Below are 114,334 nucleotides of genomic sequence, written 5' to 3' on the forward strand. Positions count from 1 at the left end.
GTCAGGATCCGGCGGCTAAGGTTGGGGTGGATGAGGGTGAAAAATCGCTACCCAAACCTACCTACCTTTATCGTGGAGATCTGAGGGGGCCGGAGGTCATTTTTAAAGAAGGTTTTATGAGCTTGGGAAAAAGTACTGACCTACTGCTTCATATTTGGGATAACAGAAATCCACCGAGTAATTTTGTCAGCACAACAACTAGCGTTGAAGTGGGGCTTGATTTTGGAACAAAATATGGAACGCGGAAAGGGTATTTGTATGTTCTGAAAAAAATTCCTGGGCGTGATGTTAATAAGGAGCTTCCGCCAGAGGACGTTCCCTATAGCTATGAGTATGAGATTGCAATTCCAGATCGAGTAAGAACGGAAGATATTATTGGCGTTACGCCGCTTAAAAGAGATGGTTCCTACGTAGGGTATTCTTTGCCCAACCCCCAGAGGAAATAACACATGAAAAGACAGCTTGTTCCAGTTATTAAAGATGGCCAGAGGGAAGAGGTGGTGCTGGACGTGAACGCACAAAAATCCACTATTCTGCTGACTTTTAAAAGTGGCTGGTCAAAGAAATACTCGGGAGCGGATGTGTATGAGTGTCTAGGGAAAATTATTAAGGAGCATACGGATATAAAATTTTTGTGCAAAGGAGCCAAGCTTAGTGTACGTCCTTCAAGTATGTCCTCGCAAATGTCATCAGGAATAGCGGCTTATGAGCATGTTCTAGGTAAGCGTGCATCGAGAGCAGATCTAGTTAATATATTTGATTATGAGGATCGGGATATAGTGAGTGATCCTCAGCTGCAGAAAGATTATTTTTTTCTATGGCTGGAATCTATAAAAAATGTGGATGAATAAGTTGTGGTCGTATGGGAAGTTAGGCCTGCTTGCAGCGGGGTGGTTCATGTAGATGCTTTCCTGATGTCACGGCAATCATTCTGAACTATGCTCCGCTTTTTTCTTCCCCCTCTGGAGTCCGCTCCCATGCCCAACCTAACCCCATTCCCCATCACCCAAAAATGGCCCGCCCAGTTCCCGGAGTGGATCCAGCTCTACTCCCTGCCGACCCCCAACGGCGTGAAAGTCTCGATCATGCTGGAAGAAATCGGCCTGCCCTACGAACCCCACAAAGTGGACTTCGGCAGCAATGACCAGCTGTCCCCGGAGTTCCTCTCCTTGAACCCCAACAACAAGATCCCGGCGATTCTCGACCCTCATGGGCCGGGAGATCAGCCGTTGGCGTTGTTCGAGTCGGGGGCGATTCTGATTTATCTGGCGGACAAGAGCGGGCAGTTGCTGGCCCAGGAGTCGGCGGCGCGCTACGAGACGATTCAATGGCTGATGTTCCAGATGGGCGGGATCGGGCCGATGTTCGGGCAGTTGGGTTTCTTCAACAAGTTTGCGGGCAAGGACTATGAAGACAAGCGACCTCGTGATCGTTACGTCGAGGAAAGCAAGCGCCTACTCAAGGTGCTTGATGGTCGTCTTGAAGGCCGGGACTGGATCATGGGCGAGCGCTACACCATCGCCGATATCGCCACGTTTCCCTGGGTGCGCAACTTGATCGGTTTTTATGAAGCGGGGGATCTGGTGGGTATCCAGAATTTCCCGAATGTAACGCGGGTGTTGGAGCGTTTCCTGGCGCGGCCGGCAGTGGCACGCGGGTTGAAAATTCCGGAATGAGTGGACTGATGACGAGCTGTTTCAATTTCAAGCAATTGGACGTGTTCAGCGAAGTGCCGCTCAAGGGGAATCCGCTGGCGGTGGTGCTCGGGGCGGACGAGATCAGTGACGAGCGCATGGCCGCTTTTGCCAACTGGACCAACCTCAGCGAAACCACTTTCCTGCTGGCGCCGCAGCATCCGGAGGCGGATTACCGGGTGCGCATTTTCACCACCTCGACTGAACTGCCGTTTGCCGGTCATCCGACTTTGGGCAGCTGTCATGCCTGGCTGGAGGCCGGAGGCGTGCCGAAAGGGCCGCAGATCGTGCAGGAATGTGGCGTTGGCCTGGTAAGAATTCGCCGCAGCGATTTCGGGTTGGCTTTTCAGGCGCCGCCCTTGCTCAAGTCCGGCCCGCTGGAGGCTCAAGTGCTGGAGCGAGTGCGCAAGGGACTGGGGTTGAAGGCCGAGGCGATTGTCGAGGCGCAGTGGGTTGATAATGGTGCCGGCTGGTTGGCATTGATGCTCAAGAATCGCCAGCAAGTGTTGGCACTCAAGCCCGATTACCAGCAGTTGCGGGATCTGGCCGTGGGCGTCATCGCGCCGTGGGAACCGGCCGTGGATGGCGATGAGGCGCAATTTGAAGTGCGCGGTTTCATTGCCGGCGACGGCATGCCGGAGGATCCTGCCACCGGCAGCCTGAACGCCGGGCTGGCCCAGTGGATGCTGGCCAAGGGGCTGGCACCGTCGCGCTATGTGGTCAGCCAGGGTTTGACCATGGGTCGGGCGGGGCGGATTCATGTTGAGCAGGTGGGCGAGGACGTCTGGATTGGTGGTGCGGTGGTGACCTGCGTCAATGGCTCACTGACCTTGTAAGCCGATTATTGCCCGGCCGGTAAAACTCTGTTTTCCGGTCGGCGTTTGTGCCCAGGCGGGTGAGGGCATAAGCTTTGTCCCCTGCGATCGAGCACCCATTTTTCAGGAGTCCCATGTCCAGTCAGTTCCCCGAAGCACGTCCACGCCGTCTGCGTCGCAATGCGAGCCTGCGCAGTCTGTTCCAGGAAACCGAGTTCACCCTGAACGACCTGGTGCTGCCGATTTTCGTCGAAGAAGAAATCGATGACTTTGTACCGATCAAGAGTATGCCGGGCGTGGCGCGCATTCCTGAATCGAAACTGGCCGGTGAGATCGAGCGGTATGCCCGTGCCGGTATCAAGTCAGTGATGACCTTTGGCGTGTCGCATCATCTGGATAGCGATGGCAGCGACACCTGGAACGAACGCGGCCTGGTGTCGCGCATGGCCGGGATCTGCAAGGACGCGGTGCCGGAAATGATCGTGATGTCTGACACCTGTTTTTGTGAGTACACCGATCACGGCCATTGCGGGGTGCTTCACGGGCATGAAGTGGACAATGACCGGACCTTGCTCAACCTGGGTAAACAGGCCGTGGCGGCGGCCCGTGCCGGGGCTGATGTGATCGCGCCGTCCGCCGCCATGGACGGGCAGGTCCAGGCCATTCGCAAAGCCCTGGACGAAGCCGGTTTCAGCCAGACGGCAATCATGGCGTATTCAACCAAGTTCGCCTCTGCGCTCTACGGTCCGTTCCGCGAGGCGGGCGGCAGTGCCTTGAAAGGCGACCGCAAAAGCTACCAGATGAACCCGATGAACCGCCGCGAAGCACTGCGCGAATCCTTGCTCGATGAGCAGGAAGGGGCCGATGCACTGATGGTCAAACCTGCCGGCGCGTACCTGGATATCATCCGCGATATTCGCCAGGCTTCGAACCTGCCCCTGTCGGCCTATCAGGTCAGCGGCGAGTACGCGATGATCAAATTCGCCGCCCAGGCCGGCGCCATCGACGAAGCCCGCGTCGTGCGAGAAAGTCTCGGCGCGATAAAACGAGCAGGGGCGGACCTGATCTTCACCTATTTTGCGATGGATCTGGCGCTAAGCGGGATCTGATCGACGCTGGATTTCCTGTGGGAGCCTGCTCGCGATAGTGGGGGGCCAGTTGGTATCAATGTCGGATGTGCCGCCGTCATCGCGAGCAGGCTCGCTCCCACATGGGACTTGTGGCGTGGACTGAAACTGTGAGCATCCGCGGTCAACCCTGTGGGAGCGAGCTTGCTCGCGATAGTGGTAGGCCAGCTTGCATCAATGTCGGATGTGCCGCCGTCATCGCGGGCAAGCCTTGCTCCCACAGACACCCACCCAAATCTACTGTGGAGTCTTGCTCCCACACTGATGGTGTTAGGCCACCCATCTCTCACGTCAGCTTTTTGCTGCTGTCGAGCCTTCTTTGCTCTCAAGACCCCTTTTGGCTCTGATGAACAGAACATAGCCTGTACCGGCTTTTGATCGTATGGTTGCTGCGCAATAACAGACTTGATGGAGCAACATGCAACTCAATCGATTGATGATCAGCCTCACCGCGTTGTTGACCCTGGCCGGTTGCGGCAGCCGTCAGGCCCAGGAACCGGAACGCCAGCCTGCCGAGGTCAAGGCGCAGATTGTGCGGTTGTTGCCGGCCAAGACTGTGGATCGCGAGGGCTGGGCGACGGATATCTACGTGGCTTTTGCCGCTCAGCAAATCTCACCCACGACGCAGAATATCTGTTCCGTCCTGGCGGTGACCGAACAGGAATCGACGTTCCAGGCTGATCCGGCGGTACCGGGGTTGGGCAAGATCGCCCGGCAGGAAATCGATCGTCGCGCGGCAAAGATGCACATTCCGGGTCTATTGATCAGCGGCGCCCTCCAGGTGCGTTCGCCCAATGGCAAAAGCTACAGTGATCGGCTCAATGCCGCGCGCAGCGAGAAGGAGTTGAGTGCGATTTTCGATGACTTCATTGGCATGGTGCCCTTGGGCAAGACACTGTTCGGCAGCTTCAACCCCGTGCACACCGGCGGGCCGATGCAGGTCAGCATCGCGTTTGCCCAGGCTAATGCCCGGGATTATCCCTATGCGGTGGATGGGTCGATTCGTCGGGAGGTGTTCAGTCGTCGCGGCGGGATGTATTTCGGTATTGCGCATCTGCTGGGGTATCCGGTGAGCTACACCGAACCGCTGTATCGTTTCGCCGATTTCAATGCCGGATGGTACGCCAGCCGCAACGCGGCATTCCAGCATGCAGTGAGTCGTGCCTCAGGCATTCCCCTGGCTCTGGACGGCGATTTGATCTTGCATGGTTCCATCATGCCAGGCAGCACCGAGTTGGCGGTGCGCACCTTGGGCCGGTCGCTGGGGATGCGCAACCCGACCATTCGCGACCAGTTGGAGCAGGGCGACAGCCTGGCGTTCGAGGACAGCAAACTGTACAAGCGGGTCTTCGAATTGGCTGAGAAGGCCGAGGGTAAGCAATTACCTCGGGCGGTGTTACCGGGAATCGTGCTCAAGAGCCCGAAAATCACGCGCAAGCTGACCACGGCGTGGTTCGCCAAGCGAGTGGATGAGCGTTACCGGCGTTGTATGACGCGGGCTGCGGGACGCTAGGCAATCGGTGGGCAATGAAAAAGCCCGGCGGATAAGGCCGGGCTTTCATGGTGATGCGTTAGGTTCCAGAGGTGTTTGAAGCATTGTGGCGAGGGGGCTCCTTCGCCACACATTGAGTTGGGTTTCGTCACGCATTTGGATTGAACAACTCATACACGGTTCTGAGTCAGACGATCGGAACCACCTTCGGCAACGCGGTTCTGTTGCAGGCGATCGGAACCACCTTCAGCAACGCGGTTCTGTTGCAGACGATCGGAACCACCTTCAGCAACGCGGTTCTGTTGCAGACGATCGGAACCACCTTCAGCAACGCGGTTCTGTTGCAGACGATCGGAACCACCTTCAGCAACGCGGTTCTGTTGCAGACGATCGGAGCCACCTTCAGCGACGCGGTTCTGTTGCAGACGATCGGAACCACCTTCAGCGACGCGATTCTGTTGCAGGCGATCGGAACCACCTTCAGCAACGCGGTTCTGTTGCAGACGATCGGAACCACCTTCAGCAACGCGGTTCTGTTGCAGACGATCGGAACCACCTTCAGCAACGCGGTTCTGTTGCAGACGATCGGAACCACCTTCAGCAACGCGGTTCTGTTGCAGACGATCGGAACCACCTTCAGCAACGCGGTTCTGTTGCAGACGATCGGAACCACCTTCAGCAACGCGGTTCTGTTGCAGACGATCGGAACCACCTTCAGCAACGCGGTTCTGTTGCAGACGATCGGAACCACCTTCAGCAACGCGGTTCTGTTGCAGACGATCGGAACCACCTTCAGCAACGCGGTTCTGTTGCAGACGATCGGAACCACCTTCAGCAACGCGGTTCTGTTGCAGACGATCGGAACCACCTTCAGCAACGCGGTTCTGTTGCAGACGATCGGAACCACCTTCAGCAACGCGGTTCTGTTGCAGACGATCGGAACCACCTTCAGCAACGCGGTTCTGTTGCAGACGATCGGAACCACCTTCAGCAACGCGGTTCTGTTGCAGACGATCGGAACCACCTTCAGCAACGCGGTTCTGTTGCAGACGATCGGAACCACCTTCAGCGACGCGGTTCTGTTGCAGACGATCGGAGCCACCTTCAGCGACGCGGTTCTGTTGCAGACGATCGGAACCACCTTCAGCGACGCGATTCTGTTGCAGGCGATCGGAACCACCTTCAGCAACGCGGTTCTGTTGCAGACGATCGGAACCACCTTCAGCGACGCGATTCTGTTGCAGACGATCAGAGCCACCTTCGGCAACGCGGTTCTGGATCAGGCGATCAGAGCCACCTTCGGCAACGCGGTTCTGGATCAGGCGATCGGAGCCGCCTTCGGCAACACGTTTTTCGATCAGTCGATCAGAACCACCTTCGGCAACGACCGGGTGGGAGGAGGCGGCGAATGCGTTGGCTGCCAGTACCGAGAAAGCGAGGCTGAGGATGATTTGGCGTTTCATGATGGTGTGCTCCGGGGATGCAGTGGGTTGGTGTGGAGCCATTGTTGTCCGGAGCGACAATCAAGAGAACTTCATTGGCCTGATGGTGAATATCGACGGCGGTGATACCTCGCCGAGCGGTTGGCAAGCAATATTGATGTTGGCTGATCCGCCGACATCGCGAGCAGGCTCGCTTCCATGGAGAGTGCGTGTCGTCTGCCGGGTGGAACACTGGCGGGCCCGCGGGTTCTACCGGCTACCCCCCAAGCGCAGGAGGCAAGTTCATGTATCAGTTATTCGGCTACCGGCAATCCGGCTCTTCGGCTGTGGAGATCGCCCTGTGCCTGTGTGGCGTGCCTTATCGCCGTGTCGATGCCTATTCGACCGAAGACAACGAGGCGGCGAAAGAGCTACAGGCATTGAACCCTCAGAAGCAGGTCCCGACCTTGCAATTGCCGGACGGTTCGGTGCTGACCGAAGCCGCGGCGATTTTGATCCACCTCGGGTTGGTGTTTCCTGAATCGAAGTTGCTGCCGGACGATCCGGCGCAACGTGCTCAAGCCATACGGGGCCTGGTCTATATCGTCGCCAATTGCTACACGCCCATCGGCATCATCGATTTTCCAGAGCGCTGGCTGGTCGACGCGGATGAAGCGACCCGGCAGCAATTGGTGTCGGGCACCCGACAGCGGCTATATCGTAACTGGGCGCTGTTTGCCGACCAGTTTGCGGCCCGCCCTTTTCTCAGCGGTGCCGAGCCGGGAGCGCTGGATATCCTGGCCGCCGTGGTCACGAAGTGGGAAGACACGCGGGAGGCCATTCTGAATGCCCGACCGCCGTTCTACGAGCTACTGGAACGCATCGACCGCCATCCGCGCATTGCGCCGGTGCTGTCGCTGCACTGGCCCTTGTAGGCGCTGTCGAGCGCAGCGAGGCTGTGGTTTTTCCGAGTAGCAAAGAAAGATTAAAACCGAAAGATCGTCCAAACGCGGCCCGAGCCTTCGGCAGCGCCTACGGGTCAAGGGCATCTCATTTTGGTGGCGGCTTGCTCAACGAGGCCGACAAACTGTCGGACATTCTGCTGATGGGCCGTCACCAGCTCATCGATGCTGCTCCCCGCCGGCGTTTGCAGGCTGTTACGGCAGGTCAGGGTATGGGCTTCGTTGCCCAGCTCGCGCAGGCGCCACTGCACGTCCATGCGGGCATATTGGCCGGGGATCGAATCGAAGCGCTGCACATCCACCCGCAGCAGTAGCTTCGCTGCGCCTGGGTTGCTCAGTTGTTCGTCCAGGCTGCTGCGCAGTTCATCGGCCAGACTGGCGCCCCACCATTGCGTTTCCAGGATCGCCAGCCCGCTGTTGCCTTGGCGGATGACCATTTGCGCGCGGTCCACCTGAGGCGGAACGCTCACCTGCTCGAGCTGGATGTCCATGTTCGTGCGTGGCTGGCCGGCAGGTTGAGCCGGGCTCAGGGTGTGGTACTGGATCGGATCGCCGCGGCAGGCAGCAAGCAGCAGCACCAAGGCAACCAGGGGGAGTTTCAGCATCAGCGGCATGGGGCGTGCTCCTGTGGTCATTCGTTCGCCGGCAATGTGAGGTTTTGCGCCGGTGCATCCTTGGGACGGCCGCGAAGCAATGATTCGGGATGGCGGCTCAGGTAGTCGGACAGCTCGCGCAACGAACGCGACATGCGCCCAAGATCGTCCAGGGTCTGCGTCAGTTGTTCGCGTTGCGGCGAATCTTCGGCCAGGGTCGAGTTGGCCGATTGCAGGGTCTTGCTCACGTCCTGCAACGTGTTTTGCACGCTTGGCAGGGTCTTGCTGTTGAACTGGGCCAGACCTTTGCGCAATTCAACCAGGTTGCCGTTCAGGTTGTTGGCAACGCTTTCCAGGGGCAGCTTGTTGATTCGCTCGACCATCGCCTGCAGTTGTTCCTGCAGTTGCTGGAGACTGCCCGGGATGGTCGGTATACGGACCGGGCGGGCGTTGGCGTCGAAAGTGACTTTTTCAGCCTTGGGGTAGAAGTCCAGCGAGATGTACAACTGCCCGGTCAGCAGGTTGCCGCTACGGGCCTGGGCACGCAGGCCGCGTTCGACGAAACTGCCGATCAGGCGAGCGCCGGCAGCTTCGTCATCCGGGTTGTGATTGAGCGCCTTGAGCAGTTTTTCATGGGCCTTGCCCAGGCGCTGAGGGTAGAACACCACACCGACATTGACCGGGAAGCTGCGCAGCTTCTCGTCGAAATCCAGATTGATGGCGACGACCCTGCCCACTTCGATGCCCAGGAATTCGACCGGCGCTCCGACCCGCAATCCGCGCAATGCCTGATCGAAGCGTAAAGCCAGGTATTGCGCCTTGCCATCCGGCGGGGCCAGGGCGCTCTGCTGGTCGGCAAACAGCTCGAACGTCTTGTCCTCGCTAGCGGGGCTGTCGTTGGGGCTGTATTCCGGTGCCCGAAATGCGATGCCGCCCACCAGCAGCGCCGAGAGTGACTCGGTCTTGACCGCAAAGCCGTTGGCACCGACGTTCACGTCCACGCCGCTGACGTTCCAGAACCGGGTGTTTTCGGTGACGTAGACATCGTTGGGGGCATTGACGAATACGTCGATGTTGACCCCTTTGCCATCGGCATCCAGCGCATAGGACACCACTTGGCCCACCGGAATCTTGCGCAGGTACACCGGCGAGCCGATGTCCAGTGAACCGAGGTCCTGGGAATGCAGGGTGAAGCGCTTGCCCGGTTCACCGTAGGTGATCGGTGGCGGGGCTTCCAGGCCGGTAAAGGACTTGGCACGAACCTTCGATTGACCGGCGTCGGCCCCGATGAAATCCCCTGACAGCAGGGTATCGATCCCGGAAATTCCGCCGGCTCCGATACGCGGGCGTACGACCCAGAACACCGAGTCCTCGTGCGTGAAGGTCTCCGCCGTCTTGGCCAGCTTGACCGTGGCGGTGACGTTCTTCTGGTCGTCGCTCAATTGCACGTCGGTGACCTGGCCGATGACCACGTTGCGATATTTGACCGGTGTCTTGTTGGCGGTCAGGCCCTGGCCGGTCTTGAAGGTGATGGTGATGGTCGGACCTTCCTGCAGCCAGTTGTTGACCACCAGGGACAACCCTACCAGCACCGCGATGATCGGCACTATCCATACCAGCGACACCGTCCAGCGGCGGCTGGTGACATGGGCGCGACCTGGTGCCGGTTGCTGCCCGTCAGTGGCTTGCGACTTCATCCATGGCCTCCTCGGATGGTTGGGTGTCCCAGATCAGGCGCGGGTCGAAGCTCATGGCCGACAGCATGGTGAACAGCACCACGAGGCCGAAAAACAGGATGCCCGGTCGCGGCTCGATATCGCTCAGTGCCTGGAATTTCACCAGCGCCGCGACCAGCGCCACCACCAGCACGTCGAGCATCGACCAGTAGCCGATGACTTCCACCAGCCGATACAGTTTCGCCCGCTGGACCTGGGCCCAGGTGCTGCGCCGCTGCACGGTGACCAACAGCAAGGTCAGTACCACGAACTTGATGCCTGGTACCGCGATGCTGGCGATGAAAATGATCAGGGCGATGTCCCAGGCGCCGCCCTGCCAGAACTCGATGACGCCACTGATGATGGTGCTGTCGGCGCCATCCCCGAGCATCTGGGTATTCATCACCGGCAGCAGGTTGGCCGGAATGTAGAACACCAATGCCGCCAGCATGTAGGCCCAGGTACGGGTGAGGGTGTCGGGTTTGCGCCGGTGCAACGGGGCGTCGCAGCGGGGGCAGGTCTCGGGCTCGTCGCTCATGTCACAGGCCAGGCCACAGCTGTGGCACAGGCACAGGTTCAGGTCGCGGGCCAAGGGCGGGGGAGGCAACGGTTCGCGGTTCATAGGTTGTCCCACAAATCGCGCACATCGCGTCCGGCGATGCGGATCATCAGCAGGCTCAGGGCGGCCAGGGCAAACAGGCCGATGCCCGGCAGCACGTCCAGCAGCCCGGCGAGTTTGATCACCGCCACCAGCGCACCCAACAGGCACACCTCCAGCATGCTCCACGGCCGCAGTGCTTCCAGGCTGCGCATGCACAGACTGAACCCCGGCGCCCGTTGATTGGCGTAGGCGTAGGCCAGCACCCAGATCAGCAATACCAACTGAAAGACCGGGGCAATGATGATCGCCACCGCGGCCACCAGGGCGATGAAGGTGATGGGGCCCTGGCTCAGGGCCACGATGGAATCCCACAGCGTCGCGCTGTTGCTCAGCCCCTGGAGACGGATGCTCATCACTGGATAGATGTTGGCGAAAGCCCACAACACCGCTGCCGTCACACTCAAGGCCAGGCGCTGTTCAATGGTCAGGCCGTTGTAGCGCTGAATCACCGCGCCACACCGCACGCACGAGGCTTTCTGATGCGCAGCGAGCACCATCGGCTCGTACACCGCATCACAATGTTCGCAAATGATCAGTCGGTCGGTATCGGCCATCGGGATGCTCGGCAGGACAACTCCTTCAATATAGAAGGAGGTTGGGATTGAGCAACCCGCCCGAACGGGTCATTCGCCGCGAATGTATTGCTCCAGTTGTCGGATCAGGTCCGCCTGCTCGGCAATCGCTTCCTTGACCAGGTCACCAATGGACAGCAGACCGACGAGTTTGCCGTCTTCGACCACCGGCAAATGCCGCAAATGTTTTTCGGTCATGATGCTCAGGCAGGTTTCGACATTCTGGTGGGGGTCTATCGTAATCACGGGTGACACCATGATGTCGCTCACTTTGGTGCCTACTGAGGAGCGGCCATGCAAGACCATTTTGCGCGCGTAGTCGCGCTCACTGATGATCCCCAGTACTTCGCCGTTCTTCACCACCAGCAGGGCACCGACGTTTTTCTCGGCCATGCGCATCAGGGCCTGCAGCACCATGTCGTCCGGTGAAATGGTGTGCACTTGCTGGTTTTTCTCGTCTTTGATCCGGAGCAACTGCGCGACGGTTTTCATGGGGAAGCCTCAGGTGTTGTTTTTGCAGGTGGTTTAAGAATCGTAGACCCAACGGCGCAGAGCAAGCGGTAAAGCGGCAGTCAGTCGTCCAAAAACGTCATTGTCGGTGAGTTCACCACCGAAGTGAGGCCATGCACTGTTGGGGCGAGGGATTTATCGCCACTGTGGGGGCAGGCCTTGCTCCCACAGATAAATCCCCTCACCACAGGTAGAATCGTCGCTTACGCAAAAAATCGAGGTTGCAGCGGTGGATCTACAGCAGGGCTTCGTCCTGACCCGGCATTGGCGCGATACCCCGGCCGGCACCGAAGTCGAATTCTGGCTGGCGACCGACACCGGCCCCCGGCGCGTGCGCTTGCCGGTGCAGCCGTCGGTGGCATTCGTGCCACAGATTCAGCGCGGTCAGGTCGAAGCCTTGCTGCAAGGGGAGAAGGACGTTGAATTGCGCCCCCTGGACCTGCTGGATTTCGAGCATCGACCGGTGCTGGGCCTGTATTGCCGGCAACATGCCCAACTGATGCGCCTGGACACCACCTTGCGCCGTGCCGGCGTGGAGGTGTTCGAAGCTGACATCCGTCCACCGGAACGCTACCTGATGGAGCGTTTCATCACCGCGCCGGTCTGGTTCGGTGGCACAAAGGCCGCTGAGGGCCTGCTGCTGGACGCCCAGATGAAACCGGCGCCCGAGTATCGTCCGCCTTTGCGTCTGGTGTCCCTGGACATCGAAACCACCGCCCAGGGCGATTTGTACTCCATTGCCCTTGAAGGCTGCGGCGAGCGTCAGGTGTATATGCTCGGCCCGCCCAATGGCGACGATACTGCCGTGGATTTCCAGCTCGAATATTGTGAATCGCGCACTTTGCTGCTGAAGAAACTCAACGATTGGTTCGCCCGTTTCGACCCTGACGCGATCATTGGCTGGAACCTGGTGCAGTTCGATTTGCGCGTGCTGCATGAGCACGCCCGGCGCCTGGCCGTGCCGCTACGCCTGGGGCGAGGCGGGGAGGAGATGCAGTGGCGCGAGCATGGCGCGCGCAACAATCACTTTTTCGCCTCGGCGGCAGGCCGGCTGATCATCGACGGCATTGAGTCGCTGCGTTCGGCGACCTGGAGTTTCCCTTCGTTCAGCCTGGAAAATGTCGCCCAGACGTTGTTGGGAGAGGGTAAGTCCATCGACAACCCGTACCAGCGCATGGACGAGATCAATCGCATGTTTGCCGAGGACAAACCGGCCCTGGCCCGTTACAACCTCAAGGACTGTGAGCTGGTGACGCGGATCTTCGCCAAGACCGAGCTGCTCAAGTTCCTGCTGGAGCGGGCCAGTGTCACCGGTCTGCCGGCGGACCGCAGCGGTGGTTCGGTGGCGGCCTTCACACACTTGTACATGCCACTGATGCACCGCCAGGGTTTCGTTGCGCCGAACCTTGGCCAGCGCCCGCCCGAGGCCAGCCCGGGTGGTTTTGTCATGGATTCCCAGCCGGGGCTCTACGAGTCGGTGCTGGTGCTGGACTACAAGAGCCTGTATCCGTCGATCATCCGCACCTTCCTGATCGACCCGGTAGGCCTGATCGAAGGCCTGCGCCACCCGGACGAAAGCCAGTCGGTGCCAGGTTTTCGCGGGGCACGTTTCTCCCGCACGCGGCATTGCCTGCCGGCCATTGTGGCGCGGGTAGCCGAAGGCCGGGAAACCGCCAAGCGGGAACACAATGCACCGCTGTCCCAGGCATTGAAAATCATCATGAACGCCTTCTATGGCGTACTCGGTTCCAGTGGCTGTCGTTTCTTCGATCCGCGGCTGGCGTCCTCCATCACCCTGCGCGGTCACCAGATCATGCAGCGCACCCGGCAGTTGGTCGAAGCCCGGGGGCATGTGGTGATTTACGGTGATACCGATTCCACGTTCGTCTGGTTGCGCCGGGCCCACGGCCAGGAAGAGGCGGCGTCCATCGGCCAGGAGCTGGTGGCATACGTCAATCAGTGGTGGCGCGAACACGTGCGTGATGAGTTCGGGCTGGAGAGCGCACTGGAGTTGCAGTTCGAAACCCATTTCAAACGTTTTCTGATGCCCACCATTCGTGGCGCGGAAGAGGGCAGCAAGAAGCGCTATGCCGGGCTGGTCACCCGCGCCGACGGCAGCGACGAGATCGTCTACAAGGGCCTGGAAACCGTGCGCACCGACTGGTCGCCGCTGGCCCGGCAGTTCCAGCAGGAGCTGTATGGGCGGATCTTCCACCGCAAGCCTTACCAGGATTATGTGCGCGATTATGTGCACCAGACCCTGGCCGGAGCGTTCGATGATCGGCTGGTCTATCGCAAGCGCTTGCGCCGGCCTCTGGAAGACTACGAACGCAACGTACCGCCGCACGTGCGCGCCGCGCGGCTGGCTGACGAGTTCAACCAGCGCCAGGGCCGTGCGCGGCAATACCAGAACGGCGGGTGGATCAGCTACGTGATCACTGTCGCCGGCCCTGAGCCGCTGGAAACCCGCAGCGCGCCGATCGATTACGACCATTACGTGACCAAACAGCTGCAACCGGTGGCGGACGCGATTCTGCCGTTTGTGGATGACGATTTCTCGACCCTGGTGGGGGGGCAGATGGGCTTGTTCTGACGGATGCGCCAGTGTTGCGGGCGGGAGGCTCTTGTGGCGAGGGCGCTTGCTTCCGCTGGTTTGCGCAGCAACCGCCAGAAGCGGCCGCTACGCGCCCCAGCGGGAGCAAGCTCCCTCGCCACAAAAGCGCTTTGCTCGTGAGAACTAGACCATCGCCAAGCGCTGCTTGCCTTCGGGCTGCGGGAATATCAAATCCAGCGCCGCCAGATCCTGGGGTGCGAGCTTCAGGTTGGCCGCTTCGGCGTTCAAGCGCACATGTTCGCTCTGAACGGCTTTGGGAATGGCAATGACATTGTCCTGACGCAACAGCCAGGCTAGGGCGATCTGCGCTGGGGTTGCGCCATGGCGTTCGGCGATCTGGCCCAAGGTGTGGTCCTTGAGCAGTTGCCCGCCCTGGCCGACCGGGCAGTAAGCCATGACTGGCATGCTTTGCTGTTGGCACCAGGGCAGCAGGTCGAATTCAATGCCACGCTCCTGCAGGTTGTACAGCACCTGGTTGGTGGCGCAGGCCGGTGAAGCCAGTTCTTCAAGGTCCGCGACATCAAAGTTCGACACGCCCCAGCGGCCGATCTTGCCTTCTTCGCGCAGGCGTTCGAACGCTTCGACGGTTTCTTCCAGCGGGTATTGCCCGCGCCAATGCAGCAGATAGAGATCGATGTAATCGGTGTCCAGTCGGCGCAAACTGCGTTCGCAGGCAAGCGCGATGCCTTTGCGGCTGGCATTGTGGGGATACACCTTGCTCACCAGGAAAACCTGGTCCCGCAGGCCGGTGATCGCTTCCCCAACGACCTCTTCGGCGCCGCCCTCGGCGTACATCTCCGCCGTGTCGATCAGCGTCATGCCCAATTCAATGCCCAGGCGCAGGGCCGCCACTTCCTTCTTGTGAAGCGACGCTTCTTCACCCATGCGCCAGGTGCCCTGGCCAATCACCGGTACGGCCTCGCCAGCCAGTTCCAGAGTCCTCATGTCTACCTCCTGTTTGCAGAACATCAGACGTGTGGCAGCAGGATAGACCAGGTGTTCAAGGTTGATCGTCCCCTCCGCCGTGGGAACGATCTTTTCGAAGGGCAGGATTTATTGTGCGGAGAACTTCAACACCATGGTCTGGGTGTAGGTCTGGCCGGGGTCAAGCCGGGTCGACGGGAAGTTCGGCTGGTTTGGCGAGTCGGGGTAGTGTTGGGTTTCCAGAGTGAACGCGCCCCAATGCGGATAGACCTTGCCGTGCTTGCCCTTGATCGTGCCGTCGAGGAAGTTGCTGGTATAGAACTGCACGCCAGGCTCGGTGGTGTAGAGCTCCAAGCGCCGTCCGGACTGTGGGTCGTAGACATCAGCGGCCAGTTTGCTCACGTCACCCTTGGCGTCAAGCGCCCAGTTGAAATCGAAACCGCCCTGTTTGGGTTCGGCGAATTTGAGCTGCGGGTGATCGGCCTTGATATGGGTGCCGATGGCGGTGGGCTTGGTGAAGTCCATCGGCGTACCGGCCACGGGGGCCAACTCACCGGTGGGGATAAGCTTGTCGGTCACCGGGGTGTAATGGGCGGCATGCAGGGTCGCGACCTGTTTGAGTATGTCGCCGTTACCGGCACCGGCGAGGTTGAAATAGCTGTGGTTGGTCAGGTTCAGCACCGTGGGTTTGTCGGTGGTGGCCTGGTACTCGATACGTAATTCGTTCTGTTCATTGAGGCTGTAGGTGACATCTGTTTTCAGTGCGCCTGGGAAACCCATCTCGCCATCCGCCGACAGGTAGGTCAGGGTCACGCCCACCGAGTCCTTGCCGTCATGGGGTTCGGCCTTCCAGACGCGCTTGTCGAAACCTTGCGGTCCGCCGTGCAGGGAGTTGCTCTTGTCGTTCTGCGGCACCTGGTAACGCTTGCCGTCCAACTCGAATGCGCCGCCAGCCAGGCGATTGCCGAAGCGGCCAATGGTTGCGCCGAAATACACATTGCCGTTCTTCTGGTAACCCTGCACATCGTCGAAGCCCAGCACAACATCGGCGGCCATACCGTTCTTGTCCGGCACGATCAGTGACTGGAGGATCCCGCCGTACGTGATGACAGTAGCCTCCATGCCGTGACTGTTGCGCAGGACGAATTTTTCCACCGCGGTACCGTCGCTGGTCTTGCCGAACGCTGCGCGTTCATTGCTCAGGCCGGCGGCCTGGGATGCAGAGGTGGCGATCATCAGAGACACTCCGAGAGCCGTGAGCAGATGTCTGGATTCAAGCATGGTGTGACCTTCCTTCCTGTCTTGTTGTTGTTTGGAACGCGGGTCGAGTCCGGTGTTTAGTCGGACAGCGATGAAGGTATATTTGGTTAGTAGTCTTTCTATTTGAAAGGCTAGAAGGGATTTATAGCCATTAATCGCGATTAATCAATTAAAAAGTCATACTAATTGAGCGGGGCGGATCTTCCCCATCTGTGTGGTTTTCCCTCGTCCATCGCACTTTTACGTTTTTTGCCGCTCTATCCATGGCCAGGAAGCGGCGACCCCCACCGCCTCCCCAAGCCCAGACCGAGACTCGATGGCCGGTGTTTTTCATTTCGTGATGGTGTCGCGACGTCGCTGTTCAGCGCTGTTGGTCGGCGTGTTGATGTTGCTTGGCGGCGGTTGCAGTCATCAGCAGGGGCAAGACATGGTCACTCAGTTCAGCAACACCAGGCCTCAGGAACTGCTGCAGACCAGCGTTGACCGCATGGCCACACTGGCGATGCATGACAACCTGCAAAGCCTCTATCTGCTGATGAACAAGCTTTATCTGCGCAACCCCGAAGAGTTGCGCAAGTCCGGATTTCTCGACGCCCGTGCCGCGGAAAAGCAGGTGCGCCTGGCCATCGAGCAGCAACAGCCGTTACCGACCCTTGGCGGCAAGAAGGACCTGGCCGCCCTGAGCTATGCCATGAGCCCTGAGTTCCTGGGGGATCGGGTGGGGGCGTTCATCTACGCCATTGGCAGCATGCTGGTCACGGCCCATGGCAATCGTCTCGAGTTCTACATGACCGACGCGATCGACCCGCGCTTTGTCAGCAACGCGGCGCGCAACATCGAAAAAGCCACTTGGATACTCAGCCAACGACTGGACAAAGACGGCAAACCGCTGCTGTTTTCCAATGAGATTTCGGAGGAGGGCAGCAATCTCAGCTTTGCCGTGGAGTTTGGAAAAATCGTTGCGCGCCTGGACCTGCTGACCCAAATGCTGGACGAGCGCTACCGGCGGATCGGTCTGAACTATGCCCAGAGCCTGCTCTTTCTTAACTTCCTGCCGGTTCAGTAACGTCAGAGGAAAAGGGAATAAAGATAGATCACATTGGTATAGGTGGTTATAAGAAAAATCGCTATGCTCGCGACCAGATTTTATTTCATGCGGTCGCGCTTAATGGATTTCGGTAATGTCGGTTTAGTCATAGCGGGCTTGGTTGTCGGTTTTATCGTCGGGATGACCGGCGTGGGCGGCGGTTCGCTGATGACCCCCATTCTGTTGTGGTTTGGTATCAACCCTGCAACCGCAGTGGGTACCGATCTGCTGTACGCGGCGATTACCAAGTCCGGCGGTGTATTGGTTCACGCCAAGAACCGCAACATCGATTGGGCCATCACCGGCTGGCTGACCTTGGGCAGTGTGCCGGCGGTAGGATTGACGCTGTGGTTTCTGAGCAGTCTGCACAGTTCGCCCGACGCCATGAACGCGATCATCAAGCAAGCCCTGGGTTTTGTGCTGTTCGCCACCGCCCTGGCGATTCTGTTCAAGAAACGCCTCCTGCAATTTGCCCATGATCGTGCGGGCGGCCACTACAATCCCACCGGCTCGCGGCTCAATGTACTCACCGTCGTCACTGGCCTGATATTGGGCGTCATGGTCGCACTGACCTCCATTGGCGCTGGCGCACTGGGCACTGTCGCACTGTTCATTCTCTATCCATTCCTGGTCACCAAGCGCCTGGTGGGCACTGAAATCGCCCACGCCGTACCGCTTACCCTGGTCGCTGGCCTGGGCCACGCCAGCATGGGCAACATGGACTGGCACATCCTGGGTTACCTGCTGGTCGGCTCGTTGCCGGGCATCTACCTGGGCAGTCACTTGTCGGGCCGCATTTCCGATGAGGTGCTGCGCCCATGCCTGGCAGTGATGCTGGCGATGATCGGTTTCAAGTTGGCGTTCTAACTAACCTGCGCACCAATCAATGTGGGAGCGAGCCTGCTCGCGATGAGGCCGGTACAGCAGAACATCTGCTGGATTGACTGTGCGCCATCGCGAGCAGGCTCGCTCCCACATAAGTTGTGCCCGACTCCTGTCACGAAATTGTTCATCTCCCACGCCACGGTTGCGCAATGACCCCTCTGGCCTAAGCTTCAAGGCAGGCAGGCGCGGTATTGGGCGACTGTCGCGGAACAATCGCCGCCATGCGCAATCAGTACAGCGTAGATATCAAAAGGAGAGGCGCATGTTCATTCGGTCGTTGACCTTCGCTACCTTGTTGGCCATTGCAGGTCCCTTGTTCGCCGCGGATGGCGACTCACCCTTGGCCGCGGACAAGGGCAAATCCCGCCCGTTGATTGTCATCGCGCCGAGCACCGTCGATCCTGCATGGGTCAGCCTGAAAAAAGCATTGGAGGAACCGGCCGGCAAACAGGGTTTTTCCGAGCGCAACCTGGTGCTTTACACCGTGCTCAACACGATGGGGCAGCGCGATGGCAAAGACCTGGACCCGCAAAGCACCATGGCGCTGATCCGTTCACTCAGGTTGGGGGCCGGTGCCCAGACCAAGATCATCCTGGTGGGCAAGGACGGAGAAAAGAAGCTTGAGCACTCAGGTGCGATTGAGCTGAAAGACATCTTCGACACCGTCGATAAACTGCCTCCAGCAGAAAAGGAAGCGGCGGCGCCAGCCCCGACTCCCGCGCCTGAAGCTGCGCCGGCCCAGGAAGGCAAGGGTGCCAAGGCAGGCAAGACGGGCAAACCGGTGACTGCGCCGAAGCCGCTGGAGGATTGATCGGGCAGGCTATGAGCTCCCTTTGTGGCGAGGGAGCAAGCTTCCTCGCCACAGTAATTTGCGTAGCCTATTGTTTCTCCAGCGCCGTCAGGATCTTGTGCGCGGCCTTCACCCGTTCCTCGATCGGATAGTTTTTGTTTGCCAGCATCACAATCCCCATATCCTTTCCAGGAACGAACGCCGCATAGGCACCAAAGCCACCGGTCGAGCCAGTCTTGTTGATCCAGCTGTCGGCCGGCGCAGGCAGGGGTGGGTTGAGCGGCTCCACTTTTTGTGGCATCAGGGCCATCTGCGGTGCATTGCCGGCCAATAGCGCGTCAAGCGTGACGGGGTAGGGGTAGAACTCCCAACCCAACCCCTGGGTCATGCCATTGGCCTTGTAGAACCCGGTATGCGTCGTAGCGATGGCCTGTCGCAGATCGGCGTCCAGCTTTTCAGGCCGCAGGTTAGCCTCGATGAAGCGGATCAGGTCCGATGAACTGGTTTTCACGCCATAGGCCTCGGCGTCCAGCGCTCCCGGTCCGACCCGCACTGGCTTGCCGTCCTTCGCGTAGCCTTGGGCGTAACGGCTCAATTGATCCTTGGGCACCCGTACATAACTGTGCTTGAGGCCTAATCCCGGCATCAGTGTCTGTTCCATCACCTCATCGAACGGTCGTTCCAGGCTGCGGGCCGCCAGGTAGCCGAACAGGCCGATGCTCGGGTTTGAATAGAGCCGCTGGGTACCGGCCGGATAGAGTGGTTTCCAGGTCTTGTAGTAACTGAACATCCGGTCCGGATGGTCCGCTTCGCCAGGAAACTGCAACGGCAGGCCACCCGGCGTGTAGGTGGCAAGGTTGAGCAGGCTGATGCCTTGCAGGGCGCTGCCGCTCAGCTCGGGGGCGAAGCGACCGGCCGGGTCCGACAGCGACAGCTTGCCTTGGGCCTGGGCGTAGGCACCGAGGGTGGCGGTGAAGGTCTTGCTGACCGAGCCGATTTCGAACAGCGTCTGGTCGGTCACCGCCCGCTTCGTGTCCTTGGAGGCCACCCCGTAATTGAAGTAATGACGTTCACCATTGTGAGTGATTGCCACGGCCATGCCGGCGATGTCCTGTTGTTTCATCAAGGGCTGGATCACGGCATTGACGGTGTCTTCAACGCGCTCCTGGGCAATGCCCGTTGTTGTGCCGCAGGCGATGAAAAAAGCGCCCGTAAGTATCGATTTGGCAATGTGCATGTCTGACCGTTCTCCATGAGTCCTGAGGGTGCCAGCCGCTCTGCCAGCAGCTTTGGGGGCACCCAATCTAGGGAGTTTTCCGATGTCCGGCAATCGGGATCCTTGCAGTTCGAACCGGGTTCCGAGTCATCTGACCGGGTTGCAAGAGACTTCCTACGAAAATCTTTAGCGTCCTGGCCTTCGACAGCCCATGGCAAACCACACAAACCACTGGTCGCCGGGTAAACTTGCGCTCTTTCTAAAGGAGTCCACATGAGTTACTACCAGCCCGGCATTCTCGCCACCCCTGTTCCGCCTCAGGCCCGTCACTTGTTTTTTGCCCTGGAATCGGTCGAGGCGCTGCCGGCTGCGATCGATAAGCTTTTGTTGCAAGTCGATGATCGAGTAGTGATCGGCCTGGGCGAGTCGCTGGTCCAGGCGCTGGGTGCGCAGGTCGAAGGCCTGCGGGCGTTTCCGGCCCTGGCCGGCGTGGGCGTGGACAACCCTTCGACCCAGCACGCGCTGTGGTGCTGGCTACACGGCGAAGACCGTGGCGAGCTGCTGCACCGCAGCCGTGCCATCGAGGCCGCTCTGGCCCCGGCGTTGCGCCTGGTGCAGATGAACGAAACTTTCCGTCATATGACCGGCCATGACCTGACCGGTTATGAAGACGGCACTGAGAACCCTCACGATGAAGCGGCCATCGCCGCTGCCCTGGCTCAAGGTGTCGATGGAGTGCGCGGTGGCAGTTTTGCGGCGATCCAGCAGTGGCAACACGATCTGGATGGTTTCGCCGCCATGCAACCCCATGAGCGCGACAACATCATGGGCCGGCGCCTGAGCGACAACGAGGAAATCGACGATGCCCCGGAGTCGGCCCACGTCAAACGCACCGCCCAGGAAAGCTTCGCCCCGGAAGCCTTCGTCGTACGCCGTTCCATGCCGTGGATTGAAGGGGATCGCGCAGGCCTGATGTTCCTGGCGTTCGGTTTCTCCCTCGACGCTTTCGAGGCTCAACTGCGGCGCATGAGCGGCCTGGAGGACGGTATCACCGACGGCCTGTATCGCATGAGCCGGCCGATCACGGGGGGCTACTACTGGTGCCCGCCGTTGCTGGATGGACGTCTGGATCTGCGGGCTTTGGCTCGCTGAGCCAAGCGCAAGCACAACGGCTTGTGCAAAAGCGCAGCGTGAACGCTATTCTTGGGCCGGACGTCTATCCGTGCAATGGGGAGAGCAAACGTGGATAAGGTCATCGTTATCACCGGTGGCGGCCGCGGGATCGGGGCGGCCACGGCGCTGTTGGCTGCCGACCTGGGCTATCGGATCTGCATCAATTACCAGTCCGATGAAGGCGCCGCGCAGGATGTGCTCGGACAGGTCCGGGCCAAGGGTGCCCAGGCGATTGCCGTGCGGGCGGATGTCAGCATCGAAGACGAAGTGGTCGCGCTGTTCGACCGTGTGGACGCTGAGTTGGGTCGCGTCACCGCTTTGGTGAACAACGCCGGCACGGTCGCCCACAAGTCCCGACTCGACGAAATGTCCGAGTTCCGCATTCTCAAGATCATGAAGACCAACGTGCTGGGGCCAATCCTCTGCGCCAAGCACGCGGTGCTGCGCATGTCGCCCAGGCATGGCGGGCAAGGTGGCAGTATTGTGAACGTCTCCTCGGTGGCCGCCCGCCTGGGCGCGCCGGGCGAGTATGTCGACTACGCGGCCTCCAAAGGCGCGCTGGACACGTTCACCATTGGCCTGTCCAAGGAAGTCGCTGGAGAAGGTATCCGCGTCAATGCGGTTCGCCCAGGTTATATCTACACCGATTTTCATGCCCTCAGCGGCGACCCGGACCGGGTCAGCAAGCTGGAGTCGGCAATCCCCATGGCCCGTGGCGGCCGTCCCGATGAAGTGGCTGAAGCGATTATCTGGTTGCTGTCGGACAAGGCTTCGTATGCGACCGGGACATTTGTGGATTTGGGGGGCGGGCGCTGAGCTTTGAAATATCAGTTGTCTGTTCTGCCGCCATCGCGAGCAGGCTCGCTCCCACAGTGGGTTTGCGGCGAGACGAATCTCTCAGCTACACAGCAGATCTCATGTGGGAGCGAGCCTGCTCGCGATGGGGCAATAACAGACAACCCCATATCAAAACGACCGAATAATCCGTCCCAACGTTTCCATGGCCTTCTCCGACACTTCGGTCCACGGGCTGCCGTAGTTCAAACGGATGCAATTGCCGAAACGCCGGGTCGGTGAAAAGATCGGCCCAGGAGCGATGCTGATGCCTTGGGCCAAGGCCATCTGGAACAGTTTCAGCGAGTCCATCTGCTCCGGCAGTTCCAGCCACAGGAAATACCCACCCGCCGGCTGGCTGACGCGGGTCTGTGCGGGGAAGTAGCGGGCGATGGCGGCGAGCATGGCGCTTTGCTGTTCTTCCAGGGCGTAGCGCAGTTTGCGCAGATGACGATCATAACCACCGTGTTGCAGGTAATCGGCGATGGCCGCCTGGGCCGGCATCGAGGCGCACAGTGACGTCATGAGTTTGAGCCGTTCGATCTTCTGTGCGTAACGCCCGGCGGCGACCCAGCCGATGCGATAGCCCGGCGCCAGGCTCTTGGCGAACGAACCGCAATGCATCACCAGCCCTTCGGTGTCGAACGCCTTGGCCGGCTTGGGTGCCTGCTGGCCGTAATAGAGTTCTGCATACACGTCGTCCTCGATCAGCGGCACCTGATGACGGCGTAGCAACTCCACCAACGCCTGTTTTCTTCCCTCGGGCATGGTAGCGCCCATGGGGTTCTGGAAACTGGTCATGCACCAGCATGCTTTGATCGGGTGGCGCTCCAGCGTCTGCTCCAATACATCCAGATCGATGCCGTCGCGTGGGTGCACCGGAATTTCCACTGCCTTGAGCTTGAGCCGCTCCAGCACTTGCAGGCTGGCGTAGAACGCTGGCGCCTCGATGGCCACCAGGTCGCCGGGCTCGGTGACGGCTTGCAGGCACAGGTTCAAGGCTTCCAGGGCGCCATTGGTGACCAGCAGTTCTTCCATGGGCAGCATCAGCCCGCCGACCATGTAGCGCAGGGCGATCTGTCGGCGCAATTGCGGATTGCCCGGTGACATGTCCGTGACCACCATTCGGGGGTCCATATCCCGCGTTGCGCTGGACAGCGAGCGGGACAGTCGTTGCAGGGGAAACAGGGTCGGGCTGGGGAACGCCGAGCCGAACGGTACGGTGGCTGGATCCTTGATCGAGTCCAGCACCGAAAACACCAGCTCGCTGACGTCGACTTCGGTGCTGTCGTGCACCTGGGTGCTGATCACCGGCTCGGCGAACGGATTCGGTGCATGGGCGTTGACGAAGTAGCCGGAGCGCGGACGAGCCCGGATCAGGCCACGACGCTCCAGCAGGTAGTAGGCCTGGAACACCGTGGACGGGCTGACGCCGTAGGTCTGGCTGGCATAACGCACCGATGGCACACGCTGCCCTGGGCCCAGCACGCCGGAGCGGATCAGCTCAGCGATGTCGTCGGCGAATTTCTCGTAGCGTTTCATAGCGGGCCCGCTCTTGAACAATTCAGGGGGTAACGCACGGCTTGCGCAGTTACCTGTGGGAGCGAGCCTGCTCGCGATGGGGCCGGTACATTCAATGTTGATATTGTTTGACCGTCCGCCATCGCGAGCAGGCTCGCTCCCACAAAGGTTCGGCATCTTAAGCCTCAACGATTTATCGGCGCCACAAAGCGGCTCGTGGCCTCACTGAAAGTCCCAGGCTCGTCACTGTCGGCCACCTTGAAGACCATTTCCCGGGAGCCGCTACGGGGCCGTTCGCTGAGCATTGCCACCGACACCGGTACGTCGAGGATTTCCCCCGGCGCCAGGCTCAGTTGCGTTTTGCCCTGCAGGACAAAACCTTCGGCGTCCGCCAGGGACAGCTGATAATCCTGGCGCTGCTGGGTCTTGTTGATGATTTTCAGGCTGTAGATGTTCTCGATCTGGCCCAGGCTGTTTTCGCGGAACAGCCCACGGTCCTTGGTCACGTCCAGCGACACCATGGGGCGTTCTGCCAGCGCCACGGCCAAGGCCCCGATCATCACCAGCAGCACGGCGGTATAGCCAATCAACCGCGGTCGCAGCAGGCGAGTCCTGCCACCTTGCAACTGATGTTCAGAGGTGTACTTGATCAGGCCACGGGCATAACCCATCTTGTCCATGATCGAATCGCAGGCATCGATGCAGGCGGCGCACCCGATGCACTCCATTTGCAGGCCGTCGCGAATGTCGATGCCGGTGGGGCAGACCTGCACGCACATCTGGCAATCGATGCAATCGCCCAAACCCACATTGGCCGGGTTCACTTCGCGCTTGCGCGGGCCCCGGATTTCGCCACGTGCGGTGTCATAGGAAATGGTCAGGGTGTCTTTATCGAACATCACGCTCTGAAACCGTGCATAGGGGCACATGTGCATGCACACCGCTTCACGCAGCCAGCCGGCGTTGAGGTAGGTGGCGCCGGTAAAGAACAGCACCCAGAACAGACTGACACCGGCCATTTGCAGGGTCAGAAGTTCTTCGGCCAGCGGGCGGATCGGCGTGAAATAACCGACAAAGGTCAAGCCGGTGAGCAGGCTGATTGCCAGCCACAACGTATGTTTGGCTGAGCGACGCAGCAGCTTGTTCAAGGTCCAGGGCGCCGCCTGCAGCTTGATCCGCTGGTGCCGTTCGCCTTCGGTGATTTTCTCGCACCACATGAAAATCCAGGTCCAGGAACTCTGCGGGCAGGTGTAGCCGCACCACACCCGACCGGCAAATACGGTGATCGCGAACAGGCCGAAGGCGGCGATGATCAGCAGTGCCGACAGCAGGATGAAATCCTGGGGCCAGAAGGTCGCGCCAAAAATGTGGAATTTGCTTTCGGCGAGGTCCCAGAGCACCGCCTGGCGGTCGCCCCAGTTCAGCCATACAGTGCCGAAAAACAGCAGAAACAGAAGCCCTGCACCGCTGATGCGCAAGGTGCGGAATAAGCCGGTGAAGCTGCGGGTGTGGATCAGGTTATCGGTGGTCCGGGCCTTTATCTTCGTCGGCGCGGGTTCGAAGTGCTGTATCAACTGGACGGGGATTCTTTCGCTCATGGTCGGTCGCTCCTCAGCCTGTAACTGGCCGGCGCACTATGACCATCGAACTGTTTTCATAACAGACTCAGGTATCACGATAAAAACCGGATCAGATGCCGTGAGGCCCTGGCCCTGCGACACTTTGATGCATCCAGATCAGGCGAACAGATCTCGTTGGCGAAGACCGCAGTGGGAGCAAGGCTTGCTCCCACGCAGCCTCTTTGCACAGAGGACGATTTTCTTCAATCAAAGGGACAAAGGGATTCAGATCACCGAATCGCTATCAGTCGCCTTGAGGTTCTCACGCCCATCGACCGCCCCGGCCACGGTCAGGGCATCGGCTTGCGCCTCGGTGATGTACACCCGGCCACCGTTGAGATCCACCGCCGACATGGCTTTTTCCGCATCAGTGATAACGGTCAACTCGCTGGCGGGTCGCTGTTCGTTGAACTCTTCGGTGTCGAAAGTGCAGATGTGGTTGCTATCGATATTGAAACTCATGGTTAGGTTTCCTTCTGGATGTCCTGAACGTTAGGCGTCGGCCCGCAGCCGCGGTTCGTTGCGTCTGATCAGCGGTCGAGCGCACCTCTGGCCTGGCTTGCGGTCCATCGTTTATCGACCGGAAAGAGGACCGTTCATGGACGCCTGGTGGCATGAAGTCTGGATAACCCTGCAATCGGAATTCGCCGATATCACCGATGCGCAGCAGATGACGCGGGTAACCGTACGCCTGCTGATGGCTGCGTTGTTGGGCGGCATCCTGGGTTTTGAGCGTGAACACAAGGGCAAGGCCGCCGGGGTCCGGACCCATATGCTGGTGGCCTTGGGGGCGGCGCTGTTTGTGCTGGTGCCGCAGATGTCCGGCTCCGAGGCTGACGCCATGAGCCGTGTGGTGCAGGGTGTTATCGCCGGCATCGGTTTCCTGGGCGCGGGCACTATCCTCAAGGGCAACGATAGTGACGAAAGCCACGTAAAAGGCCTGACCACTGCCGCCGGCCTGTGGATGACCGCCGCCATCGGCGTCGCCGCCGGGCTGGGGCGCGAGTCCACGGCAGTGCTCAGTACGGTATTGGCGTTGGCGATCTTCAGCGTAATGCCACTGATTGTCCGGGCGCTGGAGAAGGAGGAAAAGCCGTGACCGCGATCTCCAGCCAGAACACATAATCCTGTGTGGAGCGAGCAAGCCCGCTCCCACAGGTTTTTTGTTATCCACTAGGCTGTTGGTTCAAACCCGCTCCGGCGCCTCGCTCGGCGGGTCGCCCAGAGGAGGCTGGGGATCAAGCGGCGGGTCTTTTTCCGGGATCGGTTCCGGCTCGGGGCCGGGTGGCGGCAGGGTGGGGTCGTCAATGTTGGGGTCGGGTGTTTCAGCCGGGATGGGAATATTCATCAGGACGGGTCTCCGTGACGCACATGGCTTGAGTCGTGCTTAACCTTGTTGACCACCCTGCGCCTGGTTTGATCCCGCTGCCATCGGGGCAAATCACTCTGAACTTTTAACCGTCGGTTCGGTTCGGAGTTTAAGTGAGTTTTTTCAGGGATCCATCCTTTCAAGGACTACTGGGCCTTTACCGCCACAACGTCCATGGGGCGTAAAAGGAGCGATGCTCGATGACTGCTGAACAACACCCGACTGACCTGTCGTACAACCCGCATTTGCCATTGTCCCAGGCCCTGTTACTGCCGCGTATTGCCATTGAAAGCACCATGCCGGTCATCGAAGGCGGGCAATTCGCCGCCAAGGCCGTGGCCGGGCAGGACGTGACGGTGACCAGCAAAGTCTTCGCCGACGGTCATGACAAATTGGCCGTGCATATCCTTTGGCGCGCGCTGAAGGATGAGTCGTGGAACAGCGCGGTCATGACCGAGCTGGGCAATAACGGCTGGCTAGGCCAGTTCAATGTGCCCGAGCAGGGCTTCTATGTGTTCCGCATCGAGGCCTGGATCGACCAGTTCGCCAGTTTCCGCTACGAGCTGGAGAAAAAGTTCGCGGCCGGCGTGCCCATCAGCCTGGAATTGCAGGAAGGACGCAATCAGGTGCATATGGCGGCCGAGCGCAGCGAAGGTGAGCTGAGGGAGCAATTGACCGCGTTGCACCATGAGCTTTCCGGCCTGTTGCCAGCTGAGCAGGTGGCATTGTTCCTGGCACCCCGCAGTGCCGGTCTCATGTCCCAGGCCGATCATCGCCCCTATTTGAGTATCAGCCCGCAATACCCTCTGGACGTCGAACGCAAGTTGGCCGAGTTCGCCAGTTGGTACGAGCTTTTTCCCCGCTCGATCACCGATGATCCCAAGCGTCATGGCACCTTCAATGACGTGCATTCGCGTCTGGCGGTGATCCAGGACATGGGGTTCGATGTGCTGTACTTCCCGCCGATCCACCCCATCGGTCGCAGCTTTCGCAAGGGCCCGAACAACTCCCTCACCGCCGGTCCCGACGATCCGGGCAGCCCTTATGCCATCGGGAGCGAGGAGGGCGGTCACGAAGCGATTCACCCGCAGTTGGGCTCGCGCGAGGATTTTCGGCGTCTGGTGGCCGCGGCGGCCGACCATGGCCTGGAGATCGCGTTGGACTTTGCTATCCAGTGTTCCCAGGACCACCCGTGGCTCAAGCAGCATCCGGGCTGGTTCAGCTGGCGGCCGGACGGCACGATCAAATATGCGGAAAACCCGCCGAAGAAATACCAGGACATCGTCAACGTCGATTTCTACGCCGCGGATGCGATTCCCAGCCTGTGGCTGGAGCTGCGGGACGTGGTAGTGGGGTGGGTCAATGAAGGCGTGAAGATCTTCCGTGTCGACAATCCCCACACCAAGCCGTTGCCGTTCTGGCAGTGGTTGATTGCCGATGTGCGGGCCCAGCACCCTGAAGTGATGTTCCTCGCCGAAGCCTTCACCACGCCGGCCATGATGGCGCGCCTGGGCAAGGTCGGTTATTCCCAGAGCTACACCTATTTCACCTGGCGCAATACCAAGACCGAACTGGCGACGTATTTCACCGAGCTCAACGAATCTCCGTTACGCGAGTGCTACCGGCCGAACTTTTTCGTCAACACGCCGGACATCAACCCGGCGTTTCTCCATGAGTCGGGGCGCGCCGGGTTTCTGATCCGCGCGGCCCTGGCGACCATGGGCTCGGGCCTGTGGGGCATGTACTCGGGGTTTGAATTGTGCGAATCGGCGCCAGTGCCGGGCAAGGAGGAATACCTCGACTCGGAGAAGTATGAGATCCGCCCCCGGGACTTCACCGCGCCGGGCAACATCATTGCCGAAATCGCCCAGCTCAACCGCATCCGCCGGCAAAACCCGGCGCTGCATACGCACTTGGGCCTGACGATCTACAACGCCTGGAACGACAACATCCTGTACTTCGGCAAACGCACCGCCGATGGCAGCAATTTCATTCTGGTGGCAGTGAGTCTCGACCCGCATACCCCGCAGGAAGCCAATTTCGAGTTGCCGCTGTGGGAGATGGGGCTGCCGGACGATGCCCAGACCCAGGGCGAGGATTTGATGAGCGGGCATCGTTGGACGTGGTATGGCAAGTACCAGTTCATGCGTATCGACCCGGCCTACCAACCGTTCGGGATATGGCGGATCAGCGTGGCGTAAGGCTGTGGGAGCAAGGCTTGCCCGCGATGAAGTTGACGCGCTCTTCAGGGGAATCGAGGCGCCTGCATCGCGAGCAAGCTTTGCTCCCACAAAGTGAGGATAAATCCCCTCGCCACAAAAGGCCCCACGACACAAAAAGACCTCACAAGCCTGTTTCAGCGGCTTTACAGAATTTCTCAGGAGTTGCAAATGGCGAAGAAACCCCGGTCTGCCACCTTTATCAAAGACCCGCTCTGGTACAAGGACGCGGTGATTTATCAGGTCCACGTCAAATCCTATTTCGATTCCAATAACGACGGGATCGGTGACTTTCCCGGATTGATCGAAAAGCTCGACTACATCGCCGATCTGGGCGTCAACACGATCTGGCTGCTGCCGTTCTATCCTTCGCCCAGGCGCGATGATGGCTACGACATCGCCGAGTACCGAGGTGTCAGCCCCGACTACGGCACCATGGCCGATGCGCGGCGTTTCATCGCCGAAGCCCACAAGCGTAATCTGCGGGTGATCACCGAGCTGGTCATCAACCACACCTCCGACCAGCATCCATGGTTCCAGCGCGCGCGCAAAGCCAAGCCGGGTTCGAAGGCGCGGGATTTCTACGTCTGGTCCGACGACGACCACAAGTACGATGGCACGCGGATCATTTTCCTCGACACCGAGAAATCCAACTGGACTTGGGATCCGGTAGCCGGCCAATACTTCTGGCACCGTTTCTATTCCCACCAGCCGGACCTCAACTTCGATAACCCCCAAGTGATCAAAGCCGTACTGTCGGTGATGCGCTACTGGCTGGACATGGGCATCGACGGCCTGCGCCTGGACGCGATCCCGTACCTGATCGAGCGCGACGGCACCAACAACGAGAACCTGCCCGAGACCCACGACGTCCTCAAGCAGATCCGCGCCGAGATCGATGCCAATTACCCCGACCGTATGCTGTTGGCCGAGGCCAACCAGTGGCCGGAAGACACCCAGCTGTACTTCGGCGATGTCGACGCCCAGGGTTTGAACGGTGACGAATGCCACATGGCATTCCACTTCCCGCTGATGCCGCGCATGTACATGGCGCTGGCCCAGGAAGACCGCTTCCCCATCACCGACATTCTCCGCCAGACCCCGGAAATTCCGGCCAATTGCCAGTGGGCGATTTTCCTGCGCAACCACGATGAGTTGACCCTGGAGATGGTCACCGACAAGGAGCGCGACTACCTGTGGAATTACTACGCGGCCGACCGTCGGGCGCGGATCAACCTGGGGATTCGTCGACGTCTGGCGCCGCTGATGGAGCGCGACCGCCGCCGTGTCGAGTTGCTCAACAGCCTGCTGCTGTCGATGCCCGGCACGCCGACCTTGTACTACGGCGATGAAATCGGCATGGGCGACAACATCTACCTGGGCGACCGCGACGGCGTGCGCACGCCGATGCAGTGGTCGATCGACCGCAACGGCGGTTTCTCCCGCGCCGACCCGGCCAGCCTGGTGCTGCCGCCAATCATGGACCCGCAATACGGCTACCAGTCGGTCAACGTCGAGACCCAGGCCGGCGACCCTCATTCATTGCTGAACTGGACCCGGCGGATGCTGGCGGTGCGCAAGCAGTCCAAGGCCTTTGGCCGTGGCACGCTGAAGATGCTGTCACCGAGCAACCGCCGGATCCTGGCTTATACCCGCGAATACACCGGCCCGGATGGCAAGCACGAAATCATCCTGTGCGTGGCCAACGTGTCCCGTAGCGCCCAGGCCGCCGAACTGGACCTGTCGGCCTATGCCGGGATGGTCCCGGTGGAAATGCTGGGGGGCAATGCCTTCCCGCCCATCGGCCAGCTGAATTTCCTGCTGACCTTGCCGCCGTACGGCTTCTACTGGTTTGCCCTGGCAACAGAAAACCAGATGCCAAGCTGGCATGTGGAGCCGGCCCAGAGCCTGCCGGACTTCACCACCCTGGTGCTGAAGAAACGCCTGGAAGAGCTGCTCGAAGCACCGTCGCGCACCACGCTGGAGCAGACTATCCTGCCGAGTTGGCTGCAAAATCGTCGCTGGTTTGCCGGCAAAGACAGCGTGATCGAGAAGGTCAATATTGTCTATGGCGTGCGTTTCGGCGATCCGCAGCACCCGGTGCTGCTCAGCGAAATCGACGTCACCAGCGCTGGCCAGACACTGCGTTACCAACTGCCCTTCGGTCTGCTGGCCGAAGACCAGGTGGGCGCGGCGTTGCCACAGCAATTGGCGCTGTCTCGGGTTCGCCGGGTCCGTCAGGTCGGTTTGATTACCGATGCGTTCAGCCTGGAAAGTTTCGTGCGGGCGGTTCTGCAAAGCATGCAGGCCAATACGGTGCTGCCTTGCAGCGAAGGCGAGCTGCGGTTTGAACCCACCGAAGGCCTGGCCCCATTGAACCTGGGAGACGAGCCGGAGGTGCGTTACCTGTCTGCCGAGCAGTCCAACAGTTCGGTGGTGGTGGGCGGCAGTCTGGTGCTCAAACTGATCCGCAAAGTGGCGTCGGGCGTACACCCGGAGCTGGAAATGAGTGCCTACCTGACAGCCGCAGGTTTCAGCAATATTTCGCCGCTGCTCGGTTCGGTGATTCGCCGTGACACCGAGGGCGAAGATGCGCTGCTGATGATCGCCCAAGGCTACCTGAGCAATCAGGGCGACGCCTGGGAATGGACCCAGAACAACCTCGAACGCGCCCTGCGTGATGAGCTGGCCGATGCCGTGTCCGAGCAGGAACAGCACTACAACGCCTTGGGCGAACTCAAGGACTTCGCCGGCATGCTCGGCCAGCGCCTGGGGGAAATGCACGAGGTACTGGCTCAGGCCACCGATGACCCGGACTTCGCGCCCCAGGCCACCAACGCCAAGGAGGCCCAGGCCATCGGCAAGGATGTGGCCGCGCAGGTTGAGAACGCCTTGCGCCTGCTCAAGCAGAACCAGGGCCAATTGAACCCGGCGGACCAGGCCTTGGTCGCCCGCTTGCTGGAACACAAGAAGACCGTTCTGGCGCACATCCAGGAACTGGCCGGCAAGGCTGTCGGTGGCTTGCGCATCCGCGTCCACGGCGACCTGCACCTGGGGCAGGTACTGGTGATCAAGGGCGACGCCTACCTGATCGACTTCGAGGGCGAGCCGGCACGACCCCTGCATGAGCGCCGCGGCAAGCACAGCCCGTACAAGGACGTCAGCGGCGTGCTGCGCTCCTTCGATTACGCAGCCGCCATGGCGATCCACCTGAACACCGTCGACAGCACCGCCGACGCCGACGCGGCGCGGCAACGGGTGGCTGATCGTTATTTGAAAGAGGCCCGTCAGGCATTTGTTGAGGCATATCGGCTGGCGGCAGCTAGTCTTGCCCATGAGTGGAAGGATGCTGAAGGCGAAGACGCCGCACTGGCGTTGTTCGGCCTGGAGAAGGCGGCCTATGAAGTGGCCTATGAAGCCGAGAATCGCCCCGCCTGGCTGCCCGTGCCATTGCACGGTCTGTACGGGTTATTGAGCGGGCTGAAACCCTTTTCCGACTTAGCCGGACCGATTTAGTGGAGAGAATCATGAGTGTCTCGAACAAAGAACCACAGGGGCAGGCCAAAGAGTCGTTGCTGCCGTCCCCCCATGACATCGACGCGCTGGTGCGCGCAGAACATCAGGACCCGTTTTCAATCCTTGGCCCTCACGGCGATGGTGCCGGCGGACAGTTCATCCGGGCGTATCTGCCCGGTGCCTTGAGCGTGCAAGTGCTCGCTCGCGATGGCGGCGACGTTCTGGGTGATTTGCAGCTCAGCGAAACCCCGGGGCTGTTTGTCGGCCATTTCGACCGCGCCCAACCCTACCTGTTGCGCACCCGCTGGGCCGGCGGTGAGCAGGTGGCCGAAGACCCCTACAGCTTCGGGCCACTGCTGGGGGAAATGGACCTTTATCTGTTTGCCGAAGGCAATCATCGCGACCTCAGTTCCTGTCTGGGGGCGCAGTTGACCACTGTCGATGGCGTCGACGGCGTGCGCTTTGCTGTATGGGCACCGAATGCGCGGCGAGTCTCGGTGGTGGGCGATTTCAACGTCTGGGACGGGCGCCGGCATCCAATGCGCATCCGTTATCCGTCCGGGGTGTGGGAGTTGTTCATCCCGCGGCTTGGCGCGGGCGAGGGTTACAAATATGAAATCCTCGGCGCCCACGGCATTTTGCCGCTCAAGGCTGACCCGGTGGCATTGGCCACTCAAATGCCGCCGGATACCGCTTCCAAGGTCGCCGCGCCGCTGAAAATCGAGTGGCAGGATGGGCAATGGATGCAAGATCGTCGCGAGCGGCAGTTGCCTGGCGCACCGCTGTCGATCTACGAATTGCACGCCGGCTCCTGGCAGTGCGAAATCGACGAGGCGGGAGAAGTTGCCCGGCAATACACCTGGCACGAAATGGCCGAACGGCTGATTCCGTACGTCAAGGACCTGGGGTTCACCCACATCGAGCTGATGCCGATCATGGAGCATCCGTTCGGGGGGTCCTGGGGTTACCAGCCGCTTTCACAGTTTGCCCCGACGGCGCGTTTCGGCTCGCCGGACGATTTCGCGGCGTTCGTCAATGCCTGTCACCAGGCCGACATCGGCGTGATTCTCGATTGGGTGCCGGCGCATTTCCCCACCGATACCCACGGTCTGGCCCAGTTCGACGGCACCGCGCTGTACGAATACGGCAACCCGCTGGAAGGCTTTCACCAGGATTGGGACACCCTGATCTACAACCTGGGACGCACCGAAGTCCATGGTTTCATGCTCGCTTCGGCGCTGCATTGGTTAAAGCATTTCCACATCGACGGCCTGCGTGTGGATGCCGTCGCCTCGATGTTGTATCGCGACTATTCACGCAAGGCCGGCGAATGGGTGCCCAATCGCCACGGTGGACGGGAGAACCTGGAAGCCATCGACTTCCTGCGGCACCTCAATGACGTGGTGGCGCTGGAAACCCCCGGTGCGTTGGTTATCGCCGAGGAGTCCACCGCCTGGCCCGGCGTCAGTCAGAGCACGCAACAGGGCGGCCTGGGTTTCGCCTATAAGTGGAACATGGGCTGGATGCACGATTCGCTGCATTACATCCAGCAGGACCCTGTGTACCGCGCTCACCATCACAACGAACTGAGTTTCGGCCTGATGTATGCGTGGTCCGAGCGCTTTGTCCTGCCGATCTCCCATGACGAAGTGGTGCATGGCAAGCGCTCGCTGATCGACAAGATGCCGGGCGATCGCTGGCAGAAATTCGCCAACTTGCGCGCCTACCTGAGTTTCATGTGGGGCCATCCCGGCAAGAAGCTTCTGTTCATGGGCTGCGAGTTCGGCCAATGGCGCGAGTGGAACCACGACCAGCAGCTGGACTGGTACCTGTTGCAATACCCGGAGCACCGTGGGGTGCAGAAGCTGGTGAGCGACCTGAACCGTCTCTATCGCGAAGAGCCGGCGCTGCACGATCAGGACGACGCGCCTCAGGGGTTCCAGTGGCTGATTGGTGATGATGCGGTGAACAGCGTCTACGCCTGGTTGCGTTGGAGCAAGGAAGGTCGACCGGTGCTGGTGGTTGCCAACTTCACGCCCGTGCCGCGCGCGGCATACCGCATCGGCGTGCCGTTCGCCGGGCGCTGGGTGGAATTGCTCAACAGTGACGCCGACACCTATGCCGGTTCCAACTACGGTAACAGCGGCGGTGCCTTCACCGAAGAAGTGCCCAGCCATGGCCAGGCGCTTTCGCTGGAACTCAACTTGCCGCCATTGGCGGTGTTGATTCTGCGGCCGGAGGGTTAGGAGCAGCTCCTATCATGCACTAACCCTGTGGGAGCGAGCCTGCTCGCGATGCGGTTGCGATGTTGGATGTGCCGCCTTCATCGCGAGCAGGCTCGCTCCCACCTGGATAGGTGCTCGGCCAGAAGGTTCGTTCAGCGCACCAGGCACGGCTGCTTGTTGTTGAACGTCCAGCCCGGAATCAGATACTGCATTGCGACCGCATCATTACGTGCGCCAAGCCCCATCCCTTTGTACAGTTCATGAGCCTTGGCCAATTGGTCGGTGTCCAGCTCGATCCCCAGTCCCGGTTTTTTTGGCACCTGTACGCAGCCACCCTGGATCTGCAACGGAGCCTTGGTCAGCCGCTGCCCATCCTGCCAGATCCAGTGCGTGTCGATCGCCGTGATGTCACCCGGTGCGGCCGCCGCTACATGGGTGAACATCGCCAGGGAAATGTCGAAGTGGTTGTTGGAGTGCGAGCCCCAGGTCAGACCCCATTCGTTGCACATCTGCGCCACTCGAACCGAACCTTGCATGGTCCAGAAGTGTGGGTCGGCCAGGGGAATGTCCACCGACTGCAAGGTGATGGCATGGCCCATTTCGCGCCAATCGGTGGCGATCATGTTAGTGGCGGTTTTAAGACCGGTGGCGCGGCGGAACTCGGCCATCACCTCACGGCCCGAATAACCGTTCTCGGCACCGCAAGGATCTTCGGCGTATGCCAGGACCTTGTGCTGGTCCCGGCAGAGGCGGATGGCCTCCTTGAGTGACCAGGCGCCGTTCGGGTCCAGGGTGATACGTGCCTGAGGGAAGCGTTCGGCCAGGGCGGTGACGGCTTCGATTTCTTCGTCGCCCTTGAGCACGCCGCCCTTGAGCTTGAAGTCCTGGAAGCCGTAACGCGAATGAGCGGCTTCGGCCAGGCGCACCACGGCGTCGGCGTCCAGGGCTTTTTCGTGGCGTACGCGGAACCAGTCGTTGTCGGCGTCCGGCTCGCTGCGGTAGGGCAGGTCAGTTTGCTGGCGATCACCCACATAAAACAGATAACCGAGCATTTTCACTTCATCACGCTGCTGGCCTTCGCCGAGCAGGGCGGCTACCGGTACATCCAGGTGCTGGCCCAGCAGGTCCAGCAACGCCGCTTCCAGGCCGGTGACCGCGTGAATGGTGATGCGCAGGTCGAACGTCTGCAAGCCACGACCACCGGCATCCCGGTCGGCAAAGGCTTGGCGTACGGTGTTGAGAATCTTCTGATAGGTGCCGATGGGGCTGCCGACCACCAGCGAGCGGGCGTCTTCGAGGGTCTGGCGAATGCGCTCGCCGCCGGGCACTTCGCCCACGCCGGTGTGGCCGGCGTTGTCTTTGAGAATGACGATGTTGCGGGTAAAGAACGGGCCATGGGCGCCACTGAGATTCAGCAGCATGCCGTCATGACCGGCCACCGGCACGACCTGCATGCTGGTGATGATGGGGGCTTTGGTGGCTTCTTGGGTCTGCATGTTTTTCCCACTCGTTGTTTTTATGCGGGGCATCGCAGGAAGGCGATGTTGATAGACATCATACAACTTGATTTTTTTATCTTACAAGGGAGGCTGGTCGGTTTTTTTGGATGGTTTGCCTTAAAAAACTCGGAAACACCTTTATTTGCTGGATTTTTTAGCAAGGAAAAGAAACATGGGGAAGATCAGTTTAGCGCTGGCGGAACCGTTCGATGACTGAGATGATTGCACTTGTCATACAAGCTAAGGGGCGTGGAGTTTTTACCTCACGACCCGCCTGCTCCGTTTCGAGGACCCACGGCCCATGCACCCAGACATCGAGGCAACGCCGCGCAAACGCACCCACAACCTGGCCCATGACCTGGTGGCGAAGCTGAGCCAGAGCATTTTGCTGGGGCAGTTGAAACCGGGGGAAAAACTGCCGTCGGAAGGTGCCATTGTGCAGGCCCATGGTGTCAGCCGCACGGTAGTGCGCGAGGCGATATCCAAACTGCAGGCCTCGGGGCTGGTGGAAACTCGCCACGGCATCGGCACCTTTGTGCTGGAGCAGACCGGTGAGCCGGGCCTGAGGCTCAATGTCGACACCGCCGCAGGTGTGCGGGGGATTCTGGAGCTGCGCCTGGGCCTGGAAACTCAGGCAGCGGCCCTGGCGGCCTTACGGCGCAACGAACGCCAACTGCAGCAGATGCGCCAGGCCCTGGATGATTACCAGCGGTTGCTCAGCAATAACGACAGTTGCGTCGACGCCGACCGGCGCTTTCATTTGCTCATCGCTGAAGCCACGGACAACACCTGTTTTGTCGAAATCATGCAGCACCTGGGCGGTGCGATGATTCCCCGAACCCGGGTGAACGTGGTCGAACGGGGTCAAGCGGACCTGGGGAAACTGGCGCAGTTGGCTAATCTGGAGCACGAGGCCATTTTCAATGCCATCAAGCGCCAGGACCCGGACGCCGCCCGCGCCGCCATGTGGCTGCACCTGACCAACAGTCGCGACCGGTTTGGCGCGGGGGCCTGAAGGCTCATCGTCGCCTGGCCCACCGCCATCGCGAGCAGGCTCGCTCCCACAGTGGATCGGGGGTGTTGTTCGATTTTGTGCTTAAAACCCACTCCCGTTGGGGGAGCGGGCTTGCTCGCGAATGGGCCGGCACATTCAGCCTCGATGCAAGCTGACCCACCGCCATCGCGAGCAGGCTCGCTCCCACAGTGGAGCGGTGGTGTTCTTCGATTTTGTGCTTAAAACCCAATCCCTTTGTGGGAGCGGGCTTGCTCGCGAATGGGCCGGCACATTCAGCATCGATGCAAGCTGACCCACCGCCATCGCGAGCAGGCTCGCTCCCACAGTGGACCGGTGGTGTTCTTCGATTTTGTGCTTAAAACCCAATCCCTTTGTGGGAGCGGGCTTGCTCGCGAATGGGCCGGCACATTCAGCATCGATGCAAGCTGACCCACCGCCATCGCGAGCAGGCTCGCTCCCACAGTGGACCGGTGGTGTTCTTCGATTTTGTGCTTAAAACCCAATCCCTTTGTGGGAGCGGGCTTGCTCGCGAATGGGCCGGCACATTCAGCATCGATGCAAGCTGACCCACCGCCATCGCGAGCAGGCTCGCTCCCACAGTGGACCGGTGGTGTTCTTCGATTTTGTGCTTAAAACCCAATCCCTTTGTGGGAGCGGGCTTGCTCGCGAATGGGCCGGCACATTCAGCATCGATGCAAGCTGACCCACCGCCATCGCGAGCAGGCTCGCTCCCACAGTGGACCGGTGGTGTTCTTCGATTTTGTGCTTAAAACCCAATCCCTTTGTGGGAGCGGGCTTGCTCGCGAATGGGCCGGCACATTCAGCATCGATGCAAGCTGACCCACCGCCATCGCGAGCAGGCTCGCTCCCACAGTGGATCGGTGGTGGACGCCAGTCTTGTAATCGCCCGAGATCCCTGTGGGAGCGAGCCTGCTCGCGATGAGGCCGCCAGATCATGCTCAAAACCAGCAGACAAAAAAAACCGGCGCAACCCAGGTTGCGCCGGTGTGTTGCCAGTGGATGTGCGGATGTTCGTGGGTCCGCGCATTCACTGTCGGGCTCTTTGCCGGTTACGCTCGTTCCAGCGCCAAGGCCACGCCTTGACCGCCGCCGATGCACAGCGTGGCGAGGCCTTTCTTGGCGTCGCGCTTGATCATTTCATGGAGCAGCGACACCAGCACTCGGCAACCCGAAGCACCGATCGGGTGGCCCAGGGCGATGGCACCGCCATTGACGTTGACCTTCTCCATGTCCCATTTCAGCTCTCTGGCCACGGCCAGTGACTGGGCGGCGAAGGCTTCGTTGGCTTCGATCAGGTCCAGTTGCTCCAAAGACCAGCCGGCCTTGTCCAGGCAGCGGCGGGTAGCCGACACCGGGCCGATGCCCATGATTGCCGGGTCTACCCCCGCATTGGCATAGGCGCTGATTTTCGCCAGTACCGGCAAGCCCAGTGCCTTGGCTTTTTCCGCGCTCATCAGCAGCACGGCGGCGGCGCCATCGTTCAGCGACGAGGCATTGCCGGCGGTAACGCTGCCGTCCTTCTTGAACGCCGGCTTGAGCTTGCCCAAGGATTCGGCGGTGGTGCCGGCCCGGGGTTGTTCGTCGGTGGCGAAGGCCACAGGATCGCCTTTGCGCTGGGGAATCAGGATCGGCGTGATCTCATCGGCAAACCGGCCACCTTCAATCGCCGCCACGGCCTTCTGCTGGGAAGCGGCGGCAAAGGCGTCCTGTTCCTCGCGGCTGATCTCGTACTTGTCCACCAGGTTTTCGGCGGTGATGCCCATGTGGTAATCGTTGAACGCATCCCACAGACCATCGGTAATCATGCTATCGATCATCTGCGCATGGCCCATGCGCAGGCCAGTGCGGGCAGCCGGCAGCACGTACGGGGCCAGGCTCATGTTTTCCATGCCGCCGGCAATGATCACCTCGGCATCGCCACAGCGGATCGCCTGGGCACCCAGGTGCAAGGCCTTGAGCCCCGAGCCGCAGACCTTGTTCAGGGTCAGCGCCGGCACCGCGTGGGGCAGGCCAGCGAAAATCGACGCCTGGCGGGCCGGGTTCTGCCCGCTGCCTGCGGTCAACACCTGGCCGAGGATTACCTCATCGACCTGCTCACCCGAAAGCCCCGTCTGTTCCAGTAACCGACGAATCACCGCGGCACCGAGTTGCGGTGCGGGAATGGAGGCCAGCGAACCCTGGAAACTGCCAATGGCGGTACGGGTGGCGGCGACAATCACGACTTCTTGCATCGAATTTCTCCTCACTGGGCAGCGAACTGCATTTCAGGCACGTGGTCCGGCACGATCAGTTTGCCGGCAGTCTTGGCGACGATTTCCTCGACGCTGACGCCTGGGGCACGTTCTTTGAGAATGAAGGCGCCGTCCTGGATTTCCAGGTAGGCCAGGTCAGTCAGCACGCGCTTGATGCAACCGGCACCGGTCAGCGGCAGGCTGCACCGGGGCAGCAGTTTCGACTCGCCGTCCTTGGACGCGTGAGTCATGGTGACGATGATGTTCTCGGCACCGGCCACCAGGTCCATCGCGCCGCCCATGCCCTTGACCAGCTTGCCGGGGATCATCCACGAAGCAATATTACCCTCCACGTCTACCTCGAAGGCGCCCAGCACGGTCAGGTCGATGTGCCCGCCACGGATCATGGCAAAGGATTCGGCCGAAGAGAAGATCGAGGCGCCAATGCGCGCAGTGACGGTCTGCTTGCCGGCGTTGATCATGTCGGCATCGACCTCGGCTTCGGTAGGGAACGCGCCCATGCCGAGCAGGCCGTTTTCCGACTGCAGCATGACTTCCATGCCTTCGGGGATGTAGTTGGCGACCAGGGTCGGAATGCCGATGCCCAGGTTCACGTAGTAGCCGTCCTGCATTTCGCGGGCGACGCGTTGAGCCATTTGTTCGCGGGAAAGTGCCATGTTGTTATTCCTTCATTCGGGCCGGGGGCAGGGGATCACTTACGCACGGTGCGCTGTTCGATGCGCTTTTCGAACGTGCCGCAAATGATCCGGTCGACGTAGATGCCTGGGGTATGGATCTGCGTCGGGTCCAGCTCGCCCGGTTCGACGATTTCTTCGACTTCAACCACAGTGATCTTGCCGGCCGTGGCCGCCAACGGGTTGAAATTCTGGGCGGTGTGGCGATAGACCACGTTGCCGAAATGGTCGGCTTTCCAGCCTTTGACGATGGCGAAGTCGCCGGTGATGGATTCTTCCATCAGGTACTGGCGGCCATGGAATTCACGCACTTCCTTGCCTTCGGCCACTGGCGTGCCGACCCCGGTGGCGGTGAAGAAGGCCGGAATGCCCGCGCCGCCGGCGCGCATTTTTTCGGCGAGGGTGCCTTGCGGGGTGAGCACGACTTCGATCTCGCCGCTCAGCAGCTGCTTTTCGAAAAGAGCGTTTTCGCCGACGTAAGAGGCAACCACCTTGCGGATCTGCCGATCTTCCAGCAATACACCCAGACCGAAACCGTCGACGCCACAGTTATTGGAAACCACGGTGAGGTCGCGGATACCCTTGCGCTTGATCTCGGCGATCAGGTTCTCCGGGATGCCGCAGAGGCCGAAGCCGCCGGCGATCACCGTCATGCCGTCTTGCAAGCCTTCCAGCGCTTCTTCGTAGCTACTCACACGTTTGTCGAAACCTGCCATAGACACCTCTTTTATTCTTGATGGGGTCGCAATGAAACGCAGTGTTGCGCCAAGTCATATATTTGTTAAGTTGATTTTTAGGTTGGATTGATTGATAAAACTCAATAATTGCCGATATCCGTTTGCGGCTTGAAACTGACCGCTTGCCGCCGGGAGCACAGCGACCCATGACCCTCAAGCAAATCCGCGCTTTTCTCGCCGTGGCCCAAAGCCTGAGCTTCGCCGTGGCCTGCGAGCGGCTGCACCTGTCCCAGTCGGCGCTGAGCTTGACCATCAAGGCCTTGGAAGAAGGCTTGGGCGGGCGTCTGTTCAGTCGCAATACCCGTAACGTGGCGCTGACGCCCGAAGGCGAATCGCTGCTGCCCCTGGCCCGGCGCCTGGTTGCCGATTGGGACAACGCCGAGGATGAAATGCGCCAACGCTTCACCTTGCAACGCGGCCGCGTCACATTGGCGGCAATGCCGTCCTTTGCCGGCAACCTGCTGCCACCGATCCTCAAGACCTTCCGCGCCCGCTATCCGAATGTCAACGTCACGGTCAACGATGTGATCAACGAACAGGTGCTGGAAATGGTTCGTGATCGGCACGTTGAACTGGGGGTCGCGTTCGAGCCGATGCAGAGCTCGTCGCTGGCCTTTACCCCGTTGTATCTGGACCGCTTCGTCGCGGTGGTGCCGCTGGACTCGCCACTGGCGCAGCGCAGTGAGATCCAGTGGCAGACGCTGCTGGAGCAGCCATTTATCACGCTGCAAAGGCCCTCCACCGTGCGGGTGATGCTGGAGGAGCATTTGCAAAGCCGAGGCATGAAACTGCCGGTGGAATTCGAGAGCCATCAGTTGGCGACAGTTGGACGGATGGTCGCCAGCGGGTTGGGGGTGAGTGCGGTCCCGGCGCTGTGTGTCGGGCAGATGCATGAGCTGGGCGCCCGCTGCATCACCCTCAGCGATCCAGTGATTGAACGGGCCATCGGTGTGCTGACCAAGCCGGGGCATGAACTGTCGGCGGCGGCGCAGGTGTTGTTCGATACGCTCAGGGATCAGGACATCGGTGCGCAGTTGACCACGCGGTAAACCACGATTCCCTTGTGGGAGCGAGCCTGCTCGCGATAGCGGTGGTTCAGCTAGCCTTTATGCTGGATGTGCCGCCGCAATCGCGAGCAGGCTCGCTCCCACAGGGGGGCTGCGGTGCTGTTAGAACTGGCGTTGAGTCAGCAGCGGCAGCAGTTGCTCACAAGGCTCTTCAAGCTTGAGATCCAGCAACTCATCGGCCCGTGTCTTGCCTCGGTTGATCGCCAGCAGCGGCTTGCCCCGTTCCTTGATCGCCCGGCACAGGCGAAACGCCGACCAAGCCATCAGCGAGGAGCCCACCACCAGCAGGCCGTCCGCCTGTTCGACGGCTTGCATGGCGCGAGCGGCGGTGACGGCGGCGACGTTTTCGCCGAAAAACACCACGTCGGGTTTCAAGCGCTCGCCGTCGCAATGAGGGCAGCGGGGCACCTGGAAGCGCGCCTCGAACGCGGCATCCAGCAGGGTATCGCCGTCCGGCGCCTGAACCGCGTCGACACCGGCCAGGTAAGGATTCTGCGCTTGCATCAATAGCTGGATCTGCTGGCGCTCGCTGTGCTGCTCGCAATCCAGGCACACCACCCGATGCAGGCTTCCGTGAAGTTCGATCACGTCGTGGCTGCCAGCCTGGTCATGCAGGGTGTCGACATTCTGGGTGATCAGGCCGCTGATGCGTTGGTGCGCCTGCAACATCGCCAACGCCTCGTGGGCCACGTTCGGCCGGGCCTGACGGACCCGCGGCCAGCCCAGCATCGCCCGCGCCCAGTAGCGCCGCCGTGCTTCGGGTTTGGCGAGAAACTCCTGGTACATCATGGGTTGCCGACCCCGTCGCACACCCTCGCTGTCCCGGTAGTCGGGAATGCCCGACGGGGTGCTGATGCCGGCACCGGTGAGCACCAGAAAACGGCGCCCGGCCATATGCTCCAGCAATTGATCGATCGGTTGACGGTGAAAGTCGTCGGGCATAGAGGTCGCTCCGCTGGCCTGGAGTCGTTGAGGTTAGCACCGTGGTTCGTCGAGAGGGCGGTCGGAATGCCTTTCGTCGCACTGCGTTGTTGTTTCTTCAAACTTTCCCCGGTTGCGCGACATCCACCTCTTGACGGCACTTCAAAACTGTCGCGCTGCAAGGCAGTGACGACCCTGGCTAAGGAGAAGCAAATGGCTACGCCTAAAGAGAACCTGTTGGATTGGCTCAACGACGCCCATGCCATGGAACAGCAGGCGGAAAAAATGCTCAAGGCCCAGGCCGAGCGCCTGGAACACTATCCGCAGCTCAAGGCCCGGATTGAGGAGCACCTGCAGGAGACCCTCGGGCAACAAAAACTGGTGGAACAATGCATCCAGCGCCTGGGTGGCAGCACTTCAATGCTCAAGGACATGGCCGGCAAACTCATGGCCTTCGGTCAGGCGGTGGGCGGTATGACGATGAGCGATGAAGTGGTGAAAGGGGCCATGAGTGGCTACGTGTTCGAGAACCTTGAAATCGCCTCCTACACGGTACTCATTGAAGCTGCAAAAGTGGCCGGCGATATGGAAACACAGAGGGCTTGCGAACAGATCCTGCCGCAGGAAGTCGCCATGGCCGAGTGGCTGCGCGAGCACCTGCCGCAGATCACCCAAGCGTTTCTGGAGCGTTCGGCCAACCCGCACACCGAAGCCAAACGCTGAGCGTGAAAAAGCGGCCGGCCAGGTGTGTCGGTCGCTTTTAACGCGCCGAGAGAGGAGGCGTATGAAACAGACCACCGGTGAAGTACGGGCCATCAATCGACAGAGAGCAATGGTCGGTGTGTACGTCGAGGAAGAAGACAACCACACAGTCCTTGAGCTCGATTCCGCCAATGACATCGATATTGGTGACGTCATGGAGTGGGACAGTGGCAAGGCCTTGGGCACCCAGTCTTATCGCAACCTGACCAAAGGCTGGACCGCCGAGGTTTATGTGGCGAACCATGGCGTTGCGGCGGCGAACCTTGAGGTTCAATTGCTGGTGTGATCCTGACGACAGCTTTAAACCCGGAACCCAGGAGAACGAACATGAGCGAGTTAAAGTGCGGTTGCCCCGATTGCCAATGCGATGTGGACCCGCAACAGGTGTTCAATCGCGATGGCGAGGCCTATTGCAGTCAAGCCTGCGCCGACCAACATCCAAACGGTGAACCTTATCCGGCACCGGATTGCCATTGCGAACGCAGCGGCAAGAATGGCGGGCCAGACATGGATGGCAATTAACGGAATGAAGCGCTGGAGGACACCTTTGCGCCCAGCTATCCCATTTCATCCTGAATATAAACCGAGATTGCGGCCCGCTAACGATGGGTATCGCTCAAGTTGAGTAGTTGAATTCATTATTGGGCGTCATTTCTTTGAAAGGCCGTTGTAACTCGACGCCGCAGTGAGAGTGTGGGATTGCATGAGCCGTTCGTCGCTGTTTTCAAGATGTGTTTAAAACCTTGTCGGCGCCAGACTTTCAGATTGTTAGGAGTCAGCAGGTTCGCAACATCAACTAACGAGGTGAATGAAATGGCTAACACAGGAAATAAGAATCCTGGCAATTTCGCTAACGATCGTGAAAAGGCATCGCAAGCGGGGAAGAAGGGCGGCCACGTGTCAGGTGGTAACTTCGCGAATGATCCGCAGCGCGCATCCGAGGCCGGGCGCAAGGGGGGGCAAGCTTCGGGCGGCAATTTTGCCAATGACCCGGAACGAGCCGCCGCCGCCGGCCGAAAAGGTGGCCAAGCCTCGGGTGGCAATTTTGCCAAAGACCCTGAGCGGGCCTCCGAGGCCGGTCGAAAGGGCGGTCAGGCATCCGGCGACAACGTTACCAGCGACCGCTAGACAGTTTCCGAAACAAGTCAAAAAGGCCCTGGAAACAGCCAGGATCATGGGCGCAACTCTGAATACTCAATGACGTTACGGGCCCTGTGTTAATCGCATGGGGCCTGTCGGATTTATATACAACGGGATCGCGGCAAGGAATGTCTTCAAGCGTGAGGGGAGTGTAAGTTGTTCAGTTACCTGGCATTTCTGCAAGTGCGCCTTACCGATTACCGTTCGTCTCGTTTATTAAATAAAAGATAAATTTTAACTGTTTAACTTCTTCAGATTTTCTGTGGGCCTGCCCCCGGCAGTGTCCCTTTGGCTTGTGTCCTGAACGAGGAGTTTCATCATGTTCTTACATAACAAAAGACTGCAGTACACCGTACGTGTCGCCGAGCCTAACCCAGGGCTGGCTAATCTGTTGCTTGAACAGTTCGGCGGTGCCCAGGGCGAGTTGGCGGCGGCGTCGCGCTACTTCACCCAGGCCCTGTCCGAGGATGATCCCGGCCGCAAGGATCTGTTGATGGACATTGCCACCGAAGAGCTCAGTCATCTGGAGGTGATCGGCTCGATCATTGTGATGCTCAATAAAGGCGCCAAGGGCCGAATGGCCGAGGGTGTGGAAAAGGAAGGTCAGCTGTACCGGGACATCAACGGTGCCGGCAACGACTCTCACATCACCAGCCTGCTTTATGGCGCCGGTTCCCCGCTGACCAATTCGGCCGGTGTACCTTGGACAGCCGCTTACGTCGACACCATAGGTGAGCCGACAGCGGACATGCGGTCCAACATCGCCGCCGAGGCACGGGCGAAAATCATCTATGAGCGCCTGATGAATCTCACCGATGATCCTGGGGTAAAAGAAGCGCTGGGCTTTTTGATGACCCGTGAAATCGCGCACCAGATGTCCTTTGAAAAAGCCCTGCATTCGATCCAGCCGAATTTCCCTCAAGGTAAACTGCCAGGCATGCCAGAGTTCACCAACGTGTACTTCAACATGTCCCAAGGCGAGCCTTCGGTGCGTGGCCCATGGAACCAGGGCGATGAGTGGGAATTCGTCGAGAACCCAACGCCGGCGGTGGATGGCGGCGATGGTCTGGCGAGTGTGCAACTGAGCAAGAAAGACGAAGCGCTGCTGATGGACATGAAGGCGCGGACCATGTCCAACCCGGAAAGCGACCCCATGACAGGTGCCGACTTGGGTTCAGGGATGCAAGGTGACAAACTGTAGGAAACCGGCGAGGGGGCCTGGCTCCTTCGCCTGAAAATTGCGTTTGAGCGGACCCCTCGTTGGGGGAACGATCAGACATGACCTGGCGCAAAACCAGTAAGGATATTCGATGGACCAGCCCACCTCCCGGATCCGATCGCCCTGGCGTACCTGGTTGGATCCTGTGCAAAACAACCTGCTGCTGGGGGTGAGCTTCTGGCTGGGGCTGGCGGTGATCGCCGCGTTGTTGCTCTACAGCGGCTACAACGCATTGGTGGGGGCCGATCGGCACAACCTGGGCTATGCCGTTCTGGGTGGCACCGCCGGTTTCGCCGCCACGGCCCTGGGCGCGTTGATGGCGGTGGTGCTGCGTGATATCTCCTCGCGGACCCAGGACATCATGCTCGGTTTTGCCGCGGGCATGATGCTCGCCGCCAGTTCGTTTTCGCTGATCCTGCCGGGTATCGAAGCGGCACAAAGTATCGTGGGCAATCAACTGCTCGCCGCGTTTGTCGTTGTGGTCGGCCTGGGTCTGGGCGTGCTCCTGATGATCGGCCTTGACCGTTTCGTGCCCCACGAACATGAAGTGAGTGGCCGGCGCGGTCCGCAATCGGAACGCATCAACCGTGTCTGGTTGTTCGTGCTCGCCATCACCTTGCACAATTTGCCCGAGGGCATGGCCATCGGCGTCAGTTTTGCTAACGGTGATCTGCGGGTCGGCATGCCCCTGACCACTGCCATTGCGATCCAGGACATCCCCGAAGGGCTTGCCATCGCCATGGCGCTGCGAGTCACCGGGATCAGTGCGCTGCGTGCCGCGCTGATCGCGGTGGGCTCGGGGCTGATGGAGCCACTGGGCGCGGTGATCGGGCTGGGCATGTCTTCGGGCGTGGCCGTGGCGTATCCCATTAGCCTGGGGCTGGCGGCGGGGGCCATGATCTTCGTGGTGTCCCACGAAGTGATTCCGGAAACCCACCGCAACGGCCACGAAACGCCAGCCACGCTGGGGTTGATGATGGGGTTTGCGGTGATGATGTTCCTCGACACGGCACTGGGTTAGCAGGCCGTCGAGCACTGAACCACGAAGGGTATCAGCAGGATCGAAATCGGGCCTGGCGAATGCGCCAGGGCCCGATTTTTTGTGCCCGCAGACAAACCAGCGGCCTGTGATACCGCACGGCGTCCCGCAGTGAAACTCGTTTGAACTACGCCTCAACCTGCTCCGTCATCTGTACTGAGAGGCACGTAGTCGGGCACCCCTCGGGGCTTCCCGGTATCGAGTATTCATCACGGAGGCGATGGGCAGACATGACTATCCCGGACAACAACCCCGAGCGAGAAAACGGCACGTCGGGCCAGGCCCGGCCCGAGGATCACCTGAACCACATCAAGGAGGACGTGAGCGAGGCCATAGGCAGCGCTCGTGAGCAGGCCGATGCGCATTTCGGCCAATACCGCGATACGGCAGCGGATCAGATCGATGCACTGGCGCGTGGTGCCAAGTCAGCCGTGTCGGAAATCGAAGCCAACGACACCCTGGGCCTGTCCCACTATCTGGCAGACATGGCCGATTCGATGAGCGGCCTGTCCAGCAAATTACGCCACATGAGCGCCGAGCAATTGCTGCACGATGGTTCTCGACTGGCTCGGGAAAACCCGGGTCTGTTCCTGGTCGGCAGCGTAGCGGTGGGGTTTGGCCTGTCGCGGTTTCTGAAGGCCGGCAGCTCGCCTGTCCCGGCCGAAGTAGTCGATCCCGCCGCCGGCCACTCAAGCCCGCCAAGCGGAGGATTTGCCGCCCGTGGACCCTTTGATCCGAACCCGGATCCTATCGCACCGGGCGTCAATTCTGCCGGCGGCCACGCCACCGCCAGCACTCCCGCTGCGTCCGGCACCCAGGACCAGCCCAGTGATGCCACTACCGGCTCGTTGCCCGGTTCGGCCAATACCCGAGGAGAATTGCAATGAACCGACCAGACCCAGATATTCAGCGTCCCGTCGGGACGTCGGTGCCCGATCACGATGCGTCGGTGATGGGGCTGTTAAAGCAATTGACCCACGAAGTCCCCTCGCTTTTTACCAAGGAGCTGGCACTGGCCAAGGCCGAATTCCAAGCGAGCCTGAACACTTTGAAAGCGGGTATCGCCGGGGTGGCCGGTGGCGCGATGGTGCTGCTGGCCGGTTTTATCATCTTGCTGATGGCGGTGGTCTATGGCTTGAGCACGATCATGCAGCCCTGGCTCGCGGCGTTGATCGTCGGCGCAGTGGTCATGATCATTGGTTTCATCATGGTGCAGTCGGGCAAGAAGCAATTCGAACCGTCCCACTTCAAGCCTGAGCGAACGCTCGATGCGTTGAACAAAGACCAGGAAGCCCTGCGGAGGAAAGTCTCATGAAGGATGAATTCAAAACCGAATCCCAGAAGAGCCCGGAAACCATCGAGCGCGAGATCGACGAGCAACGGGCCCACATCAGCCATATCGTCGACGCCCTGGGCAGCAAGTTCACGCCGGGGCAGATGCTCGACCAGGCGCTGACCCTGGCCAAAGGCAACGGGTCGCAGTTTTTTGGCAACCTGGGTACCACCGTGCGCAACAACCCAGTGCCCACCGTGCTGACCACCGTGGGGCTGTGCTGGCTGATGCTGGGTCAGAACCGTCCGCCACGGGTCGGTTATCGCGTCGGGCCGGACCAGGATGCCAGCGGCTGGAGCGAAGGGCTTGCCGGTGGCCTGGACAGTGCCAAGGAGCATCTGCACAGCACCACCGACTCGTTGCGCGACGGGTTTCATCATCTCAAGGACAAGGCTTCGTATCTGGCCGACGGTTTGGGCGCCAGCGCCAGCCATGCCCGGAGCAAAGCTCACGAGACGGGTGAGCGCGTGGCCCATGGCTCGCAGGACCTGGGTGATCAATTCAGCCGTCTGCTCAAGGAGCAACCGTTGATGATGGCGGCCGCGGGAATCGCGCTGGGCGCCATGCTCGGCGCCGCACTGCCCAGTACTGCCACTGAGCAGCGGGTGATGGGCAAGACCAGCGCCGATCTGGCCGACAAGGCCAGGCAAGCGGCACGCGAGGGGTATGCAACGGTGCGCGATAGCGTGAGCAAGACCACCGAGCATCGTGACGAAACTTCACCGCGTGCTCAGGCGCGTTCCGGTACGGACCTGTCTGAGGGGCTGGGCACGTCTTAAGTTGAACGCGGTCCACGGCGCAGGGCCGGCAACGCCTGCGCCGGGTGCCTGTCGAGCCTGACAGTAGCCAAAGTCCGGTGACCGGTATTTCATGGCTCCATCGTCAACGTTCCGGGGAGACTGCACATGAAGCACCGGGTCAGGTTTTCGGGCCATCTGATCTTCATCGGATTTGGCTCCATTACCCGGGCCACGCTGCCGCTGCTGTTGCGGCAGGATCACGTCCCGGTCAATCAGATCACGGTCATTGCGCCCGTGATCGAGAAAAATATCTGGTTCAAGGAGCGGGGCATTTGCTTTGTCCGCAAAGCGCTGACTGAACACACCTTCACGCAGACCCTGGACCGCTTCATCAAACCTGGCGACTTCATCGTCAACCTGTCGGTGGAAGTCAGTTCGCTGGCCCTGATGACTTATGCCTTCGGCAAGGGCGCGCTGTACCTGGATACCTGCATTGAGCCTTGGGCCGGCGGCTACGATGACCCTTCATTGGATTTATCGCATCGCACCAATTACGCGTTGCGCTACCAGATGCTGGGCCTGCGCAAAAAACTGGGCCATGGCCCGACCGCCGTCGTGGCCCATGGCGCCAACCCCGGTTTGATCACTCATCTGCTCAAGGCTGGCCTGGTGGAACTGGCCGTGCAATTGAACCATCGCTTGCCACAGAACCGCGAAGGCGTGGACTGGGCCAGGCTGTGCATGGAGACCGGCATCAAGGTGATTCATTTTGCCGAGCGCGACACTCAGCGCTCCAGCCGCCTCAAGCAGGACGATGAGTTCGTCAATACGTGGTCGGTGGAAGGCTTGATCAGCGAGGGCCACCAACCGGCCGAGTTGGGCTGGGGCACCCACGAGCGCACCTGGCCAACGTCTGCCAGGCGCCACCGCTTCGGCAGTCGCAATGCCATCTACCTCGAGCGCCCGAGCGCCACTGTGCCGGTCAAGACCTGGACACCGTTGGGCGGGCCGTGCCTGGGGCTGATGATCACCCATCACGAAACCGCCTCTACAGCGGATCTGCTAACACTCAAGGACCAGCAGAAACTGATCTATCGCCCCACACTGCATTACGCCTATCACCCGTGCAACGATGCTTTGCTGTCGATCCATGAGTTGATTGGTCGAGGCTGGCAGAGCCAACAGCAGCAACGGATTCTCAACGGTGAAATCGACAGCATCGGAGCCGATGCGCTGGGCGTCTTGCTGATGGGGCATGAACTCAATGCCTACTGGTTCGGCTCGGTATTGACCATCGATGAAGCCCGGGCGCTCTTGCCCTTCAACAATGCCACCAGTTTGCAAGTGGCGGCGGGGGTTTTGTCGGGGATTGTCTGGGCGGTGGAAAACCCGGATCGCGGCATCGTCGAGCCAGAGCACATGGACTACGAACGTGTGCTGGAAGTGGCCAGGCCTTACCTCGGTACCTTGGTGGGCAAGCAGACCGACTGGAGACCGACCGGCGCGGTGCACACGTGTTCCCTGGACGGGGCGGCGGATGATTGGCAGTTCGAGCATTTCACGCGGTTTTGAGCGAGCCGCCAACCGCGAACGCAGCCGCCTAAGCACAAAATCGGCATCGTCCTCGCTACACAAAACGGCAGGCTTCAGAAGCGTTGCACGGAAAACCGCTCGAGCCAGTCGGGGGCGGTGCCGGCGATGCACTCGGTGACCAGTTGTCCGGTCGCTCCGGCAAGGGTCAGGCCCAGGTGTTGATGGCCGAAGGCGTAGATCAGTCGGGGCTCGTGTGGTGAGGGACCGATGACTGGCAGCGAGTCGGGTAGCGATGGACGAAAACCCAGCCAGCGGCGGGCAACCGGTTCCTTAAGGCCAAGCACGCGGCGCACATGCTGCTCCAGATAATCGAAGCGGCGAGGATTGGCCGGGTCGTGGATCGAACCCAGTTCCACCGTGCCGGCTACGCGCAGGCGTCCGGCCATGGGCGTCATGTAGAAAGCACTTTCCACCGGGCAGCAAGGGCGATTGAGCAGGGTGTCTGGTAGATCGAATTCGATGTGATAGCCCCGTTCGGTGTCCAGTGGAATGCGATCGCCCATCTGTGCCGCCAGTGCACCGGACCAGGCCCCAGCGCACAGTACCACCCGGTCGGCCTGGTAGTGCTGGCCCTCGGCGCTGTGCAGATGAAGCCCGTTGGCTTTGCGTTTTATTCCGGTAATCGTCGCCTTGCGCAGCGCTCCCTCGGCCACCAGCGGCGCGGCCAGGGTTTCGATAAACCGCTTCGGATCGTCCATGTGGGATGATTCGGGAAACAAGAGCCCGGCCACTGACTGGCCCGCCAGCGCCGGTTCGAGTTGTTCGATTTCAGCGACGCTCAACACCTGCTGGGCAATGCCCAGCGAACGCCGCAGTTCGATGGCAGCTTGCGCGGCGGCGAACCCTTGACGGGTGCCGTAGGTATACAGGCAGCCCCGGTGCTGCAAGCCTTGCCTGGCGAGCGGCGTGTCAGCCAGCAATGGCTCATACCCGCTGTAAGTACGTTGCAGGATCGTCGCCAGCGCCTGGGTGTTTGCGGTGCAGCGCGAGACCCGACATTCATTGAGAAAGCGCAGCAGCCACGGCATCAGGCGCGGCAGTCGGGCCCAGTTGATTACGAAGGGCGAATCACTGGAAAACAGCAGGGATGGAATGGCTCGCAGCAACGCAGGCTGGGCGATTGGCATCACCCCGTACGGCGCCAACGTCCCGGCGTTGCCATACGAGGCGCCGGCGGCAATGCCGTCGCGCTCCAGCACCACCACTCGATAACCCTGGCGGCGTAACCAGAGCGCCGTGGCCACGCCAACCACACCGGCACCGATAACGGCGATTTCGCAATGAATGGGCTGTGTCATCAGGGCTCAGATCCGGTTGTGCATGTGAAGGTGACCCTGGCGCGCCAATTGGCTGATCACGGTCAGGGCCTTGACCAGTTGCTCACGGGACAATGCCGCCGAGATGTTGATGCGCACCGCTTGTGGTGACAGTTCCGGGCTGAGGGTAAATGCCCCGCCCGGCAGCAGCACCACGCCCTGCTCCTGGCAGAGGCGGGCGAAGCGTGAGCTGTTCCAGGGTTCGGGCAGCAGCAGCCAGGCGTGGGTGCCGGTGGCGCTGTGCTGAAACGCCAGGCCTTGCAGATGCGTGGCCAGCAAGGCCTGGCGAATGCGCAGTTCTTCGCGCTGTTCCGAGACCAGTTGCTCGGCCAGGCCTTCCTCGATCAGTCGTGTGGCGATCAGCGCGGTCAGCGGCGAGTTGCTCCAGCAGTCGATGCGTTGCATGGCCGCGATGCCTTGCAGCAGCGCAGGCGGGGCCATGACAAAGCCCATGCGCAAGCCGGGGGCGATGCATTTGGACAAGGCGCTGATATAAATCGTTTGTTCGGGCAGCAAGGCAGCGAAGGGCAGGGGCGACTGCTCCAGCAACGGCCTGTAGACATCATCCTCGATCACCAGCACATCGGTCTGGCGGATGACGGCCGCCAGGGCTTCGCGACGCTCGGCGTCGAGGGTGATTGCCGTGGGGTTGTGAATCGACGGTATCAGAAACAGCAACCGCGGCTGATGCTCGGCGCAGGCTTGGCGCAAGGCTTCGGGACACATGCCTCGCGCATCGGCATCGACCCCCAATAGATTCAGGCCGAGGGTACGGCACAACCCGTTGATGCCCTGGTAGGTGATGTTGTCGGCTAGCACCGTGTCGCCACTGCTGGTGAGGCTGCGCAGGGTGTGGGCAATGCCGTGTTGCGCGCCCTCGGCGATCAGTATGTGTTCAGCCTGGGCCTGGACGCCGGTGTGCTGCAACCATTGCGCAATGGCCTGCCGGGCCCAGAGCGGTCCCTCGCTGGGATGGTAATCCTTCATGTCGACAAAGCGCGGGTCGTCGGCCAGGCGCGGCAACAACTGGGAGAGTACCCGGTTGTAGCCGTCCGTGGCAGGGCGGTTGACGCTCAAGTCGGCGGTGCCGGGATCGTTGCTGGGAGCGGACTGGAACTGCGCCGCCGGATGACGGCCTTGCGCCACTTGCGTGCCGCGGCCGGGCCGGCTTTCCACCAGGCCCTTTTGCTGCAGCACCGCCATGGCTCGGGTCACCGTGGTGATGTTCACCCCCAAGGCGCTGGCGAATTCACGATGGGGTGGCAGCCGATCACCTGGTTTCAACTGACCGTGAAGGATTGCATGGGTCAGCGAGTCGGCCAGCTGCGCGTACAGCGTCTCGGACTTTTCCCGATGCAGGCTGGCGTGGTTTTTCAGTTCCTTCAGCAGTTTTTCAAATTGACTCATGGGCCCTTAATCCTGGTTGTCATGCTTTTTTGTGCGCCTTAAAGCTGACTTGTCATGCTTTTTATCCGATAAAAAGGCCATTGACAAGCCAAAATAGCGTGATTAGTGTGTGAATTGTAATGCTTGTCATGCACCTAAGCATGACAAGTGGATGATCCATTCTTCAAACCGTTGATCTGCACCAGCGCTGCATGGACGTCGAGGCAGGGAGGGGCTCAGGGACAGAGCAAGGTCGTGGTTGAGTGTGTATGGCTTGTACCGGTCAAAAACAATCAGTTGCCAATAGGTGAAGCTATGTCCGATTCCAAATTCGATGTCCCTGGTATTTCTCGGCGTTCGGTGCTCAAAGTCGCTGGCTACGGTTCACTCGCCGCCATTGCTGGTTCGGCCCTGGGGCCGGTGCCGTTCGCCTTCGCGGCCGGGCAACCGATCAAGACCATTCGCCCCGGCTACCTGACCGCCGCCTGCCTGGGGGACATGCCCTTGGGGGCTCTGCGCGACGGTGTGCCGGTGGGCACTGACCTGGAGTTGCTGAAGATCATCGCCGACCGTCTTGAGCTCAAGCTCGACGTGCTCACCATGGGCTTCCCGGCAGTGATCGAAGCCGTGCGTTCGGGGCGCGCCGACTGGTTCGGCGGCAACTTCGCCTGGAACCCGATGCGTTCCAAGATCCTGCTGCTCACCGACGCGGTGTTCTACACCGGCGCGTACGTGATCATGCGTGACAGCGAGCCGTTCCAGAGCAGCATCAGTGTCAATGACATGAAGGGCCGCACGGTGGGCAGCAACACCGGTTATTTCACCATCCCCGATATGAAGCGAATCGATGGCGTGAAAGAGGTGAAGCTCTACGACAACACCGACGCCTGCCTGCGCGACGTGCGCGCCGGACGGCTGGATTTTGCCGTGCTCGACGCCCCCACCATCGACTACATGATCCTGCAGGACCCCAGCCTCAAGCTCAAGCAAGTGCCCATGGCCTACGATGAAAAATTCCCCAGCCTGACCGCCAAGTTCGAGGCGATCTGGGGTATTCATCCGCAGAATCAGGACCTGTTCGATGGCGTGAACCAAGGGCTGCGCTGGTTGCGCGACACCGGTCAGATCGGCCCGGTCCTGGCCCGGTATGGCATCAAGAATCCCGACTATCTGGTGCCGCTGCCCAAGGACCAGCGCGTCGGCGTGGACCGCGACGAACAGGGCAACCTCATCGGCCCGTTCAAGCACACGCCCCGGGATTTCAGCCAGGTTTTTGCCTGATACACCTTGGCGGCTGCGCTCACGTTTTGTGTCATCTACTTGCGGACATTGCTCATGGCTGAATCTCATCCACTGGTGCGGGTCGAGGGTCTTCACAAGTCCTTCGGCCGGCTGGACGTCTTGAAAGGCATCGACCTGCAGGTGCAACAGGGGCAGAAAATCTCTCTGATCGGGCCCAGCGGTTCGGGCAAGACCACGCTGTTGCGCTGTATCAACTACCTGGAAGAACCGACCCGGGGCAGCATCTACATCGACAATGCGCTGATTGGCCAGCGCAAAGTGGGTGAACGCACGGTGCCCATGGGTGACAGGGACCTGGCCCGGATGCGCGCCAACATCGGCATGGTGTTCCAGCGTTTCAATCTGTTCCCGCACCTCAGCGTGCTGGACAACATCATCCTCGGGCCGTTGAAGGTACAGCAACGCAACCGCCAGGAAGCGGTGGAACTGGCCGAGGACCTGTTGAACAAGGTCGGCATGTTTGCCAAGCGCGACGCTTACCCGGACCAGCTCTCCGGCGGCCAGCAACAACGCATCGCCATCGCCCGCGCCCTGGCGATGCGCCCCAAGCTGATGCTGTTCGACGAGGCCACTTCGGCGCTCGACCCGGAGCTGGTGGGTGAAGTGTTGACGGTGATGCGCAAGCTGGCCGAGGAGGGCATGACCATGATCATCGTGACCCACGAAATGCGCTTTGCCGAAAGCGTGTCCGATCAGGTGATTTTCATGGCCGACGGCAATATCGTCGAGCAGGGACCGCCCCGCCAGATATTCCGGGAAAGCCAGGTGGAGCGTACGCGCGCCTTTATCAGCGCTGTTCAGGAGCATTGATCGATGTTCGATTCAAGCGAGCTGAGCAAGTCCCTCGACCTGCTGCCTTATTTTCTCGAAGTGCTGGGCATCGGCGCACTGACCACCCTGGGCCTGACGGCAGCGTCCTTTATCGTCGCGGCGCTGCTGGGGTTCGGCCTGGCGTTGATGCGCCTGTCGCGCAACCGAGTCCTGCAGTGGGTGGCCAGCGTTTATCTGGAGGTGTTCCGCAATATCCCGATCCTGACCCAGCTCTTCATCCTCTATTTCGGCCTGACGTACATCGGCATCACCTTGCCGGCCATCGGTGCGGCGATCATCGGGTTCGGTCTCAATGGGGCAGCGATGCTCTCGGAGGTGTTCCGTTCCAGCATCCTCAACGTTGATCGCGGGCAAAGCGAAGCGGCGTTCTCCATCGGCATGACCCGGGCCCTGGCGATGCGCATGATCGTGTTGCCCCAGGCCTTGAAAGTCTCGATTCCAGGCATGGCGAACTTCGCCATCGGCCTGCTCAAGGACACCTCGCTGGCTTCGGCCGCTGCCGTGCCGGAGCTGACGTTCAAGGCCAAGATGCTGGTGAGCGAGACCTACCAGACCAACCTGATTTATTTCCTGCTGGCCATCATTTACCTGGTGTTGAGCCTGGTGCTGTCCCACTGGGCGGCGCGCACCGAGCGGCGCCTCACTGTGATCAAGGAGCGCTGAGATGGGATATGGCGAGTTGTGGGAAGCCACCCACGTCGAATTGCTGCAAGCGGCCTGGGCCACGTTGCGGCTGGCCTTTGGCGCGCTGGTGATCGGCCTGGCGGTCGGTTTGCTGGTGGCTTTGGCGCGATTGTCCGGCTCAAGGGCGTTGCGCCGATGCGCACTGTTCTACATCGAGATCTTTCGTGGGACGCCGGCGTTGGTGCAGCTGTTTATCGTTTATTTCAGCCTGACGGCGGTAGGCGTGCAGTTCAGCTCGTTCCAGGCGGCGATGATCGGCTTGGGGCTCAATGCAGCGGCGTACCTGTCGGAGATCTATCGCTCGGGCCTGGAGGCTGTGCCCAAGGGCCAGGTCGAGGCGGCGAAGGCCATCGGCATGCCGCGGCCTCAGGTGCTGCGTTGGGTCGTGTTGCCCCAGGCGATTCGCATTGTGCTGGCGCCCATTGGCAATGTGGCGATCTCCTTGCTCAAGGATACCTCCGTGGCCTCGCTGATCGCCGCGCCGGACCTGATGCTACGGGCGCAGGATCTGAGTTCTGTGTATTTCATGCCGCTGGAGACCTACGTGTTGGTGGGGGCGATGTATTTTGCCATGTGTTATCCGCTGTCGATGGTTGTGCGCAGGTTGGAGCGGCGGCGTAAATACTGATCACCCTTCACGCAGATCCTTGTGGGAGCGAGTCTGCTCGCGATGGCGGCGTATCAGTCGATATCCCTGTTGCTGATACACCGCTTTCGCGAGCAGGCTCGCTCCCACATTGGTTTGTGTTTTTCCTCCAGGCCCGTGTTCCTCGCGACCTATACTCAACCCCGTGGATGACTTGACCTCGGGATGGCGCAATCGTGCTGCGTTCACTGATGCTGGCCGTTTTGTTGGTTCTGGCGGGGTGCGCCACGTCGCCGCGCGAGCAGCAGGTCGCCACCGTGGCGGTTTCCCAGGATACCTGGCGGCAGGTTGACCGGCAGATCGTCGCCGCGTCGAAAAGCGCTATCGAACAGGCCGGTCTCTACGCTCGTGGTTCGATGGAGCATTGGCGCCGGCTCGTGTATGAACGGACCGAGATTCAATTCATCCCCTGGTTCAGCAGCTACTGGACCCAGGAATGGCTGGCGGTGAAGGTCAGTTGGTATGCCGCCAGTGCCGAAGGCGAAGAGGACTCCGCGGCCAGACGTCTGGCGGTTTATCTGCAAGAGCAGTACCGCGAGCAGGTGCTGGCACCTGTGGCGGTGGAAATCGACCCCGAGGCGATCAGGGCCAACGCGACGGGCTACTACGTGCGCCTGCTCAATCAACAGGTCCAAGTGATTGCCCGCCAGCACCGAATCCCGCCGGAGCTGATGAGTCGGCGCCTGCACGGCATTCCTGCCATCAGCCTGGGGCCGCCAGCGGCGCGTAACGCCTCGTTGTATGAGATGGCGCATACCGAGCCCCTCAATACATTGCCGGCGTACGCCGCGCTGATCGACCACGTCAACAAAGCCGCCGTGACAGGTTCGGGGCCATCGGATGCGGTGATCGCCACGGTGGCACAACGCACCAGTGAAAAAATCGAAGCGCAATTCGCCACGCGAGGTGCGGCCGGGGCGGCGGCAGCCGTGGCCGGGAAAGCGGCGGGGGCGTTGATCTCAGTTGGCGTGGCGGGGATTCGCGCGATCATTCATGAGGGCGAGCGTCCGGAAATGGAGACTCAAATCCGCAAGAGCCTCAGCGCAGCGTTCGACGAAGCCTGGTTCCAGTCGCTCAAGCATCCCCTCAGCGGGGTGATGGCACCGGTATACTACCTGGCCGAGGAAATCGAAGGCAGCCTGGTGGCGGCGGACCTGGCCAATCGCGCGGTGGAGTTGCCAGCCATCAAACCGTGATGGACGGTTCATTCTGCCCCGAGGGTGACGCGGCAACCCTTGCGATGACGGATCTGTTCGTCCGAGGGCCGCTCCTTGATGAATTCGAAGCGCGGCTCTCCTTCGCTGTAGATCACCAGCCAGCCCCATTCCAGCTCACTTTCATCTTGACCGGGTCTGGGGGGCGAGGCCCACCAGGGTTCCTTCTGCATGATCTGTCGCATCGAGGTCTCCTGCCGATTGATCCCTTCAACTATAGACCGCTCGATTGGATGACAAGCGCCCGTGAAATCTCTTGAATTCTGTGCGAGCAAGGCTTGCCCGCGAAGCAGGCGATTCGGTTCCAGACAGACCGCGTGAGTTTGATCGCGAGCAAGCTTTGCTCCCACGGATCGCCTCGCAACAGATGTTGCTGGTCTATTGAGTGTGCTCTGATCGCACCCATCAGCGTCTAGCGTCTGTATCCCCGCACTCGAACGGGGAATGATTGGACCCATGCGCATATGCAAGCATTGTTGAACGAGATCCTCGATGCGGTTCGCCCCCTGATCGGTCAGGGCAAGGTGGCCGACTACATTCCCGCCCTTGGCACCGTTGCGGCCAACCAGTTGGGCATTGCCGTCTACGGCAACGATGGCGAAATGTATTGCTCAGGTGACGCTGAAACGCCGTTTTCGGTGCAGAGTATTTCCAAGGTTTTCAGCCTGGTGCAGGCCATCGGCCATTCCGGCGAGGCAATCTGGGAGCGTTTGGGCCATGAGCCCTCCGGCCAGCCCTTCAATTCTCTGGTGCAGCTGGAATTTGAACGCGGTCGGCCGCGCAACCCGTTCATCAACGCCGGCGCCTTGGTGATCTGCGACATCAATCAGTCGCGTTTTGCCGCACCAGCTCTTTCGATGCGTGATTTTGTACGGCGCCTGTCGGGCAATCCACAAGTCATGGTGGACGGCAAGGTCGCTGAGTCGGAATACCAGCACCGCGCCCGCAATGCGGCGATGGCCTACCTGATGCAGTCCTTCGGTAATTTTCATAACGACGTGGAAGCGGTGCTGCGCAGCTATTTCAGTCACTGCGCGTTGCGCATGAGCTGCATCGATCTGGCCCGGGCGTTCTGCTTCCTGGCCAACGACGGCTTCTGCAAGCACAGTGGCGAACAGATCCTGAGCGCCCGCCAGACCCAGCAGGTCAACTCCATCATGGCCACCAGCGGGCTGTACGATGAAGCCGGCAATTTTGCCTATCGCGTTGGCCTGCCGGGCAAGAGCGGGGTGGGCGGCGGGATTGTTGCCGTGGTGCCGGGGCGTTTCACGGTGTGCGTCTGGTCGCCGGAACTCAATGTGGCGGGCAATTCCCTGGCAGGCATGGCGGCGCTGGAATTGCTCAGCCAACGAATCGGCTGGTCGGTGTTCTAACGCCCAAAAAAAGGGCCCGTTCCAATCAGGAACGGGCCCTTTGTTTTAAGCGCGATCAGCAGAGGCGGTCGATGACCCGAACTTCAGATGTGTTCTGCATCGACTGCCACGCCTGGGTCAGCGTTTGCAGCACGCTACCCATGAAGTCTTTGTCGGCCGCGGCCTTCTTGCCGACGTAGCCCTGGCCACGACGGTACATCTTCAACCGGGCACACAGGTCCTGCTGATTCTTCTCGAATTCGTCTTCCTGGGTGAACGGCGACAGGCAGTCCATATGGACCTGGCCATTCTTGCTGATCCACAGGATATGGCTGTCCAGGGTGTCTTTGTGTGCTGCGAACATGCGAGCCAGTTCATCAATAGATGGTTGATTATTCAGATTCATGTGTAAGCCCCTTGACCATTTGGTTGATCTGTCTGGTGGTTCGCAAAAACTTCGCTTCTTTCGGTAAGTGCCTGTCCAGTGCTGCATGGCTAGCACCGAAACCAGGCCGTCAGCACCCGGCCGTCTGACTTCGACGGGGTCGTGCATCGGTTGTGTAGTGTTATCGAAGGGCTGCTACGCAAATGCGCTACAACGAAGAGAAACAGCGAAGAACCTTCAGGCATTGTCAACTTTCGAGGGTCGACCACGCGCGTCATGAGGATCGTCGCCGACGTTTCTCGTCCTTGTCACCGGACGGTCATGCCAGGTCAGCACCTTCAATCTGCCTTGTGGGCAGTCCCTTATCCAAAAAACAGCTCGGCGGTCAGACGAGCTTGCTCAAGCATTTACCTGTACTCCCGATCGGGGAGACGTCTGCATCATGCAAGGCCAAATCGGAGGCGTCAACGGTTTTGTAGTGATTATTTTTGGTCACTACATATTGTCGGACAAAATGGTTTTGTTATGAAAATTCTGGATCAGGGCAGATATCCCTGTGGGAGCGAGCCTGCTCGCGATGGCGGTGTATCAGTCGGTATCCATGGTGACTAACATAACGCTATCGCGAGCAGGCTCGCTCCCACAGGGCGACGCGTCGAACATGTATTTATCAGGTCGTCTTGGCTTTGCTCGCCTTGCGAGGTGTACCGCTGGCCTTGCGCTTGGCCGGCTTGCGTTTGCTTTTCCATGGGGTGGCCCCTCGGCCGGCAGGGCTGGCCGGGCCGTTGATGGTCAGGCTCATGCCCTGGCAGCGGGCGATGTGTTTGCTCATCCAGGCGGCCTGGCGGGTCACGAACTCTTCCAGGCTCATCTCTCCGCTTTGCACCATGTCCAGCGCCTGCTCCCAGATGGCGGTAGTGCCTGGATCGGCGATGGCGCGGGGCACCGCATCGATCAGGCTGAAGGCCGCCGGTGTGGCAGACAGGGCCTTGCCGTTTTTCACCAGGTAACCGCGGTCGAGCAGGCCCTGGATGATCGAGGCCCGGGTCGCTTCGGTGCCGATGCCGGTGGTGTCCTTGAGCTTTTGCTTGAGCAGCGGATCCTCCACCAGCCGGGCAACGTTCTTCATTGCCTTGATCAGGTCGCCCTCGGTGAACGGTTTGGGGGGCTGGGTCCACAGGTCCTTGAGTTTGACCTCGTCCACGGCGCAGTCGCGACCTTCGACCAGGGCCGGCAAGGTTTGTGGTACCGGTGCTTCACGGCCTCGTGCCGGAGCCAGTGCTTCGGGTAGGGCGCGTTTCCAGCCGGGTTCGATGATTTGCTTGCCCACGGCCCGCAATGCCTGGGCGGCGCAGTCGAAGTCGGCCTGGGTCCGGTCGTATTCGTGGTTGGGCAGGAACTGCGCCAGATACCGCGCCCGTATCAGCGTATAGACGGCCCGCTGCTTGCCGGCGAGCTTGTCGAGGTTCTTCGCCGCAGCGGTAGGGATGATGCCGTGGTGGGCGCTGACCTTGGCGTCGTTCCAGGCCCGGGATTTGCGTTGGGGCTGCAAGTGCTCGCGCAGCGGCGCAAGACCCGGGTCGGCCTGGGCGAGGGCGGCGAGGATGGCCGCAGCTTCGCTGTGCTGGCTCAAAGGCAGGAAACCGCAATCGCTGCGCGGATAGGTAATGAGCTTGTAGGTCTCATAGAGCGACTGGGCAATGTCCAGGGTTTCCTGGGCGCCGAGGCCGAGTTTCTTCGAGCAGACTTCCTGCAGGGTGCCCAGGTCGAACGGCAACGGCGCCGCTTCGCGCAAGCGCTCGGTGCGCACTTTCATCACCCGGGCGGTGGCAGCGTTGCCCATGGCTTGGGCGGCGTCCTGGGCGAGGGCCTGGTTCAAACAACGTTCCTGATCGTCGCAGGCATCCGGGTCGGCGCGCCACTGGGCGGTGAACACAGTGCCGTCGTGGCGCAGTTGCACGTCGATGGCCCAATAGGCGACCGGTACGAAATCCGCGATGCTGCGGTCGCGATCCACCACCAGGCGCAGGGTGGGGGTCTGCACGCGGCCCACCGGCAGCACGCCTTGATAACCGGACTGGCGCCCCAGCAGCGTGAACAGGCGGCTCATGTTCATGCCGATCAGCCAGTCGGCCCGGGAGCGGCCGAGGGCCGAATGGTAGAGGTTGAAGGTTTCGGCGCCCGGCTTGAGTGCGGCCAGGGCCTTGCGGATCGACGCTTCGTCCAGGGCCGACAGCCACAGACGCTGGATCGGCCCACGGTAGCGGCAATGCTCCACCAGTTCCCGGGCAATCATTTCGCCTTCACGGTCGGCGTCGGTGGCGATGACCAGCGTCTTGGCTTCCCCCAACAGGCGCTTGACCGCCTTGTACTGGCCCGCGGTTTTCGGCTTGACCGTCATTTTCCACTGCGTCGGCACGATAGGCAGGTCTGCCAGTACCCAGCGCTTGTAGCGGGCATCGTAGGCGTCGGGCGGGGCGGTCTCCAGCAGATGGCCGATGCACCAGGTGACTGTGATGTTCGCGCCCAGCCAGCAACCGTCACCGCGGCGCGTGGCACCGAGCACGGCAGCGATGTCTTTGGCCTGGGACGGTTTTTCACACAGGTACAGCTGCATAGCGCCCTTTTCCTAAGCAGATTTCATGGGGCTGTAGCATGGTCATGGATGGGTGTCGGAGCAAGTTTTATCTGTATGGATATACAGATAAAGCGTTGCGATGCGTTGCTCCAGGGCGGTTATCGCAACGTTTGGCGGTGTATTTGCACGCAGAATGAATTTCTCGCAAGGGCATCGCTCATAACTTGCAGAGCGGTTGAAACCGCAAAGAACGTTTATGGGGTCAAGGAGAGTCACTTACATGAATTCGATGCCAAAGGGCAACGGACAGGCGGCCGCGCGTTTGATTCTCGTCGTTGAAGATGATCAGACCATTCTGGAGTTCCTGTGTGAGATCCTGCAAGACGAGGGCTTTGCCGTGGAGCCCCGGGAAAGCGCCGACGCGGCGCTGGAATTCCTCAAGCAGAGCGCTGACGATGTGGACTTGTTACTCACCGATATCACCATGCCCGGCAAACTGAACGGCGCGGACCTGGCCAATTTGACCGGCGACCGGTGGCCACAGATACCCTTGTTGATCATGTCCGGTTTCGAAACCCCGGAAAGCGCCGGGATCAAGCATCACGCCTCGTTCATCGCCAAGCCCTGGGCGCTGGGGCAGATGCTGGATCTGGTGGAGAGCACGGTGAAAAATCACTCTGTGCATTGAGCAACGCCAAGAGGGTGAGGTGGCAGGTCTGGGACTGTGCATGTTTGGGTTGCAAGCGGCGATGCGCTCCATGACAATGCGAGTCATTATCAGTCGCGAATTATTCCATTGCCATGCCCGCCAACGATCTGTCCTTACGCAGTGCCGTCGACGTTCTGTACAGTGATCATCACAGTTGGCTCCAAGGCTGGCTGCGCAAGCGTTTGGGCAATGCTTTCGATGCCGCGGACCTGACCCAGGATACCTTCGTGCGCGTCATCAAGGCTCGCTCCGCGTTGGATATTCGTGAGCCGCGACCGTACCTGTCGATGATCGCCAAGGGGCTGTTGATCGATCTGTTTCGCCGCCGTTCGTTGGAACAGTCCTACCTCGAAGCCTTGGCCGCCATGCCGCAAGAGCAGCACCCGTCGCTGGAAGAACAGGCCATCCTGCTCCAGGCCCTGATGGAGATCGACCGCTTGCTGCTGGGGTTGGGGCCGCGTGTCAGGCAGGCGTTCATCCTGTCGCAGTTCGACGGCCTGACTTACCCGCAAATTGCCGAGCGCCTGGGCGTCAGCGTACGTACGGTGAATAACCACATGGCCAAGGCCATGGAACATTGCTGCCTGATGCAGATTCAATTGCAACTTTCATGAACCTGCCAGCCGAAGAGTTGCAAGCCATCCGTGTGGCGGCGCAGTGGTACGCCCGGCTTCACTCCGGCATCACGACCGACGCGGATCGAGCCGGGTGGAATGCCTGGCTGAGCGCAGACCCGCTGCATAGCCAGGCCTGGCAACGAATGACAGCGGTGGCTGAACAGATGGCGAGTGTGCCGGGCGCCCTGGCGGCACCGACCTTGAGTGAACGCCACAATCGATCCCGTCGCCAGGTATTGCGCAGCGTCTTGTTACTGACGTCCGCCAGCGGCCTGGGTTGGTTGGGCTGGCGCAGCCAGGCTACGCAGAACCTGCTTTGCGATTACCGCACCGCAGTGGGCGAGCGCCGCGAGTTTCAGCTGGCGGACGGCAGCACTGTGCTGCTCAACACCGACACCTCGGTCAATGTTCGTTTCGATGGGCGCCAGCGGCTACTGGAGCTGTTGTGGGGGGAGATCCTCGTCACGACGGCGATCGATCCCTTGCAGCGGCCTTTCAAGGTCATCACCGGTCATGTCGAAGTGCTTGCGCTGGGCACGCGTTTTATCGTCCGAGGCCAGGCGCGGGGCGGTGAGGTGGCGGTGCTTGAAAAAGCGGTCGAGGTGAGTCTCCCGACGATTGGCTCGAGGATGCGCGTCGAAGCCGGCCAGCGCCTGGATTTCAATGACCGGTCGCTGGGTACGCTGCGCGGCAACGATGTGTCGGTCGGTGCCTGGCAGAAGGGAAGCATCATCGCCATTGACCGTCCTCTGGCGGCGCTGCTGGATGAACTGTCGCGTTACCGCAACGGCGTGTTGCGTTGTGATCCGGCCATTGCCGACTTGAAGGTTTCCGGCGTGTTTCCCGTCGATAACACCGATCTCGCCCTGGCGGCGCTGGAGAGTGGCTTTTCGTTACGCGTGACCCGCTACAGCCGATTTTGGGTCCGGGTATCGAGCGGCGATCAGCGCTGACGTGGCGGCGCGATAAAAAAGAACACTGTCCTGCACTTTTTATCTCCATCGTTCGGCTCTTCCTCAGTGAGTTTTTATCGACCGTTTGGGGGAGGGGAAGCATGTCTTGGGTAAGCGCGCCAGGTCGTCTGGTGTTTGCAGTGAAAATCGGCTTGCTGGCAGCCGTGACCGGCAGCGTCGGGGTCGTGAATGCCAGTCCGGCTCCAGGTGCCTCGGCGCAGCAGCGTTCGGTGCAGGCCTACGATATCGGGGCCGGCAGCCTGGTGGATGTCCTGACCCGGTTCTCCAGTGCCGCCGGTGTCGCCATTTCGTTTGATGCCCGGCAACTCCAGGGCCTGCAATCGCCCGGCCTGAGAGGTTCGTTCGGCGTGGGCGATGGATTTGCCCGCATTCTTGGCGGTAGCGGCCTGCAAGCCGACCGCCAGGCCAACGGCACGTACGTGCTGCGCTCCGTGCCCGCCAACGGTTCGGCCATGCAACTGGGAGCAACCACCATCGAGGCGCAGATGCTCGGAGCGACCACCGAGAACAGTGGCTCCTACACGACGGGGGCGGTCACGATCGGCAAAGGCGAGCACTCCCTGCGCGAGACGCCGCAATCGGTGACAGTGATCACTCGCAAGATGCTCGATGACCAGAACCTGAACACCATTGATCAAGTGATGGAAAAAACGCCCGGCATTACCGTCTACGACTCGACCATGGGCGGCAAATATTTCTACTCCCGTGGGTTCCGGATGTCCGGTCAGTATCAATACGACGGTGTTCCGCTGGACATGGGCAACAGCTATGTCCAGGCCGACAGTTTCAGCAGTGACATGGCGTATTACGATCGGGTCGAAGTCCTGCGCGGTGCCGCCGGGATGATGAAGGGCGCCGGCGGCACGTCCGGTGGCGTCAATTTCGTCCGTAAACGCGGCCAGGCCACGGCCCAGACCGAACTCAGCCTCTCGGGCGGCACCTGGGACAACTACCGCGGGCAGGTCGATACCGGTGGCCCGCTGAATGATTCCGGCACCCTGCGGGGCAGGGCGGTGATCGCCGAACAGAGCCGGCATTATTTCTACGACGATGCTCGGCGCAAGGACCAGATTTACTACGGTGCCCTGGACTTCGACCTGACGCCCGACACCACCCTCGGCCTGGGCCTGGCCTATGAGGATGTCGATGCGAGTCCTTGCTGGGGCGGGCAGCCGCGCTACAGGGATGGCAGCGATTTGAAACTCAGTCGCTCTACTTGCCTGGATCCGTCGTGGAACACCTGGCGTAGCCAGCGGACCACGGTGTTCAGCGATCTCAAGCATCAACTCAATGACGACTGGGCCGTGAAGGTGGCCGGTGTCTATACGAAAAACACCCAGGACATCAAATACGCCTTTGCATCCGGCTCGGTGACGCCGGGCGTCTCGACCACCAACGTGCTGGGCAGCATGTACGACTATGACCAGGTCGATTACGGCCTCGACGCCTACCTGGACGGCAAGTTTGACGCCCTCGGGCAGCAGCATGAATTGATCGTCGGCTTCAACGCCAGCCGTTCGGACAAGGATGATTTTTTCTCGGTCGCCTTCCTGCCGCAGCAACAGAACGTATTCGATCCGGATCGACATATTCCGGAGCCGGACGACAGTTACTTCATCGAGAACTCGACGCGCGGTGGCCCGGTGAAAACCGTCACCCGGCAACAAGGCCTGTATTCGACCCTGCGCCTGAAACTGGCGGACCCATTGACCTTTGTCGTGGGCAGCCGGGTGAGTTGGTACAACTCCAAGACCGACTCGGTGTTCCTCACCGGCGGTTCGGAACACGCCAAGAGCACGGAGACAGGCCAGGTCACCCCGTTTGCCGCTGTGTTGCTGGACCTCAACGAACACCTGACGGCCTACGCCAGTTACTCGGACATTTTCACGCCCCAAGGCAACTACCGTTCCGAAAGCGGTTCGGCACTCAAGCCCCTGGTGGGTGAAAGCTATGAGCTGGGGATCAAGGGCGAATGGTTCGAGGGACGCCTGAACAGCGCCTTCAACCTGTTCCGCACGTTGCAGAAAGACCAGGCCCAGACCGACTACAACTCAAGCTGTGCGTCCTCGGACGGTTACTGCTACGAGAACGCCGGCAAGGTTCGCGCCCAGGGTTTCGAAGCCGAGATCAGCGGTGAAGTCATCGAGCGCCTGCAACTGCTTGCCGGTTACACCTACACCCAGACCAAGACCCTGAACGACATTGACACCAGTCTCAACGGCGGCTCGTTCAACAGCTATGTGCCGCGTCATGTGCTGCGACTGTGGGGCGATTATGCCCTGGGTGGGGCGTTCGAACGGTTCAGCGTCGGTGCGGGGGTCAATGCCCAAAGCGACAATTTCCGGGTATCGCCTGCGACGGGGGAGAAGATCATCCAGGCCGGTTATGCCGTGTGGAACGGTCGCGTCGGCTACCGCATCGATGACACCTGGTCGCTGGCCCTCAACGGCAACAACCTGTTCGACAAGCGCTACTACAGCACCATCGGGACCGAGAGTTTCGGTAACTATTACGGTGAGCCGCGCAACTTCACCATGACCCTGAAGGCGCACTTCTGATCCGCTGGCGAGGGAACAAACGCCCTCGCCACGGTTTTGCCCTCAGTTTTTATCCAGGTCCACGTTCCGGGTTTCCCGCAGGCAAATCATGCCCACCACCAGGCTCACCCCGGTGATCATCACCGGGTACCACAGCCCGTAGAAAATGTCCCCGGTGTAGACCACCAGGGCAAACGACACGGTGGGCAGGAAACCGCCGAACCAGCCGTTGCCGATGTGGTAGGGCAGGGACATGGAGGTGTAGCGGATCCGAGTGGGAAACAGTTCGACCATCAGCGCCGCCAGTGGGCCGTAGCACATGGCTGAAATGATGATCAGCGCCACGATCAGTGCCACGATCATCGGCCGGTTGATCTGCTGGGCATCGGCCTGTTGTGGGTAGCCCGCCAGGGTCACCGCGCCGCGCAGGGCGGCTTCGTCGTAGCCTTCAAGCTTCACATCACCGACGCTGACCTGCACATCACTGCCGGCCGGCGCCGCGACACTGCTGTAGGGCAGGCCTTGCTTGACCAGGAAGGTCTTGACCTTGTCGCATGGGCTATCGAAACGGGCCTTGCCCACCGGGTCGAACTGGAAGGTGCACGTGGCCGGATCGGCGATCACGGTGATCGGCGCCTGACGGCTCGCCAGGTCAATGGCCGGGTTGGCGTAGTGGGCCAGTGTCTTGAAGATCGGAAAGTACAACGCCGTCGCCAGCAACAGGCCAATCATCAGTACCGGTTTGCGCCCGACCTTGTCCGACAGCCAGCCAAAAAAGATGAAGAACGGTGCGCCGATGACCACGCTGACGATCAGCAGGCTGTTGGCCAGGGCCGGATCCATCTTCAGGAACTGGGTGAGGAAAAACAGCACATAGAACTGCGCGGCATAGAAGGTCACCGCTTGCCCGGCGTTGATGCTGAACAGCGCGATCAGCACCACCTTGAGATTTTCCCACTTACCAAAGGATTCGCGGATCGGCGCCTTGCAGCACTTGCCTTCTTCTTTCATTTTCAAGAAGGACGGCGATTCATGCAGGCTCAGGCGGATCCAGGTGGAGATGCCCAGCAACACGATCGACAGCAGAAACGGAATGCGCCAGCCCCAGACTTCGAACTGATCGCCCGTGAAATAACGACAGCCCAGTACCACCAGCAGCGAAAGCAGCAGCCCGAGGGTGGCGGTGGACTGAATCCAGCTGGTGTGGAAACCGCGCTTGCCCATCGGCGCGTGTTCGGCGACGTAGGTGGCAGCACCGCCGTACTCACCGCCCAAGGCCAGGCCCTGGAGCATGCGCAGCACCACGAGGATGATGGGCGCGGCAATGCCGATGCTGGCGTAGTTGGGCAACAGGCCGACGCAGAACGTCGCCAGGCCCATGAGTACGATGGTGGCCAGGAAGGTGTATTTGCGTCCGATCATGTCTCCCAGCCGTCCGAACACCAGTGCGCCGAAAGGCCGCACGATGAAACCGGCGGCGAATGCCATCAGGGCGAAGATGAATGCCGTGGTGTCGTTGACCCCGGCAAAGAACTGCTTGCTGATCACCGCCGCCAGGGCGCCATAGAGGAAAAAGTCATACCACTCGAACACCGTCCCCAAGGACGAGGCGAAGATGACTTTCTGGGTTTCCTGGCTGGTGCCGGCGCTACGCGTGGCTTCCAGGGACTGAACATGTTCAGACATTTGGGTATCCCTCACAGTGATTGTTTTTGTTGTTCCACTGTCGACGCCGGTACAGCGTCTCCTGTTTTGCTGCATACCTTGAATTCAAAGGGTTCTCCTTGTGGGAGCGAGCCTGCTCGCGAAAGCGGTATGCCGGTCGACATCATCGTGAGCTGATACACCGCCTTCGCGAGCAGGCTCGCTCCCACAGGGGGATTCTGTTGTTCTTCAGACCGTGGCAGGTTCCTTTTGGGGCGTGGTGCTGCGGATGTCCGCCTCGAGGATCATCTGCGCCGCCTTCTCGGCAATCATCAGCGTGGGCGAGCAGGTGTTGCCCGAGGTGATGCGCGGCATGATCGAGGCGTCGGCGATGCGCAGGCCGTTGATGCCGTGAACCCGCAGTTGCGCATCCACCACCGCGTCGCGGTCCTGGCCCATGCGGCAGGTGCCCACCGGGTGGAAAATCGTCGTGCCTATACGGGCGGCGGCCTGGTGCAGTTCTTCCTCGGTTTGCAGGCTTGGTCCCGGCAGGTATTCCACCGGCTTGAAGGCGCTCAACGCCGGGGCGGCGACGATGCGTCGGGTCAGGCGGATGGCGTCGGCGGCGACCCGCAAGTCTTCGGGATGGCTCAGGTAGTTGGGCTGGATCAGCGGCGCCTCGTGCGGGTTGGCTGAGCGAATGTCCACCCGGCCACGGCTTTGCGGACGCAGGTCACAGACCGACGCAGTGAACGCCGGGAAACTGTGCAGTGGTTCGCCAAAGCGTTCCAGCGACAAGGGCTGCACGTGGTATTCGAGGTTGGCCGAGGTCTGTTCCGGCCCCGAGCGGGCGAACGCGCCGAGTTGGCTGGGGGCCATGGACAGCGGGCCGCTGCGATCATAGAGGTAGCGCAGCCCCATGCCCATCTTGCCCCATAAAGTGCCGGCGATCTGGTTCAGGGTACGGGCGTTTTCCAACTGGTAGATCAGCCGCAGTTGCAGGTGGTCCTGCAAGTTGCCGCCCACGCCGGGCAGCTCATGAACCACGCCAATGCCCAGGCGTTGCAACAGGTTGCGCGGACCGATTCCCGAGCGCTGCAAAATACCCGGCGAGCCGACGGCGCCGGCGCACAGCACGATTTCCTTGCGCGCCTTGAACGTCATGCCTTTGCCTTGCCAACGGGCGCTGACGGCGTGGGCCCGGTTGTCACGCAACAGCACGCGGTCGACTTCGATATCGGTCATTACCGTGAGGTTGGGGCGCTGGCGAACCGGTTTGAGGAAGGCCTTGGCCGCGTTCCAGCGCACCCCGGCTTTCTGGTTGACCTGGAAATAGCCGCAGCCTTCGTTGTCGCCGCCGTTGAAGTCGTCCACGCTGGGGATACCGCTCTGCTCGGCGGCGGTGCGAAACGCATCGAGAATCGGCCATGACAGGCGCTGGCGTTCGACCCGCCATTCCCCGGCGGCGCCATGGAGCTCGGAGTCTCCGGCAAAGTGGTTTTCGCCCTGTCTGAACAACGGCAGCACGTCTTTCCAGGCCCAGCCAGGGTTGCCCTCGGCGGCCCAGCTGTCGTAATCCGCGGCCTGGCCGCGCATGTAGATCATGCCGTTGATGGAGGAGCAGCCACCCAGCACCTTGCCCCGTGGGTAACTCAGTGCGCGCCCTTGCAAACCCGCTTGCGCCTCGGTCTTGAAGCACCAGTCGGTGCGCGGGTTGCCGATGCAGAACAGGTAGCCGACCGGGATGTGAATCCACGGATAGTTGTCGCGCCCGCCCGCTTCAAGCAACAACACCCGGTGCTGCGCGTTGGCGCTAAGCCGGTTGGCCAGCAGGCATCCGGCAGGGCCGGCGCCCACGATCACGTAATCGTATTCATCGACGACAGGTTGCATTCGCGACCTCATTTTTGTTCTTGTGGGATGCATCCTAGTTGTTAGGTTTCGTCAAAAGAATGTTAGTTTTTGCGCAACCACTGTGCGTTTTTAAACAGTCCTGCCTTCAGGCGTGTTCAAGGATGGCCCATGTTCGACTGGAATGACCTGCGCTACTTTCTGGAACTGCAACGCAGCGGCCGTTTGCTCACGGCCGCACGACGCCTGAACACCACCCATGCCACTGTGGCCCGGCACATCGAAGCCATCGAGAAAAGCCTGGGCACTGCGTTGTTTGTCCAGCATGCCCAGGGTTATGAACTGACCCCCGCGGGCGAATCGTTGCTCAAGCACGCCGAAGCCATGGAAAACGTGGCGCTACTGGCTCAGGAGGACATCACCCAGTCCAGCGCGCCCTTGGGCAAGATCCGCGTGGGGGTGACGGAAGGGCTGGGCATCATGTTTTTAGCCAGCCGCATGGAGGGTCTGTTCCAGCGCTATCCGGGGCTGGAGGTGGAGTTGGTGGCGGTGCCGCGTTTTGTCAGCATCCTCAACCGCGAAGTGGAAATCAGCATTCACCTCGAACGCCCGGTGGCCGACCTGCTGGTGACCCGCAAGCTCACCGACTACAGTCTGGCGCTCTACGCCAGCCAGGCCTACCTGGACCGCTCGCCACCGTTGCGCAGTCGCGAAGACCTGGCCCGCCATGCCTGGATCGGGTATGTCGACGACCTGCTGTTCAGCCAGGAACTGATGTTTCTCAACAGCTTTTGCCGCAACCCTCGGGTGGTGTTCCACAGTACCAGCGTCATCGCCCAGCAACAGGCTGCACGCTCGGGATTGGGGATTGCCGTACTGCCTTGCTACATGGCCAGCAGCGACCCGGCCCTGGTCCCTTTACTGCCCGATGAAACCATCCGCCGCAGCTACTGGATCAGCACCCGCCGCGAACTGCACAAATCCGTGCGCCTGCGGGTGCTCTGGGATTATGTGGTGCAGTTGTGCGAGCGCGAGCAGGGGCTGCTGCTGCCCTGATCGCCAATGTCCCTGGCCATCGATCATCCAGCGCTGGCCGCGCAAGTCCCCTTTTATGGCCCCCAATGACCTCAAGCCAACGCGCGGGCGTGCCTTAGTGTGAGTCTGTCTGACCCAACACAATAAAGGCGTGCTCATTGCGCCACCAAGAGGGGCCCCATGTCGGTACCAACGTCTTCAGCCTGGACTCACGCCGCGGCGATTCTTTCGCTTGGCGTATTGCTCGCCGGTTGCGGCGAAGAGGCCAAAACGAGCCCGCCCAGGGCCTTAACGAGTGTGCCCGCCGACGGAGCGCTGGCACAAATCTACGACAGCAGTTGCAAGCTCTGCCACGCCAACCCCGGCGCCGGAGCGCCCCTGACCGGCGACGCCAACGCCTGGGCGCCGCGAGTGGCCCAGGGCAGCGACACCCTGCTTGATCACACGATCAACGGCTACAACGGCATGCCGCCGATGGGTCTGTGTATGCACTGTTCCGAAGAGCAGTTCCTGGCCCTGATCGGCTTCATGTCCGGCCAGCCATTGCAATGACCAACAGGGGAACGACGGCATGACGATGGACTATTCACGGCGCCAGTGGCTGCAACGGGCCGCCGCTGTCGCGGCCTTCACGGCGCTGGGCAGCCAGGGTGCCCTGGCCGAGTTGATGCGCGCCCCGCGACTGATTCCGTGGCGCAATTGGTCCGGTGCGCAAAGTTGCCTGCCGGCAGCGCGTCTGGCTCCCAAGAATCTGGATGAACTGGTGCAAATCGTGGCCCGCGCCGAAGGGCGGATTCGTCCGGTGGGTTCAGGCCATTCCTTCAGCGCCCTGGTGCCCACGGACGGGACTTTGCTGTCGCTGAGTTTTTTCAGCGGTCTGCTGGATCACGATGTCGTCAGCCTGCAGGCCGAGTTCGGTGGCGGCACGCCCATGTCGCGCATGGGCCCGGCACTCAAGGCCATCGGTCAGGCGCTACCGAACATGGCCGACGTGGATTACCAGACCCTGGCCGGGGCCATCGCCACCTCGACCCACGGCACTGGCAAGGCATTCGGTTCGTATTCCGCGCAGGTGGTCGGGCTGCAACTGGTGACGGCCGGCGGCGAGGTGCTTGATTGCGATGCCAACCGCCATCCCGAAGTGTTCAAGGCCGGGCGGGTGTCACTGGGTGCGCTGGGGCTGGTGACCCGTGTGCGTTTGCAGAACCGTCCTGCTTATCGGCTGCGCGAGCGCCAGTGGGTGGCGAAAACCGAAGAGTTGCTCGAGGACCTGGACACCAACACTCGGGACAACCAGCATTGGGAAATGCAGGTGGTCACCCATTCCGACTATGCGTTGTCGATTGCCTTGAACGAAACCACCGATCCGGCCACTGCACCGGTGAGCCCCGAGGAGGAGGGTGGCAACGAATTCGTCACCCTGATCGAAAAGCTCGACAAGTATGGCAGCGACTTTCCGACGATCCGGCGCACGTTGCTCAACAGCCTGCGACTGGTGGCCGACTTCGAGGATCGGGTTGGCGATTCCCACGACATCTACGCCAATGCGCGCACCGTGCGCTTCAACGAGATGGAATATTCGGTGCCAGCTGAACACGGTCCGGCGTGCCTGCGGGAAATCCTCAAGCTGATCCGCGACAAAGACCTGCGCACCTGGTTTCCCATCGAATACCGCTACGTGAAGGCCGATGACATCGCCCTGAGCATGTTCGAAGGCCGCGACAGTTGCTCGATCTCCGTGCACCAGCATTACCAGATGGACCATCACAATTTCTTCGCCGCCATCGAGCCGGTCTTCTGGAAATACCAGGGGCGCCCGCATTGGGGAAAACTGCATTCCTTGAACGCCAGGACGCTCCAGGCGCTCTACCCACGCTGGAATGAGTTTGCCCAGGTGCGCCAGGCCCTGGACCCTGGCGGAAAATTCCTCAACGGGCATCTTTCAACGATTCTGGGAGCGAGCTGATGGGTTTCAATCGTCGAGGGTTCCTGGCTGGGACGGTGGGCGCCGGACTGTTGCTGACCGGCGTCGGTGCCTGGCTGCGACCGCGGGACCAGGGCGGGCCGTACAGCGATTATTTCCGCCAGTTGAACCGGGAACTCAAGGCCCACGGTCCCATGCGACCGGTGATGCTGATTGACCTGGACCGACTCGATCACAACATCGACGTGGTAATGGCCTCGGTCCGGCGCGCCGGCAAACAGCTGCGCTTGGTGGAGAAGTCCCTGCCATCGCCGGGGCTGTTGAACTACATTGGCCAGCGAGCCGAGACTCGACGGTTGATGTCGTTCCACCAACCGTTTCTCAACCACGATGCGTTGCAGTTTCCCACGGCTGATATTTTGCTGGGCAAACCTCTCCCAGTGCGCAGCGCCGCGTTGTTCTATGAGCTTCACAAAGGACCCTTCGATCCGTCACGCCAGTTGCAGTGGCTGCTGGACACACCTGAACGGCTTGAGCAATACCGGGCCCTGGCCCAGGGGCTTGGTACTCGCTTGCGGATCAATATCGAACTGGATGTAGGCCTGCACCGGGGCGGAGTAGCCGACGATGCCACGCTGGAGGCGATGCTCAAGCTGATCCGGGCGAACCCGACGCACTTGGAATTTGCCGGGTTCATGGGCTACGACCCGTTCGTGGGCATGGGCGTGCCCGAGCTGCTGGCAACCCCTCAGGAGCTGCTGGCGCGGGTCATGGCGATCTACACCGCACGGGTGGATTTCGTGCGTCTGCGCTACCCCGACCTCTGGCATCCTGGCCTGACCCTCAACACCGCCGGCAGCCCCAGCTATCGCTTGCACGAACGGGAGAAACTGAGCAGTGAAGTCTCGGTGGGCACGGCCATGCTCAAACCCAGCCACTACGACCTGCCATCGTTGAGCGAGCACGTTCCGGCGGCCTACATCGCCACGCCGGTCTTGAAGCGCACCGGCCCGGTCAACATCCCCGCGCTGGACGACAAGTCGCGGATTTTTTCCTGGTGGGACGTGAACCAGCGCGAGACTTTTTTCATCTACGGCGGCAACTGGATGGCCGATCTCGAATCCCCCCCGGGCTTGAAGCACAACGACCTCTACGGTCGCAGCTCCAATCAGGAAATGGTCAACGGTTCTGAAACGGTGGGTCTGGCGGTGGAGGACCAGGTGTTCCTGCGACCGACCCAGAGCGAGTCGGTGCTGTTGCAGTTCGGTGATCTGCTGGCCGTGCGCGGAGGGCGGATAGTCGAGATGTGGCCGGTCTATAGCTGACCACGGATCTTGTGGGAGCGAGCCTGCTCGCGATGACGGCGGTACATTCAGCATCAATGCAGGCTGATCCACGGCTATCGCGAGCAGGCTCGCTCCCACAAGGAATTGCTGGTGAGCCTGCCGGAATCGAATAGAGCGTTCACAACGCAAACGGAATACTGATCTTGGCCCAGAGCATTTCGCCTTCGGGGCGGTTCTCTACGTTGAACTCCTTGGCCCAGCGGATCTCGGCGCTGGCGTATTTGAGAAAGGTCAGGTGCAGCGCCGGACCGATGGCGAACACCTGGCCGCGCACGCCGTCATCCACGTCCTGACCGGCGAACTGCACGGTGCGGCCGTATTGTTTGTCGTCGGTGGTCTGCTTGAGGTAGTAACCGTTGAGCCCCAGCATCACGTTGTCCGTCAGCCGGTAACTGGCGGAGTAATCGAAGTGAAAAATCTGCCCTGAGCGGTAGTCGGTGTCCTTGTTCTCGCGATTGAAACTGTAAGTGCTTTTCATCGACACCTCGGTGTTTTCCGTGGGCGACCAGGTGAAGGAAAACAGCGGCTTGTAGGTGTAGAAATTGGTGCTGGTATTGGCCAGGCGGTCGGTGCTGTATTCGCCGGTCGGCACGGTGATTTCCAGGGCGGCGGCCAGGGTCAGGTTTTTGCCCATGTCCCACAGCACGATGGGCGAAATGGTGGTATCGCCCATGCCTTCGCGAGTGTCCTGCAGGCCGAACACCGAGATTTCCTGTTTGATCCAGGGCTGGCCAACGTAGATACCCAGGCGTCCACCGGCCACCCGCAAAGGGCTCAGGTAATCGATCCGGGGGACCACCGCCGTGGATTCGATTTCGACATCCGGGACTTCGCCGCCCAACGAACTGATGTTGAATTTCCTGGCCTTGTAATGGTTGTAGTAGAGGTTGAACGCAAACATGTGGTCAGGAAGGTTGTCGACGTCCAGCGGCAACACGAAGAAACCGTCGGTGCCGGTGCCGATGTTATCGACTCCGGTTTCGGTGGCCAGGGCCGGCAGGGCACAGGCCAGGCCGAGGGTCAGTTGCAAGGCGAATGTCGTGCGGGTCGGGTTCATGCGGGGGCTCATTATTATTGTTGGAAATGCACCAAAGGTCCGAGCCATACAAATAAGCCGTTCGCCGCCGGTAGGGCAGGGTATTGGCGGCCACACAGGGGACATGGGCGGCCAGATTTTTGTGCCCCTCTATACGCTGGGTCATGCTAACGTTTATGAAACAACCGGTTACAAAAACGCCGCCTAACGTACCCCGGAACCCGCCCATGCAGATGAAAGTCATCGACCCGACCTATGAACTGGCGCTGGTGTCGCCGTTTCTTTTGCAAACCTTGGCCGACGTGGTGGCAGACCAGGGTTTCGATGCCGCCAGCCTGTGTCGCGGCCTTGGTTTCGGGCTCGACGATCTGCAGGATCCTGCCCAGCGGATTTCCTATCGCCAGGCCGTGGTCATGATCCAGCGGGCGCTCAAGCTGTTGCCTGATCGGGGCCTGGGCTTGTGGGTTGGCGATCGCAATGTATTGGGTACCCTGGGCCTGCTGGGCCACGTGTTGTCGCTGTGCGAAACCCTGCGCGATGTCTTTGCCCTGGGGATTCGGTATCAACACACCACCGGCGGTATCGCAGTCTCGAGTGTTGAAGAGGCCAGTGACCGGATCATGGTCGAGGCGACTTGCCGCCTGCCTTTTGCCGAGGTCCAGGTCTTTGCGGTCGAAGAGTTTTTCGCCAGCCTGATGGTGTACGGCAGGGCGTTGGCAGGGCCTGACTTCAGGCCCCAGGCCGTGGAGTTCATGCACGCTGCGCCGTCTTATGCCCAGGAATACCAACGGGTCCTGGGGCCGGATGTGCGTTTCGGTTGTCGTCACAATCGCATGCTGATCGATGCCTGCTGGCTCGGCGTACGCCTGCCCAACCATCACCCGCTGGCCTTGCGTCAGGCCCTGGCCTTGCTGGAACAGGAGGCCACTGAGGTCCATCGCAAGATCGATCTGATCCAGGCGGTGGAGCGGGCGATTGCCCGGGACCTGACCCGTGGCAGCCACATCGAGAAAATCGCCAGCGACCTCAACATGAGCAGCCGCACCCTGCGCCGACGCTTGACCGAGCACAACCTGACCTTCGAAGCCTTGCTTGAACAGGTGCGTCGTGGCCGGACCCTGAACCTGCTGGCCAACCCCGACTGGTCCATCGAGCGCATCACCGAAGAGGTCGGCTACAGCGATGTGCGCAGTTTCCGCCGGGCGTTCCGGCGCTGGACCGGGATGAGCCCGAGCGCGTTTCGGACCGAGGGGTCGACACCGGCTTAGCCGGGACGGTCAATGGTCGGCTCCCTGTGGTTGACTGACTGGCGGTGCTTGTCAGAAAAAACCGACAAGAGTACAAATGTACTCCATGACGACTCTCACCCCCCGCCGTACCGCCATCCTGACCTTCATCCGCGAACGCATCGCCGAGCAGGGCCAGCCCCCCAGCCTCGCTGAAATCAGCGAGGCGTTCGGTTTCGCCTCCCGCAGCGTGGCGCGCAAGCATGTGCTGGCGTTGACCGAAGCCGGTTTCATCGAAGTCAATCCGCACCAGGCCCGGGGTATCCGCTTGCTGAACCAGCCGCCGCGTCCCGAGCTGCTGGACGTACCGGTGCTGGGGCGGGTGGCCGCCGGCCTGCCGATCGGTGCGGATGCCGAGGTCCACAGTCGCCTGATGCTCGACCCGGCGATGTTCACCAAGGCGCCGGATTACCTGCTACGGGTCCAGGGGGACTCGATGATCGAGGATGGCATTCTCGACGGCGACCTGGTGGGCGTGCAGCGTACGCCCCAGGCCTCCAACGGCCAGATCGTCGTGGCGCGCCTGGACGGTGAAGTCACCATCAAGCGCTTCGAGCGAATCGGCGAGCGGATACGTTTGCTGCCGCGCAACCCGGCCTACCAGCCGATCATTGTCGAAGCCGACCAGGACCTGGCCATCGAAGGCGTGTTCTGTGGCTTGCTGAGGCAAGGCTGATGGGCGCTGTCGTTGCGCTGGACACGCTGTTCAACGGTGGCCAGGTCTGGAAGGGCCGGCCCGCGCCCCCGGCTGCCAGCCCGCAGCCCACCTGTCATGCGGCCCTGGACGCGGCGTTGCCCAGCGGTGGCTGGCCGGAAGCGGCGCTGACGGAACTGCTGGTCGCCGCGCCGGGCGTGGGCGAGTTGCAACTGGTCTGGCCAACTTTGGCGCGGCTGACGGCGGCGGGGGAGCGGATCGTGCTGGTGGCGCCGCCATTCGTGCCCTATCCGCAGGCATGGCAGAACGCTGGGGTGGACCTGCGCCAGTTGTCAGTGATCCGGGCCGATGAGCGCGATGCCTTGTGGGCCGCCGAACAATGCCTGCGTTCGGGCAGTTGCGGCGCGGTGCTGTGCTGGCCCCGCCAGGCTGATGATCGCGCCCTGCGCCGCTTGCAAGTGGCGGCGGAAACCGGCCAGACCCTGGCGTTCGCCTGGCGCTCGATTCAGGAAGCCATCAACCCCTCGCCGGCGGCCCTGCGCATCGCCATCGATGGCCGGCCAGGGCAATTGCGGGTGCTCAAGTGCCGGGGCGGGCTGGCCCGTTCGACGCCGATTGCCTTCGCCACGCTCAGCACACCGACCGAGCATTGAGGTTGCGATGCGCTGGGTCTGCATACTCTTCCCGCAACTGGCGCTGGACGCCGCGCTGCGTCAGCGTCCCGATCCCGACGAGCCCTTGGCGCTGTTGACCGGTCCGGCCCAGCGCCGGGTCCTGCAAGCGGTCAATGACCCGGCACGGGCCCTGGGTTTGCGTCCCGGCCAGACCATGACTGCCGCCCAGGCCCTGAGCAAAGGGTTTGCCACGGCCGAATACGATGCGGCGCAGATCGAACACTGGCAACAGTTCCTGGCGGCCTGGGCCTACCGTTTCAGCTCCCAGGTCAGCGTGCATTACCCGCGCACGGTGGTGTTCGAGATCGAGTCGAGCCTGGGCCTGTTCGGCCCCTGGCCGGTGTTCGAGAAGCGCCTGCGGGCCGAGCTGACGCAACTGGGATTCCGGCATCGCATTGTCGCCGCCCCCAACCCGGTGGCGGCGCGGGTGTTGGCCAATGCCTACGACGCCCTGGTGGTGCCCGATATTGAAACCCTGCAAGCCTGCCTGGGGCAGATGCCGGTGGAGCGTATCGGCCTGGAACCCGACGTCGCCACGGCACTGTCACGCATGGGGCTGCGCCAGTTGAGCCAGGTCCAGGCCTTGCCCCGACACACCCTGGCGCGGCGTTTTGAGGCCCAGGTGCTCAAGCATCTTGACGCGCTGACGGGCAGCCGCACCCTGGCGCTGTCGTTTTACCTGCCGCCGGACCGTTTCGATGTGCGCATCGAGCTCAATTACGACGTGCAATCCCACCAGGCGTTGTTGTTTCCGTTGCGCCGGTTGACCGGTGATCTCTCGGCTTTCCTGTGCGGTCGCGACAGCGGCGTGCAACGCTTTGACCTGCACCTGGAACACGCCGGGTTGCCGGACACGCTGATCAAGGTCGGCTTGCTCAGCGCCGAGCGGGATCCTGCGATGCTTTTCGAACTGGCTCGTGGTCGGCTGGAACAGGTGCAGGTCGAGGCGCCGGTACGTGGCTTTCGCTTGTGTGCTGAAGACCTGCCCAGTTTCGTGCCCCAACGCCTGGAGCTGTTCGACGAGCGCCCCCAGCAGTCCTTGCCTTGGGAGCAATTGCGCGAGCGGCTGCGGGCCCGGCTGGGGGACGACGCAGTGCAGGGCCTGGGGTTTCGCGATGACCATCGGCCTGAATGTGCCTGGCAGATGACCTCTCAACGCCAGGCCCTGGCATGTCCGGTGCGCGAGGGCGTCCGGCGTCCCGGCTGGCTGCTGGACGAACCCCAGGCCTTGCAGGAGAGCCAGGCGCGAATCCTCATGGGCCCGGAGCGCATCGAGTCCGGCTGGTGGGACGGCGCCGACGTGCGCCGTGATTACTATCTGATCGAAACCCGCGCGGGCCAACGGGGCTGGGCCTATCGACCGGTGGGCGAGGGTGGCCCGCTGTGGCTGCAGGGCTGGTTCGCATGAACATCGAATATGCCGAGCTGCATTGCCTGTCGAACTTCAGTTTCCAGCGCGGTGCCTCCAGCGCCCTGGAGCTGTGCCGTCGTGCGCAACAACAAGGTTACAAGGCCCTGGCAATCACCGATGAGTGCACCCTGGCCGGGATTGTCCGGGCCTGGCAGGCTGCCAGGGAGCTGGACCTGCACTTGATCGTCGGCAGTGAGATCCAGATCGAGAACGGTCCGAAACTGGTGCTGTTGGTGGAGAATCTGCAAGGCTATCAAGCCTTGTGCCGGCTGATCACCCGCGCCCGCCGCCGCAGCGAGAAAGGTCGCTATCGCATCGTGCGGGAAGACTTCGACGAGCCCTTGCCGGGGTTGCTGGTGTTGTGGGTGCCCGGTGACAGCGATCCCGAAGAGCAGGGGCGCTGGTTGCGGAAGATATTCGCCGAGCGCTTGTGGCTGTCGGTCCAGTTGCATTGCGGGCAGGACGACCGGCGTCGGCTGGCGGATTTGCTGGCGCTGGCCGAGCGTTTGGACCTTCCGGCCGTGGCCACGGGAGACGTGCACATGCATGTGCGCGGCCGGCGCGCCCTGCAGGACACCATGACCGCCATCCGGCACCACGTCACGGTGGCCGAGGCCGGCCAGCGCCTGCACCCCAACGGCGAGCGCCACCTGCGCAGTCTCCAGGCTCTGGCCGAAATCTACCCGCGCGCCTTGCTCGACGAAACGTTGAACATCGCCCGGCGCTGTACGTTCGACCTTGGCCAACTGCGTTATCAATACCCCCGTGAACTGGTGCCTGAGGGGCATGATCCAGCGTCCTGGCTGCGGGAATTGACCGAACGCGGTATGCGCGAGCGATGGGCCAAGGGTGTGGAAGACAAAGTACGGGTACAAATCGATAAAGAACTGACTCTGATCGCCGATCTGGGCTACGACAGCTATTTCCTCACCGTGCAGGACATCGTCAGCTTCGCCCGCAGCCGCAATATTCTTTGCCAGGGGCGCGGCTCGGCGGCCAACTCGGCGGTGTGCTACGCCTTGGGTATCACCGAAATCGACCCGAGCCAGACCAGCATGCTGTTCGAGCGATTCCTGTCCCGGGAGCGCAACGAGCCGCCGGACATCGACGTCGATTTTGAACACGAGCGTCGCGAAGAAGTGCTGCAGTACGTGTTCCAGCGCTATGGCCGCCATCGTGCGGCATTGACTGCGGTGGTCAGCAGCTACCACGGTGCCGGCGCGGTGCGGGACGTCGCCAAGGCCTTGGGCTTGCCGCCGGATCAGGTCAACGCGCTGGCCGACTGTTGTGGGCGCTGGAGTGACGAGGCGCCGCCAGTGGATCGCCTGCGCGAAGGTGGCTTCGACCCGGACAGCCCGGTGTTGCGCCGGGTCCTGAGCCTGACCCAACAACTGATCGGTTTTCCCCGGCATCTGTCCCAGCACCCTGGCGGCTTCGTGATCTCCGAACAGCCTCTGGACACTCTGGTGCCGGTGGAGAACGCCGCTATGGCCGAGCGCACCATCATCCAGTGGGACAAGGACGACCTGGACGCGGTCGGGTTGCTCAAGGTGGATATCCTGGCCTTGGGCATGCTCAGCGCAATTCGTCGCTGTTTTGATCTGATCGCGCAGTACCGCGGCCAGCACTACACCTTGGCGACGTTGCCCAAGGACGACGCGGCCACTTACGAGATGATCACCCGCGCCGACACCATTGGCGTGTTCCAGATCGAGTCGCGCGCACAGATGGCGATGTTGCCTCGGCTCAAACCCGAGTCCTTTTATGACCTGGTTATTGAAGTGGCCATCGTGCGACCGGGGCCGATCCAAGGCGGGATGGTGCACCCGTATCTGCGGCGTAAAAACAAGGAAGAAGCGGTGACTTACCCCTCCAAAGCGTTGGAAGAAGTGCTCAAGCGCACCTTGGGCGTGCCCCTGTTTCAGGAGCAGGTCATGCAGATCGCCATCGTTGCGGCGGATTACAGCCCCGGCGAAGCTGACCAGCTGCGTCGTTCCATGGCGGCCTGGAAACGTCACGGCGGCCTGGAACCGCATCGGGAACGCCTGGCGGCGGGGATGGCGAAAAACGGCTACACAGCCGAATTCGCCGCGCAGATCTTTGAACAGATCAAGGGCTTCGGCAATTACGGTTTTCCCGAGTCCCATGCCGCCAGCTTCGCCTTGCTGACCTACGCCAGCAGTTGGCTCAAATGCCATGAACCGGCGGCGTTCGCCTGTGCCCTGATCAACAGCTGGCCCATGGGGTTCTACAGCCCGGACCAGATTCTGCAGGATGCCCGCCGGCATCAGTTGCAGATCCGCCCGGTGGACGTGCGCGCCAGTGACTGGGATTGCAGCCTCGAACCCATGGAAGGCCGACAACCGGCGCTTCGCCTGGGGTTGCGCATGATCAAGGGCTTTCGCCAAGAGGATGCCCATCGCATCGAAGCGGCCCGCCGGCATCGGCCCTTCAGTGACGTGGCCGACCTTGGCGAGCGCGCGCAACTCGATGCCCGGGCCCAGGCGCAACTGGCCGACGCCGGTGCCTTGCGGGGCTTGGCCGGTGATCGTCATCGCGCTCGCTGGGAGGTGGCCGGGGTACAGAAACAGCTGGGCTTGTTCGCCGGTTTGCCCAGCCAGGAAGAACCGCCCGTGGACCTGCCAAAACCTACGGTGGGGGAGAATCTGTTCGCCGATTACGCCAGCGTCGGTACGACACTGGGCCCCCATCCACTGGCTTTGCTGCGCCCCGAACTGCGCGCCCGGCGCTGTCGCAGCTCGCGGGAGCTGCAGGATGTGGAGCATGGCCGCAACGTCAGCGTCGCCGGGCTGGTCACCGGCCGCCAACGGCCAGGTACGGCCAGCGGCGTGACTTTTGTCACCCTGGAGGATGAGTTTGGCAACCTCAATGTGGTGGTCTGGCGCGACCTGGCCGAGCGCCAACGCAAAGCGTTGGTGGGTTCGCAATTGCTCAGGGTCGACGGGCGTTGGGAAAGTGTCGGTGAGGTTCGTCACCTGATCGCCGGCCGCCTGAGCGACCTGACCGAGTTGCTGGCGGGTATCCAGGTGCATAGCCGCGATTTCCGCTGAACCCGGCTGCCACACAGCAAGCATGTCGCCAGCCCGGACAGGTTTGCATCATGACCTGCCCATGAAACCAAACGCCAGCGCAGCGCTCGAAGCTCTGAGCACAAGGGACTTGTGGTATGCCGATTCCCTGCTGGCATTTTCGAGGTTCAGAATCGACTCATGCAGTTCTTATCCCAGAATCATGGATGCCCCGGTTGGGGCGGTGAAATGGCCGGGCGTATCCGGTCGTTCGATTGGAGCCAGACCGAACTGGGTGCCATCGAGCACTGGTCCGCCAGTCTGCGCAGCGCAGTCCAGGTGCTGCTGGCGTCGCCTTTGCCGATGGTCATGTTGTGGGGCCGTCAGGGCTTCATGATCTACAACGATGCTTATGCCGAGTTCGCCGGCGGGCGCCATCCGTACCTGCTGGGCTGCGCGGTAGAGTTGGGCTGGCCGGAAGTGGCCGAATTCAATCGTCACGTACTGGATGTCTGCCTGGCCGGTGGCACCTTGTCCTATCGCAGCAAAGAGCTGGTACTGCTACGCAATGGCAAGCCCGAAGATGTCTGGATGGACCTTTATTACAGCCCGGTGCCCGACGATGATCAGTCTCCGGGCGGCGTTTTGGCGATCGTCGTGGAAACCACCGAGCTTGTGCTGACCGAGCGTGCCCGCCAGGAGGCCGAACGCAGCTACCGCGCCGTCAACGAGCGCATTCAGTTGGCCCTCTCGGCCGGGCCACTGCTGGGGTCGTTTGTCTGGGATATCCAGAACGACACACTTTCCGGCGATGAGCGTTTTTCCCGCACGTTCAATTACCCGCCAGACACGCCGCTGGATGCACTGCCTGTCGAGATTGCCCGCCAGAACATCCACCCCGATGATCTGGAGGAGGTGAACCGGCGGGTCGAACTGACCTTGCGTACCGGAACCCCCTACAACGCTGAGTATCGGGTGCGTCGACTCGGCGGTGATTACCTGTGGGTGCTGGCCAGCGGCCGATGTGAATTCGATACGTTGGGCCGGCCGTTGCGTTTCCCCGGTGTGCTGATTGATATCAACGAACGCAAGGCGGCTGAAGCATCGCTGCTCAAGTTCACCCGTGATCTGGAGCAGCGTGTCGCCGAGGAAGTGCATGCGCGGTTGACGGCCGAAGAGCAGTTGCGCCAGTCGCAGAAACTCGAAGCCATTGGCGGACTCACCGGCGGTGTGGCTCATGACTTCAACAACTTGCTGCAGGTGATCGCCGGCAACCTGCACCTGTTGGCTCGCCACGAACCGCACAACGCCAATGTGCAGCGGCGGGTCAGTGCCTCCATCGAAGCGGTGGAACGGGGCGCCAAACTGTCCTCGCAATTGCTGGCGTTTGCCCGCCGCCAACCGTTGTCACCGGCGGTCTACAACCCACGAAGAATCTTCGACGGTCTGGGCGAATTGTTGCAGCGGGCCTTGGGCGAAACCATCCAGATCGAAGTGACCTTGCCCGCCGAGCCCTGGTGCATCCACGTCGATCGCAATCAGCTTGAAAACGCTTTGCTGAACCTGGCGATCAATGCCCGCGATGCCATGTGTGGAGAGGGCACCATCGGCCTGATCGGCGAAAACATCGTGCTCGACGAATCGTCCTGCGCCGGTAAAGACATTCCGGCCGGTGACTATGTGCGCCTGTCGGTGATCGACCGCGGCGCGGGCATGCCTCCCGATGTCCTGGACCATGTGTTCGAGCCGTTTTTCACCACCAAGACTGACGGCCAGGGCACCGGGCTTGGGTTGAGCATGGTGTTCGGGTTCGTCAAGCAAAGTGGCGGGCATATCGAGATTACCAGTGACGTGGGAGAGGGCACGCGAGCGCAGATGTATTTCCCCCGCAGTCGGCAACCTGAAACAGGTGAAGAGGCCCCACACAGCCCGCTTCTGACCGGTGGGCAAGAGACGATTCTGGTGGTGGAGGATAACGAAGAGGTGCGCAGCGCGTCGGTGGAGCTGCTGGAACAGTCCGGTTATCGGACCCTCACGGCCGCCAACGCTGATGCGGCCATGGCGCTTTTGCTCGAAGGTGCCTCGGTGGATCTGATTTTTACCGATGTGGTCATGCCTGGCCTGATCAAGAGCTCTGACCTGGCGGCCTGGGCCAGGGTACAGACTCCGCCTATGCCCATACTGTTCACCTCGGGCCACACTCGGGACATCATTTCCCGCAACCACCAATTGAGCCCCGATACCCATCTGCTGAGCAAACCTTACGGCCCGGATGCCTTGATCACCATGGTGAGGACTGTGTTGGGCAGTTGATCGCGGCGCGCTAAACAAATGGAACCGAAGCCGCCATGCCACCTTCAAATGACCATGACCGGTCATCAATCCGGCCTGTCATGAATGAGGTGCCTATGAACCAAGATCCTGCAAACACCCAGCAACAAGGCCAGACGCAGGCCCCGTCACCGCGCAATGATCCGGCGATCGATCCTCAGGTTTCCCCTGAGCCCGCTGGCACCCAGCCAGTCAGCCCGGCTGGGGCAGGCAAGGCCCAAAGCGCCGACAGCGAAGTCGATCAAAAAAATCACCACCAGGACAACGACAACACCTTCAGCCCTGGCTTCAAGCCTGACCCGGACCGCCCGGAATCCGGTGAGAGCACTGATGCCGATATCGACACCGATGGCGGCTAGCAGAGCCCAGGAAAAGCCCGACTCGATGGTCGGGCTTTTTCAGGTTTCAAGCTTTATTTGCTCGGATGGGCTGCCTGGAGTTTCTTGGCCATTTCCAGATGTTTTTCCAAGTCTGGAAGCATTTTTTGCGCGAACGCCTTCAGCTCGGTGTTGCCGGGCTTCTTGTCGTCAGTGACGGTCTCGGCTTCTTTCTTGAACAGGGCAATGGTTTCTTCGTGGGCCATCACCTGGTTGTTGGCGTAGGCCGCATCAAACGATTCCTCGCGCATATCGAGAATCTTGGCCTTGGCCTTTTTCACCAGCGTGGTTTCGTCCGGCACTTCGATATCGTGTTTTTTCGCCAGCGAGATCAACTCCTCGTTGGCTTTGGTGTGGTCGGAAATCATCATGTTGGCGAATTCCTTGACGTCCGCCGAACTGCTTTTTTCCAGGGCCAGTTTGCTGGTTTCGATTTCCGCGATACCACCGGCCGCCGCGTTGTCGACGAAGTCGCTGGAAGTCGCGGCCCAAGCCATTCCCATACTGGTGCTCAAGGCAACTGCCAGGCCGATTTGACGCAGGTTGAATCCGTCCATAGGTAAGTCTCCACACAGGTTGTACAAGGGACTTGTGTCGTCCTGTTCAATGGAGAGCGGCGGGCGGACAAAGGTTTGATTGCAAAGCGGTGCGGTACGACGAACGGTCACCGCTGGTCGGATTGGCGGTCGACAGAACCCCGTTGGCGAGGCCATTCTGATAGTCGACGAGCGCCGTAGAAGGCGTTAGCCATCGTTCTACCAAAGGAGGTGTTCCATGCCGGTGATCCACGATTTGTGCCAGGATCTCAACTGCACAAAAGACGACATCCAGCAAAAGCGCAGCGAGAATCCCAGGCTCGACTCGTTACTTCTCAAGTATTCCCAAATAGATGCCGAAGTGGTCGACGCCGAGAAACCGTCCTCCGCGGCACTGTCCGATGTTGCCCTGAAGACGCTCAAGGAGAAACGTTTGCAGGTCAAGGACGAGATCGCGCAGTACTTGCAGGGATAGTCCTAGGGCCGGGCTGTCGGTGAGGAGCCCTCTGCTTGCAGGAGGGCTTTTTTCGGCAGACTCGTCAGGTCAGCGGGTCCCAGCGCTGGGACCAGTCGCTGCCGGTCGTGACGATCTGGCGCAGCACTTCGAACGCTTGCTGCAACGCCGCCGAATCCCGATCCCTGGAGTACACGAGGTAAGTCGGGTAGTTGAATTCCGGCGCCTTGGGCACCCGCTCCAGGATGCCGCTGTCCAGGTAGCTTTGCACCACTCGGGTCCGGAAGTAGCCGCTGCCGCCGTTCTCCAGGATGTACTGCAGGGCCAGGGGGCCGAGGTTGAAGGTCACAGCCGCCTTGGCCTTGTCCGGCAGCGCAGTGTCGTGCTGACGACGGAAGTCGGCACTCCAGTCGATGTACACGTAGGGCTCTGGACGGGTCGCCAGGCGCACCAGGATCAGTTTCTCTTCCAGCAACTGTTCCACTTGCAGCCTCGGCCAGTATTCGGGCTGATACACCACGGCGGCATCCAGCAGGCCCAGTTCCAGTTGTTGCAGCAGTTTTTCGCCATCGCGGATGTCCATGCGCAGGGCATGGCCGGGGATTTTATGGCGCAGTTCCTCGGCCCAGGCGAGCATCAAGGGGTTGCATAGACTGACCTCGCCACCGAGGTGCAAAACGTTGCGAAAGCCTTCGGGCAAGGGCAGGTCTCGGCGGGCCGCTTCCCAGGTCTGCACCAGTTGATTGGCATACACCACGAACGTTTCACCGTCGGCAGTCAGGCGCGCGCCGGCACGGTTGCGCACAAACAGCACGCAGCCAAGCTGGCTTTCAAGCTTCTGGACTCGCGCCGTGATAGCCGTCTGGGTGACGTGCAGCTTGTCGGCCGCGGCGGCGAGGCTGCCGTGGCGGACGATTTCCAGAAAGGTGCGGGCGAGGTCGATGTCCATGGTCAGGCCGATACGGGGAAAGCGGGGATTGTACGACACCTGCGAACTACCGCAGGGTCCTTTGCTGAATGTACCGGCGCTATCGCGAGCAGGCTCGCTCCCACAATTGCTCCGGGTGATGAGGATTGAGCGTCGCTCCAGATCCCCTGTGGGAGCGAGCCTGCTCGCGATAGCGATGGATCGGCCAGTGGAAATGCTCAAGTAAAAACACAAATCCCGCCACAGAGGCGGGATTCGTTTGCAGCCAGGGCGCCCGTAGAAAGGGCAAGCAGACTCAGGCCGGGAACAATTCGGACAGCTTCATCGACAGCATCATGTCGCCTTCGACGCGCAGCTTGCCGCCCATGAACGCTTGCATGCCGTCGGTATCGCCGCTGACGATGCCCTTGAGGGTTTCGCTGTCCATGATCAGCGTGCAGTTGGCGTTCTCATTTTCGCCTTCTTGCAGCTCACAGGTGCCATCCTTGACGATCAGGGCGTATTGCTTGTCTTCGTCGGTGATGTTGAAACCAAATACCAGGTCCAGGCCGGCAGCGGCGGCAGGGTTGAACTTGGCTTTCATGGCTTGTACGGCGTCGGCTACGGAGGTCATGGTTTCGATCCTTATTTGGGTTATACAGCAAGGGTCTACAGTGATCCGGACTCAGCGAAAGGTGATGAGGTCCGGGGCCTTCAGCAGTTGCAGGTGGGCATGACTGTTGAAGGAAGCCAGGGCCACCTCGCGGCCCCTGAATTTCAGGTGGTTGAGCGAGGTGTTGACGATTTGCCAGTTCAGTTCGAAGGCCTGCCGCGCAGGCATCTGGGTGATCAGGTGGAGCAGGGCGGTGATGGTCCCGCCGGAAGTGAACACGGCGATTTTCTGGGAATTGTCGGCTTGCTCCAGAATGCGCTGCAGGCCGGTCTGCACGCGTTCGACGAAACCCAGCCAGCTTTCCAGTTCGGGCGGGTCGTACTGGCCGCTGAGCCAGCGCTCGATGATCAACGCGAAGATGCGCTGGAACTCGGCGCGGTTCTGTGCGGCATTGCGCAGAATGTACAGGGCTTCGGGTTCCTGGGGCAGCATGTCCGGCAGCAGGGCGCGGATCACCGCGTCGGCATCGAACTCATTGAACGCCGAATCGATCTCCAGCCCGGGAACCGGCAGCCCGGCGGCGGACATCTGGCCCAGCGCACCGGTGGCGGTATCCTGCTGGCGACGCAGGTCGCCCGAGAGGCAGCGATCGAACACGACACCCAGTTCGGCCAGGTGGCTGCCCAGCACTTGCGCCTGGCGTACACCGTTTGGCGAAAGGACATCGTAGTCGTCCGCACCAAAGGAGGCCTGGCCATGTCGAATCAGATAGATACTGCCCACGTCCGCGTCATCCCGGTACGTTGAAGGTTTGGCGAGGTTATGAGGATGGCGGTGAGCTGTCAATGAAAAAACATACGCTTGTTTGAAATGCCTGTTACAGCCTTGTCCAGCTGCGCTCCCGTTAAGGTAACCACAGGTTTCACGGCTGGTCGTGGCGCAGGCGCATGGGTATGCTGAACGTGTTGAGTGCCCGCCCTTGAGCGGCGTTTTGAATTTATTAGGAGCCATCGTGGAGTTTTTCATCGAATACGCCAGTTTCCTGGCCAAGACCGTGACGCTGGTGATCGCCATCCTGGTGGTGCTGGCCAGTTTTGCTGCCCTGCGCAGCAAGGGCCGGCGCAAGTCTGCCGGCCAGTTGCAGGTGAGCAAACTCAACGACTTCTACAAGGGACTGCGTGAGCGCCTGGAGCAGACGCTGCTGGATAAAGACCAGCTCAAGGCCCTGCGCAAGACCGAAGGCAAGGCTGAAAAGGCCGCCAAGAAACACAAGGACAAGCCGGCGGCCAAGCCTCGGGTATTCGTGCTGGATTTTGACGGTGACATCAAAGCCTCGGCCACCGAGAGCCTTCGTCATGAAATCACCGCATTGCTGACCCTGGCGACCCCGAAGGATGAAGTGGTGTTGCGCCTGGAAAGCGGTGGCGGCATGGTCCACAGCTACGGTCTGGCCTCCTCGCAACTGGCCCGGATCCGTCAGGCCGGCGTGCCGCTGACGGTGTGCATCGACAAGGTCGCGGCCAGTGGCGGCTACATGATGGCGTGCATCGGCGAGAAGATCATCAGCGCGCCTTTTGCCATTCTTGGCTCCATCGGCGTCGTGGCCCAGTTGCCAAACGTCAACCGTCTCCTGAAGAAGCACGACATCGATTTTGAAGTGCTGACGGCCGGTGAATACAAGCGCACGTTGACGGTGTTTGGCGAAAACACCGAGAAGGGTCGGGAGAAGTTCCAGGAAGACCTGGACATCACCCATGAGTTGTTCAAGAACTTCGTGTCCAACTACCGTCCGCAACTGGCCATTGATGAAGTGGCGACTGGCGAAGTCTGGCTGGGCGTCGCAGCATTGGACAAGCGCCTGGTGGACGAGCTGAAAACCAGCGATGAATACCTGGCCGAACGAGCCAAGAGTGCCGAGCTGTACCACTTGCACTACGCCGAGCGCAAAAGTTTGCAGGAGCGTATTGGCATGGCGGCCAGTGGTTCGGTGGACCGGGTGCTGCTCAGTTGGTGGAGCCGCCTGACCCAGCAGCGGTTCTGGTAACGGCTAACACTGTGGGAGCGAGCCTGCTCGCGATGACGGTGGTTCATCCAGCATCACCTGCTCAGGCGAGCCGCTATCGCGAGCAGGCTCGCTCCCACATTGGGTTCAGGGTGGGCTGAAGATCAGGTTCCGCACCAATCATCCATCCATAAAAAAGCCCTGAACCGGAACACCCGGATCAGGGCTTTTTTTGTATCAGGTTTCAGCGACGACGAAACAACGGCAACGGTTCGTCAGTGGCAGCCTGGTAGGTCACCGAGAAATCCTTGAGGCTTTCGAGGGCTTCAAAGGGGTCCTTGTCGGCGCGCAAGGCAAAGGCGTCGAAACCGCAACGGCGCATGTAGAACAGTTGGTCGCGCAGCACATCGCCAATCGCCCGCAATTCGCCCTTGAAGCCATAACGCTCACGCAGCAGGCGAGCGTTGGAGTAGCTGCGACCGTCGGTGAAGGCCGGGAAGTTCAGGGCGATGACCTGGAACTGATTGGCGTCATCACCGATTTCCTCCGCCTCTTCGTCGGCGTCCAGCCACACACCCAGGCCGCCATCGCGGGCCTTGAGGGCGTGAGCATGATCGCGCCACAGGGCCAGGGGCACGATCAGGTCGTCGCAGTTGGAAATACCATCGAGGGTCGCGTCCTTGGGCAGCAGGTGCCAGGTTTCGTCGATAACCTCGTCGTTCTTAATTATTCGCTGCATAGACGCGTTCCTTGAAGAGGTCGATGCCGATACGTTGATAAGTGTCGATGAAACGCTCGTCTTCAGTACGTTGTTCGATGTAAACGTCGATCAGCTTCTCGATCACGTCAGGCATGTCGTCCTGGGCAAACGATGGGCCGAGGATCTTGCCCAGGCTGGCGTCGCGGCTACCGCTGCCGCCCAGGGAGACCTGGTAGAACTCCTCGCCTTTCTTGTCCACGCCCAGGATGCCGATGTGGCCGACGTGGTGGTGACCACAGGCGTTCATGCAACCGGAAATGTTCAGGTCCAGCTCGCCGATGTCGAACAGGTAGTCCAGGTCTTCGAAACGACGCTGGATCGACTCGGCGATAGGGATCGACTTGGCGTTGGCCAGGGAGCAAAAATCGCCGCCCGGGCAGCAGATTATGTCGGTCAGCAGGCCGATGTTCGGCGTGGCGAACCCTTGCTCGCGCAACTCGCCCCACAGGGTGAACAACTGGCTCTGTTCAACGTCCGCCAGGATGATGTTCTGTTCGTGGGAGGTGCGCAGTTGACCGAAGCTGTAGCGCTCAGCCAGATCGGCCACGGCGTCCAGCTGCTTGTCGGTGATGTCGCCCGGCGCGACGCCGGTCGGCTTCAGGGACAGGGTCACCGCGACGTAGCCCGGCTTCTTGTGGGCCAGGGTGTTGCGGGTGTGCCAGCGGGCGAAGCCCGGATGTTCTTTGTCGAGCGCGGCCAGCTCGGCGTCCTGGTTGCTCAGGGCCTTGTAGTCCGGGTCGACGAAATGCTTGGCTACGCGATGGACTTCGGCTTCGGTCAGGGTGGTCTGGCCGCCGCGCAGGTGAGCCATTTCGGCCTCGACCTTTTCGGCGAACACTTCTGGCGTAAGAGCCTTGACCAGGATCTTGATCCGCGCCTTGTACTTGTTGTCACGACGGCCGTAGCGGTTGTACACCCGCAGGATGGCGTCGAGGTAGCTCAGCAGGTCCTGCCATGGCAAGAACTCGTTGATGAACGCGCCGACCACCGGCGTACGGCCCAGGCCGCCGCCCACCAGCACACGGAAGCCCAGCTCGCCCGCGGCGTTGTAGACCGTCTCCAGGCCGATGTCGTGGACTTCAATGGCCGCACGGTCCGAGGTCGAGCCATTGATGGCGATCTTGAACTTGCGCGGCAGGTAGGCGAATTCCGGGTGGAAGGTGGTCCACTGGCGAACGATCTCGCACCAGGGGCGCGGGTCGATCAACTCATCGGCCGCGACACCGGCGAACTGGTCGGTGGTGACGTTGCGCAGGCAGTTGCCGCTGGTCTGGATCGCGTGCATCTGCACGGTGGCCAGTTCAGCCAGGATCTGGGGCACATCTTCCAGGGCGGGCCAGTTGTACTGGACGTTCTGGCGGGTACTGATGTGGGCATAGCCTTTGTCGTAGTCGCGGGCAATCTTGGCCAGCATGCGCACCTGACGCGAGGTCAGTTGGCCATAGGGCACCGCTACGCGCAGCATCGGGGCGAAGCGCTGGATATACAGGCCATTCTGCAAACGCAGAGGGCGGAATTCTTCTTCGCTCAGCTCGCCTGCCAGATAGCGTCGGGTCTGATCACGGAACTGCTTGACGCGGTCCTCGATGATCCGCTGATCGTACTCGTCATATACGTACATATAAGTCTCGTTCTCAGGCTTGGGCCGATCAGAAACAGCTGCGTGTTGGCTCGCTGGAATCGGATTCTGCCTCGGCAATTCTGCGCGCACGGCCGCGCACTCCTACAGGAGCCGGTGCAAGATACCTGTTTTGAGTTATGCGCAAAAGTGATGTTTGAGTATATGTAAAGAACCAAATCGACTAATGGGATTGATTATTGCCTAACCCACATTTGTCGTGCGGGCAATCATCGTCTTAACTGTGGTCGAGTCCCTATGCAATCACCTACAAAACCGACAAGAGGCGATGCAATGAGCAATCCGACCAAAGCAAGGAAAAGCGACAGTACTGTTGATGCCTGGGCCATTTTGTTCCTGATTATCCTGGTGGTGGGCACCGCGGTGTTCTGGGTCAGTCACCAATAGAGCGGTGGTGAAAAAACTGTGGGAGCGAGCCTGCTCGCGATAGCGGTGGTTCAGTCAGCCATGAGGTGACTGACAAACCGCTATCGCGAGCAGGCTCGCTCCCACAGGGGGGTTATGTGTGTCGTAGACAGATTTACAACCCCGCCAGATGCACCACCAGCTTGACGATGCCAAACAGTGTCAGGGCGAAGATCACCGTGAAGGCGATGCCCAATACCACGAAGTGACTCGGCTTGCCGTGGGTGAAGTCACGGGCGCGATTCTTGCCGCTCTGCACGCCGAAGGCGGCAGCCAGCACACTGTGCACCATCTGCCACAGGGTCGGCGGCTTGTTGTCGATCGGATCGTCCATAAATCCCTCGTCTGCCATGGGTTTGGAACAAGCATAGACAAAAGATCGCAACCTGCGGCAGCCCCTACAGCAATACACAAAACCCTGTAGGAGCCTGCGATCCATTAAGGCTCTTAGTTGTCGTAACCCAAATTCGGCGCCAACCAGCGCTCAGTCACGCTCAAGTCCTGGCCTTTGCGCGCGGTATAGCTCTGGACCTGATCCTTGTCGATCTTGCCCACGGCGAAGTATTGCGCCTGGGGATGGGCGAAATACCAGCCGCTGACGGCTGCCGCCGGGAACATGGCGTAATGCTCGGTGAGGAATACGCCGCTGCGTCCAGCCTTCAGTTCGCTGGCCTCGGGGTCGAGCAGGCGGAACAAGGTGGCCTTTTCGGTGTGATCCGGGCAGGCCGGGTAACCGGGGGCAGGGCGGATGCCGGTGTATTGCTCCTTGATCAGGGCGTCGTTGTCCAGGCTTTCGTCCTTGGCGTAACCCCAATGTTCCTTGCGCACCTGCTGGTGCAGCCATTCGGCGCAGGCCTCGGCCAAGCGGTCGGCCAGGGCCTTGACCATGATCGAGTTGTAGTCGTCGCCGGCTTCCTGGTAGGCCTTGGCGACTTCTTCGGCGCCGATGCCGGCGGTGGTGATGAAGCCGCCCACGTAGTCGGTCACACCGCTGTCCTTGGGCGCGACGAAGTCGGCCAGGGAGAAGTTCGGCTTGCCATCGGTCTTGATGATCTGCTGGCGCAGGTGATGCAGGCGGGCCAGTGGCTTGCCATCCTCGCCATAGACTTCCAGATCGTCGTCATGCACCTGGTTGGCCGGCCAGAAGCCGAACACGGCGCGGGCGCTGATGAGTTTCTCGTCGATGAGCTTGCGCAGCATCGCCCGGGCATCGGCGTACAGGGCAGTAGCCGCTTCTCCGACCACTTCGTCGGTGAGGATGCGCGGGTACTTGCCGGCCAGGTCCCAGGAAATGAAGAACGGTGTCCAGTCGATGTATTCGGCCAGGACGTTGAGGTCAATGTTGTCCAGCACCTTGGCGCCGGTAAAGGTCGGCTTGACCGGCTGGTAGCTGCTCCAGTCGAACTGCGGTTTTTTCGCCACGGCGGCCGGGTAGCTCAGGCGTTCGGTACGGGCGCTGCGGTTGGCGGTGCGCTCGCGAACGTCGATGTACTCCAGGCGGGTTTTCTCGACGAATGCCGGCTTGAGTTCCTTGGACAGCAACTGGGTGGCCACGCCCACGGCGCGCGAGGCGTCGGTGACGTAGATCACCGCGTCGTTGCTGTACTTGGGTTCGATTTTCACTGCCGTGTGGGCCTTGGAGGTCGTGGCGCCACCGATCATCAGGGGCAGGTGGAAATCCTGGCGCTGCATCTCGCGGGCCACATGCACCATCTCGTCCAGGGACGGAGTGATCAGGCCGGACAGCCCGATGATGTCGCACTTCTGCTCCTTGGCCACCTGCAGAATCTTCTCTGCCGGCACCATCACGCCCAGGTCGACCACGTCATAGCCGTTGCAACCGAGCACCACGCCGACGATATTCTTGCCGATGTCGTGGACGTCGCCCTTGACCGTGGCCATGAGAATCTTGCCCTTGGCTTCTGGCTTGTCGCCTTTTTCCGCCTCGATGAATGGAATCAGGTGGGCCACGGCCTGCTTCATCACCCGGGCGGACTTCACCACTTGGGGCAGGAACATTTTGCCGGCGCCGAACAGGTCGCCGACGATGTTCATGCCGGCCATCAACGGGCCTTCGATGACTTCGATCGGCCGGGCGAACGACAGCCGCGATTCCTCGGTGTCTTCGACGATGTGCGTGGTGATGCCCTTGACCAGCGCGTGTTCCAGGCGCTTGTTCACTTCCCAGCCACGCCACTCTTCGGTTTCCGCTTCCTTGACGCTGCCGTCGCCCTTGTACTTGTCGGCGATGGCGAGCAGGGCGTCGGTGCCTTCAGGCGTGCGGTTGAGGATCACGTCTTCCACCGCGTCGCGCAGTTCCACCGGGATCTGGTCGTAGATCTCCAGTTGGCCGGCGTTGACGATGCCCATGGTCAGGCCCGAGCGGATTGCATAGAGCAGGAACACCGAATGAATCGCCTCGCGCACCGGGTTGTTGCCCCGGAACGAGAAGGACACGTTGGACACGCCACCCGAGGTCAGCGCATAAGGCAGTTCATCGCGGATGTAGGCGCAGGCGTTGATGAAATCCACGGCATAGTTGTTGTGCTCTTCGATACCGGTGGCGACGGCGAAGATGTTCGGGTCAAAGATGATGTCTTCCGGCGGGAAGCCGACTTCATTGACCAGGATGTCGTAGGAACGCTTGCAGATTTCCTTCTTGCGCGCTTCGGTATCGGCCTGGCCGGCTTCGTCGAAGGCCATCACCACCACGGCGGCGCCGTAGCGTTTGCACAACTTGGCGTGATGGATGAACTGCTCGACGCCTTCCTTCATGCTGATGGAGTTGACGATGCCCTTGCCCTGGATGCACTTGAGGCCCGCTTCGATCACTTCCCACTTGGAGGAGTCGATCATGATCGGCACGCGGGAAATGTCCGGTTCGCCGGCAATCAGATTGAGGAAGGTCACCATGGCCTTCTTCGAATCGAGCATGCCCTCGTCCATGTTGATGTCGATCACCTGCGCGCCGGCCTCGACCTGCTGCAGGGCCACTTCCAGGGCTTCGGTGTAGTTGTCTTCGCGGATAAGGCGGGCGAACTTGGCCGAACCGGTGATGTTGGTCCGCTCGCCGACGTTGACGAACAAGGAGCTGCGATCGATGGTGAACGGTTCCAGGCCCGACAGGCGGCAAGCCCGCGGGATCTCTGGAATCTGGCGCGGTGCGTAGCCGGCCACGGCCTTGGCGATGGCTTCGATGTGCGCCGGGGTGGTGCCACAGCAGCCGCCGACGATGTTCAGGAAGCCGCTTTGGGCAAACTCTTCGATGACTTTGGCGGTGTCCACCGGCAGTTCGTCGTATTCACCGAATTCATTGGGCAGACCGGCGTTCGGGTGCGCCGATACGTGGGTGCTGGCCTTGTTCGACAGTTCTTCGAGGTACGGGCGCAGTTCGCTGGCACCGAGGGCGCAGTTCAACCCAACGGAAATCGGCTTGGCGTGGGCGACGGAGTTCCAGAAGGCTTCCGTGGTCTGGCCGGACAGGGTGCGGCCGGACGCGTCGGTGATGGTGCCGGAGATCATGATCGGCAGTTCGACGCCTAATTCCTCATACACCCCTTGCACGGCGAAAATCGCTGCCTTGGCATTGAGCGTGTCGAAAATGGTTTCGATGAGGATCAGGTCGGCGCCGCCTTCGATCAGGCCCTTGGTGGCCTCGGTGTAATTCTCCACCAGTTCGTCGAAGGTCACGTTGCGGTAGCCGGGGTTGTTCACGTCTGGCGACAGCGAGCAGGTACGGCTGGTCGGGCCCAGCACGCCGGCTACGAAGCGCGGCTTGTCCGGTGTTTCCAGGGTCTTGGCGTCGGCGACCTTGCGGGCCAGGCGCGCGCCTTCCAGGTTCAGCTCGTAGGCCAGGCCCTGCATGCCGTAGTCGGCCTGGGACACCTGGGTGGCGTTGAAGGTGTTGGTTTCCAGAATGTCGGCACCGGCATCCAGGTAGGCTTTTTCGATGGCGCCGATCACATCCGGACGGCTCAGGACCAACAAATCATTGTTGCCCTTGACGTCGCTCGGCCAGTCGGCGAAACGCTTGCCACGATAGTCCTGTTCCTCAAGCTTGTAGCTCTGGATCATCGTACCCATGCCGCCGTCGAGGATCAGAATGCGTTCCTTGAGGGCCTGCTGGAGAAGATAAAGGCGAGCGCTGCGATCGGACATAGGACTACCTGGAAAAAGACCATTACGAAGGCGGGGATGATAGCAAACCTGTACAGGATTTGATCATGGGTGGCTTTTGCATGAATCTCGCTCATGTTTGCATCGCGATGGCAGCCCGGTAGAATCGCCGGATTATCTCTTAGGGACCCGAGACATGCCGTACCGCGTCTTATTCGGCAGTCTGTTGCTGCTGTTGTCTTTTTACTCAGTGGCAAAGGATCCCGCCCCGGCGATTTCCTACACTCGCGATATCCAGCCGATCTTCACGGAAAAATGCGTCGCCTGCCACGCCTGCTATGACTCTGCGTGCCAATTGAACCTGGGCAGTGGCGAAGGCGTGTCCCGGGGCGCGAGCAAGCTGCCGGTCTATGACGGTGAACGACACCAGGCTGCCGAACCCACCCGTTTGTTCTATGACGCCTCCGGCCAGCGGGCCTGGCAGCGCAAAGGCTTCTATTCCGTGCTGGATGCTCAAGGCAGTCAGGCCGCGCTGATGGCGCAGATGCTCGAACTGGGCCACAACACACCGTTGCAGCCCAACGCCAAGCTGCCCCAGGACATCGTGATTGGGCTTGAGCGTGACAACAGCTGCCCGATGCCGGGGCAATTCGACGAGTACGCCGCCGCGCATCCCAAGGAAGGCATGCCTCTGGCGGTCACTGGCCTGACCGACCAGCAATATCAGACCTTGCAGCGCTGGCTGGCCGCGGGTGCACCCATCGATCAGCAAGCGCTGGCGCCGAGCGCCGCCGAAGCTTTGCAGGTGGTGCAGTGGGAAAACCTGCTCAACGCCCCCGGCGCCCGGGAAAGCCTGGTGGGCCGGTGGTTGTTTGAGCACTGGTTTCTGGCGCACATTTATTTCAAGGATGGCGAGCCGGGGCATTTCTTCCAGTGGGTACGTTCGCGCACGCCTACCGGCCAGCCAATCGATCTGATCAACACCCGCCGCCCGAACGATGACCCAGGCACCCGTGTGTATTACCGGCTCTGGCCGGTACAAGGGGTGATCGTGCACAAGACCCACATCACCTACGGGTTGAGCGCGGCAAAAATGGCGCGGATCAAGAGCCTGTTCTACAGCGGCAGATGGCAGGTCACTGCGTTGCCAGGGTACGGCCCGGAGCGGCGGGCCAACCCGTTTTCCACCTTCGAGGCGATCCCGGCCCAGGCCCGCTATCAGTTCATGCTCGATAACGCCGAGTATTTCGTGCGCACATTTATCCGCGGCCCGGTTTGCCGGGGCCAGATCGCCACGGACGTGATCCGCGACAACTTCTGGGCGTTGTTCCAGGCCCCGGAACATGATCTGTACATCACCGACCCCAATTACCGCGGCCAGGCCACGCCGTTGCTGGCGATGCCGGGGCAGAATGACGACGTGGGCAGCGTCCTGAGCCTGTGGCTGGACTACCGGGACAAGCGCAACGAGTACGAAGCCTTGCGTCGCGACAACTACGCCGACCTGCCTGCGCCCAGTTGGTCGACGCTGTGGGCCGGCAACGACAATGCCTTGCTGAGCATTTTCCGGCATTTCGACAGTGCTTCGGTCACCAAGGGCCTGATTGGCGAGGTGCCGCAGACGATGTGGCTGTTCGACTTTCCATTGCTGGAGCGCACTTATTATCAGTTGGCGGTGAACTTCGACGTGTTCGGCAACGTGTCCCACCAGGCCCAGACGCGACTGTATTTCGACCTGATTCGCAACGGCGCGGAGCAGAACTTCCTGCGCCTGATGCCAGCCGACTCCCGTGAGGATTACCTCAACGATTGGTATCAGTCGGGCGGAAAATTCAAGATGTGGCTCGATTACGAGGCTATCGACGACGATAAACCCACCGCTCTCAAGCTTGACGAAGATGATCCCAAGCGCGATTTCGTCCAGCAATTGCTGGTTCGTTATGGCGACTTGAACGCGCGGCCCGATCCGATCAACCGGTGTGATGGCGCCTATTGCTCACGTCCGAACATTGATCCGGCCTTACAGAACGCCGAACAGGCCCTCAGTCGCCTGGCTTCCAGACCGGCGGCGGGCCTGAGCGTCATCAACCAGTTACCGGAAGCGACCATGTTGCGCGTCGAAACCGTCAGCGGTCGCCGTGAGGTCTACAGTCTGCTGCGCAACCGCGCTCACAGTAACGTGGCGTTTTTGCTCGGCGAGGCGCTGCGATACCAGCCGGGGCTGGACACCTTGACGGTCTATCCGGGCGTGCTGAGCAGCTATCCGAACTTCATCTTCAACATCCCCGCCGAGCAAGTGCCGGCCTTTGTCGACGCCATGGAGGGCGCCCGGGACGGGCAGGCGTTCGAGCGGGTTGTCGAGCGCTGGGGCATTCGGCGCAGTCACCCGCAGTTCTGGCGGTACTTCCATGACCTGAGCCACTACCTGCAGGAGACGGCGCCGCTGGAAAGTGGGGTGCTGGACATGAATCGCTACCAGAACCTCTGACCAGGATATCCGGGCGCTTTCCTGACAAAAATACTAGGACTTTGTCCGGCGCGATGATTGGCGTAAACTGCCGACAAGCCTGCGAGGAGTTTCCATGACCGCCATTACCATCACCGATGCCGCCCACGATTACCTGGCCGACCTGCTGTCCAAGCAGAACACCCCAGGTATCGGGATCCGCATCTTCATCACCCAGCCCGGCACCCAGTACGCTGAAACCTGCATTGCCTACTGCAAGCCGGGGGAAGAGAAACCTGAAGACACCGCGCTGGGGCTCAAGAGCTTCACCGCGTACATCGACTCGTTCAGCGAAGCGTTCCTAGACGACGCGGTGGTCGACTATGCCACCGACCGCATGGGCGGCCAGTTGACCATCAAGGCGCCGAACGCCAAGGTGCCGATGGTCAATGCCGACAGCCCGGTCAACGAGCGCATCAATTATTACCTGCAAACCGAAATCAACCCGGGGCTGGCCAGCCACGGCGGCCAGGTATCGCTGATCGACGTGGTGGAAGACGGCATCGCCGTGCTCCAGTTCGGCGGCGGTTGCCAGGGCTGCGGCCAGGCCGACGTGACCTTGAAGGAAGGCATCGAGCGCACCTTGCTCGAGCGTATCCCGGAACTCAAGGGCGTGCGCGACGTGACCGACCACACGCAGAAAGAAAACGCCTACTACTGATAGGTGTTCGCTGCGGATAGAAAAAACGGCGCCCGTGAGCGCCGTTTTTTTATGGGTGGATCCGACATCCGCGCAAGCTGATCCACCGCTATCGCGAGCAGGCTCGCTCCCACATTGGGGCCGCGGTGACGTTCGATTTTTTTAATCGCCGCAAATTCCTGTGGGAGCAAGCTCGCTCTCAAAGTTGTGTTTTCAGGGTCTGTAGAGATGCGCGTGCCCGGCGCAGTAGAGCGACGACTCACTGAACACATCATTACCCAGTACACGCCCTACCAGGATCAGCGCCGTGCGTCGAAAGCCCTTGGCCTGGACCTTTCCGGCAATATCAGCCAGCGTACCCACCACCCAATCCTGATCCGGCCATGTCGCCCGGTGAATCACGGCAATCGGGCAATCCGCGCCGTAGTGGGGCAGCAGTTCGCTGACGATTTTTTCCAGATGATTGACGCCCAAATGAATCGCCATGCTCGCCCCGTGCTGCGCCAGGCTGCCCAGTTCTTCGCCGGCGGGCATCGCGGTTTTGTCTGCGTAGCGGGTGAGGATCAGGCTTTGGGACACGTCCGGCAAAGTCAGTTCGGCGCCCAGCAGGGCGGCGCAGGCGGAGGTCGCGGTCACGCCGGGGATGATCTCGAACGGGATGTCCAGTTCCCGCAGGCACCGAATCTGCTCGCCAATGGCGCCATACAGGCTCGGGTCGCCGGAGTGCACCCTGGCCACGTCCTGGCCCTTGAAGTGAGCGGCCTTGATCAACTCGATAATCTGCTCCAGGTGCAGCTCGGCGCTGTTGACCACCTGTTCGGCGTTGTGGCCTTCCAGCACGGCTGTGGGCACCAGGGAGCCGGCGTAGATGATCAGCGCGCAGCTGCGGATCAGTCGCTGGCCTTTGACAGTGATCAGTTCCGGGTCGCCAGGGCCGGCGCCAATGAAATAAACGGTCATGACCGGTTCCTAAAGGTGAGTGGGCGACCCTTTGAATGAAGATCGCTCATGATCCAAGGCGCGAATTATCAGGGTTTACGACGTGACCGCCAATGCCAGCGTGGCGCTTGGGGTCTTTTGGCGAGGAATCAGCAGCGTCGCAGGCGTCGCGCCCAACCGGTCGGCCAGGGCCAGGGCAGCGCTTTCGGCGATGCCATAGCAACCGGTGCGTTCAAAAGCGATCTCGGAGCGGTGACTGAGCCGCTGCTGGTAGCTGGACAATTGCTCGGCATTGAAACAGGTCAGCGGCAACTCCAGTTGTTCGGCCAGCTCCAGCAGGCCCGGCTCGTCACGCTTGAGGTCGATACTGGCCAAGGCGCGAACCTCAGAGAGTTCGATGCCATGTGCCCGCAAAGTCTGATCAAGCAGTTCTCGCAGCGTGCTGGCCGGGCAGCCGCGTTGACAGCCCAGGCCGACCACCAGGATCGGCCCGGTGCTCATGCGTCGTGCTGAGCCTGGTCGCCACGCCGGAACAACCATGCGCTGACCAGGCCCAAGGCCAGCCAGAACGCGACATTGGTCACTTGCGAGGCGAGCTTGAACTGGCTTTCAAGTGCTTCGGGCGCCAGCATCGAGTGGACCTCAGGCTGCGGCGCACCGATGACATGGGGCACCAGCAAGGTCGCCACGCCCAACAGTTTGAGCAACCAATGCCTGCCGAAGACAATCAGGGCGATACCTACCGCAGTGGAGGCCGCCGTGCCGATCCACCACATCTGCCGTTGGGCCAGATCGGCCGCCGCCGTACCAGGCAGCTCCGGTGGCAGGCCGAGGGTGGGGGCCAGGACAAACGTGGCATAACCGGCCAAACCCCAAAGCAATCCCTGGGACGTGCGAGTCGGCGCCCGCAGCGTGTACAAGCCCGCCAACATCAGGGCGAAACCCACTGCGACCACCAGATTGCCGCCGGTGGTGGAGAGCAGTCGTTGCCAACCGTCTTCCGGCTCCCACGCTTGGGCATCATGGGAGTGAGCGGCCCCAGCAGCGTGCTCATGGTGCTCGGTAGCCGGTGCGCTTTCGTAGGTTTCGGCCTGCAGAATCAGCGGCGATACCCAGAAACTCTGGAGGAGGGTCAGCAGCAGGGCGGCCAGCAACCCGCTGAAACCGGCGGTTTGCGCGATACGCTTGATCATGTCGTCAGGTCTCAATGGCACGGGAATGCGGCGCTGTGGCGGGTGTCGTGGGCCGCATTGTGCACCGCTTCGATGTGGGAGAAACCGGCGAAATAGACCAGGCCTGCACCGAGGATCGAGGCGAAAATCGCCGCGCTCAGGCGCTGGCTCAGGGTCGTGGAGCTGCTGGCGGTACGGGCGGTGCTGCTGATGGTCGACATGGCGCTTCCCTATGGTCTCTTGTCATCGGGTGAAGCGAGCGCAATGAAACCCCGGGCGCAGGCCCGCCAAGGTTCGAACAGCGCCCGCCCACCGCGGGTTTGTTGATGCATGAGTCATGGGCCGGTCTCCGGGCTCGCGAGGGGCAGGGCTTGTGCCTGGCCGACAAGCGTCACCTTCCCATGCCGTGAGGCACAGTGGATCTGACGCTTCTCTCGCTTACCGTTGCGGGGGCAGCACCGGACTGACGTGGCCTTGAAGTAAAGCACACGATTCACCGGTTTCCCGTTTCACCCTGTGAAGGGCACCCGTAACTAGGCGCACAGGAGAGCATGGGCGGGGGCGGGGCGTCAATTGGCTGATACCCGTTGCGCCCATCGCGAGCAGGCTCGCTCCCACAGTTGAGCTTTGTTGAACATGAATTTTGTGATCGGCGAGATTTACTGTGGGAGCGAGCCTGCTCGCGATAGGGCCCGCAAGACACCACAGAACTCACCTGCGGACATTGACCCGCCCCCACACCCTGCGTAGCCTTGCGCCTTCGAGGTTCTTCGGCATTGGCCGAAGCTAAGAAGGGAACGCGGTCCAAGCCGCGGCTGCCCCCGCAACTGTGAACGGTGATGTTTCTGCAAGGCCACTGTGCATGCTCTTGACCAAGGGTGCACGGGAAGGCGCAGTCACTGCCAGTCGAATGACTGGCCCGCCGTCAGCCAGGAGACCTGCCTCGACACAGATTCTCACTACAACCGGGCGGGGTGATCCGGTGGCGAAATCTTCCGCGTGCGCCCATGCGTGCGGGTTGTCGTCCCGTTTGCCCGCCACCTTGCCAAAGGGCATCCGATGAAAACACTGGCCAAACTCCCTGTCACCATCGTCACCGGCTTCCTCGGCTCGGGTAAAACCACCTTGCTGCGGCACATGCTCGACAACGCCCAGGGCCGCCGCATCGCCGTGATCGTCAATGAGTTCGGCGAGCTGGGTATCGACGGCGAGATCCTCAAGCAGTGCTCGATCGGCTGCACCGAAGAAGAAGCCAACGGTCGCGTCTATGAACTGGCCAACGGTTGCCTGTGCTGCACCGTGCAGGAAGAGTTTTTCCCGGTGATGCGCGAGTTGGTGGCGCGGCGCGGTGACCTCGATCACATCCTTATCGAAACCTCGGGCCTGGCCCTGCCCAAACCGCTGGTCCAGGCTTTCCAGTGGCCGGAAATCCGCAGCGCCTGCACCGTCGATGCGGTCATCACCGTGGTCGACAGCCCGGCCGTGGCCGCCGGCACGTTCGCCGCGTTTCCGGACCAGGTCGATGCCCAGCGCAAACTTGACCCCAACCTGGACCACGAATCACCGCTGCACGAGCTGTTCGCCGATCAACTGGCGAGCGCCGACCTGGTGATCCTCAACAAAGCCGACCTGATCAGCCCTGAAGACCTGGCCAAGGTGCGCCTGGAAGTGGCCGAAGAACTGCCGCCGGCGGTCAAGGTCATCGAAGCCAGCAGCGGCCGCTTGCCTTTGGAAGTGTTGATCGGCCTGGGCGCCGGCTCCGAGGAGCACATCGACAGCCGCCACAGCCATCACGATCATCACCATGACGGCGACGATGACGACCATGATCATGACGCGTTCGACTCCATTTCCATCGAACTGCCCCAGGCCGACGAAAGCCTGCTGCTGGACGCGCTGACCCAACTGGTGGTCCAGCACGGCGTGCTGCGGGTCAAGGGGTTCGCGGCCATTCCTGGCAAGCCGATGCGTTTGCTGATCCAGGGCGTGGGCACGCGCTTCGACAAACATTTCGACCGGCAGTGGGGCGCCGATGAAGCGCGGGTGACCCGTCTGGTGCTGATCGGCCAGGCGCTGGATGCCGGGCTGCTCGAAGCGCAATTGCGCGCCGCCCTCAGCGTCTAAGCCATGCACCTGCTCAGGACCCAGCCCGGCGGTTTCGTGTCGGACGACAACATTGCCGATCTCGGACAAACCCCCGCCGAGCTGGTGATCCTGTGCAGCGGCGACTCCAGCCTGGCGCTGCTGGCCGAAGCGGCGCGGCAGTTGCCGGACGACTATCCGCAGTTTCGCCTCGCCAACCCGATGCAGGTGCAAAACCACGCCTCGGTGGATCTGTATTTCGACGACGTGTTGCGTCACGCCAAGGTCATCCTGCTTTCCCTGCATGGCGGTATCGGTTATTGGCGCTACGGCATTGAACGTCTTATGGAACTGGCCGGGCGCGGGGTGAAGCTGATCCTGGTGCCGGGGGACGATCGACCCGACCCGGAACTCAGCGACCTGAGCAACGTGCCCAATGAGGATCGGGACCGGCTCTGGCAGTTCCTGCGCCAAGGCGGTTTGGGCAATGCCCTGGACCTGTTCCATAACCTGGCCAGCCAATGGTTCGGTCGCGACTATCCTTGGGGCGAACCGCAAACCCTGCCGCGCACGGCGATCTACCATCCGGAACGAACCAACGCCAGCCTGAGTGATTGGCAAAGCGACTGGCGGGCCGGGCAGCCGGTGGCGGCGGTGCTGTTTTATCGCTCCCACCTGCAAGCAGCGAACACGGCGTTCATCGACGTGTTTTGCCAGCGTCTGCAAGCGGCGGGGCTCAATCCCTTGCCCATTGCCGTGGCGAGCCTCAAGGAGCCTGCTTGCCTGGCCTTGGTTGAAGACTGGCTGGATGAGGTGGCGGCGGGAGTGATCCTCAACACCACCGGTTTCGCCCAATCGAGCCCCGAAGCGCCGCACTTGCGACCGTTTCGCCGCAACATCCCAGTGATCCAGGCGATCTGCGCCCAGGACAACGAGCCTGGCTGGCGCGCCAGTGAGCAGGGTCTGGGCCCGCGGGACCTGGCGATGCACATTGCCCTGCCGGAACTGGACGGGCGGATCATCAGTCGCCCCATCAGTTTCAAGGACCTGGCCTGGCGCAGCGAGCGCAGCCAGAGCGATGTGGTCTGCTACCGGGCCGTGCCCGAGCGCATGGATTTTGTCGCTGAGCTGGCGTGGCGCTGGACTACCCTGGCGTGCCTGCCCAACTCGCAAAAGCGCGTGGCGCTGATCCTCGCCAATTACCCGACCCGGGATGGGCGCATCGGTAACGGCGTCGGCCTGGACACCCCGGCGGCGGCAGTGAATATCCTGCGGGCCTTGCAGGCCGAGGGCTATCCGCTGCCGGCTGAACTGCCTGCGAGCGGCACCGCGCTGATCCAGCAGTTGCTCGGCGGGGTAAGCAACGACCTGGACAGTCTTGACCAACGGCCCTGTCACCAGAGCCTGGCGCTGGATGCTTACCGGGCCATGTTCGACGCATTGCCCGAGGCCAATCGCCAGGCGGTGCTGGAGCGCTGGGGCGCGCCCGAACAGGACCCGATGTTCCGCGATGGCCGGCTGATGATTGCTGGCGTGCGCCTGGGCCTGACGTTCGTCGGCATCCAGCCGGCTCGAGGCTATCAGGTCGATCCGAGCGCCGTGTACCACGACCCGGACCTGGTGCCGCCCCACGGCTACCTGGCGTTTTATTTCTGGCTGCGCAACACCTACGGGATCCACGCCCTGATTCATGTCGGCAAGCACGGCAATCTCGAATGGCTGCCGGGCAAGGGCGTCGGGCTGTCGGAAAACTGCTGGCCGGATGCGCTGCTGGGACCGTTGCCGAACATCTATCCGTTCATCGTCAATGACCCGGGCGAGGGCGCCCAGGCCAAGCGTCGCACCCAGGCCGTGATTATCGATCACTTGATGCCGCCGCTGACCCGGGCCGAAACCTATGGGCCGCTGCGTAACCTTGAGCTGTTGGCTGACGAATACTACGAAGCGCAACTGCTCGACCCACGCCGCGCCCGGGAACTGCAGCGAGACATTCTGAATCTGGTGCGCGAGACCCACATCGACCGCGAGTTGCAACTGGACGGCGACGCTGACGTGGCAATCTGGCTGCCGCGCCTGGACACTTACCTGTGCGATCTGAAGGAGTCGCAGATCCGCGACGGCCTGCACATTTTTGGCGAGTCGCCCACACAACGGTTGCGCATCGACACCTTGCTGGCGTTGCTGCGCATTCCCCGGGGGGATGGCAAGGGCGCGCAGTCGAGTTTGCTGCGGGCGCTGGCCAAGGCCTTTGCGCTGGGTTTCGATCCGCTGGATTGTGCGCTGGCCGAACCCTGGACCGGCGCTTGTCCCGAAGCCTTGGATCGGCTCAGCGACGAACCTTGGCGGACCGCTGGCGATACTCGTGAACGTTTGGAATTGTTCGCCGGGCAATTGATCGAGCAGGCCCTGGAGGGCGTGGTCGCGCAACTTGAGGCGCCGGGTTGGGAAACGGTGAACAGCATTATTGAAAACCTGCGCGGCGTCGTGGCTCCGCGTCTGGACGCTTGCGGCCCGGCGGAAATGCGCGGTTTGCTCGATGCCTTGAGCGGGCGCTTCGTGCCGGCCGGCCCCAGCGGTGCGCCCAGTCGCGGGCGCCTGGATGTGCTGCCCACCGGGCGCAACTTCTTCTCGGTGGACGTGCGCAACCTGCCGACTACCACCGCGTGGCGCATCGGTTTTCAGTCGGCGTCCCTGATCCTTGAGCGGCACTTGCAGGACCACGGCGATCACCTGCGTCAATTGGGGCTTTCGGTGTGGGGCACCGCCACTATGCGCACCGGCGGTGACGACATTGCCCAGGCCATGGCGTTGATGGGCGTGCGTCCGGTGTGGGCCACGGGCAGCCAACGAGTCGACGATTTCGAGATCTTGCCGTTGAGTCTGCTGGACCGGCCTCGGGTCGATGTCACGCTGCGGGTCTCCGGGTTCTTCCGGGACGCCTTTGCCAATCTGATCCGCCTGTTCGATGCAGCGGTGCAGGCCGTCGCCGCCCTCGACGAACCGGACGACATGAACCCCTTGGCGGCGAAGGTGCGCAGCGAGCGCCAGGCCCTGTTGGAATCGGGCCTTGAACCCGAGGTCGCGGCCCGTCAGGCCGGGTGGCGGATCTTCGGCGCCAAGCCTGGCGCCTACGGCGCGGGTGTGCAGGGCGCCATCGACGACCGCCTGTGGCAGAGCCGCGAAGACCTGGCGCAGGTCTACCTGAATTGGGGTGGCTACGCCTACGGCGCCGGCGATGAAGGCACTGCCGCCCGGGAGCAGTTCTCCCGGCGCCTTAGCCAGGTGCAGGCGGTGTTGCAGAACCAGGACAACCGCGAACACGACCTGCTCGACTCCAACGATTACTACCAATTCCAGGGCGGCATGCTGGCGGCGGTGGAGACCCTTGGCGGCGCAACGGCGGCCAGTTACCACGGCGATCACAGCCAGCCGGACTTGCCCAAGATCCGCACGTTGAAAGAAGAGCTCAACCGCGTCATTCGTTCCCGGGCGGCCAATCCGAAGTGGATCGACGGGATCAAGCGCCACGGCTATAAAGGTGCGTTTGAACTGGCGGCGACGGTGGACAACCTGTTCGCCTTCGACGCCACCACGCAGTTGATCGACGATCACCAGTACGCCTTGCTGGCCGAGGCTTATCTGCTCGACCCCGATACCCGCGATTTCGTTCGCCAGCACAACCCCGATGCCTTGCGCGACATGACCGAGCGTATGCTCGAAGCGCAGCAGCGCGGAATGTGGCAGGAGCCCGGGGAGTATCGAGAGGCGCTGGAGAACTTGTTGTTGGACATAGAAGAAGACAGCTGACCTGCCCATTCGACGGGCTATACACAACCCCTGTGATGGGTTGACCTGTGGCGAGGGGATTTATCCCCGCTGGGTTGCGAAGCGACCCTCTTGTCCACATTGGGAGGCCTGCTTTGCAGTCCAACGGGGATAAATCCCCTCGCCACAAGTACTCTGTTCACATCGACGTTACCGACCACCTTTGAGAATTAGATATGACCGACACCCCTCATTTCCCGCTCTGCGCCGTGGTCGGGGCCGATGACCTGAAACTGGCCCTGTGCCTGGCTGCGATCGATCCGAAAATCGGCGGTGTGCTCATCGAAGGCCCACGGGGCATGGCGAAGTCCACGCTGGCCCGGGGGCTGGCGGACCTGTTGGCCAGCGGCCAGTTTGTCACCTTGCCTTTGGGCGCCACTGAAGAGCGGCTGGTGGGCACCCTGGATCTGGACGCGGCCCTGGGGGAGGGGCGCGCGCAGTTCTCTCCCGGCGTTTTGGCCAAGGCCGACGCCGGGGTGTTGTATGTCGATGAAGTGAACCTGCTGCCCGACCATCTGGTGGACCTGTTGCTGGACGTGGCTGCCAGCGGCACCAACCTGATCGAGCGTGACGGCATCTCACACCGGCATCCGGCACGTTTTGTATTGATCGGCACCATGAACCCGGAAGAGGGTGAATTACGTCCGCAGTTGCTCGACCGTTTCGGCCTGAACGTGGCCCTGGACGGCCACACCGCACCGCTTGAGCGCGGGCAGATTATCCGTCGGCGGCTGGATTTCGACAGCGATCCGGCGGCGTTCTGCGCGGAATGGGAACCGACCCAGCGGCAGTTGCGCGAACGCTGCCAACAGGCTCGCGACCGGTTGATGCAGATTCCTCTGGATGACCAGGCGCTGGCGCAGATCACCGAGCGTTGTTTTGCCGCTGGGGTCGATGGCTTGCGCGCGGACCTGGTCTGGCTGCGGGCCGCCCGGGCCCATGCTGCGTGGCGCGGGGCGGATGCCATTGCCGTTGAGGACATTGATGCGGTCGCCGAGTTTGCATTGCGTCATCGCAGGCGCGAGCCTTCGGCCCCTGCGCCGTCCCAGGCGCCGCCAGCCACCGCCGATCAAACCGCCAGGCCTGACGAAGGCCAGGGCCAGTGGGGTGACCTGCCGGCCCGGGCATTGCCCACCGGCACTCGGCGTGACGTGCCGAGCTGGCCAAAAAAGCCCTAGGCATTCGCCCCCGTTCGCCCGCGGGGGTGAATGCCAGACCCCGTGCGGGACGGTTGGACCAAGGGCGCCAGGGCCGCAGCAAAGCGGCGGCCAGCGGGGCGGTGAACTGGCCAGGCACGTTGCTCGCTGGCCGTCCACGCCTGCGTGAAGACCTGCGTTTTCAGCAACGCCATCGTTCGCCCCATGAACTGTGGCTGGTCATCATCGACGCCTCGGCCTCGACTCGTCGTCATCAAGCCTTGAGCGATGGCAAAGGCCTGCTGGCGCAACTGTTCGATGACGCCTACCGCCAACGCGCCCGGCTGGCCTTGCTGACGGCCAGCGGCAGCGCACCAGCCTGGCAGGTGCAAGGGCTCAAGGACTCGGCCGGGCTACGGGACTGGCTCGACGGCCTGGGCGCCGGCGGCGGCACGCCGTTGCTGGCGGCGCTGACCGAGGCCGGACGCTGGTTGACGGCCCGGCGCAAGCGCTACCCGACCGAGCAACAGCGGGTGTTGCTGATGACCGACGGGCGAGTCAAACAGCAGCTGACACTGCCGCCCCTTGATTGCCCAAGCCTGTTGATCGACATCGAACGCGGACCGATTCGCCTGGGCCGGGCCCGGCAATTGGCGGGGCAGTTGGGGGCGCAGTATCGGCATATTGATGAAGGACTACCGGGCTCGGATGTTCGCTGACTGACATGGCCTCATCGCGAGCAGGCTCGCTCCCACATTTGTTCTGTGGTGAACACTCGATCGATGAATCCCCTGTGGGAGCGAGCCTGCTCGCGATAGCATCGCCCCGGTGTCAGATCCGCACGCTCAATAAGCATCGCTGTTCTATGCTCAGCCAGACCTCACAGGAGTGAACCATGCGCGTACTCGTCACCAACGCCCAGGACGATTTTCGGGTCAAGGCCTACGCTGGCACCAACGGTGTATTGCTCGCCATGGACCTGGCCGAACCCCGGCGCAAGGGCTTGCTCGGCTTTGCCATCGAGAAGCAGCACGGCGCCAAGCCCTGGCTGTTCCTGTTCAACAGCCTGACCTTCCCCGACAAGGTGCACACGTTCCCGCAATTTCGCGCTACGCCGAGCGATAAAGCACCGTTGCAGAAATTTCGCTGGGCCGACTACGCCATCAACCCAGGCGTGGCAATTCACTACCGTGTGCACCTGGCCTATGGCAGCCCTGACGCGCCGCAACTGGGGGAATCACTTGAGGTGTCAGTGACCAGTGACGATGGTCAGCCAAGCAACCAGATGGTCATTTTCAATCGTGCCGTGGCCGCGAGCCAGGCCTTCCAGCGCAAATTTCCCGAGCTGGATGCGCTGATCGACGCCAACAAAAATCTGTCCATCGATGCTTGGCCCGACGCGCCGCGCCGCTGGCTGGAAAACGGTTTGCTGGGGCGCTTGACCGGTTTTATCGACCGGGCCCTGAACGCCAGTTGGGCCCTGGACGTCGCCATCTATGAATATGAACTGCCGGTGATCGTCGAGGCTGTGAACGCCGCTTCCGCACGGGGGGCGCGGGTACGGGTGCTGTACCACGCTGAGCCGGGAGACGACGGCACACTGCGCAACGAAGCCAGCCTGGCAACATTGCCGGCGGCCAACAAGCGCGGGCGCGTCACGCACAATATTTTCCACGACAAGTTCATCGTGCTGAGCAAGGTCGACGACACCGGTTCGTTGCACCCCGAGGCCGTGCTGTGCGGCAGCACCAATTTCACCGCCAACGGCGTCTACCGCCAGGCCAACGTTATTCATGTGCTGGACGACGCGCGGGTCAGCGACAGCTATCGGCAGGTGTTCGAGCAGATCTGGGCCGCACCCGAGGACGTCGGGGCCACGCGGCAGTGGATCAACCGGAACAACCCCATGGTACCCGAGGAGCCATTGTTCACCGGGTTCTCGCCGCGTACGGGAGAGGGCGACCTGGATCGTTTCGTCGATATCATCAATGGCGCTCGCAAGGACCTGCTGTTCGTCACGGCCTTCGCCTTGCCTGACCGGATCCTCGATGCCTTGCTCGGTCAACCCAACGACGACGTGCTGCGTTACGGCCTGCAGAACACCACCAGCCGCATCACTGGCTTTCATGCCGACCGCACCGCCGAATTCGCCGCCACCGCGCTGCTCAATACCGGCCTGGAGGGCTGGCTCAGGGAAAACATGAAAGGCCAGAAAGGCAATCTGCTGGTGCACACCAAAGCCGTCGTCACCGACTTCACCAGCGACACGCCGACCATCATCAGCGGCAGCCACAACCTGAGCGCCGCGGCCAGCAGCGGCAACGACGAGAACTACCTGATCATTCAGGGCGACACCGACCTGGCCGACCGCTACGGGCTTGAGCTGCTGCGCTTCTACGAGCATTACCGCTTTCGCTATTTCGCGAAAAAACTGGCGCTCAAGCAGGTCAAGCCACTGGCGGTGGATGACAGCTGGACGGACGATTATTACCGCGACGGGGATTTGCGGATGTTGTCCAGAGTGAGGTTTTGCGGACGCTGAACTGTGATAAGAGGTGTTTTAGAGTGCTATTTTTAGCGCCATTAAGAGTGCTCAAGGACTCACCTCATGACACATATTGTACTTTCTCAAGTTGTAGCCAGCATTTCCGAACTCAAGAAAAATCCGATGGGCACTGTTGCTGCCGGTGGAGGATTATCCGTAGCAATCCTCAACCGCAATGAGCCGGCATTTTATTGCGTCCCCGCTCGAGAATATGAAGCCATGATGGATCGGCTTGAAGATCTGGAGCTGGTTGCTCTTTGCCGCGAGCGTGAAAATGATCCAACGATAAAGGTTTCTCTTGATGACCTATGAGTTGGAATTTTCTGATAAAGCCTGGAAGGAATGGCAAAACTGGGTGCAACACTCAAAGAGCAATTCAAGAAAAAGCTCGAGGAGCGACTGGTGAATCCGCATGTCCAGACAGACCGTCTGCATGGGCTGGGCAACGCCTATAAAATCAAGTTACGTAGCGCCGGCTATCGATTGGTTTACCGAGTGGTAGATGATTTGCTAGTTGTTACAGTGATTGCGGTTGGTAAGCGCGAGCGCGGTCAGGTTTATGACGAGGCGGCCAAGCGGTAGGCGCCCGGCTTTCCTCGCCGCAACCTTTGGAGTCCCCGTGCCCGAGAGACCAGGCACAAGGTTCGCAGTTGCTCGTGCAACCAGTGCAAGTCACGGCGAGGCGAACGACGCGGCCGTCTGGGTTTGGTTCGGCCGATGTGTTCGGCAAAGTTCTGGGTCAGCGAGGCCTGATCACCGACGCCCTTGAGCTTGCGGCGTAACTTCCCATCCTTATAAAACAGCACCGTGGGTGTCCCGGTAACGTCCGGGTGTCGGGGCGATTCGCTGGTACTCAATTTGTAGATCACCGCCCGATCCTTGAATGTCTCGGCAACGCTGCAAAACAGCGGCTCGGCCCAGCTACAGGCGTAGCAGTAGGGGTGGCCGAAATAGAAGACTACCGGGCGCCAGGTCTTGAGAGCCGTGCGGTAGTCCTTTGATGAGGCGATGTGGGTGATGAACGAACTCATGGCGGGTTTCCCTTCATCGATAGGGTGTTTGCAACCATAAGCAACACGGCCGGGCATCGCTACTGTCAGAGTTGACAGTTGAACGGCTCCCTTTTGGTGCGCAAAAGCCTCACTTGCTCCCTGTCTGGGGCCTTGCTACCCGAAGCTGTAGCCAACAGTAGCAGTCCCTGCGCAGATGCCCGCGTTCCTATTGAAACGTCTGGGCGTGCCATCCTTTTGATTTCATTGGTTTTCCATTTTCCTTATCCATACACCGCATGCCTGTGGCACACTTTCTGCTGTCTATTCCGTTGTTACATACTAAGTTCCGGTATAGCGGAATAAACTGACTCAGGAGTGCTTGCCATGCATCGCCGACCTTCCTTGTTCAAAGCGTGTGTTTTTATCTTCGCGGCCACGACGGCTGCCATGGGTGTCGCTCAGGCGGCGGACAGCAAGCTCGATAGCGTGCTGCAGCGCGGGAAATTGATCGTGGGCACGGGCAGCACCAATGCGCCGTGGCACTTCCAGGGAGCGGATGGCAAGTTGCAGGGTTTTGATATCGACATCGCACGGATGGTGGCCAAGGGTCTGTTCAATGACCCGGAGAAAGTCGAGTTTGTGGTGCAGTCGTCCGATGCACGCATTCCGAACCTGTTGACCGACAAGGTCGACATGAGCTGCCAGTTCATCACCGTCACCGCCAGTCGTGCCCAGCAAGTGGCGTTCACCCTGCCGTATTACCGCGAAGGCGTGGGCCTGCTGCTGCCGGCCAACAGCAAGTACAAGGAAATCGAAGACCTCAAGGCCGCCGGCGATGACGTCACCGTGGCTGTGCTGCAGAACGTCTACGCCGAGGAATTGGTGCACCAGGCGCTGCCCAAGGCCAAGGTCGACCAGTACGACAGTGTTGATCTGATGTATCAGGCGGTGAACTCCGGCCGTGCCGATGCCGCTGCCACCGACCAGTCTTCGGTCAAGTACCTGATGGTGCAGAACCCTGGTCGCTATCGCAGCCCGGCCTACGCCTGGAGCCCGCAAACCTATGCCTGCGCGGTCAAGCGCGGCGACCAGGACTGGCTGAACTTCGT

99 protein-coding genes, 3 pseudogenes and 2 riboswitches (1 of these 104 cut by a window edge) are annotated in these 114,334 nt (G+C 61.1%); of the genes and pseudogenes, 63 read left to right on the plus strand and 39 right to left on the minus strand.

The genetic code is table 11. The features are described 5' to 3' along the window. The 6 genes and pseudogenes from MKS85_RS10455 to MKS85_RS10480 form a co-directional block, all read left to right on the plus strand. Positions 1-446, plus strand: a pseudogene (locus tag MKS85_RS10455) (hypothetical protein); the annotation flags it as partial. A gap of 3 nt (positions 447-449) precedes the next feature. Next, positions 450-851 carry a hypothetical protein gene (locus tag MKS85_RS10460; RefSeq protein ID WP_107322621.1) on the plus strand — a complete coding sequence of 134 codons (402 nt, stop codon included), beginning with the start codon at positions 450-452 and terminating at the stop codon, positions 849-851. Between the two features lie 126 nt (positions 852-977). After that, complete coding sequence (locus MKS85_RS10465; protein ID WP_076383995.1) at positions 978-1,676, plus strand: glutathione binding-like protein; 699 nt, start codon at positions 978-980, stop codon at positions 1,674-1,676. A gap of 8 nt (positions 1,677-1,684) precedes the next feature. Further along, complete coding sequence (locus tag MKS85_RS10470; protein WP_188251023.1) at positions 1,685-2,530, plus strand: PhzF family phenazine biosynthesis protein; 846 nt, start codon at positions 1,685-1,687, stop codon at positions 2,528-2,530. A 113-nt stretch (positions 2,531-2,643) separates the two neighbouring features. Then, complete coding sequence (gene hemB, locus MKS85_RS10475; RefSeq protein WP_047230550.1) at positions 2,644-3,618, plus strand: porphobilinogen synthase; 975 nt, start codon at positions 2,644-2,646, stop codon at positions 3,616-3,618. 436 nt (positions 3,619-4,054) lie between these two features. Beyond that, positions 4,055-5,149, plus strand: a complete 1,095-nt coding sequence (locus tag MKS85_RS10480; RefSeq protein WP_188251024.1) for a DUF1615 domain-containing protein — start codon at positions 4,055-4,057, stop codon at positions 5,147-5,149. A 968-nt stretch (positions 5,150-6,117) separates the two neighbouring features. Here the strand turns inward: MKS85_RS10480 and MKS85_RS10485 are convergent. Next, a pseudogene (locus MKS85_RS10485) lies at positions 6,118-6,591 on the minus strand (phage infection protein); the annotation flags it as partial. A gap of 263 nt (positions 6,592-6,854) precedes the next feature. On the opposite strand from MKS85_RS10485, the gene MKS85_RS10490 reads away from it, so the two are divergent. Beyond that, positions 6,855-7,484, plus strand: a complete 630-nt coding sequence (locus tag MKS85_RS10490) for a glutathione S-transferase family protein (protein WP_188251025.1) — start codon at positions 6,855-6,857, stop codon at positions 7,482-7,484. A gap of 104 nt (positions 7,485-7,588) precedes the next feature. Here the strand turns inward: MKS85_RS10490 and MKS85_RS10495 are convergent, their stop codons facing one another. From MKS85_RS10495 to MKS85_RS10515, 5 genes are all read right to left on the minus strand, one after another. Beyond that, on the minus strand, positions 7,589-8,125 hold the full coding sequence (locus MKS85_RS10495) for a membrane integrity-associated transporter subunit PqiC (RefSeq protein WP_107322625.1): 537 nt from the start codon (positions 8,123-8,125) through the stop codon (positions 7,589-7,591). A 17-nt stretch (positions 8,126-8,142) separates the two neighbouring features. Then, entirely contained in the window at positions 8,143-9,801 is a 1,659-nt protein-coding gene (locus MKS85_RS10500; RefSeq protein WP_107322626.1) for an intermembrane transport protein PqiB, read from the minus strand. After that, complete coding sequence (locus MKS85_RS10505) at positions 9,782-10,441, minus strand: paraquat-inducible protein A (protein WP_047227758.1); 660 nt, start codon at positions 10,439-10,441, stop codon at positions 9,782-9,784. The genes MKS85_RS10500 and MKS85_RS10505 overlap by 20 nt, the downstream gene beginning before the upstream one ends. Beyond that, the gene (locus tag MKS85_RS10510) at positions 10,438-11,034 is read right to left on the minus strand and encodes a paraquat-inducible protein A (RefSeq protein WP_047227759.1); all 597 of its coding nucleotides are present in this window, start codon (positions 11,032-11,034) and stop codon (positions 10,438-10,440) included. Before MKS85_RS10510 ends, MKS85_RS10505 begins: the two co-directional genes overlap by 4 nt. A gap of 69 nt (positions 11,035-11,103) precedes the next feature. Next, positions 11,104-11,544 carry a CBS domain-containing protein gene (locus MKS85_RS10515; RefSeq protein ID WP_047227760.1) on the minus strand — a complete coding sequence of 147 codons (441 nt, stop codon included), beginning with the start codon at positions 11,542-11,544 and terminating at the stop codon, positions 11,104-11,106. 247 nt (positions 11,545-11,791) lie between these two features. On the opposite strand from MKS85_RS10515, the gene MKS85_RS10520 reads away from it, so the two are divergent. Beyond that, on the plus strand, positions 11,792-14,155 hold the full coding sequence (locus MKS85_RS10520; protein WP_076384003.1) for a DNA polymerase II: 2,364 nt from the start codon (positions 11,792-11,794) through the stop codon (positions 14,153-14,155). Between the two features lie 144 nt (positions 14,156-14,299). Here MKS85_RS10520 and MKS85_RS10525 read toward each other — a convergent pair whose 3' ends face one another. Together MKS85_RS10525 and MKS85_RS10530 are read right to left on the minus strand one after the other, a co-directional pair. Next, positions 14,300-15,121: an aldo/keto reductase gene (locus tag MKS85_RS10525; RefSeq protein WP_188251026.1), complete on the minus strand. Its 822-nt coding sequence runs from the start codon at positions 15,119-15,121 to the stop codon at positions 14,300-14,302. Between the two features lie 108 nt (positions 15,122-15,229). Beyond that, on the minus strand, positions 15,230-16,381 hold the full coding sequence (locus MKS85_RS10530; protein ID WP_160894140.1) for an aldose epimerase family protein: 1,152 nt from the start codon (positions 16,379-16,381) through the stop codon (positions 15,230-15,232). A gap of 319 nt (positions 16,382-16,700) precedes the next feature. Between MKS85_RS10530 and MKS85_RS10535 the strand changes: the two genes are divergently transcribed. The 3 genes from MKS85_RS10535 (at position 16,701) to MKS85_RS10545 (ending at position 19,143) form a co-directional block, all read left to right on the plus strand. After that, complete coding sequence (locus MKS85_RS10535; RefSeq protein WP_370695203.1) at positions 16,701-17,426, plus strand: hypothetical protein; 726 nt, start codon at positions 16,701-16,703, stop codon at positions 17,424-17,426. Between the two features lie 102 nt (positions 17,427-17,528). Beyond that, positions 17,529-18,314 carry a sulfite exporter TauE/SafE family protein gene (locus MKS85_RS10540; RefSeq protein WP_047227884.1) on the plus strand — a complete coding sequence of 262 codons (786 nt, stop codon included), beginning with the start codon at positions 17,529-17,531 and terminating at the stop codon, positions 18,312-18,314. Between the two features lie 280 nt (positions 18,315-18,594). Continuing rightward, on the plus strand, positions 18,595-19,143 hold the full coding sequence (locus MKS85_RS10545; RefSeq protein WP_188251027.1) for a DUF4174 domain-containing protein: 549 nt from the start codon (positions 18,595-18,597) through the stop codon (positions 19,141-19,143). 67 nt (positions 19,144-19,210) lie between these two features. Here the strand turns inward: MKS85_RS10545 and ampC are convergent, their stop codons facing one another. Then, complete coding sequence (ampC, locus tag MKS85_RS10550) at positions 19,211-20,359, minus strand: class C beta-lactamase (RefSeq protein WP_188251028.1); 1,149 nt, start codon at positions 20,357-20,359, stop codon at positions 19,211-19,213. A 252-nt stretch (positions 20,360-20,611) separates the two neighbouring features. Between ampC and MKS85_RS10555 the strand changes: the two genes are divergently transcribed. Together MKS85_RS10555 and MKS85_RS10560 are read left to right on the plus strand one after the other, a co-directional pair. Next, complete coding sequence (locus MKS85_RS10555; protein WP_139049627.1) at positions 20,612-21,490, plus strand: Dyp-type peroxidase; 879 nt, start codon at positions 20,612-20,614, stop codon at positions 21,488-21,490. Positions 21,491-21,580: 90 nt separating this feature from the next. Beyond that, positions 21,581-22,327 (plus strand): SDR family oxidoreductase, encoded by a 747-nt coding sequence (locus MKS85_RS10560; protein ID WP_076384007.1) that lies wholly within the window; start codon positions 21,581-21,583, stop codon positions 22,325-22,327. A 150-nt stretch (positions 22,328-22,477) separates the two neighbouring features. Here the strand turns inward: MKS85_RS10560 and mapR are convergent, their stop codons facing one another. The 3 genes from mapR to MKS85_RS10575 all read right to left on the minus strand — a co-directional run bounded on the left by mapR (position 22,478) and on the right by MKS85_RS10575 (position 25,947). Then, a complete protein-coding gene (gene mapR, locus MKS85_RS10565) occupies positions 22,478-23,887 on the minus strand; it encodes a GntR family transcriptional regulator MpaR (protein ID WP_188251029.1) in 1,410 nt (469 codons plus the stop codon). Between the two features lie 164 nt (positions 23,888-24,051). Then, positions 24,052-25,464, minus strand: a complete 1,413-nt coding sequence (gene ccoG, locus MKS85_RS10570) for a cytochrome c oxidase accessory protein CcoG (protein ID WP_047227770.1) — start codon at positions 25,462-25,464, stop codon at positions 24,052-24,054. A gap of 246 nt (positions 25,465-25,710) precedes the next feature. Further along, positions 25,711-25,947: a DUF3203 family protein gene (locus MKS85_RS10575; RefSeq protein WP_139049628.1), complete on the minus strand. Its 237-nt coding sequence runs from the start codon at positions 25,945-25,947 to the stop codon at positions 25,711-25,713. A gap of 136 nt (positions 25,948-26,083) precedes the next feature. Here MKS85_RS10575 and MKS85_RS10580 point away from each other — a divergent pair, with 136 nt between their 5' ends. Further along, positions 26,084-26,584 (plus strand): MgtC/SapB family protein, encoded by a 501-nt coding sequence (locus MKS85_RS10580; RefSeq protein WP_076384010.1) that lies wholly within the window; start codon positions 26,084-26,086, stop codon positions 26,582-26,584. A gap of 87 nt (positions 26,585-26,671) precedes the next feature. Here MKS85_RS10580 and MKS85_RS10585 read toward each other — a convergent pair whose 3' ends face one another. Next, positions 26,672-26,833, minus strand: coding sequence for a hypothetical protein (locus MKS85_RS10585; protein ID WP_172833790.1), 162 nt, complete (start codon positions 26,831-26,833; stop codon positions 26,672-26,674). 221 nt (positions 26,834-27,054) lie between these two features. Between MKS85_RS10585 and MKS85_RS10590 the strand changes: the two genes are divergently transcribed. From MKS85_RS10590 to glgB, 3 genes are all read left to right on the plus strand, one after another. Beyond that, a complete protein-coding gene (locus tag MKS85_RS10590; RefSeq protein WP_188251030.1) occupies positions 27,055-29,055 on the plus strand; it encodes an alpha-1,4-glucan--maltose-1-phosphate maltosyltransferase in 2,001 nt (666 codons plus the stop codon). A 189-nt stretch (positions 29,056-29,244) separates the two neighbouring features. Beyond that, a complete protein-coding gene (treS, locus tag MKS85_RS10595; RefSeq protein ID WP_188251031.1) occupies positions 29,245-32,589 on the plus strand; it encodes a maltose alpha-D-glucosyltransferase in 3,345 nt (1,114 codons plus the stop codon). 11 nt (positions 32,590-32,600) lie between these two features. After that, entirely contained in the window at positions 32,601-34,835 is a 2,235-nt protein-coding gene (glgB, locus tag MKS85_RS10600) for a 1,4-alpha-glucan branching protein GlgB (RefSeq protein ID WP_139049630.1), read from the plus strand. A gap of 131 nt (positions 34,836-34,966) precedes the next feature. Here glgB and gudD read toward each other — a convergent pair whose 3' ends face one another. Then, the gene (gene gudD, locus MKS85_RS10605; protein WP_139049631.1) at positions 34,967-36,310 is read right to left on the minus strand and encodes a glucarate dehydratase; all 1,344 of its coding nucleotides are present in this window, start codon (positions 36,308-36,310) and stop codon (positions 34,967-34,969) included. A 45-nt stretch (positions 36,311-36,355) separates the two neighbouring features. Between gudD and MKS85_RS10610 the strand changes: the two genes are divergently transcribed. Both MKS85_RS10610 and MKS85_RS10615 read left to right on the plus strand, forming a co-directional pair. Further along, complete coding sequence (locus MKS85_RS10610; RefSeq protein WP_188251032.1) at positions 36,356-36,526, plus strand: hypothetical protein; 171 nt, start codon at positions 36,356-36,358, stop codon at positions 36,524-36,526. A gap of 88 nt (positions 36,527-36,614) precedes the next feature. Next, positions 36,615-37,328 carry a FadR/GntR family transcriptional regulator gene (locus MKS85_RS10615; protein WP_188251033.1) on the plus strand — a complete coding sequence of 238 codons (714 nt, stop codon included), beginning with the start codon at positions 36,615-36,617 and terminating at the stop codon, positions 37,326-37,328. A gap of 1,070 nt (positions 37,329-38,398) precedes the next feature. On the opposite strand, the gene MKS85_RS10620 is transcribed toward MKS85_RS10615, so the two are convergent. From MKS85_RS10620 to MKS85_RS10630, 3 genes are read right to left on the minus strand one after another with little or no spacing between them, the layout of a single operon-like run. Continuing rightward, positions 38,399-39,580: an acetyl-CoA C-acetyltransferase gene (locus MKS85_RS10620; RefSeq protein WP_188251034.1), complete on the minus strand. Its 1,182-nt coding sequence runs from the start codon at positions 39,578-39,580 to the stop codon at positions 38,399-38,401. Between the two features lie 11 nt (positions 39,581-39,591). After that, positions 39,592-40,257: a CoA transferase subunit B gene (locus MKS85_RS10625; protein WP_003180355.1), complete on the minus strand. Its 666-nt coding sequence runs from the start codon at positions 40,255-40,257 to the stop codon at positions 39,592-39,594. Positions 40,258-40,292: 35 nt separating this feature from the next. Continuing rightward, positions 40,293-40,991, minus strand: a complete 699-nt coding sequence (locus MKS85_RS10630) for a CoA transferase subunit A (RefSeq protein ID WP_047227779.1) — start codon at positions 40,989-40,991, stop codon at positions 40,293-40,295. Between the two features lie 167 nt (positions 40,992-41,158). Between MKS85_RS10630 and MKS85_RS10635 the strand changes: the two genes are divergently transcribed. Beyond that, the gene (locus MKS85_RS10635) at positions 41,159-42,061 is read left to right on the plus strand and encodes a LysR family transcriptional regulator (protein WP_139049634.1); all 903 of its coding nucleotides are present in this window, start codon (positions 41,159-41,161) and stop codon (positions 42,059-42,061) included. Between the two features lie 120 nt (positions 42,062-42,181). Here the strand turns inward: MKS85_RS10635 and MKS85_RS10640 are convergent, their stop codons facing one another. Continuing rightward, positions 42,182-43,021 carry an NAD-dependent protein deacetylase gene (locus MKS85_RS10640; protein ID WP_139049635.1) on the minus strand — a complete coding sequence of 280 codons (840 nt, stop codon included), beginning with the start codon at positions 43,019-43,021 and terminating at the stop codon, positions 42,182-42,184. Between the two features lie 192 nt (positions 43,022-43,213). Here MKS85_RS10640 and MKS85_RS10645 point away from each other — a divergent pair, with 192 nt between their 5' ends. The 10 genes from MKS85_RS10645 to MKS85_RS10690 all read left to right on the plus strand — a co-directional run bounded on the left by MKS85_RS10645 (position 43,214) and on the right by MKS85_RS10690 (position 50,805). After that, positions 43,214-43,723, plus strand: a complete 510-nt coding sequence (locus MKS85_RS10645; RefSeq protein WP_139049636.1) for a ferritin-like domain-containing protein — start codon at positions 43,214-43,216, stop codon at positions 43,721-43,723. Positions 43,724-43,784: 61 nt separating this feature from the next. Next, entirely contained in the window at positions 43,785-44,048 is a 264-nt protein-coding gene (locus MKS85_RS10650) for a hypothetical protein (protein ID WP_047227782.1), read from the plus strand. Positions 44,049-44,089: 41 nt separating this feature from the next. Then, on the plus strand, positions 44,090-44,284 hold the full coding sequence (locus MKS85_RS10655; RefSeq protein ID WP_188251037.1) for a metallothionein: 195 nt from the start codon (positions 44,090-44,092) through the stop codon (positions 44,282-44,284). A gap of 291 nt (positions 44,285-44,575) precedes the next feature. After that, complete coding sequence (locus tag MKS85_RS10660) at positions 44,576-44,890, plus strand: general stress protein (protein WP_047227784.1); 315 nt, start codon at positions 44,576-44,578, stop codon at positions 44,888-44,890. Positions 44,891-45,221: 331 nt separating this feature from the next. Then, on the plus strand, positions 45,222-46,103 hold the full coding sequence (locus tag MKS85_RS10665; protein ID WP_047227785.1) for a manganese catalase family protein: 882 nt from the start codon (positions 45,222-45,224) through the stop codon (positions 46,101-46,103). Between the two features lie 109 nt (positions 46,104-46,212). Next, on the plus strand, positions 46,213-47,142 hold the full coding sequence (locus MKS85_RS10670; protein WP_047227786.1) for a ZIP family metal transporter: 930 nt from the start codon (positions 46,213-46,215) through the stop codon (positions 47,140-47,142). A 248-nt stretch (positions 47,143-47,390) separates the two neighbouring features. Further along, positions 47,391-48,047 (plus strand): hypothetical protein, encoded by a 657-nt coding sequence (locus tag MKS85_RS10675; protein ID WP_107322635.1) that lies wholly within the window; start codon positions 47,391-47,393, stop codon positions 48,045-48,047. Next, a complete protein-coding gene (locus MKS85_RS10680) occupies positions 48,044-48,475 on the plus strand; it encodes a phage holin family protein (protein ID WP_047227788.1) in 432 nt (143 codons plus the stop codon). The genes MKS85_RS10675 and MKS85_RS10680 overlap by 4 nt, the downstream gene beginning before the upstream one ends. Continuing rightward, a complete protein-coding gene (locus MKS85_RS10685; RefSeq protein ID WP_188251038.1) occupies positions 48,472-49,272 on the plus strand; it encodes a DUF3618 domain-containing protein in 801 nt (266 codons plus the stop codon). The genes MKS85_RS10680 and MKS85_RS10685 overlap by 4 nt, the downstream gene beginning before the upstream one ends. Positions 49,273-49,398: 126 nt before the next feature. Beyond that, entirely contained in the window at positions 49,399-50,805 is a 1,407-nt protein-coding gene (locus MKS85_RS10690; protein ID WP_139049638.1) for a saccharopine dehydrogenase C-terminal domain-containing protein, read from the plus strand. Between the two features lie 74 nt (positions 50,806-50,879). Here the strand turns inward: MKS85_RS10690 and MKS85_RS10695 are convergent, their stop codons facing one another. Together MKS85_RS10695 and MKS85_RS10700 are read right to left on the minus strand one after the other, a co-directional pair. Beyond that, complete coding sequence (locus MKS85_RS10695) at positions 50,880-52,124, minus strand: FAD-binding oxidoreductase (protein WP_188251039.1); 1,245 nt, start codon at positions 52,122-52,124, stop codon at positions 50,880-50,882. Between the two features lie 6 nt (positions 52,125-52,130). After that, positions 52,131-53,549: a PLP-dependent aminotransferase family protein gene (locus MKS85_RS10700; protein ID WP_188251040.1), complete on the minus strand. Its 1,419-nt coding sequence runs from the start codon at positions 53,547-53,549 to the stop codon at positions 52,131-52,133. Positions 53,550-53,843: 294 nt separating this feature from the next. Here MKS85_RS10700 and MKS85_RS10705 point away from each other — a divergent pair, with 294 nt between their 5' ends. From MKS85_RS10705 to MKS85_RS10725, 5 genes are all read left to right on the plus strand, one after another. Next, on the plus strand, positions 53,844-54,809 hold the full coding sequence (locus tag MKS85_RS10705) for an ABC transporter substrate-binding protein (protein WP_188251041.1): 966 nt from the start codon (positions 53,844-53,846) through the stop codon (positions 54,807-54,809). Positions 54,810-54,863: 54 nt separating this feature from the next. Further along, positions 54,864-55,640, plus strand: coding sequence for an amino acid ABC transporter ATP-binding protein (locus MKS85_RS10710; protein WP_223194371.1), 777 nt, complete (start codon positions 54,864-54,866; stop codon positions 55,638-55,640). Positions 55,641-55,643: 3 nt separating this feature from the next. Then, positions 55,644-56,324 (plus strand): amino acid ABC transporter permease, encoded by a 681-nt coding sequence (locus MKS85_RS10715; protein WP_310662829.1) that lies wholly within the window; start codon positions 55,644-55,646, stop codon positions 56,322-56,324. 1 nt (position 56,325) lies between these two features. Then, complete coding sequence (locus MKS85_RS10720; protein ID WP_188251043.1) at positions 56,326-56,973, plus strand: amino acid ABC transporter permease; 648 nt, start codon at positions 56,326-56,328, stop codon at positions 56,971-56,973. A 194-nt stretch (positions 56,974-57,167) separates the two neighbouring features. Further along, positions 57,168-58,187 carry a hypothetical protein gene (locus MKS85_RS10725; protein ID WP_107322636.1) on the plus strand — a complete coding sequence of 340 codons (1,020 nt, stop codon included), beginning with the start codon at positions 57,168-57,170 and terminating at the stop codon, positions 58,185-58,187. 8 nt (positions 58,188-58,195) lie between these two features. Here MKS85_RS10725 and MKS85_RS10730 read toward each other — a convergent pair whose 3' ends face one another. Continuing rightward, on the minus strand, positions 58,196-58,390 hold the full coding sequence (locus tag MKS85_RS10730; protein ID WP_047227792.1) for a hypothetical protein: 195 nt from the start codon (positions 58,388-58,390) through the stop codon (positions 58,196-58,198). Positions 58,391-58,669: 279 nt separating this feature from the next. Between MKS85_RS10730 and glsB the strand changes: the two genes are divergently transcribed. Next, a complete protein-coding gene (glsB, locus tag MKS85_RS10735) occupies positions 58,670-59,578 on the plus strand; it encodes a glutaminase B (protein ID WP_047227793.1) in 909 nt (302 codons plus the stop codon). A gap of 55 nt (positions 59,579-59,633) precedes the next feature. Here glsB and MKS85_RS10740 read toward each other — a convergent pair whose 3' ends face one another. Then, the gene (locus MKS85_RS10740) at positions 59,634-59,963 is read right to left on the minus strand and encodes a hypothetical protein (protein WP_188251044.1); all 330 of its coding nucleotides are present in this window, start codon (positions 59,961-59,963) and stop codon (positions 59,634-59,636) included. Positions 59,964-60,612: 649 nt separating this feature from the next. Continuing rightward, positions 60,613-62,559, minus strand: coding sequence for a DNA topoisomerase III (locus MKS85_RS10745; RefSeq protein ID WP_188251045.1), 1,947 nt, complete (start codon positions 62,557-62,559; stop codon positions 60,613-60,615). A gap of 241 nt (positions 62,560-62,800) precedes the next feature. Between MKS85_RS10745 and MKS85_RS10750 the strand changes: the two genes are divergently transcribed. From MKS85_RS10750 to MKS85_RS10765, 4 genes are all read left to right on the plus strand, one after another. Next, positions 62,801-63,208 carry a response regulator gene (locus MKS85_RS10750; RefSeq protein WP_047227796.1) on the plus strand — a complete coding sequence of 136 codons (408 nt, stop codon included), beginning with the start codon at positions 62,801-62,803 and terminating at the stop codon, positions 63,206-63,208. Positions 63,209-63,321: 113 nt separating this feature from the next. Beyond that, the gene (locus tag MKS85_RS10755; protein WP_047227797.1) at positions 63,322-63,843 is read left to right on the plus strand and encodes a sigma-70 family RNA polymerase sigma factor; all 522 of its coding nucleotides are present in this window, start codon (positions 63,322-63,324) and stop codon (positions 63,841-63,843) included. Next, entirely contained in the window at positions 63,840-64,799 is a 960-nt protein-coding gene (locus MKS85_RS10760) for a FecR domain-containing protein (RefSeq protein ID WP_107322639.1), read from the plus strand. Before MKS85_RS10755 ends, MKS85_RS10760 begins: the two co-directional genes overlap by 4 nt. A 101-nt stretch (positions 64,800-64,900) precedes the next feature. After that, positions 64,901-67,378, plus strand: a complete 2,478-nt coding sequence (locus MKS85_RS10765) for a TonB-dependent receptor (RefSeq protein ID WP_188251046.1) — start codon at positions 64,901-64,903, stop codon at positions 67,376-67,378. Positions 67,379-67,420: 42 nt separating this feature from the next. Here the strand turns inward: MKS85_RS10765 and MKS85_RS10770 are convergent, their stop codons facing one another. Together MKS85_RS10770 and MKS85_RS10775 are read right to left on the minus strand one after the other, a co-directional pair. Continuing rightward, positions 67,421-69,043, minus strand: coding sequence for an MFS transporter (locus MKS85_RS10770; RefSeq protein WP_047227800.1), 1,623 nt, complete (start codon positions 69,041-69,043; stop codon positions 67,421-67,423). A gap of 207 nt (positions 69,044-69,250) precedes the next feature. After that, entirely contained in the window at positions 69,251-70,894 is a 1,644-nt protein-coding gene (locus tag MKS85_RS10775) for a GMC family oxidoreductase (protein WP_188251047.1), read from the minus strand. A gap of 129 nt (positions 70,895-71,023) precedes the next feature. Between MKS85_RS10775 and MKS85_RS10780 the strand changes: the two genes are divergently transcribed. The 4 genes from MKS85_RS10780 (at position 71,024) to MKS85_RS10795 (ending at position 75,136) form a co-directional block, all read left to right on the plus strand. Further along, the gene (locus tag MKS85_RS10780) at positions 71,024-71,908 is read left to right on the plus strand and encodes a LysR family transcriptional regulator (protein WP_107322642.1); all 885 of its coding nucleotides are present in this window, start codon (positions 71,024-71,026) and stop codon (positions 71,906-71,908) included. Between the two features lie 159 nt (positions 71,909-72,067). After that, entirely contained in the window at positions 72,068-72,439 is a 372-nt protein-coding gene (locus tag MKS85_RS10785; protein WP_047227803.1) for a cytochrome c5 family protein, read from the plus strand. Positions 72,440-72,554: 115 nt separating this feature from the next. Beyond that, positions 72,555-73,853, plus strand: coding sequence for a D-arabinono-1,4-lactone oxidase (locus MKS85_RS10790; RefSeq protein ID WP_177513953.1), 1,299 nt, complete (start codon positions 72,555-72,557; stop codon positions 73,851-73,853). 74 nt (positions 73,854-73,927) lie between these two features. Continuing rightward, positions 73,928-75,136, plus strand: coding sequence for a DSD1 family PLP-dependent enzyme (locus tag MKS85_RS10795; RefSeq protein ID WP_188251113.1), 1,209 nt, complete (start codon positions 73,928-73,930; stop codon positions 75,134-75,136). Positions 75,137-75,275: 139 nt separating this feature from the next. Here MKS85_RS10795 and MKS85_RS10800 read toward each other — a convergent pair whose 3' ends face one another. Beyond that, positions 75,276-76,214 (minus strand): transporter, encoded by a 939-nt coding sequence (locus MKS85_RS10800; protein WP_188251048.1) that lies wholly within the window; start codon positions 76,212-76,214, stop codon positions 75,276-75,278. 206 nt (positions 76,215-76,420) lie between these two features. Between MKS85_RS10800 and MKS85_RS10805 the strand changes: the two genes are divergently transcribed. From MKS85_RS10805 to MKS85_RS10835, 7 genes are all read left to right on the plus strand, one after another. Beyond that, positions 76,421-77,461: an AraC family transcriptional regulator gene (locus tag MKS85_RS10805; protein ID WP_047227807.1), complete on the plus strand. Its 1,041-nt coding sequence runs from the start codon at positions 76,421-76,423 to the stop codon at positions 77,459-77,461. A gap of 76 nt (positions 77,462-77,537) precedes the next feature. After that, the gene (gene lexA, locus MKS85_RS10810) at positions 77,538-78,155 is read left to right on the plus strand and encodes a transcriptional repressor LexA (protein ID WP_047227808.1); all 618 of its coding nucleotides are present in this window, start codon (positions 77,538-77,540) and stop codon (positions 78,153-78,155) included. Continuing rightward, a complete protein-coding gene (gene imuA / locus MKS85_RS10815; protein ID WP_188251049.1) occupies positions 78,155-78,787 on the plus strand; it encodes a translesion DNA synthesis-associated protein ImuA in 633 nt (210 codons plus the stop codon). The genes lexA and imuA overlap by 1 nt, the downstream gene beginning before the upstream one ends. A gap of 7 nt (positions 78,788-78,794) precedes the next feature. After that, positions 78,795-80,216 (plus strand): DNA polymerase Y family protein, encoded by a 1,422-nt coding sequence (locus MKS85_RS10820; protein WP_139049648.1) that lies wholly within the window; start codon positions 78,795-78,797, stop codon positions 80,214-80,216. Continuing rightward, positions 80,213-83,290: an error-prone DNA polymerase gene (locus MKS85_RS10825; RefSeq protein ID WP_188251050.1), complete on the plus strand. Its 3,078-nt coding sequence runs from the start codon at positions 80,213-80,215 to the stop codon at positions 83,288-83,290. The genes MKS85_RS10820 and MKS85_RS10825 overlap by 4 nt, the downstream gene beginning before the upstream one ends. Before the next feature lie 159 nt (positions 83,291-83,449). Further along, positions 83,450-85,561 carry a PAS domain-containing sensor histidine kinase gene (locus MKS85_RS10830; RefSeq protein WP_107322648.1) on the plus strand — a complete coding sequence of 704 codons (2,112 nt, stop codon included), beginning with the start codon at positions 83,450-83,452 and terminating at the stop codon, positions 85,559-85,561. 95 nt (positions 85,562-85,656) lie between these two features. After that, positions 85,657-85,938 carry a hypothetical protein gene (locus MKS85_RS10835; RefSeq protein ID WP_047227813.1) on the plus strand — a complete coding sequence of 94 codons (282 nt, stop codon included), beginning with the start codon at positions 85,657-85,659 and terminating at the stop codon, positions 85,936-85,938. A 53-nt stretch (positions 85,939-85,991) separates the two neighbouring features. Here the strand turns inward: MKS85_RS10835 and MKS85_RS10840 are convergent, their stop codons facing one another. Next, on the minus strand, positions 85,992-86,513 hold the full coding sequence (locus MKS85_RS10840; protein ID WP_310662830.1) for a DUF4142 domain-containing protein: 522 nt from the start codon (positions 86,511-86,513) through the stop codon (positions 85,992-85,994). Between the two features lie 217 nt (positions 86,514-86,730). Between MKS85_RS10840 and MKS85_RS10845 the strand changes: the two genes are divergently transcribed. Continuing rightward, a complete protein-coding gene (locus MKS85_RS10845) occupies positions 86,731-86,967 on the plus strand; it encodes a YdcH family protein (RefSeq protein WP_047227816.1) in 237 nt (78 codons plus the stop codon). A 64-nt stretch (positions 86,968-87,031) separates the two neighbouring features. On the opposite strand, the gene MKS85_RS10850 is transcribed toward MKS85_RS10845, so the two are convergent. From MKS85_RS10850 to MKS85_RS10860, 3 genes are all read right to left on the minus strand, one after another. After that, positions 87,032-87,895 (minus strand): LysR family transcriptional regulator, encoded by an 864-nt coding sequence (locus tag MKS85_RS10850; RefSeq protein ID WP_047227886.1) that lies wholly within the window; start codon positions 87,893-87,895, stop codon positions 87,032-87,034. A gap of 274 nt (positions 87,896-88,169) precedes the next feature. Beyond that, on the minus strand, positions 88,170-88,487 hold the full coding sequence (locus MKS85_RS10855; protein WP_076384034.1) for an SCP2 sterol-binding domain-containing protein: 318 nt from the start codon (positions 88,485-88,487) through the stop codon (positions 88,170-88,172). A 51-nt stretch (positions 88,488-88,538) separates the two neighbouring features. Next, entirely contained in the window at positions 88,539-89,249 is a 711-nt protein-coding gene (locus tag MKS85_RS10860; protein WP_047227818.1) for a histidine phosphatase family protein, read from the minus strand. 229 nt (positions 89,250-89,478) lie between these two features. On the opposite strand from MKS85_RS10860, the gene sohB reads away from it, so the two are divergent. Beyond that, entirely contained in the window at positions 89,479-90,510 is a 1,032-nt protein-coding gene (gene sohB, locus MKS85_RS10865; protein WP_047227819.1) for a protease SohB, read from the plus strand. Positions 90,511-90,712: 202 nt separating this feature from the next. Here the strand turns inward: sohB and MKS85_RS10870 are convergent, their stop codons facing one another. From MKS85_RS10870 to metH, 4 genes are all read right to left on the minus strand, one after another. Then, positions 90,713-91,207: a DUF934 domain-containing protein gene (locus MKS85_RS10870; protein ID WP_047227820.1), complete on the minus strand. Its 495-nt coding sequence runs from the start codon at positions 91,205-91,207 to the stop codon at positions 90,713-90,715. Beyond that, positions 91,191-92,849, minus strand: coding sequence for a nitrite/sulfite reductase (locus MKS85_RS10875; protein ID WP_188251052.1), 1,659 nt, complete (start codon positions 92,847-92,849; stop codon positions 91,191-91,193). The genes MKS85_RS10870 and MKS85_RS10875 overlap by 17 nt, the downstream gene beginning before the upstream one ends. Before the next feature lie 538 nt (positions 92,850-93,387). Beyond that, positions 93,388-93,606 (minus strand): DUF2970 domain-containing protein, encoded by a 219-nt coding sequence (locus MKS85_RS10880; RefSeq protein WP_047227822.1) that lies wholly within the window; start codon positions 93,604-93,606, stop codon positions 93,388-93,390. A 113-nt stretch (positions 93,607-93,719) separates the two neighbouring features. Next, entirely contained in the window at positions 93,720-97,430 is a 3,711-nt protein-coding gene (metH, locus tag MKS85_RS10885; protein WP_047227823.1) for a methionine synthase, read from the minus strand. A gap of 154 nt (positions 97,431-97,584) precedes the next feature. On the opposite strand from metH, the gene MKS85_RS10890 reads away from it, so the two are divergent. Continuing rightward, positions 97,585-99,876: a fatty acid cis/trans isomerase gene (locus MKS85_RS10890; RefSeq protein ID WP_188251053.1), complete on the plus strand. Its 2,292-nt coding sequence runs from the start codon at positions 97,585-97,587 to the stop codon at positions 99,874-99,876. A 94-nt stretch (positions 99,877-99,970) separates the two neighbouring features. Beyond that, a complete protein-coding gene (gene nfuA / locus MKS85_RS10895; RefSeq protein WP_003182850.1) occupies positions 99,971-100,555 on the plus strand; it encodes a Fe-S biogenesis protein NfuA in 585 nt (194 codons plus the stop codon). 192 nt (positions 100,556-100,747) lie between these two features. Here nfuA and cobM read toward each other — a convergent pair whose 3' ends face one another. The 4 genes from cobM to MKS85_RS10915 all read right to left on the minus strand — a co-directional run bounded on the left by cobM (position 100,748) and on the right by MKS85_RS10915 (position 102,866). After that, positions 100,748-101,494, minus strand: coding sequence for a precorrin-4 C(11)-methyltransferase (gene cobM, locus MKS85_RS10900; protein WP_188251054.1), 747 nt, complete (start codon positions 101,492-101,494; stop codon positions 100,748-100,750). A 75-nt stretch (positions 101,495-101,569) separates the two neighbouring features. After that, a complete protein-coding gene (locus MKS85_RS10905) occupies positions 101,570-101,974 on the minus strand; it encodes a cobalamin biosynthesis protein (RefSeq protein ID WP_076384038.1) in 405 nt (134 codons plus the stop codon). Next, complete coding sequence (locus MKS85_RS10910; protein ID WP_188251055.1) at positions 101,971-102,666, minus strand: CbtA family protein; 696 nt, start codon at positions 102,664-102,666, stop codon at positions 101,971-101,973. Before MKS85_RS10910 ends, MKS85_RS10905 begins: the two co-directional genes overlap by 4 nt. 11 nt (positions 102,667-102,677) lie before the next feature. Next, positions 102,678-102,866 carry a CbtB-domain containing protein gene (locus tag MKS85_RS10915; RefSeq protein ID WP_047227828.1) on the minus strand — a complete coding sequence of 63 codons (189 nt, stop codon included), beginning with the start codon at positions 102,864-102,866 and terminating at the stop codon, positions 102,678-102,680. A gap of 101 nt (positions 102,867-102,967) precedes the next feature. Then, positions 102,968-103,191, minus strand: a riboswitch (cobalamin riboswitch). Between the two features lie 200 nt (positions 103,192-103,391). Continuing rightward, a riboswitch (cobalamin riboswitch) is annotated at positions 103,392-103,606 on the plus strand. A gap of 98 nt (positions 103,607-103,704) precedes the next feature. Here MKS85_RS10915 and cobW point away from each other — a divergent pair. The 7 genes and pseudogenes from cobW to MKS85_RS10950 all read left to right on the plus strand — a co-directional run bounded on the left by cobW (position 103,705) and on the right by MKS85_RS10950 (position 112,815). Continuing rightward, positions 103,705-104,769 (plus strand): cobalamin biosynthesis protein CobW, encoded by a 1,065-nt coding sequence (gene cobW / locus MKS85_RS10920; RefSeq protein WP_047227829.1) that lies wholly within the window; start codon positions 103,705-103,707, stop codon positions 104,767-104,769. 3 nt (positions 104,770-104,772) lie between these two features. Further along, entirely contained in the window at positions 104,773-108,534 is a 3,762-nt protein-coding gene (gene cobN, locus MKS85_RS10925) for a cobaltochelatase subunit CobN (protein ID WP_188251056.1), read from the plus strand. A 194-nt stretch (positions 108,535-108,728) separates the two neighbouring features. Then, positions 108,729-109,730 carry an ATP-binding protein gene (locus MKS85_RS10930; RefSeq protein ID WP_188251057.1) on the plus strand — a complete coding sequence of 334 codons (1,002 nt, stop codon included), beginning with the start codon at positions 108,729-108,731 and terminating at the stop codon, positions 109,728-109,730. A gap of 53 nt (positions 109,731-109,783) precedes the next feature. Then, entirely contained in the window at positions 109,784-110,407 is a 624-nt protein-coding gene (locus tag MKS85_RS10935; RefSeq protein ID WP_409078008.1) for a vWA domain-containing protein, read from the plus strand. A 176-nt stretch (positions 110,408-110,583) separates the two neighbouring features. Continuing rightward, positions 110,584-112,230 carry a phospholipase D-like domain-containing protein gene (locus MKS85_RS10940; protein ID WP_188251058.1) on the plus strand — a complete coding sequence of 549 codons (1,647 nt, stop codon included), beginning with the start codon at positions 110,584-110,586 and terminating at the stop codon, positions 112,228-112,230. A 66-nt stretch (positions 112,231-112,296) separates the two neighbouring features. Next, positions 112,297-112,545 carry a type II toxin-antitoxin system Phd/YefM family antitoxin gene (locus tag MKS85_RS10945; RefSeq protein WP_107322657.1) on the plus strand — a complete coding sequence of 83 codons (249 nt, stop codon included), beginning with the start codon at positions 112,297-112,299 and terminating at the stop codon, positions 112,543-112,545. Further along, positions 112,535-112,815, plus strand: a pseudogene (locus MKS85_RS10950) (type II toxin-antitoxin system RelE family toxin). Before MKS85_RS10945 ends, MKS85_RS10950 begins: the two are co-directional and overlap by 11 nt. Here MKS85_RS10950 and MKS85_RS10955 read toward each other — a convergent pair. After that, positions 112,791-113,264, minus strand: a complete 474-nt coding sequence (locus MKS85_RS10955; protein ID WP_139049656.1) for a thioredoxin family protein — start codon at positions 113,262-113,264, stop codon at positions 112,791-112,793. The pseudogene MKS85_RS10950 and the gene MKS85_RS10955 overlap by 25 nt on opposite strands. A 345-nt stretch (positions 113,265-113,609) precedes the next feature. On the opposite strand from MKS85_RS10955, the gene MKS85_RS10960 reads away from it, so the two are divergent. Further along, on the plus strand, positions 113,610-114,334 hold the 5' portion of the coding sequence (locus MKS85_RS10960; RefSeq protein WP_047227834.1) for a transporter substrate-binding domain-containing protein. The gene runs 124 nt beyond the window's last position; only the first 725 of its 849 coding nucleotides appear in the window; the start codon lies at positions 113,610-113,612; the stop codon falls past the right edge of the window.

Source organism: Pseudomonas sp. JL2 (assembly GCF_031570495.1).
GTDB lineage: Bacteria > Pseudomonadota > Gammaproteobacteria > Pseudomonadales > Pseudomonadaceae > Aquipseudomonas > Aquipseudomonas rhizophila.

Coding starts and splice junctions, on each gene's coding strand:
- MKS85_RS10640 (WP_139049635.1), bottom strand. CDS start 43,021: ATGCCCGACGACTTTCACCGTCAACCGATCGATCAATTGCTGGAGCAT.
- mapR (WP_188251029.1), bottom strand. CDS start 23,887: ATGAAACGCTACGAGAAATTCGCCGACGACATCGCTGAGCTGATCCGC.
- cobW (WP_047227829.1), top strand. CDS start 103,705: ATGAAAACACTGGCCAAACTCCCTGTCACCATCGTCACCGGCTTCCTC.
- MKS85_RS10840 (WP_310662830.1), bottom strand. CDS start 86,513: ATGGACGGATTCAACCTGCGTCAAATCGGCCTGGCAGTTGCCTTGAGC.
- MKS85_RS10850 (WP_047227886.1), bottom strand. CDS start 87,895: ATGGACATCGACCTCGCCCGCACCTTTCTGGAAATCGTCCGCCACGGC.
- MKS85_RS10540 (WP_047227884.1), top strand. CDS start 17,529: ATGGATTTCGGTAATGTCGGTTTAGTCATAGCGGGCTTGGTTGTCGGT.
- MKS85_RS10525 (WP_188251026.1), bottom strand. CDS start 15,121: ATGAGGACTCTGGAACTGGCTGGCGAGGCCGTACCGGTGATTGGCCAG.
- MKS85_RS10700 (WP_188251040.1), bottom strand. CDS start 53,549: ATGAGTCAATTTGAAAAACTGCTGAAGGAACTGAAAAACCACGCCAGC.
- MKS85_RS10750 (WP_047227796.1), top strand. CDS start 62,801: ATGAATTCGATGCCAAAGGGCAACGGACAGGCGGCCGCGCGTTTGATT.
- MKS85_RS10665 (WP_047227785.1), top strand. CDS start 45,222: ATGTTCTTACATAACAAAAGACTGCAGTACACCGTACGTGTCGCCGAG.
- MKS85_RS10930 (WP_188251057.1), top strand. CDS start 108,729: ATGACCGACACCCCTCATTTCCCGCTCTGCGCCGTGGTCGGGGCCGAT.
- MKS85_RS10915 (WP_047227828.1), bottom strand. CDS start 102,866: ATGTCGACCATCAGCAGCACCGCCCGTACCGCCAGCAGCTCCACGACC.
- MKS85_RS10510 (WP_047227759.1), bottom strand. CDS start 11,034: ATGGCCGATACCGACCGACTGATCATTTGCGAACATTGTGATGCGGTG.
- MKS85_RS10910 (WP_188251055.1), bottom strand. CDS start 102,666: ATGATCAAGCGTATCGCGCAAACCGCCGGTTTCAGCGGGTTGCTGGCC.
- MKS85_RS10880 (WP_047227822.1), bottom strand. CDS start 93,606: ATGGACGATCCGATCGACAACAAGCCGCCGACCCTGTGGCAGATGGTG.
- MKS85_RS10670 (WP_047227786.1), top strand. CDS start 46,213: ATGGACCAGCCCACCTCCCGGATCCGATCGCCCTGGCGTACCTGGTTG.
- MKS85_RS10515 (WP_047227760.1), bottom strand. CDS start 11,544: ATGAAAACCGTCGCGCAGTTGCTCCGGATCAAAGACGAGAAAAACCAG.
- MKS85_RS10535 (WP_370695203.1), top strand. CDS start 16,701: ATGGTGTCGCGACGTCGCTGTTCAGCGCTGTTGGTCGGCGTGTTGATG.
- MKS85_RS10585 (WP_172833790.1), bottom strand. CDS start 26,833: ATGAATATTCCCATCCCGGCTGAAACACCCGACCCCAACATTGACGAC.
- MKS85_RS10610 (WP_188251032.1), top strand. CDS start 36,356: ATGTTGATAGACATCATACAACTTGATTTTTTTATCTTACAAGGGAGG.
- MKS85_RS10615 (WP_188251033.1), top strand. CDS start 36,615: ATGCACCCAGACATCGAGGCAACGCCGCGCAAACGCACCCACAACCTG.
- MKS85_RS10675 (WP_107322635.1), top strand. CDS start 47,391: ATGACTATCCCGGACAACAACCCCGAGCGAGAAAACGGCACGTCGGGC.
- MKS85_RS10745 (WP_188251045.1), bottom strand. CDS start 62,559: ATGCAGCTGTACCTGTGTGAAAAACCGTCCCAGGCCAAAGACATCGCT.
- MKS85_RS10480 (WP_188251024.1), top strand. CDS start 4,055: ATGCAACTCAATCGATTGATGATCAGCCTCACCGCGTTGTTGACCCTG.
- MKS85_RS10740 (WP_188251044.1), bottom strand. CDS start 59,963: ATGAATCTGAATAATCAACCATCTATTGATGAACTGGCTCGCATGTTC.
- MKS85_RS10805 (WP_047227807.1), top strand. CDS start 76,421: ATGCAGATGAAAGTCATCGACCCGACCTATGAACTGGCGCTGGTGTCG.
- MKS85_RS10945 (WP_107322657.1), top strand. CDS start 112,297: ATGACACATATTGTACTTTCTCAAGTTGTAGCCAGCATTTCCGAACTC.
- MKS85_RS10870 (WP_047227820.1), bottom strand. CDS start 91,207: ATGCAGCGAATAATTAAGAACGACGAGGTTATCGACGAAACCTGGCAC.
- MKS85_RS10685 (WP_188251038.1), top strand. CDS start 48,472: ATGAAGGATGAATTCAAAACCGAATCCCAGAAGAGCCCGGAAACCATC.
- MKS85_RS10695 (WP_188251039.1), bottom strand. CDS start 52,124: ATGACACAGCCCATTCATTGCGAAATCGCCGTTATCGGTGCCGGTGTG.
- MKS85_RS10705 (WP_188251041.1), top strand. CDS start 53,844: ATGTCCGATTCCAAATTCGATGTCCCTGGTATTTCTCGGCGTTCGGTG.
- treS (WP_188251031.1), top strand. CDS start 29,245: ATGGCGAAGAAACCCCGGTCTGCCACCTTTATCAAAGACCCGCTCTGG.
- glgB (WP_139049630.1), top strand. CDS start 32,601: ATGAGTGTCTCGAACAAAGAACCACAGGGGCAGGCCAAAGAGTCGTTG.
- MKS85_RS10580 (WP_076384010.1), top strand. CDS start 26,084: ATGGACGCCTGGTGGCATGAAGTCTGGATAACCCTGCAATCGGAATTC.
- ccoG (WP_047227770.1), bottom strand. CDS start 25,464: ATGAGCGAAAGAATCCCCGTCCAGTTGATACAGCACTTCGAACCCGCG.
- cobM (WP_188251054.1), bottom strand. CDS start 101,494: ATGACCGTTTATTTCATTGGCGCCGGCCCTGGCGACCCGGAACTGATC.
- MKS85_RS10730 (WP_047227792.1), bottom strand. CDS start 58,390: ATGCGACAGATCATGCAGAAGGAACCCTGGTGGGCCTCGCCCCCCAGA.
- MKS85_RS10655 (WP_188251037.1), top strand. CDS start 44,090: ATGAGCGAGTTAAAGTGCGGTTGCCCCGATTGCCAATGCGATGTGGAC.
- MKS85_RS10505 (WP_047227758.1), bottom strand. CDS start 10,441: ATGAACCGCGAACCGTTGCCTCCCCCGCCCTTGGCCCGCGACCTGAAC.
- MKS85_RS10590 (WP_188251030.1), top strand. CDS start 27,055: ATGACTGCTGAACAACACCCGACTGACCTGTCGTACAACCCGCATTTG.
- MKS85_RS10715 (WP_310662829.1), top strand. CDS start 55,644: ATGTTCGATTCAAGCGAGCTGAGCAAGTCCCTCGACCTGCTGCCTTAT.
- MKS85_RS10680 (WP_047227788.1), top strand. CDS start 48,044: ATGAACCGACCAGACCCAGATATTCAGCGTCCCGTCGGGACGTCGGTG.
- MKS85_RS10630 (WP_047227779.1), bottom strand. CDS start 40,991: ATGGCAGGTTTCGACAAACGTGTGAGTAGCTACGAAGAAGCGCTGGAA.
- MKS85_RS10775 (WP_188251047.1), bottom strand. CDS start 70,894: ATGCAACCTGTCGTCGATGAATACGATTACGTGATCGTGGGCGCCGGC.
- MKS85_RS10790 (WP_177513953.1), top strand. CDS start 72,555: ATGCGCGCCCCGCGACTGATTCCGTGGCGCAATTGGTCCGGTGCGCAA.
- MKS85_RS10940 (WP_188251058.1), top strand. CDS start 110,584: ATGCGCGTACTCGTCACCAACGCCCAGGACGATTTTCGGGTCAAGGCC.
- MKS85_RS10835 (WP_047227813.1), top strand. CDS start 85,657: ATGAACCAAGATCCTGCAAACACCCAGCAACAAGGCCAGACGCAGGCC.
- MKS85_RS10800 (WP_188251048.1), bottom strand. CDS start 76,214: ATGAACCCGACCCGCACGACATTCGCCTTGCAACTGACCCTCGGCCTG.
- glsB (WP_047227793.1), top strand. CDS start 58,670: ATGCAAGCATTGTTGAACGAGATCCTCGATGCGGTTCGCCCCCTGATC.
- MKS85_RS10575 (WP_139049628.1), bottom strand. CDS start 25,947: ATGAGTTTCAATATCGATAGCAACCACATCTGCACTTTCGACACCGAA.
- MKS85_RS10855 (WP_076384034.1), bottom strand. CDS start 88,487: ATGACCTCCGTAGCCGACGCCGTACAAGCCATGAAAGCCAAGTTCAAC.
- lexA (WP_047227808.1), top strand. CDS start 77,538: ATGTACTCCATGACGACTCTCACCCCCCGCCGTACCGCCATCCTGACC.
- MKS85_RS10645 (WP_139049636.1), top strand. CDS start 43,214: ATGGCTACGCCTAAAGAGAACCTGTTGGATTGGCTCAACGACGCCCAT.
- MKS85_RS10490 (WP_188251025.1), top strand. CDS start 6,855: ATGTATCAGTTATTCGGCTACCGGCAATCCGGCTCTTCGGCTGTGGAG.
- MKS85_RS10555 (WP_139049627.1), top strand. CDS start 20,612: ATGAGTTACTACCAGCCCGGCATTCTCGCCACCCCTGTTCCGCCTCAG.
- MKS85_RS10710 (WP_223194371.1), top strand. CDS start 54,864: ATGGCTGAATCTCATCCACTGGTGCGGGTCGAGGGTCTTCACAAGTCC.
- MKS85_RS10765 (WP_188251046.1), top strand. CDS start 64,901: ATGTCTTGGGTAAGCGCGCCAGGTCGTCTGGTGTTTGCAGTGAAAATC.
- MKS85_RS10780 (WP_107322642.1), top strand. CDS start 71,024: ATGTTCGACTGGAATGACCTGCGCTACTTTCTGGAACTGCAACGCAGC.
- MKS85_RS10460 (WP_107322621.1), top strand. CDS start 450: ATGAAAAGACAGCTTGTTCCAGTTATTAAAGATGGCCAGAGGGAAGAG.
- MKS85_RS10820 (WP_139049648.1), top strand. CDS start 78,795: ATGCGCTGGGTCTGCATACTCTTCCCGCAACTGGCGCTGGACGCCGCG.
- MKS85_RS10470 (WP_188251023.1), top strand. CDS start 1,685: ATGACGAGCTGTTTCAATTTCAAGCAATTGGACGTGTTCAGCGAAGTG.
- nfuA (WP_003182850.1), top strand. CDS start 99,971: ATGACCGCCATTACCATCACCGATGCCGCCCACGATTACCTGGCCGAC.
- MKS85_RS10650 (WP_047227782.1), top strand. CDS start 43,785: ATGAAACAGACCACCGGTGAAGTACGGGCCATCAATCGACAGAGAGCA.
- metH (WP_047227823.1), bottom strand. CDS start 97,430: ATGTCCGATCGCAGCGCTCGCCTTTATCTTCTCCAGCAGGCCCTCAAG.
- ampC (WP_188251028.1), bottom strand. CDS start 20,359: ATGCACATTGCCAAATCGATACTTACGGGCGCTTTTTTCATCGCCTGC.
- gudD (WP_139049631.1), bottom strand. CDS start 36,310: ATGCAGACCCAAGAAGCCACCAAAGCCCCCATCATCACCAGCATGCAG.
- cobN (WP_188251056.1), top strand. CDS start 104,773: ATGCACCTGCTCAGGACCCAGCCCGGCGGTTTCGTGTCGGACGACAAC.
- MKS85_RS10625 (WP_003180355.1), bottom strand. CDS start 40,257: ATGGCACTTTCCCGCGAACAAATGGCTCAACGCGTCGCCCGCGAAATG.
- MKS85_RS10500 (WP_107322626.1), bottom strand. CDS start 9,801: ATGAAGTCGCAAGCCACTGACGGGCAGCAACCGGCACCAGGTCGCGCC.
- MKS85_RS10955 (WP_139049656.1), bottom strand. CDS start 113,264: ATGAGTTCGTTCATCACCCACATCGCCTCATCAAAGGACTACCGCACG.
- MKS85_RS10875 (WP_188251052.1), bottom strand. CDS start 92,849: ATGTACGTATATGACGAGTACGATCAGCGGATCATCGAGGACCGCGTC.
- MKS85_RS10720 (WP_188251043.1), top strand. CDS start 56,326: ATGGGATATGGCGAGTTGTGGGAAGCCACCCACGTCGAATTGCTGCAA.
- MKS85_RS10760 (WP_107322639.1), top strand. CDS start 63,840: ATGAACCTGCCAGCCGAAGAGTTGCAAGCCATCCGTGTGGCGGCGCAG.
- hemB (WP_047230550.1), top strand. CDS start 2,644: ATGTCCAGTCAGTTCCCCGAAGCACGTCCACGCCGTCTGCGTCGCAAT.
- MKS85_RS10755 (WP_047227797.1), top strand. CDS start 63,322: ATGCCCGCCAACGATCTGTCCTTACGCAGTGCCGTCGACGTTCTGTAC.
- MKS85_RS10890 (WP_188251053.1), top strand. CDS start 97,585: ATGCCGTACCGCGTCTTATTCGGCAGTCTGTTGCTGCTGTTGTCTTTT.
- MKS85_RS10825 (WP_188251050.1), top strand. CDS start 80,213: ATGAACATCGAATATGCCGAGCTGCATTGCCTGTCGAACTTCAGTTTC.
- MKS85_RS10830 (WP_107322648.1), top strand. CDS start 83,450: ATGCAGTTCTTATCCCAGAATCATGGATGCCCCGGTTGGGGCGGTGAA.
- imuA (WP_188251049.1), top strand. CDS start 78,155: ATGGGCGCTGTCGTTGCGCTGGACACGCTGTTCAACGGTGGCCAGGTC.
- MKS85_RS10660 (WP_047227784.1), top strand. CDS start 44,576: ATGGCTAACACAGGAAATAAGAATCCTGGCAATTTCGCTAACGATCGT.
- MKS85_RS10530 (WP_160894140.1), bottom strand. CDS start 16,381: ATGCTTGAATCCAGACATCTGCTCACGGCTCTCGGAGTGTCTCTGATG.
- MKS85_RS10620 (WP_188251034.1), bottom strand. CDS start 39,580: ATGCAAGAAGTCGTGATTGTCGCCGCCACCCGTACCGCCATTGGCAGT.
- MKS85_RS10495 (WP_107322625.1), bottom strand. CDS start 8,125: ATGCCGCTGATGCTGAAACTCCCCCTGGTTGCCTTGGTGCTGCTGCTT.
- MKS85_RS10465 (WP_076383995.1), top strand. CDS start 978: ATGCCCAACCTAACCCCATTCCCCATCACCCAAAAATGGCCCGCCCAG.
- MKS85_RS10845 (WP_047227816.1), top strand. CDS start 86,731: ATGCCGGTGATCCACGATTTGTGCCAGGATCTCAACTGCACAAAAGAC.
- MKS85_RS10635 (WP_139049634.1), top strand. CDS start 41,159: ATGACCCTCAAGCAAATCCGCGCTTTTCTCGCCGTGGCCCAAAGCCTG.
- MKS85_RS10545 (WP_188251027.1), top strand. CDS start 18,595: ATGTTCATTCGGTCGTTGACCTTCGCTACCTTGTTGGCCATTGCAGGT.
- MKS85_RS10785 (WP_047227803.1), top strand. CDS start 72,068: ATGTCGGTACCAACGTCTTCAGCCTGGACTCACGCCGCGGCGATTCTT.
- MKS85_RS10905 (WP_076384038.1), bottom strand. CDS start 101,974: ATGAGCACCGGGCCGATCCTGGTGGTCGGCCTGGGCTGTCAACGCGGC.
- MKS85_RS10770 (WP_047227800.1), bottom strand. CDS start 69,043: ATGTCTGAACATGTTCAGTCCCTGGAAGCCACGCGTAGCGCCGGCACC.
- MKS85_RS10690 (WP_139049638.1), top strand. CDS start 49,399: ATGAAGCACCGGGTCAGGTTTTCGGGCCATCTGATCTTCATCGGATTT.